This is a genomic window from Micromonospora sp. PTRAS2 (assembly GCF_054052245.1).
Genome location: NZ_JBSWBU010000004.1, coordinates 113427 through 228769 on the forward strand (window position 1 = coordinate 113427; position 115343 = coordinate 228769).

Below are 115343 nucleotides of genomic sequence, written 5' to 3' on the forward strand. Positions count from 1 at the left end.
GGCTCTGGCTGCCGGGGCGGGACGCCCGGCTGGGCTGGCACGACGTCCTCAAGGCCGTCTGGTCGGGACGGGAGCTGACCGTCACCCGGGCCGAGCGGCTCGCCGAACGCGCCGGGTACGTGCTGGTGGCCGACGGCCCCGCCGAGACGTACCTGCTGCTCGAACCGGGTGAGCTGCCGCACCAGGTGCGGGCGCGGGTGACCCGCTCGGTGGCGTACACCCAGCACCACCCGGTGCCCGGCGGCGCCGGCCGGATCGCCGCCCGCCGCGTGCCCGGGGCGGACGGTCTGACCTGGACGGTCCGCTACGACCCGGGCACCCCCGCCGACCACGAGGCGGTGGTCGCCGAGACCGACCGCCTGGTCGCCGCCGCCCGCGCCGCCACGGCCCCTACCGACCTGTAGGGCCCCACCGACCTCGAGAGGCCGCCGACGAGGTCGGCGACGCTCGTTCGGTGCGTGACGCAGCGCTACCGCCAGCCCGACCCCCACCACCCGTCCTCGGCCCTTTGCTCTGCACCCACGGACGCAGCGGGTCACGCAGCGCTGTCCGGGGTCGGTAGGCCCGGCCCGGACGGACGCCGCAGATGCGCTGCTCAGGCCAGTGTTGCGTGGGTGGGTGCAGAGCAAAGGGGACAGTGGGTCTCTGGCGGAGCGGGCAGGTCGACACGCAGCGTGAGGCCCCGGCGCGGCCCCCTCGCTGCGCCCGTGTTCACCCACGGTGAGGTAGCGGCTGGCGGACCGTGTCCCTTTGGCGGCGGGTCGGTGGTCGGCTGACGGTTTCGTCCGCACCTTTCCCAGATCAACTACTTGCTTTTGTTCGAACGGACGAAAGTTGTGGTCAGATCGGCTGAAGCTCTGGACAGCAGCCGCAGAACGCTTCTACTGTGTCGCACACAACACGTCGCGATTTCGTCGATGTGAACGACTCCGATGCGGAGGTGAGTTGCCGGTGCGAACGGTGGAGCCCCTGCACCTGCGGCTGTTGCGATTGCTCCGCGACGAGGGAGCTGTCTCCCGGGCGGAGCTGGGCGACCGGCTGGAGATGCCGCGTCCCCGGCTGCTCGCCGAGCTGGAGCGGCTGGTGGACCTCGGCTACGTCGCCGAGGCCGGCCTCGCGGCGTCGCGGGGCGGGCGCCGGTCGACCCTGGTCGAGCTCAACCCGCAGCTGCGCTTCGCGGCGGTCGACCTCGGCGCGAGCTCGATCGACGTCGAGGTGGTCAACGGGCGGCTGGAGCCGGTCGCCGCGTACGCGGAGCCGGCCGACATCCGCAACGGTCCGAAGGTGACCCTCCAGCGGGTGAACGAGCTGCTGCACAAGTTCCGGGTCGACGGGGCGTACGAGCGGCTGCACGCCGTGGGCATCGGCGTCCCCGGGCCCGTGAGCTTCCGCGACGGGGTGCCGGTCTCGCCGCCGATCATGCCCGGCTGGGACCGCTTCCCCGTCCGCGAGCTGTTGACCCGCGAGCACGGCTGCCCCGCGGTGGTCGACAACGACGTCAACATCATGGCGATCGGCGAGCGGCACGGCGGCGTCGCCCACTCGGTGGACGACTTCCTGTTCGTCAAGATCGGCACCGGTATCGGGTGCGGGATCTACCTCAGCGGCGAGGTCTACCGGGGCACCGACGGCTGCGCCGGGGACATCGGCCACATCCAGGTCGACACGCACGGGCCGACGTGCTCCTGCGGCAACGCCGGCTGCCTGGAGGCGCTTTTCAGCGGGGCCGCCCTGGCCCGCGACGCGAACGCCGCCGCGCGCAACGGCTCCTCGCCGGCCCTGGCCGAGCGACTGTCCACCCGGGGCACCGTCACGGCGGAGGACGTCGCCGAGGGCGCCATCGAGGGCGACGTGGTCTGCATCCAGCTCATCCGCGACGGCGGCCGGCGGGTCGGCGGCGTGCTGGCCGGGCTGGTCAGCTTCACCAACCCGTCGATGATCGTGATCGGCGGTGGGCTGGCCAGGCTGGGCCACATCCTGCTCGCCGAGATCCGCAGCGTGGTCTACCGCCGGTCGCTGCCGCTGGCCACCGGCAACCTGCCGGTCGTCCTGTCCGAGCTGGGCGCGCGCGCCGGGGTGGCCGGCGCCGCCGTGCTCGCCAGCGATGTGGCCTTCGGGGAGGCGTCATGAGCAAGGACGACAACGCGGCCCCGCTGGTCGAGGCCCCCGCCGACACCGTGGCCGGTGAGGTGGTGCTGCGGCTGACCGACGTGGTGAAGACCTTCCCCGGCGTACGGGCGCTGGGCGGGGTGCAGCTCGAGGTGCGGGCCGGCGAGGTGCACTGCCTGCTCGGCCAGAACGGCGCCGGCAAGTCCACCCTGATCAAGGTCCTCGCCGGGGTGCACCGCCCCGACTCGGGCGAGGTGCAGTGGCGGGGCCAGCCGGTCGAGTTCGCCAACCCGCAGGCCGCCATGCGCGCCGGCATCGCCACGATCTACCAGGAACTCGACCTGGTCGACGACCTGTCGGTCGCCGAGAACGCGTTCCTCGGCCACGAGCCGCGCCGGGGCGGTTTCGTCCGCCGCGGCCACATGGCCCGCCGGACCCGGGAGATCCTGGGCCGGCTCGGCCACGGCGAGATCCCGCCGGGCCGGATGGTGCGGGCGCTGCCGGCGGCCGGCAAGCAGATCGTCAGCATGGCCCGGGCGCTCTCCCACGAGGCCCGACTGATCATCATGGACGAGCCGAGCGCGGTGCTGGCCCACGACGAGGTGGGCAACCTGTTCCGGATCATCCGTGAGCTGACCGCGCAGGGCATCGCCGTCATCTACATCTCCCACCGCATGGAGGAGATCCGCGAGATCGGCGACCGGGTCACCGTACTCAAGGACGGCCGGACCACGGCGGCGAACCTGCCGGCGCGCGACACCCCGACCAGCGAGCTGGTCGCGAAGATGACCGGCCGCAACATCGAGTACGTCTTCCCGGACCGTCCCGCCGACACCGGTGCCGGCGCGGAGCTGCTCCAGGTCGACGGGCTGACCCGGGCCGGGGAGTTCGCCGACGTGTCGCTGCGCGTGCGGGCCGGCGAGATCGTCGGCATCGCGGGGCTGGTCGGCTCCGGCCGTTCCGAGCTGCTGGAGACCATCTACGGCGCCCGCCGCGCGGACGCCGGCGCGGTCCGGATGGGCGGGCGCGCGCTGCGCCCGGGCAGCGTCGGCGCGGCGGTACGGGCCGGCATGGGGATGGCCCCCGAGGAGCGCAAGAGTCAGGCGCTGCTGCTCGGCGAGCCGATCTTCCGCAACGTCACGCTGGCCACGTTCGGCCGGTTCGCCCGCCTCGGCTTCACCGACGCCGGGCGGGAGCGGGCCGAGGCGGAGGGGGTCGCCGACTCCCTGGAGCTGCGTCCCCGCGACGTGCGCCGGCCGGTGCGCACCCTCTCCGGCGGCAACCAGCAGAAGGTCGTGGTCGGGCGCTGGCTGCTCGGCGGCACGAAGCTGCTGCTGCTCGACGAGCCCACCCGCGGCGTCGACGTCGGCGCCCGGGCGGAGCTGTACCAGGTGATCCGGGGGCTGGCCGCCCAGGGCGTCGGGGTGCTGCTGGTCTCCAGCGAGGTGCCCGAGGTGCTCGGCCTGGCCGATCGGGTGCTGGTGATGCGCGAGGGCCGGATGGTGCGCGAGGCGCCCGCCGGTGAACTGGACGAAGACACGGTGCTCGACCTCGTCATGGCGGGGTCGCTGATGGAAGGCGCACCAGCATGACCGATAGCACACCCACCGCCACACCGGAGCGGCCGGCGGAGCTGCCGGCCCAGTCCCCGCCCGTGGACCCCGCCGCGACGGCGGCGGCCGCCAAGAGCCCCGGTCATCACGGGGCCGCCCCGGCCGCCGGCCGGCTCTCCTTCTGGCGCGGCGACAGCGGCGAGGGCGCCCGGCGCAACCTCGGCCTGATCGGCGTCCTCGTCGTGCTGGTCGTGATCGGCATCGCCACCCGCCCCGACCTGTACGGCAACTCGAGCTGGGTGTGGGACAACATCCTCACCATCCTCAAGCTCGCGTCCGTGGTCGGCGTGGTCACCGTCGGCATGACGTTCGTGATCATCGGCGGCGGGATCGACCTGTCGGTCGGCGCGATCGTGGCGTTGGCCGGGGTGTGGGCCACCACGCTGGCCACCCAGAGCTACGGCGCGGGCGGCATGATCTTCACGGCGCTCGCCGTCGGGCTGGGCGTCGGCCTGGTCAACGGCCTGCTCGTCTCGTACGGGAAGCTGGTGCCGTTCATCGCCACCCTGGCCATGATGGTGGCCGCCCGGGGCCTGGCCGCGGAGATCTCCGACAAGCAGACCCAGGTGTCGGGCAACAGTGTGATCAACGGGATCGCCAGCACCAGCCCGCTCGGCATCCCCCTGCTGGTCTACATCCTCGCCGCCGTGGTGGTCGCCGGCTGGGTGCTGCTCAACCGGACGACGTTCGGCCGGCGCACCGTCGCCGTCGGCGGCAACCCGGAGGCGGCCCGGCTCGCCGGCATCAACGTGCGGCGGCACACCGTGCTGCTCTACGCGCTCTCCGGCCTCTGCTGCGGCATCGCCGCGATCATGCTGACCGCGCAGGCCAACTCCGCCCAGGCAGCGATGGCGAACCTCTACGAGCTGGACGCGATCGCCGCCGCGATCATCGGCGGCACGCTGCTCAGCGGCGGGCGGGGGACCATCGTCGGCTCCCTGCTCGGGGTGATCATCTTCTCCACCATCACCAACCTCTTCGCCATCAACGGCCTCTCCACCGAGGCCCAGAACATGGTCAAGGGCGGGATCATCGTGGCCGCCGTCCTGATCCAGCAGTTCCAGTTCCGCAGCTTCACCCAGTTCCTCGGCCGCAACCGCCTCACCACCACCTGATCCACCCGCACCACCACCCGAGGCACCACACCGCCCAGCACATCCGGCGACCGTCGCACCGACGGTGGCTCGGCGCACCACACCCTTCTTCCGCCCACCACCCTCTTCCAGGAGGTCGTCATGACCCAGCACAGTCGGGACCTGTCCCGTCGGCGGCTGCTGTTCGGCGGGGCCGCGCTCGGCGCGGGCGCCCTGCTCACCGCGTGCACCAGCAACGAGGCGGCGCCCACGGCGGCGCAGACCAAGGTGGCCGAGGCCGCCGCCGGCGGCAACAGCACCCCGGGCAAGCAGGTGACCATCGGCTTCTCCGCCCCGGCCGCCGACCACGGCTGGATCGCCGCCATCACCAACAACGCGAAGGCGCAGGCCGGCGCGTACTCCGACGTGAAGTTCACGTCGGTCGAGGCCGGCGCGGACGCGGCGGCCCAGCGCGCGGCGCTGTCCACCCTGGTCGCCCAGAAGCCGGACGTCATCGTGCTGCTGCCGCACGACGGCAAGGAGCTCAACGCCTTCGGCCTGGAGGCCATGAAGGCCGGCATCCCCGTGGTGAACCTGGACCGGGCCTTCCCGGACGCCCGGGCCTACCGGCTCCAGATCAAGGGCGACAACTACGGCATGGGGGTGGCCGCGGCCACCTTCATCATCGACCAGCTCAAGGCCAAGGGCGTCAGCAACCCGATCATCGGCGAGATCCCCGGCATCGACTCGCTGGAGCTGACCCAGGAGCGCTCGAAGGGCTTCGCGGACACGCTCGCCGCGAGCGGCTTCAAGGTGGCCAACCGGCGTCCGGCGGAGTTCACGGCGGACTCCGGCCAGCAGGCCGCCACCGGCCTGTTCCAGGCGCTGCCGAAGATCGACGCGATCTGGAACCACGACGACGACCAGGGCATCGGGGTGCTCGCCGCCGTCAACCAGGCCAACCGCAAGGAATTCTTCATGGTCGGCGGCGCCGGCTCGAAGAAGGCGATGGAGGACATCCAGGCCGACAACACGGTCCTGAAGGCCACCGTCACCTACAGCCCGTCGATGGCGTCCTCCGCGATCTCGCTCGCCCGGCTCATCGGCCAGGGCAAGGGCATGTCCGACCTGGTGGAGCTCCAGGTGCCCAAGGAGATCGTGCTGGCTTCCGAGACGATCACCAAGGAGAACGCGAGCAACTACCTCAAGCTCGGGTTCTGACACACGGGGGGAGACCCACCTTGTCCACTCACCACAGTCAACTGCGGGTCGGTATGGTCGGCTACGCGTTCATGGGCGCCGCGCACTCACAGGCGTGGCGCACCGTGAACCGGGTGTACGACCTGCCGGCGCAGGTGCGGATGGCGCTGGTCTGCGGCCGGGACACCGGAAAGGTGGCCGAGGCCGCCGACCGGCTCGGCTGGGAGGCGCACACCACGGATTGGCGTCGCCTCGTCGAGTCCGACGAGATCGACGTGGTCGACATCTGCACACCGGGGGACAGCCACGCCGAGATCGCGCTGGCCGCGCTGGCCGCCGGCAAGCACGTGCTCTGCGAGAAGCCGCTGGCCAACACGGTCGCCGAGGCCCGCGAGATGGCCGCCGCGGCGGTCGCCGCGCAGGCGGCGGGGGTCCGGTCCATGTGCGGCTTCACCTACCGCCGGGTCCCGGCGGTCACCCTGATGCGTCAGATGGTCGCCGAGGGAAGACTGGGCACCATCCGCCACGTCCGGGCGGCGTACCTCCAGGACTGGATCGTCGACCCGCAGTTCCCGCTGGTCTGGCGGTTGCAGAAGGACAAGGCGGGCTCCGGCGCGCTGGGTGACATCGGTGCGCACATCATCGACATGACCCAGTACGTCACGGGCCAGCGGATCACCGGGGTCAGTGCGATCACCGAGACGTTCGTCAAGCAGCGTCCGTTGCCGGCGGAGTACAGCGGCCTGGCCGCGCAGGCCGCCGGCAACGGCGCGGCCGACGGGCAGGGCCCGGACATGGGACCGGTCACCGTGGACGACGCGGCGGTCTTCGTGGCCCGGCTCGACGACGGCGCGCTGGCCACGTACGAGGCGAGCCGCTTCGCCACCGGCCGTAAGAACGCGCTGCGGGTGGAGATCAACGGCTCGCTGGGCACCCTGGTCTTCGACCTGGAACGCCTCAACGAGCTGGAGTTCTACGACGCGACGCGACCCGCCGCCGAGCAGGGCTTCACCCGCATCCTGGTGACGGAGGCCGAGCACCCGTACATGTCGGCGTGGTGGCCGCCGGGCCACATCATCGGCTACGAGCACAGCTTCACCCACCAGGCGCGCGATCTCGTGGAGGCGATCGCCACCGGCGTCGACCCCGCGCCGTCGTTCGTCGACGGGTTGCAGGTCCAGCTCGTGCTGGACGCGGTGACCCGCTCGGCGGAGCTGGGCTCCACCTGGACCCACGTGGCGCCGGCGTTGGAGGCGGTCGCCGCCTGACCGGACGGCGGTGCGGCCCCGTGCCGCACCGCCCGACCAGAGGCTTTCCGGACCGGCCGGCGAGGGACCCGCCGCGGTTGCGCCCCGCGGCGGGGACGGGGTCGGCTCCGGAAGGCGTGCGACGGCGGGCATCCGCCCGGCGCGCACGACAGCACGACGGCACCTCCGGTGCGGCCGGACCGGGATTCCCCGGTCGCGCCGGAGGGCCGAGCACCACGCACCACGCACTGCGGGGGAGACAGGGACGGGACGCCGACCGACCCTGCCTGCCAGCCTCGTCCGCCGCCCGATCCGGCGAACTCACCCGGCACCGTTGTCGCCGCTTTCGGCGCCGGACGTGGGGAGTCGGGCCGGGCGGCCGGGCGGGGCGCATAATATCGACGTTGATCTATGCTGGAGCCACTGGCGGAAGGAGCACCATGCGTACGGGTGTCTGGCTGGTGGGGGCGCGCGGCTCGGTCGCGACCACCAGCATCGTCGGGGCGCTCGCCCTGCGGGCCGGGTTGACCGGCCCGACCGGCTGCGTCACCGAGCTGTCCGAGCTGCGGGGCCCCGCGTGGCCCTCGTTCGCCGACCTCGTGTTCGGCGGTCACGACGTGGCCGCCACCCCGCTGGCCAAGCGGGCCGAGTCCCTGGCCGACGCCGGGGTGGTCCCGGCCCGACTGGTCGCCGCGCTCGGCGAGGAACTGGCCGCCGTCGACGACGACGTGCGCCCCGCCCCGGTGGACGGGACCCAGGCCGACCGGGCCGCCGCCGTCGTCGCCGACCTCGCCGCGTTCCGCGAGCGGCACGGGCTGGACCGGGTGGTGGTGGTCAACGTCTCGGCCACCGAGCCGGCCGCCCGCCCGCACCCCGCGCACGCCGACCCCGACGCCCTGGCCGCCGCGCTCGCCGCCGGCGAGGAGGTGCTGCCGCCCAGCTCGCTGTACGCGTACGCGGCGTTCACCGCCGGCTGCCCCTACGTGGACTTCACCCCGTCGACCGGGGCCCGGCTGCCGGCCCTCGCGGCGCTGGCCGCCCGGCACGCCGTGCCGTACGCGGGGCACGACGGCAAGACCGGGGAGACCCTGCTCAAGTCGGTGCTCGCCCCGATGTTCGCGATGCGGCACCTCGCGGTGCGCTCCTGGTCCGGCACGAACCTGCTCGGCGGTGGCGACGGCGCGACCCTGGCCCAGCCGGACGCCAACGCCGCCAAGGTCGCCAGCAAGCAGCGCGTCCTCGGCGAGATCCTCGGGTACGTCCCGCAGGGCGACACCCGCATCGACTACGTCGAGGAGCTGGGCGACTTCAAGACCGCCTGGGATCTGATCACCTTCGCCGGCTTCCTCGGCACCGGCATGCGGCTGGAGTTCACCTGGCACGGCTGCGACTCCGCGCTGGCCGCCCCGCTCGTGCTCGACCTGGCCCGGATCACCGCCGCCGCGCACGCCGCCGGCCGGCACGGGCCCCTGACCGACCTCGCGTTCTTCTTCAAGGACCCGCTCGGCCCCGCCGACTCCGTGCCGGAGGCGGGTGCGACCGCCGACCGGGCCCCCAGCCACGCGCTGGGCGAGCAGTGGGCCCGGCTGGCCGCGTTCGCCGCCGACCTGCACGCCGGGGCCGGCACACCGCCGGCCGGCGGTGCCGCGTGAGCACCCTCGCCGACCTTGCCGAGCTGGTCCGCGCCCCGGCCGGGCTCTCCGTGCCGGGCGACGTGCTGGCCGGCGCGGCGGCGGCCGGCGCGCTCGGTCGGCGTACGCCCGGCCTGGCCGCCGCGTCGGTGCTGCTGTACTGGGCCGGGATGGCCGCCAACGACTGGGCCGACCGGGGACTCGACGCGGTCGAGCGCCCGGAGCGCCCCATCCCCAGCGGCCGGGTCAGCCCGCCCGCCGCGCTCGGCGTCGCCGCCGGCCTGACCGCCGCCGGGGTGGCCCTGGCCGCCGCGGCGGGCGGCCGGCGCGCCGCCGCCGTCGCCGTGCCGCTGGCCGCCGCCGTCTGGGCGTACGACCTGGCGGCGAAGAACACCGCCGCCGGCCCCGCCGTCATGGCGGCCTGCCGAGGGCTGGACGTGCTGCTCGGCGCGACCGGCGGCCGGCTGTCCCGGGCCGTGCCGGCGGCGGCCACCGTCGCCGCGCACACCTGGACGGTCACCGCCCTGTCCCGCCGCGAGGTCGGCGGGACCGACCGGGCCCTGCCCGGCGCGACCCTCGCCGGCACGGCCCTCGTCGCGGCCGCCGCCGTGGGCCCCCGGCCCGCCGCCGCCCCGGCGGCCCTCGCCGCCGGCTACCTCGCCCGCTACGGCGGGGCGCAGGTCCGGGTGCTCGCCGACGGTTCGGCCGGCCGGGTCCGGGCCGCCGTCGGCGCAGGCATCACCGGGCTGCCCGCGTTGCAGGGCGCGCTGACCGCCCGGGCCGGCGCGGGGCTGCTCGGCCTGGCGGTCGCCGCCGCCGCGCCGTTGGGCCGGCTGCTGGCCCGGAGGGTGTCCCCGACGTGACCGCCGACCCGCCGGTCGGCCCCGCCGCCGACCGCCCCGCCCCCGCCGCCCCGGCCGGGCCCGGCTCGCTGCGGTTCGGCTACGGCACGAACGGGTTCGCCAACCACCGGCTCGACGACGCGCTCGCCGTCATCGCCGACCTCGGCTACCGGGGGGTGGCGCTCACCCTCGACCACGACCACCTCGACCCGTTCGCCCCCGACCTGGCCCGCCGCACGGCCGCCGTGGCCCGCCGCCTCGACGCGCTCGGGCTCGCCGTGGTGGTCGAGACGGGGGCCCGGTTCCTGCTCGACCCGTGGCACAAGCACGCGCCGACCCTGCTGCACGACGACCCGGCCCGCCGCGTCGAGTTCCTCCGCCGGGCCGTCGCCGTCGGCGCCGACCTGGGCGCCGAGGCGGTCTCCTTCTGGGCCGGGGTGCGCCCCGCCGACGTCGCGCCGGCCGTCGCCTGGGACCGCCTCGTGGCCGGCTGCGCCACCGTCTGCGCGGCGGCCGACGCCGCCGGGGTGCGGCTCGGCTTCGAGCCGGAGCCCGGGATGCTCGTCGAGGACATCGCCGACTGGCGGCGGCTGCACGACGCCCTGGGCCGCCCGGCGTCGTTCGGCCTCACCCTCGACATCGGACACTGCCGCTGCCTGGAGCCGGTCGACGTGCCCGACTGCGTCCGGTCCGTCGGCGCGCACCTGGTCAACGTGCAGATCGACGACATGCGCCGGGGCGTGCACGAGCACCTGGAGTTCGGCACCGGCGAGATCGACTTCCCGCCGGTGCTCGCCGCGCTCGCCGAGGTCGGCTACGCCGGGCTGGTCGCCGTGGAGCTGCCCCGGCACTCGCACGCCGCCCCGCAGGTGGCCGCCCGGTCGCTCGACTTCCTGCGGGCCGCCGCCGAGCGCGCCGTGGCCGCCGGACACGCCGTCGCCGCCGAGCGCGCCGTCGCGGGCCGTGCCGCCGCCGGGCCCGGCACACCGTCCGACCACCCCGGCGGCGGCTGAGCACCGTCCGCACCAGCTCGGAAGGGAGACCGGGATGACACCCGAACGACTACGCGCCGCCCTGCGGGGCGTACCGGACCCGGAGTGGCTGGACGCGGCGATCGAGCGCGTCGCGGCCGAACCGGCGACGGTCCCGCGGTTCTTCGCCGCCGCCGCCCGCCGCTGCGGCCGGGGCCCGCTGCCCGACGCCCCCGGCTGGACGGCCGACGAGGCGGCGCGGGCGCTGCTGCTGGCGGCGTTGCCCGCCGACCACGCCGGCCACGCCGCCGACGTCTACCGGCACGGCGACGCCGCCGAGAAGCTTGCCGTGCTGCGGGCCCTGCCGTTGCTGCCGATCGGCGCGGAGTGCGAGCCGCTGCTGCACGACGCGATCCGCACCAACGACACCCGGCTGATCGCCGCCGCCCTCGGCCCGTACTCCCGGCACCTCGACGCCGACGCCTGGCGGCAGGCCGTGCTCAAGTGCGTCTTCACCGGCGTGCCGCTGGCCGTGGTGCACGACCTCGACGCCCGCGCCGACGCCGGGCTGGCCGCCATGCTGGGCGGGTTCGCCGTCGAGCGGCGCGCCGCCGGCCGGGACGTGCCGGCCGACGCCGCCGCCCTGCTCGACCGGCTCACCGCCGCGAGCCCCGTGAACCCTGCCGCAGGCCCCGCCGCGAGCCCGGTCGCGGACCCCGCCGTACCGTCCGACGCCCGGAAGGCGTGACCATGCGCATCTTCGACCCGCACATCCACATGACCTCCCGCACCACGGACGACTACGAGCGGATGGCCGCCGCCGGGGTCCGGGCGGTGGTCGAGCCGGCGTTCTGGCTGGGCCAGCCGCGCACCAGCCCGGACAGCTTCGCCGACTACTTCGACTCGATCATCGGGTGGGAGCCGTTCCGGGCCTCGCAGTTCGGCGTCCGGCACCACGCCACCATCGCGCTGAACCCGAAGGAGGCCAACGACCCCCGCTGCCGGCCGGTGCTCGACCTGCTGCCCCGCTACCTGGAGAAGGACGGCGTGGTGGCGGTCGGCGAGATCGGGTACGACTCGATGACCCCGGCCGAGGACGAGGCGTTCGCCGCCCAGCTCGCCCTGGCCGTCGACCACGGCCTGCCGGCCATGGTGCACACCCCGCACCGGGACAAGGCCCGGGGCGTCGAGCGCAGCCTCGCCGTGGTCGCCGAGTCCGGCATCGACCCGGGCCGGGTGGTCCTCGACCACCTCAACGAGGTGACCGCCGGCCTGGTCCGGGACTCCGGCTGCTGGCTGGGCTTTTCCATCTATCCCGACACCAAGATGTCGCCGCCGCGGATGGTGGAGCTGCTGCGGCTGTACGGCACCGAGCGGATGCTGGTCAACTCGGCCGCCGACTGGGGCCGGTCCGACCCGCTGCTGACCCGGGCCACGGGCGAGGCGATGCTGCTGGCCGGGTTCACCGCCGACGACGTCGACCGGGTGCTGTGGCGCAACCCGGTCGAGTTCTACGCCCAGTCCGGCCGGCTCGACCTGACCGGCGTCGACGACGCCGACGCCGACGCCCCGGGCGCGGCCGGCGGGCAGCCGGGGGCGGGCGGTGCCGGCGGCACGTTCGCCGGCAACTCGATCCTGCGCGGCGGCAGCTGATGCGGCTGCGCCACGGCGGCGGCGAGACCGTGCACCTCGGCTACTGCACCAACGTGCACCCGGCCGAGGACCTCGCCGGCATCCTCGCCCAACTGGACACCTACGCCGTGCCGGTGCGCCGCGCCCTCGACTCCGACCGCCTCGGGCTGGGGCTGTGGCTGGCCGCACCGGTGGCCGCCGCGCTCGCCGCCGACGAGGGCCTGCGCCGCCGGCTGCGCGCCGAGCTGACCGCGCGCGGGCTGGAGGTGGTGACGCTCAACGGCTTCCCGTACGCGGCGTTCCAGGCCCCGGTGGTCAAGCACGCCGTCTACCACCCGGACTGGACGACGCCCGAGCGGCTCGCGTACACCCTGGACCTGGCCCGGGTGCTGGCCGACCTGCTGCCCGACGACGCGGCCCGGGGCTCGGTGTCGACCCTGCCGCTGGCCTGGCGCACCCCGTGGGACGCCGACCGGGCCGACGCGGCGCGGCGGCGGCTCGACGCGCTGGCCGCCGGGCTGGCCGGCATCGAGCGCGACACCGGCCGCACGGTGCGGGTCGGCTTCGAGCCGGAGCCGGGCTGCGTGGTGGAGTCCACCGGCCAGGCCGCCGCCCTGCTCGCCGGCACCGACCCGGCGCGGCTCGGCGTCTGCCTGGACCTGGCCCACCTGGCCTGCGCGTGGGAGGAGCCGGCCGCCGCCCTGGGCCGGCTCGCCGCCGCCGGGCTGCCGGTGGTGAAGGTGCAGGTGTCCGCCGCGATCGAAGCCCCGGCCGGCGCGGTGGAGGCGCTGCGCCCGTGGGTGGAGCCGCGCTTCCTGCACCAGACCCGCGCGGCCGGCTGCGGCCACGCCGCCGACCCGGCCGACCCGGCGTACGCCGCCGACGACCTCGACGCGGCCCTGGCCGCGTCGCTGCCCGGCGCGTGGCGGGTGCACTACCACGTGCCGCTGCACGCCCCGCCCGAGCCGCCGCTGACCGCGACCGTGCCGGTGCTGCGCGCCGCGCTGGCCGCGCTGTTCGCCGGCCCGGTCGCCGGCTGCGACCACCTCGACGTCGAGACGTACACCTGGGGGGTGCTGCCGGCGGCGCGGCGGCCCCGCGACGCGGCCGAGCTGGCCGCCGGGATCGCCGCCGAACTGGCCTTCGCCCGCGACGAGCTGGTCGCCGTGGGTCTCACATCACTTGGGACGGGGGTGCTGCGGTGAGCAAGCGACTGGTGGTGCTGGACGTGGTGGGCCTGACCCCACGCCTGCTGGCCCACATGCCCCGGCTGCGGTCGGTGGCCGACGGCGGCTTCACCGCCCCGCTCGGCACGGTGCTGCCGGCGGTCACCTGCGCGGTGCAGTCCACGTTCCTCACCGGCGAGCCGCCGACCGGGCACGGCATCGTCGGCAACGGCTGGTATTTCCGGGAGCTGGGCGAGGTGCTGCTCTGGCGGCAGCACAACGCCCTGGTCGGCGGGGAGAAGCTGTGGCAGGCCGCCCGGAAGGTCGAGCCGGGCTACACGGTGGCCAACGTGTGCTGGTGGTACGCCATGGGCGCGGACGTGGACTGGACGGTCACCCCCCGCCCGGTCTACTACGCCGACGGCCGCAAGGAGCCCGACTGCTACACCGACCCGCCCGAGCTGCACGACGCGCTGACCGCGAAGCTGGGCACGTTCCCGCTGTTCACGTACTGGGGGCCGGGGGCCGGGCTGCCGTCGTCGGCGTGGATCTGCCGGGCGGCCGAGCAGATCCTCGCCGACCACGCCCCCGACCTGACCCTGGTCTACGTCCCGCACCTCGACTACGACCTGCAACGGTTCGGGCCGTCCTCGCCGCAGGCCGCCGCCGCGGCGGCGGAGCTGGACAAGGTGCTCGGCCCGCTGATCGACGCCGCCCGCGCCAAGGGCGCCACGGTGGTGGCCCTGTCCGAGTACGGCATCACCGACGTGGCCTGCCCGGTGGACGTCAACCGGCTGCTGCGCGCCGAGGGGCTGCTGCGGGTGTACACCCAGGACGGCATGGAGTACCTGGACCCGTGGACGTCGCGGGCGTTCGCCGTGGCCGACCACCAGATCGCCCACGTGTACGTCCGCGACCCGGCCGACGTGCCGGCGGTGGCGAAGCTCTGCGCGGGGCTGCCCGGGGTGGCCGAGGTGCTCGACGCCGACGGCCAGGCCGCGTACGGGCTGGCCCACCCGCGCAGCGGCGAGCTGGTGCTGGTGGCCGAGCCGGACGCCTGGTTCACGTACTACTACTGGCTCGACGACGCCCGCGCCCCCGACTTCGCCCGGCTCGTGGAGATCCACCGCAAGCCCGGGTACGACCCCGCCGAGTTGTTCTTCGACCCGGCCGCCCCGGGCGCGGCGAAGCGCCGGGCCGCGACCGCCCTGGCCCGTAAGAAGTTGGGTATGCGGTATCTGATGAGCGTGGTGGGGCTGGACGCCGGTGCGCGGGCGGTGCGCGGGTCGCACGGCCGGCTGCCGGCCGACCCGGCCGACGGTCCGGTGCTGCTCTGCTCCGACCCCGGCCCGGCCCGCGACGCGGTGGCGGCGACCGAGGTGAAGGCGTTGCTGCTGGAGCTGGCCGGCCTGACCCGTCACGGGTGAACCGGCCTCGCCACTGAACAGGGAGACACAACATGACGGTGACGGCCGCGCCCAGCGACGCGAGCGGCCTGCGCACCCGGGTCGACACCGAGCTGGCCGCCTTCCTCGAGCGGCAGGCTCCCGACTGGCCCGACGGCGCACCCCGGGGCATCTTCGCCGCCCTGCACCGGTTCGTCCTGGCCGGCGGCAAGCGGCTGCGCCCGCAGTTCTGCTACTGGGGCTGGCGGGGTGCCGGCGGGGAGGACGACGGCGGGGACGGCACCCCGATCCTGGTCGCCTCGGCGGCGCTGGAGCTGTTCCACGCCTTCGCGCTGATCCACGACGACATCCTCGACCACAGCGACCGGCGGCGGGGCGCGCCGTCGGTGCACCGCATCTTCGCCGACCTGCACACCCGCTCCGCGTGGCGGGGCGACCCGGAGGCGTACGGGCGCAACACCGCCCTGCTCTGCGGCGACCTCTGCGCCGCCTGGGCGGACCAGATGTTCCACGAGTGCGGGCTGCGCCGCGACGAACTGCTGCGCGGGTACGCGGTGTTCGCGCTGATGCGCACCGAGGTGATCGCGGGGGAGTACCTGGACCTGGTCTCCGGCGTGGGCGACGGCTCGGTGGCCAGCGCGCTCACCGTGATCCGGCTCAAGGCGGCGCGCTACACGGTGACCCGGCCGTTGCAGATCGGCGCTGCCCTGGCCGGCGGGTCGCCGGAGCTGGCGGAGGCGCTGGCCGAGTTCGGCGACCCGGTCGGCGATGCCTTCCAGCTCCGCGACGACGTGCTGGGCGTCTTCGGCGACCCACAGGTCACCGGCAAGTCCGTCCTGGACGATCTGCGTGAGGGCAAGCCGACGGTGATGATGGCGCTGGCCCGGCAGTCGGCGGACCGGGCGCAGAGCGCCCGGCTGCGGGAGCTGTTCGGCAACGCCGACCTGGACGACGAGGGCGCCGCCGAGCTGCGGGCCATCATCGAGGCCACGGGCGCCCGGGACGAGATCGAGCGGATGATCCGGATGCGGGCCAACGCGGGCCTGCGTGCCCTGGCCGACGCGCCGCTCGCCCCCGCGGCCCGGGAGGCGCTCGCCGGGCTGGCCGCCCGGACCATCACCCGCACGGTCTGACGCCGCCGCCGGGCCCGGCGGTGCGGGCCCGGCGGTGCGGGGCCCGCCCGCCGCCGGGCCGGCGGTGCCGGGCGGCAGCCCGTTCGTGCGGGCCGGCGGCGGGCGCACATTTTCGAAACATCCTCGACACAACCGCGCAGATCGATTACTGTGAATGTGCTGCGAATCGGTTCGACGAGGTGTCTCCAGTGGGCGCGGTGCCCTCGTCGTCGGCTGCCGGCCGCAATCTCCGTCCCCGCGTGCCGACGGTCTCGTCCCTGCCGACGAGCCCAGCCCGCCGAGGAACGTCCACCGGTGTGCCGAAGGGACGTCCGTCGCGGTATCCGGCGCGACGACGCGCCCCACCACCGGCCAGAGAGGGCACCCCTGCATGTATAGAAGACTTCGTCACCACCGCCGCGCCGCCGGACACCACGGCCCGGCCCGGAGCTGGCAGGCGGCGGGCACCGCCCTGCTCACGGTGGTCGCCGCGGCCACCGCCGTCGCCGTGTCGGCGGCGCCGGCCGCCGCGCACACCATCAACGCCAGCGACTTCCAGCAGGTCGAGCTGGCCCGCGGCGTCTCCGAGATGGGCGAGCCGATGTCGCTGGCCGTGCTGCCGGACCGGTCGGTGCTGCACACCGCCCGCAACGGCACGGTGCGGCGCACCGACGCCTCCGGCACCACCAAGGTCATCGGCACCATCCCCGTCTACACGCACGACGAGGACGGGATGCAGAGCCTCGGGGTCGACCCGAACTTCGCCACCAACCGGCACATCTACCTCTACTACGCCCCGCCGCTGTCCACCCCCGGCGGCGACGCGCCCGCCACCGGCACCAACTGGTCCGCCTGGCAGGGCGTCAACCGGCTGTCCCGCTTCACCCTGAACTCCGACTTCACCATCAACATGTCCAGCAAGGTCGACATCCTCGACATCGGCACCGACCGGGGCATCTGCTGCCACGTCGGCAGCGACATGGACTTCGACGCCGCCGGCAACCTCTACCTGTCCACCGGCGACGACAGCAACCCGTTCGACTCCGCCGGCTACTCGCCCCTGGACGAACGCACCAACCGCAACCCGGCGTACGACGCGCAGCGCAGCGCCGGCAACACCAACGACCTGCGGGGCAAGCTCCTGCGGATCAAGGTGAACGCCGACGGCACGTACTCGATCCCGGCCGGCAACCTCTTCGCCCCCGGCACCGCGAAGACCCGCCCCGAGATCTACGCGATGGGCTTCCGCAACCCGTTCCGGATCAGCGTCGACAAGGCCACCGGCATCGTCTACGTCGGCGACTACGGGCCGGACGCCGGCAGCACCAACTCCAACCGGGGCCCCGCCGGCCAGGTCGAGTTCAACCGGGTCACCGGCCCCGGCAACTACGGCTGGCCGTACTGCACCGGCACCAACACCACCGCCGAGACCTACAACGAGTGGGACTTCGCCAGCAACTCCACCGGCCCCAAGTTCAACTGCACCGGCGGGCCGACCAACAACTCGTTCCGCAACACCGGCCTGAGCACCCTCCCGCCGGCCAAGCCCTCCTGGATCAAGTACGGCGGCGACTCCGGCAGCCCGCCCGCGTTCGGCAGCGGCTCCGAGTCGCCGGCGGCCGGCCCGGTCTACCGGTTCGACGCCAACAACCCCTCGGCGACGAAGTTCCCGCAGTCCTTCGACGGGCAGTTCTTCGCCACCGAGTTCGGCCGCGGCTGGATCAAGCCGATCCACCTCAACACCGACGGGTCGCCCGGCACCATCGACAGCTTCCCCTGGGTCGGCAAGCAGGTGATGGACTCCGCGTTCGGCCCCGACGGGGCGTACTACGTGCTCGACTACGGCACCGGCTACTACAACGGCGACGCCAACTCGGCGCTGTACCGCTTCGACTACGTCGGCGTCGGCAACCGGGCACCGGCCGCCCGCGCCAGCGCCGACCGGACCTCCGGGCCGGCCCCGCTGACCGTGAACTTCTCCTCGGCCGGGTCCGCCGACCCCGAGGGCGGGGCGCTGACCTACTCGTGGGCGTTCGGCGACGGCACCACCTCCACGGCGGCCAACCCGGCGAAGACGTACACCACGGACGGGTCGTACACCGCGACGCTGACCGTGCGCGACCCGCAGGGCGCGACCGGCTCCAGCAGCGTCACGGTCAACGTCGGCAACACCGCCCCGACGGTCACCATCACCGGGCCGGCCAACGGCAGCCTGTTCTCCTTCGGTGACAACGTGCCGTTCAGCATCACCGTGACCGACCCCGAGGACGGCTCGATCGACTGCACCAAGGTCAAGATGACCTACGTGCTCGGCCACGACCAGCACGGCCACCAGATCGCCTCGCAGAACGGCTGCTCCGGCACCATCACCATCCCCGTCGACGGCGAGCACGACGACGCGGCGAACATCTTCGCCGTCTTCGACGCCGAGTACACCGACGCCGGCGGCCTGACCACGCACACCCAGCACATCCTGCAGCCCCGGCACCGGCAGGCCGAGCACTTCAAGACCTCGTCCGGCATCAGCACCTACGACAAGACCACCGCCGAGGGCGGCAAGACCGTGGGCGACATCCAGAACGGGGAGTGGATCGCCTTCGAGCCGTACCGGATCGCGAACGTCACCTCGTTCACCGCCCGGGTCTCCTCGGCCGGCGCGGGCGGCACGCTCCAGGTCCGCACCGGCTCGCCGACCGGCACCGTGCTCGGCTCGGTGACCGTCCCGGTGACCGGGTCGTGGGAGACCTTCACCACCGTCACCGGGTCGATCTCCAACCCGCCGACCGGCACCACCACCCTCTACCTCACCTTCGCCGGCGGCTCCGGGACGCTGTACGACGTCGACGCGTTCACCCTGAACACCGGCACCGTGACGCCGCCGACCGGCACCGGCCGGATCGTCGGGTTGGCCGGCAAGTGCCTGGACGTGCGCAACGGCTCGTCGACCGACGGCACGCAGGTGCAGCTGTTCACCTGCAACGGCGCCGCCGGCCAGCAGTGGACGGTGGGCACGGACAGCACGATCCGGTCGCTGGGCAAGTGCCTGGACGTCAACGGGGGCGCCTCGGCCGACGGGACGAAGGTGCAGCTCTGGTCGTGCAACGGCGGCAACGCCCAGCGGTGGGCGGCGCAGTCCGACGGTTCGCTGCGCAACACCCCGACGGGCAAGTGCCTGGACGTCTCGGGCAACAACTCCGCCGACGGCACGGTCGTGCACCTGTGGACCTGCAACGGCGGGGCCAACCAGAAGTGGACCCTGCCCTAAGGCACCTCTGCGGTCTCCCTGCGGTCCCCCGCCCCAGGCGGGGGACCGCACCGCCACCACACCCAGGAGAACGACATGCGAAGACTCCTCCGTCCCCTCCTCGGGGCGGCCACCGCCGCCCTGGCCGTGCTCGCCTGCACCACCCCGGCCACCCCGGCGTCGGCCGCCGACGCCCCGTACGACGTGCTGGTCTTCTCCAAGACCGCCGGGTTCCGGCACGACTCCATCGCCGTGGGCACCCAGGCCATCCGTGACCTCGGCGCGGCCAACAGCTTCACCGTCACCGCCACCGAGGACGCCGCCCAGTTCACCACCGCCAACCTGGCCCGCTTCGAGGCGGTGATCTTCCTCAACACCACCGGCGACGTGCTCAACGACAGCCAGCAGGCGGCGTTCGAGTCGTACATCGGCGCCGGCGGCGGCTACGTCGGCGTGCACTCCGCCGCCGACACCGAATACAACTGGCCGTTCTACGGCAACCTCGTCGGCGCGTGGTTCGCCTCCCACCCAGCCATCCAGCAGGCCCGGGTGAAGGTGGAGGACCGGGCGCACGCCGCCACCGCGCACCTCGGCCAGACCTGGACCCGCACCGACGAGTGGTACGACTTCCGCACCAACGCCCGCTCCACCGCGCACGTGCTGGCCAGCCTCGACGAGTCGTCGTACTCCGGCGGGGCGATGGGCGGCGACCACCCGCACGCCTGGTGCAAGACCTACAGCGGCGGCCGGTCCTTCTACACCGGCGGCGGCCACAGCCAGTCGTCGTACTCCGAGGCGGCGTTCCGGTCCCACCTGCTCGGCGGCATCCGGTACGCGGCCGGGCGCACGAAGGCCGACTGCCGGCCCGAGACCGGCTACACCGCCCTCTACAACGGCTCCACGACCGGCTGGAGCCAGGCCGGGCCGGGCGGCTTCACCAACACCGACGCCACCCTCAGCTCCTCCGGCGGCCTCGGCCTGTACTGGTACAGCGCGAAGCAGTTCACCAACTACTCGCTGAAGCTGGACTGGCGGATCCCCGGGGACGACAACTCCGGGGTCTTCGTCGGCTTCCCCGCCTCCACCGACCCGAACTCGGCGATGACCAACGGGTACGAGGTGCAGATCGACGCCACCGACTCCGACGACCGCACCACCGGCTCGATCTACGGGGTCAAGTCCGCCGACCTGGCGGCCCGCGACGCCGCGCTCAACCCGCCGGGGGAGTGGAACACCTACGAGCTGCTGGTCGAGGGGGAGCGGCTCCAGGTCCTGCTCAACGGCGTGAAGATCAACGACTTCACCAACACCGACCCGGCCCGCTCGCTCGCCGGCTACGTCGGCATCCAGAACCACGGCACCGGTGACGACGTGTCGTTCCGCAACATCCGGATCAAGGAGCTGGGCGGCACGAACCCGCCGACGACCCGCACCGGGCGGATCGTCGGGTTGGCCGGCAAGTGCCTGGACGTGCGCAACGGCTCCTCGGCCGACGGCACCCAGATCCAGCTGTTCACCTGCAACGGCGCCGCCGGCCAGCAGTGGACGGTGGGCACGGACAGCACGCTGCGGTCGCTGGGCAAGTGCCTGGACGTCAACGGCGGCTCCTCTGCCGACGGGGCGAAGGTGCAGCTCTGGTCGTGCAACGGCGGTGGCGCCCAGCGGTGGGCGGCGCAGTCCGACGGGAGCCTGCGCAACACGCAGTCGGGCAAGTGCCTGGACGTCTCGGGCAACAACTCGGCCGACGGCGCGGTCGTGCACCAGTGGTCCTGCCACGGCGGGGCCAACCAGAAGTGGACCCTGCCCAGCTAGCTGGAGGTTAGGAAGGGCCCCCTGTTAACGCATTCTGTTGCACAGGGGGCCCTTCCTAACCGCCGCAGGCGGCCATAGAGTGAGCGGCGGCGACCGTACGCGGTTGCCGGTGACCCGGCGGGAGGCGCAACCCGCTGGGCCCAGGCGCTGTTCCGCGCCCACCGGCACCCCGCCCGGTCCGCCGCGCACCAGCCCGGCCCAGCCCGGTCACCCTCGCCCCGGTCACGCACACGGAATCCCCCATTACCACCACAGGGGAGTAGGACTCATGGCGCGACCCATCACGCTCTTCACCGGCCAGTGGGCCGATCTTCCGTTCGACGAGGTCTGCCGGCTCGCCTCCGAGTGGGGCTACGACGGGCTGGAGATCGCCTGCTGGGGCGACCACTTCGAGGTCGACAAGGCCCTCGCCGACGACTCGTACGTCGAACGGAAGCTCGCGACCCTGGCGAAGCACAACCTGAAGGTCTTCACGATCTCCAACCACCTGGTCGGCCAGGCCGTCTGCGACCACCCGATCGACGAGCGGCACCAGGGGATCCTGCCCGCCCGGATCTGGGGCGACGGCGAGCCGGAAGGGGTCCGCCAGCGGGCCGCCGAGGAGATCAAGGACACCGCGCGGGCGGCGGCGAAGCTGGGCGTGGACACCGTCGTCGGGTTCACCGGCTCGTCGATCTGGCACACCCTGGCGATGTTCCCGCCGGTGCCGCCGGAGATGATCGAGCGCGGTTACCAGGACTTCGCCGACCGGTGGAACCCGATCCTCGACGTCTTCGACGAGGTGGGGGTGCGCTTCGCCCACGAGGTACACCCCAGCGAGATCGCCTACGACTACTACACGACCAAGCGCACGCTGGAGGCGATCGGTCACCGGCCCGCGTTCGGGCTGAACTGGGACCCGTCGCACTTCGTGTGGCAGGAGCTGGACCCGGTGAACTTCATCTTCGACTTCGCCGACCGCATCTACCACGTCGACTGCAAGGACGCGAAGGTGCGCACCGGCGACGGCCGGCGCGGCCGGCTGGCGTCCCACCTGCCCTGGGCCGACCTGCGCCGGGGCTGGGACTTCGTCTCCACCGGCCACGGCGACGTGCCGTGGGAGGACTCTTTCCGGGCGCTGAACGCCATCGGCTACTCCGGCCCGATCTCCATCGAGTGGGAGGACGCCGGGATGGACCGCCTCGTGGGGGCCCCCGAGGCGTTGCAGTTCGTCCGGCGGCTCGCCTTCGACGCCCCGTCGGCGGCCTTCGACGCGGCGTTCAGCAGCAAGGACTGACGCTCGGCAGCACCGAGGACTGAGCCGGCCGTGCCGGTCGGGCCCGCCCGGGTCCGGCCGGCCGCGCCGGTCACCTGCGGGGCAGGGCCGCCTCTCCCGCCGGGCAGGGCCGCCGGCCGCCCCGCTGGCCCGGCCCACCGGTCACGACGCGCCGTAGACGTCGTCGCTGGCCAGGCGGGCCGCGCCCACCACCCCGGCGGTGTCGTCCAGGTCGGACAGCACGATCGGCAGGTTGCCGGTGGCCAGCGGCGGAGACCGCCGGTAGACCACCGACCGGATCTCGGCGAGCATGGTCGGCCCGAGGCCGACGGCCGTCCCGCCGATGATCACGATGCCCGGGTTGACGAAGTTGACCAGCCCGACCAGGACGCGGCCGAGCCGCCGGGCCGCGTCGCGGACCAGCGTCTGCGCGGCGGGGTCGCCGGCGACCGTCGCCCGGCCCACGTCCGCCACGGTGATCGCGCCGGCCTCGGCGAGCCGGGCGGCGAGCGCCGGCGACCGCCCGTCCTCGACCGCCGCGAGCGCCTCCCGGACCAGGGCCTCGTCCGAGCAGTACGCCTCCAGGCAGCCCGTCTCGCCGCAGGCGCAGGTCGGGCCGTCGTCGCTCTGCCGCAGGTGCGCGATGCCGCCCGCGCCGCTGGTGGCGCCCCGGTGCAGCGCGCCGCCGAGCACCAGGCCGCAGCCGATGGCGGTGCCCAGCTTGACGTAGAGGAAGTCGTCGAAGGCGCGGCCGGTGCCGGCGTGCTGCTCGCCGAGCGCCATCACGTTGGCGTCGTTGTCGACCAGCACCGGGCAGCCCAGCTCCGCGGCGAGCGCGTCGCGCACGCCGTACCCGTGCCAGCCGGGCAGGGCCGGCGGGGAGACGGGCGACCCCTCGCGGAACGCGACCGGGGCGGGCAGGGCCACCCCGACCCCGGTGAGCCGGCCCAGGCCGAGGTTCGCGCGGACCTTGCCGAGCAGTTCGAGCGTACGGGCGATGGTCGCCTCCGGGCCGAGGCGGACGTCGACGGGCTCGCGGCGCCGGGCCAGGACGGACAGCTCGCCGTCGGTGACCGCGACGTCGATCTCCCGGGGGCCGATCGTGATCCCGGCGAAGCGGACCGCGCCGGCGATGCGCAGCAGCGACGAGCGGCGACCGCCCCGGGACGCGGCCGGGCCGGCGGTCTCCACCAAGCCCAGGGCGACCAGGCGGTCGACCTCCGCGACGAGCCGCGCCCGGCTGAGCCCCGCAGCGTCGCCGAGCTCGACCCGGGAGCGCGGGCCGTCGTCGCGGAGCAACCGCAGCAGCCGGGCCTGGTCGGCGTTGTCCGGGCCGTCGTACGTCATGTCGTGACCACCTCCGTCCGGAATCCTCCCCCGTCGTCCCCCGGCCGCGCCCGTCGAGGGCGACAACGAGTGCCAGGTCACCCCGGACGCGGGGCGGGGCCGCGCCCGGTCACCCCGGACGCGGCCCCCTCGGGTCGGCTCGGCTCAGCCGCGCAGGCCCGACATGTGCTTGTAGCTGATCTGGGCGTACTGGAGCGACCGGCCCGGGTCGGCGGTGCCGCCGGGCGCGTTGTCCTGCTCCCACATCGGGTTGTGGTAGCCCTTCGCGCCCATGTTGGCGAAGAAGCCTCCGTAGTCGATGTCGCCCTGGCCGAGCGGCGCGAACTCGTACCCGTTGGTGACGTTGGGGTTGCGCTTGCCGTCCTTGGCGTGGAACAGCGGGAAGCGCATGGTCCGGGCCTGGACGGTGGCCAGCGGGTCGAAGATGTCCGTGCGGGCCACGCCGTCCGGGTCGGTGTAGGTGTGCCAGCGGTGCTGGGCCACGTGCGCCCAGTAGATGTCCATCTCGAAGAAGACCCACTCGGGGTTGGTCTGCGCGAAGAAGTACTCCAGCTTCCGGATGCCGGAGGACCGGGTCGGCCGGCCCAGGTCGTCCAGCGGGCCGCTGTCGAGCAGGAAGTTGTACGCCGCGTCGTGGTTGTGGGTGTACAGCTTCAGCCCGCGCGAGGCGGCCATCTCGCCGAGGATGTTCCACCGCTCGGCGGCGGCGTCCCAGTCGGCCTTGTAGTTGCTGTTGGTCGGGTCGGAGCCGGTGCCGATGTGGCTCATGCCGAGCGTCGCGGCGATGTCGAGCTGCGCCTCGAACGCGGCGACCGTGGTCGGGGTGAGCGTGCTCGGGATCGAGGCGTGGGTGCCGTTGGCCCGCAGCCCGTTGTCGTCGAGGATCTTGCGGATCTCGGCGGGGGTGATCTGCCGGCCCAGGATGGCGGTGCTCTGGTTGTAGCCGGCGAACTCGATCTCCTTGTAGCCGATCTCGGCGAGCCGCCCGAGCACCCGCTCGAAGCCGTACGGGACGCCGGTGGCGTCGGGGGCGGCGCTGATCCGGTCCCGGACGGAGTAGAGGATGATGCCGCGCTTGCCGGGCGGGACGAGGACGCCGTTGGCGGCGCTGGCCGACGAGCCGAATCCGGTCGCCCCGCCGATGGCCGCCGCGCCGGCCGCGCCGGCGACGGCGCCGAGCATCCGGCGGCGGCTCATTCCGTGCTGGTTGTCGCTCATGTCCGTGTTGCCTTCCTGAGGTCTGGTGATGGTGGTGCCGGGGGCGGGGTGGGGCCGCCGGGTGCGGCCCCACCCCGGGGTGGGATCAGGGGGTGACGCCGATGCCCTGACCGTTGAACTCGACCCAGTTGAGGTTGCCGAAGCCGCTGGCCGGGCCGCCGGGGACGGCGGTGAAGACCAGGTACAGCCGGCGGGTGCCGCCGGGGTCGGTGAAGGGGACGGTGGTGCTGGTGAACACCGTGTTGCCGGTGGTCGCGTTGACCGTGGCGGTCGTCAGCAGCGGGCCGGTGGGGGAGTCGAGCCGGAACTCGACGCCGAACCGGGGCTGCCCGGCGGTGGCGGCGCTGCCGCCGGAGGTGCGCAGCGTGACCGACTGCATGTTGGTCAGGTTCACCGTGCCGTTGATCGCGATCCAGTCGCCCGGGTCGAGGCTGCCGCGGTGCTGCCCGGCGCCGACGTCGGCCGTGTTGGCGACGGTGGTGCCGGACTGGTCGGCGGCGAACTCGACGTCCTGCTTCTTGGCCTGGATCACCTGCTGGTCAACCGTGGTCAGCGCCGGCTGGCCGTTGGCCCCGCCGTCGGTGTACGACGCGCTGATCACCCCGTAGATGTAGCCGCCGTGCGAGGCGTCGTCCGGGTCGGTGGGCAGCACGCCGGAGCAGCCGAACGCGTTGGCCCCACCGTGGCCGTGCTGGTCGTGCCCGAGGACGAAGGTGACCTCGACCTTGCTGCAGTCGACCGGCCCGTCCTCCGGGTCGGTGACGGTCACCGTGTAGGGGATGTTGTCGCCCCACTGGAAGAAGCCGCCCTCGACGGGGGTGTTGACGGTCACCGTGGGCGCGGTGTTGCCGACGGTGATGGTGGTGTTCGCCGAGGCGGTCTTGCCGCTGGAGTCGGTCACCGTCAGCCGCGCCGTGTACACGCCGTTGGCGGTGTACGTGTGCGACGGGTTCGGGTCGATCGAGTCCGTGGTGCCGTTGCCGTCGAAGTCCCAGGCGAACGAGATGGAGTCGGCCGGGTCCGGGTCCTTCGAGCCGGCGCTGGAGAACGCCACGGTCAGCGGCGCGATGCCGTTGGTCGGGGTGGCGGTGAGCGTCGCGATCGGCGCCCGCAGCCCCTTGACGTAGCTGAACTTCAGCATGGCCGCGTCGGGGTTGACGTTGAAGAACCCGTCGCCGTACGTGAGCAGGTAGAGGTTGCCGTCCGCGCCCCAGCGCATGTCCATCGGGTTGTCGCACAGGAATGGCTGCGTGGGGGTGGTGGGCGCCTGCCCGCAGTTCAACATGTTGTTGATCTTCAGGATGTCGCCGTTGGAGTCGAGCCGCACCTCCTTGAGGGTGTCGCGGGTGAACTCACCGAACACGATGGCGCCGTCGTAGTACGCGGGGAACTTCGTCTCCGACCTCAGCTCCGGGTCGTAGTCGTACTTCGCCGCGCCGTGCGGACCGACGCCACCGGTGCCCAGTTCGGGGAACAGCACCGGGCAGGTCTGCGTCGGAGTCGACAGGTACGACTCCGGGCAGGGGGTGGGGGCCTGGAACGAGTACCACAGCTCCGACTTCTCGACCGCCGGCAGCTCGGTCAGGCCCGTGTTGTGCCGCGAGGTGTTGCGCGGCGCCGCGCAGTCGAACGGCGCGACCGGCGAGATCGGACTCGTCGTCCAGTTCATCTCGATGTACGGCAGGTTCGGCTGCACGCACAGCGGCCAGCCGTAGTTGGCGGGCTTGTCGATCACCATCATCCGGCCGGTGCCGGCCGGTCCCCGCCCCACCGCCGCCGTCGACGAGTCGGGGGAGTAGTCGGTGACGTACGCGACATCGTTGGCGTCGACGGTGATGCGGAACGGGTTCCGCAGGCCCATCGCGTAGATCTCCGGCCGGGTCTTCGCCGTGCCGGCCGGGAACAGGTTGCCCGCCGGGACCGTGTACGACCCGTCCGCGCCCACCGTGATCCGCAGTACCTTGCCGCGCAGGTCGTCGGTGTTCGCGGAGCTGCGCCGGGCGTCGGCGAACGGCGCCTGGTAGACGCCGGCCGCGCTGACCGAGTCGTTGTGCGGGGAGAAGCCGCCGGAGCCGCCGGCACCCGACGGGGTGTCGTCGCCGGTGACCAGGAACAGGTTGTTCTTCGAGTCGAAGGCGATGTCGCCGGCCACGTGGCAGCACGCGCCCCGGTCCACCGGGACCTGGAGGATCTTCTGCTCGCTGGCCACGTCCAGCGACGGGGTCTCCCCGTCGACGAACTTGAAGCGGGAGAGCTGGAAGTAGCCCTTCCACCGGTCCCACGTGGTGGGGTCGGCGTTGGTGGTCGGCGCCGCGCCCGTGGGGGTGTCCAGCGGCGGGGCGTAGTAGAGGTACACCCACTTGTTGGTGGCGAAGTCGTTGTCGACCGCCGGGCCGTACATCCCGTCCTCGCTGTGGGTGTAGACCGGGATCTGGGCGAGCACGGTGGTCTCGTTGGTCTCCGTGTCGTGCAGGCGTACGCCGCCGCGCCGGTCGGTCTGGATGACCCGGCCGTCGGGGAGCACGTCGAAGCCGATCGGCTCGTTGACGTTGGGCTGCGCCCCGACCACCGTCATCTGGTAGTTGGCCAGCACGGTCGCGCCGCAGTCGCCGTCGGTCACCCCGGCGGCCCACTGGATCGCGCCGCCCAGGTGCGCCCGCAGGTCGGTGCTGCGGAAGCTCGCGGCCGTGGCCCCGAGCCCCGTGTAGAACGACCGGCCGCCCTGGTAGTCCTTGCACCAGGTGACGGGGTGGTCGTAGCCCATGCTGCCGCCGGCGTACGTCTTCTCGTCCACCGTGGCCAGCACGTGCGAGACACCCCGGACGTTGGCCGCGTAGTTGTACCAGCGGTCGGTGTGCTGCCAGCGCTCCGGCAGCGTGGCGGAGGCGGGATGGACCCGGTCGGCGACGGTGACGGTCGCCGGGGCGACCTCGGCGGCCCCGGTGGCCCGGGTGCCGAGCACGTCGGTGAGGAACGACCAGTCGGGCTCGGCCTCGATGGCCGAGTGGACGCCGACGAAGCCGCCGCCGGCCCGGTAGTACTTCTCGAAGGCGGCCTGCTGGGCGTCGTCGAGCACCTCGCCGGCCGTGTTGAGGAAGACGACCGCCCGGAACTGCTTGAGGTGGGCGTCGTCGAACTTGCGGGCGTCGTCGGTCACCTCGACGGTGAACCGGCGGTCCTTGCCGAGCTGGCGGACGGCCTCCACGCCGGCGGCGGTGGCGGCGTGGCTGCCCCCGGCGGAGCGGGTGAAGACGAGGACCTTGTACTGGATGCCGTTGGGTGAGGAGGGTGCGGACAGGACGGTGGTCGGCGCGGCGAGCGCCGGGGTCGGCTGCTGCTGCGTCGTCGCGACGAGTGTCGCGCCGACGAGGGCTAACAGGCTGAGATGGGTGGCGGCCCTGCGGCCGGTGGTTCGGAGCATCGAACCTCGCTCTGGTCAGGCGGGTCCGCCTCAGCACCGGGACGTGGCTGAGGTGGTCGCTTGGGGAGGTGACGAGAGCCTGGCCAGGTTCTTACGCAGGACCGTAATTGCGTCGGGGAGGAAAGAGAAGAGACCGAAGGAAGGAGTTTTCGTGGAAACGCTCCAACTTTTGCTTGGCGTCGACAAAAGTGGGATGAGCTGGGCTGACGCCCGGTTGCGGCCCAGCATGGCAAGGCATCCCGGCGCGGCAGGCGGGCGGCCCGGTGCGGCAGAGTGCGCCGCCGGCACGGCAAGCGGGCCGGCCACCCGAAGGTGACCGGCCCGTCGCTAACCGTCAGTCAGAGAGTGCTGCCGTTGGTGCCCGTGCCGGACGGCTTCGTCCGGGCCGGGCCGGAGGCCGACCCGCTCGTGGTCGACCCGGACGCGCCGGTGCCCGACGGGCCCCCGCCCGCCTTCGCGCCGACCGTCGCCGGGGTGCCCGCGAACGGCTTGTCGGCGGCGGTCAGCTCGTGCTTGCCGCTGTCGCCCCCGCTGCTGCCGTTGTTGCCCAGCTTCTCGCCGATCTTCGACTGGCTGAGCTTCTCCCTGCCCTCGCTGTAGAGCCGGTTGGCCTGGGCCTGCGCGACGCCGGCCGCCTCCTGGACGGTCGGGTGGTCGAGCACCTTGCGGCCCCGGACGACCAGCTCCTCGTACTTCTCCCGGCCGGCACGGGCGCCCAGGACGAATCCCGCAGCCAGCCCGCCAAGAAACATGATCTTTCCGCGCATGGCGGCTCCTTCCGTACCTGACGCGCCGTCGCCTCCCCGGGGCGGACCCCGCGGGCGACGAGTATCTCGCGCCTACGTCCTCTGTCGGCAGCTAACTACCCATCCTCCACCGCGCTCATACCTGGTTGTGCCCGGATGGCGAATTGTCCGCCCGCCGGGCGGTTCGGACACCCCCGGCGCCGGTGCGCCCCGCGTCGGAACCCCCTGGACCAAACCCCGGGTGAATCCTGTACTCTTGTGCCGTCGCCGAGGGTGTCGGAGAGATCCGATCCCGGGCGGCGAGCGGTCCCCCGTAGCTCAATTGGCAGAGCAGCCGGCTGTTAACCGGCAGGTTTTTGGTTCGAGTCCAAACGGGGGAGCAAACAGCGAGAAGGCCCGCCGGCCGTAGCCGGCGGGCCTTCTCGCATGCGTGCTTGGTGCAAGGAAGGGCCCCTTGTTAACGCCTGCGGTAGAGAAGGGTTCCCTTCTCACCCCCGCGAAGCCGGCGCACCCCGCGAAGCCCGCGCACCCCCGCGAAGCCCGCGCACCCCGCGCGCCCGGCAGGCGAGTGTGAGGGGCGGCGCGCGGCCCGCGATGGCGGTGGCCCGGCGGGGGTAACGGGGCCGTTTCCGCCCGCCTGGACGCGCTCGGCCGGCAGGATGGTCGATGTCGACTTAGACTCCCGCTGCGTCGATCGCTGCGTCGATTCAAGAGGTGGGTGGGTGGGATGGCCGGAAGACGGGGCGGCACCGCCACGCTGGTCGCGGCGCTGGTCGTGATCGGCTGGCTGGTCGTCGGCGGGGTGGCCGGGCCGTACGCGGGGAAGTTGGGGGAGGTCTCCACCAACGACAACGCCTCCTTCCTGCCCGCCGAGGCCGAGGCCACCCGGGCGCAGGACCTGGCCGCCGAGTTCGCCGACCGGCAGACCACCCCGGCGCTCGTCGTCTACGCGCGGACCACCGGCATCACCGACGCCGACCGGCAGCGGGCCGCGGCCGACGCCGCCCGGTTCGCCCAGGTCCCCGGCGTCGTCACACCGATCCCGCCGCCCGTGCCCAGCCAGGACGGCCAGGCCCTCCAGGTGGTCGTCCCCATCGACGAGGCCGAAGGGGAGCGGATCGGGCAGGTCGTCGACGAACTGCGCGCCATCGCCGGCGGCGACCGCGACGGCCTCACCGTGGACGTCGCCGGGCCCGCCGGGCTGCTCGCCGACCTCATCGAGGTCTTCGGCGCCATCGACGGCCCGCTGCTGCTGGTCACCCTCAGCGTGGTGCTGGTCATCCTGCTGGTCGTCTACCGCAGCCCGGTGCTGTGGATCTTCCCGCTGCTCGCCGCCGGCACGTCGTACGCCCTCGCGGCGGTCTTCGTCTATCTCCTCGCCGACCACGACGTGGTCAAGCTCAACGGGCAGGCGCAGGGCATCCTCACCGTCCTCGTCTTCGGCGCGGGCACCGACTACGCGCTGCTGCTCATCGCCCGCTACCGGGAGGAACTGCACCGGCACGGGCGCCCCTGGGACGCCATGCGGGCCGCCTGGCGCGGTGCCGCTCCGGCGATCATCGCCTCCGGCGGCACCGTCATCCTCAGCCTGCTCTGCCTGCTGCTGTCCAGCCTCAACTCCAACCGGGCGCTCGGCCCGATCGCCGCCATCGGCATCGCCGCCACCCTGCTGGTCATGCTGACCTTCCTGCCCGCCCTGCTCGTGCTCGGCGGGCGCTGGGCGTTCTGGCCGCGCCGGCCCGCCGTCGACCAGGCCGACCCGCAGACCGAGCACGGACTGTGGAGCCGCATCGCCGGCTTCGTCGCCCGCCGGGCCCGGGTCGTCTGGCTCGCCACCGCTGCGGTGCTGGCCCTGCTCACCATCGGCCTCACCCAGCTCGGCGTCACCACCCTCGGCCAGACCGACCTGTTCACCCAGCGCACCGACTCCGTCGCCGGCCAGGACGTGATCGCCGCCCACTACCCGGCCGGCACCGGCAGCCCGGCCACCATCTTCACCAACCAGGCCAGCGCCCAGCAGGTCGCCGAGGTGGCCCAGCGGGTGCCCGGCGTCGCCGCCGTCCGCCCCGTCACCCAGGGCAGCCAGGCCGGCCCGCCCGACCCGAACGCCCCGCCGAAGGTGGTCGACGGCCGCGTCGAGTTCGAGGCCACCCTCGCCGACCCGCCCGACAGCAACGGCGCGGAGCGCACCATCCGCGACCTGCGCGAGGCCGTGCACGGCGTACCCGGCTCGGACACGGTTGTCGGCGGGTTCACCGCGATCAACGTGGACACCTCCGACGCGTCCGCCCGCGACCGCAACGTGATCATCCCCGTGGTGCTGCTGGTGATCGCCGTCGTCCTGGCCCTGCTGCTGCGCGCCCTGCTCGCCCCGCTGCTGCTCATCGCGACCGTGGTGCTGTCGTTCCTCGCCACCCTCGGGCTGTGCGCGCTGATCTTCCGGCACCTGCTCGACTTCCCCGGCGTCGACCAGTCGTTCCCGCTGTTCGCATTCGTCTTCCTCGTCGCCCTCGGCATCGACTACAACATCTTCCTGATGAGCCGGGTCCGCGAGGAGTCGGTCCACCGGGGCACCCGCCCCGGCGTGCTCGCCGGCCTCGCCGTCACCGGCGGCGTCATCACCTCCGCCGGCATCGTGCTCGCCGCGACGTTCTCCGCACTCGCCGTGCTGCCCCTGGTCGTCCTCGTCGAGCTGGGCGTCGCCGTCGCCGTCGGGGTCCTGCTCGACACCATCGTCGTCCGCTCGCTGCTGGTGCCCGCCCTGTCGTACGACATCGGGGCGCGGATCTGGTGGCCCGGCCGGCTGAGCCGCACGGACCGGAAGGCGCGTCATGCCCGCTGAGCCCGACGTCGTCATCGTCGGCGGCGGCCTCGCCGGCCTCGCTGCGGCCCGCCGGCTGCACCGCGCCGGCGTGTCCTGGCGGCTGCTGGAGGCCGGCGACCGGCTCGGCGGCCGGGTCGCCACCGACGCGATCGACGGGTACCTGATCGACCGGGGCTTCCAGGTGCTCAACACCGCGTACCCCCGGCTCGGCACGCTGCTCGACCTGGCCACCCTCGACCTGGGCTGGTTCACCCCCGGGGTGCTGGTCCGGCGCGGCGAGGGCGTCGCCCGGCTGGTCAACCCGCTGCGCGAGCCCGCCGGGGCGGCGGGCACCGCGCTGGCCGACGTCGGCTCGCTGCGCGACCGGCTCCGGTTCGCGGCGTTGGCCACCGGCTGCGCCACCCTGCCGCCCGGCCGGCTGCTCGACGCCCCCGAGACCACCGCCGAGGGGGCGCTGCGCCGCGCCGGCCTCTCCGACGCGATCATCGAGGAACTGCTGCGGCCCTTCCTGTCCGGCGTGCTCGTCGACCGGGCGCTGGAGACCTCCAGCCACGTGCTGGCGATGGTGCTGCGCTCGTTCGCCCGGGGGCGCGTCGGCGTGCCGGCGCAGGGGATGGGTGCGCTGCCCCGGGCGATCGCCGCGCCGCTGCCCGCCGACCTGGTCGAGCTGCGCACACCGGTCGCCGAGGTCGAAGCCCATCGGGTACGCACCCAGGCCGGCGAGCTGCGCTGCCGCGCCGTGCTCGTCGCCGTCGACCCGCCCACCGCCGGCACGCTGCTGCCGGCCCTCGGCCGGGTACGCATGCACGCCTACACCACCTACTACCACGCCACGGACACCCCGCCCCTGGACGAGCCGATCCTGCTCGTCGACGGCGACCGCCGGGAACTGGTCGCCAACACCGTCGTGCTGAGCCAGGCCGCGCCCACGTACGCGCCCGCCGGGCGGCACCTCGTCGCCACCTCCGTGGTGGGCCCGTCCGCCCCGCCCGAACCGGTCGTCCGCGCCGAGCTGGCCCGCCTCTACGGGCGCCCCACGGCGGACTGGGAGCACCTGACCACGGTCGACGTCCCCGCTGCGCTGCCCGCCGCGCCGCCGCCGCAGGGCCGGCTGCGCAAACCGGTGGCGCTCGGTGGTGGCCTCTTCGTCGCCGGGGACCACCGCGACAGCCCGTCCATCCAGGGCGCGCTGGCCAGCGGCTGGCGTGCCGCCGGGGCCGTGCTGGCCGAGCTGCGCGCCCAGGGCTGAGGCCGTCGCGGACGGCTGCGTGCTGTTATCCTCGCGTTGCCCATCGTGCTGGATCATCGATCGGTTGCCGGCGGTGGGGCTGTTTCGTGCTGGCCGGTGATCGCCGGCCGGGTTACGATCCGGCGCGGTTGCGGGGCGGTAGCTCAGCGGGTTAGAGCAGGGGACTCATAATCCCTCGGTCACGGGTTCGAGTCCCGTCCGCCCCACCGCGTAACATGATCTCGCTGTTGACCTGTGCTTCCACGGTTCGCATGAGTGAAGCACGGCCTGGCGTGTATAGCCTGAGCTATAGTTGTCCCGTGGCCAATGGGCCGGCCAACCGCTGGGCGATCAGGGCGACAGGCGATGTCCGTGACTGGTTGTGGCCCTGCGTCGGACCGACCCGGCGGCGTACCGCTCGGTGAACGCGGCGATCGACATGCTCGCCGAGACCGGTCCGGGTCTGGGGCGTCCGCTGGTCGACACTCTCCGGGGTTCGAGCATCAGCAACTCAAGGAGCTGCGGCCGAGATCCGGCCGCGACGTCGCTATCCGGCTTCTGTTCGTCTTTGATCCATGGTCGCAGGCGGTGCTGTTGGTCGCCGGCAACAAGGCCGGAGACTGGACGCGGTGGTACGAGAACGCGATCCCGATCGCCGAGGTCGCCTACGAGGGTTGGCTAGCCTTCGAGAGGAAACGGAGGGAGGGCTGATGGTCGACTTCCATGACTGGGACGACATTCGCGCCGAGTTGCACGATGGGGACGACGACGCGCTCGATGTGGAGCGCGCCCGCACCGAGGCGTGGGTCAGCGCGTTCCACCTCGCCGAGGAGCGCAAGCGTCTCGGTCTCACCCAGCGGCAGGTGGCCGAGCTGATGGGAGTCACGCCCGGTCGGGTGAGCCAGATCGAAAACGGCGACCTGGACGCCAACGAGGTGGCAACCCTCAGCCGGTACGCACGAGCGCTCGGCGCCAGGATGCGGATCATCTTCGACTACGGCAGCGACCTCCGTCAGATCGCCTGATCCCCGCGCGCCTCGGCCGACATCACGTACGACGAGGCGAGTCGTCCCGGCGAACCGCACCGGTCGGCAAGCCGGGGCCATCGAGCACCCTTCGGCACCCGCATGCCGGGCAGATCCAGGGGCATCGGATTGCCGGCGATCGTGGCGGTGTGGTTCGCATGGTGGTACCTCCGCCCCACCCTCACGTCGCTGACCAGGCGCGTTGCATAGATCAAGATCGGGAGTACTCGTCGGTACAACAGATCTTTGATTCTGGTCAGTGGCGGCATCCAGGATCAAGTGGCCAGCCAGCCCACTCCCGGAACCAGGTCCGATCGGTGAACGGACTGCCGTGCATGGTGGTGAACAGTAGCGGCACCGTTCTCCGAAGCGGGTCGCCCGATGTGAGGTCGACCGGCTCGACCGGCGCTGGCGGAAAGTCCCGGACATGCTCGGTGAAGAACTGGCCGACGACGGGGTCCAGGTCGATGGTGCCGAACCGGCCTTTGGCTCGCTCAGGTATAAGCCGCTGTACTCCTGCGGCGTGTGCACTGGAGTTGCGGAACGATGCAGGCAATCCTGAGTGTCGGGCTGTTCGAGTCGGGCGGCCCGGGATCTTTCAGTCTCGAGTCAGGGGGTTACTGATCGACAGGCTTGATCGAGACGGATGCCTGTGCGACGCCCACCTCAGCGTCTTCACGTGGGTAGAACTGCGGCTTGTCCCAATTGTCAAAGTGGTAAGCGGCGTCCGGAGTCAGCATCACGCCGGATGTGAAGAGCAGAAACTCGACATCGAGGTCGCCCAGGATCCCAGCTAGCCAGTCGCGCCAGTCGTCGGTCTCGTCATCGAAGACGGTGGTCTCCATATCGGCGAGCACTTCGGCGTATCCGAAGATGAGATAGAGCGCCAGTTCCTCCAGCACGGTGTGGGCGACGAGGTCGCCATGGGCGAACCGGTTGCGGAGCCGGGATACGGCTGCCTTGAGTCCGTAGATGAATTCGTAGTCGTAGCGAGGCAGGAACTGAGGTGGTAGTTCGCCGTCGAGCCATGACGCGGCGAGTTGACCCAGGTGGGTCCCCCGAGGTTGGTCTGTGAGAGCTCCGAGATCATCGGCGAGTTGGTCGCCAATGACGTCGCTGCCCACTGCGAACGTTGTCGCGCACGCTTTGCCGTAGAGGTCGCCGAGCGCTTCAGACCAGGCTCTGTGACTGTGGTCAACTTCGCGGAGCCAGTCGTCTGCGGGGTGGTCGGGATTCTTCTCGTCTCCTGGTAGCTTGCTCCAGCCTAGAGCCCGGCAGACTCCGCGGGCCTTGTCTTGGCGGATGGCACCGCCAGACTCGTAGCGACTCCATGACTTGGCGCCGACCCCTGCCTTCGCTGCCGCCTCCTCGATGCTGAGGTTGAGGGCGACGCGTCGTTCTCGAATGGCCGCCGCCAGTTCTGCACTTCCCGACTTGGTGCGGGGGGCCATGCTGTACTCCTTAGTGGCCGGACATGACCACGTAAGTATTGCACCGTAGGGCATCCGATGTCGAGACGGCCGATGGCTCGGTCGGGAGTGGTAGCCCTCGCGGCCTGGCGGGGGGCGCCTTGCGTGTCATGCGCTGGTGGTGTGGCTGTCTTGTTGTGGCGGATGCCGGCGGCCGATATGCCAGCGGCGCTCATCGAGGTGAACGTCGCCGAGGTTGCCGAGGCGTTGGAGGTGCGCCGCCGCATGATCGGCTGAGACCGTCTCCCTCGGTAGTTCGGCTGGGCTCGCTCTCTGTCAGAGGGGGCGTCGATGGCCTCCACCGGGCGTCGGACTTCTCCGTAGTCGTCCGACCGCCACGGATGGCTCCACGCTCGGACGCGGATCGTCAGTGGGTCGTCACGCCGGTGTCCACCGACGGCTTCCATTCGCCCGACGCGGCACGTGCCGGATCAACGAGGCGAAACGAGCCGTGGAGATCCAACGTGGGCAGATGCACTACCAACGGGTCGCCCAGCGATCGTGGCGGTGGTTCGCATGGTGGGTGCCTCCGGCCCGCTGCGCTCGTCCAGCATGGTGGCGAGCCGTGGTCGTCGCGATGAGCAGTCAGATTGGCCATGATTCTGACCGGTCGCTAAAGTGGTTGGCATGGAGACCATTCCGATCACGGAAGCCAAGGCCCGGATCGCCGAGCTCGCCGACCGGGTCGCCCGGGAGCATGATCACTTCACGATCACCCGTAACGGCCGGGCCGACGTGATGCTGATCTCGGTGGCCGAGTACGAATCGATGCGGGAAACGTTGGACCTGCTGTCCGACGACGAGACTCTCGCAGACCTGCGCCAGTCGCGGGAGGATTTCGCGGCCGGCGACACGTTCTCGGTGGACGAGGTTCGTGCCGAGCTGGAGCGGCGTCGAAGCAGGGCGGCCTGATGCCTCCAGGCAGGCGGATGGACGACCACACAGACGAACCGCTCAGCCCGTACACGGTGATGTTCTCCCGTCAGGCTCGTCGCAACCTGCACGAGGACCTGCCGTTGGAGGTGGCGATCGCGGCGACGGAGACCATCCAGCGGGCGATCGCGATCAACCCGTTCCGGGTGGGCAAGCCTCTCGACGAACCCTTCGACGGCTTCCACTCCGCCCGGCGTGGCACCTACCGGATCGTCTACCGGATCAACGAGGCAAAACGAGTCGTGGAGATCCACTCGATCCGCCACCGGCGCGACGCCTACCGTTGGTAGGGCGCCTTTCAGGAGTGGTCAGGTCCGGGCGTGCCGCCGCTGGTGCCACGGCGGCGTGACTCCTTGGCTGGGATAGCAGTCGCCGGTCGTAGGTGACGAAGGCGATGAGTCGGCTTGTTCCACGCTTCCGGCTCCTGGGGTCATCAGGGCTGTCTCGTTGCCGACCAGACGGGGGCGAAGCGGTCCAGGTCATGGGCGGCCGGTTGGGGGTTGGCCGCGCCGTGGTCCCTGCTGGTGGTCACAGGCACGATCCCCGGTCCTCGACGTCGCCGATGATCGCGAACAGCATGCGGCGGAGGGCCTGGACCTGGTCCTGGCCGAAGCGGTCGACCACCGAGGTCTCGACCGGGGCGCAGGCGTCGGCCACCTTCATGCACAGGACCCGGCCGTCGTCGGTGATCACGGGGATGCGAAGGCGGCGGTCGCCCGGGGCGCCGTGGCGCTCCACGAGGGCTCTGCGTTCGAGGCGATCCAGCTGGCTCATGAGGGTGGTCTTGTCCAGCCCCAGCGATCTGCCGAGTTCGCACTGAGTGCGCCCGCGTGTCTTGACGAGGGCGCTCAGCACGATGTAGTCGCGCAGCCCGAGCCCGTGCTCCTCGGCCACGTCACCGGTCGCCGCGCGCATGCGCTGAGCCGCCCGATGCAGAAGCCAGGTGATCTCGGAGTCGACGGAAGGGCTTGGGCCGATGGTCTCGGGTGCCGGTGGTCGCGGGCTCTGCATGCGGGAACCGTACGTCGTCAGTGGGACCGGGCCGCGGCCTCGGGGGCCAGCAGCGGGATGTCGTCGTAGGAGCCGAGGTCGTGCGCGGGGACGATCCGCATCAGCCCGTCCGGGGCGATCATGCGGAGGACGTCCTGGCGCAGCCGGGCCGCGATCGCTGTCGGCGAGCCTGCTCAGCAGCCACGGCCGCTCGACCCGCCGGCGGATGCCGTCGATCTGCCAGGTCAGGTCGCCGATGAACGCGTAGCGGAGGCCGGACGACAGGGTCACGAAGACGATCACGGAGCCGGTCGTATGCCCGCCCGCGGGGACGACGACCACCGCGCCGTCGCCGTACGCGTCGTGGCTTGAGCCGAATCCGATCGCATGAGGCGGGATTGTCTGAAGAAAGACTGTCTCGTGTCGGATGATCTGGTGGGAGGTGGCGATCGCGGCGACGGAAACCATCCAGCGGGTGATCGTCGTCCAACTCCGCGCAACGGCTCGGCGCGGCGGATCGTTGGGGAATGACATGGGCGCTGTCGTTCGCGAGGTCGTCGTCGTGGTGGCCGTGGCCGCGCTTGCGGCGTGCGGCGCGGTCGCCGGGCCGCCAGCCGACTCGCGGCCGGCTCCAGCGGTGACCCGGACAACCGGAACGCCGGCGGTCGAGTCAGGCTGGACCTCCTGCGCGGTCGACGCGCCCGAAGCTTTCGCTGGCCCATTGACCGAGGCTCTCACCCTGCCCCGCCTCGACACCGGCTTCCCGGCCACGGCGGCGGTCCTCTGCCGACAGGAGCCGACCCGCCGCCCTGACGGCGGCACGGACCTGGTCCTCACCGAGGGTCGCTCCACCGAGCTGACCGGCCTTCTCGCCGCCCTGCGCCTGCCTGACGGCGGGCCCACCACCGACGCCTGCACCCTGGAACTCCCGTCGGTGCCGAACCTGCTGCTGTTCGACGTGTCAGGCCGGTGGATCAGACCGGGGCTGCCGGTCGACGGCTGCGGCAAGCCCCTCCCCGAGGTCCAGCAGGCGGTCCGGAGCCTACGACTGAGCATCACGTTCCGGACCGTGGTGCGGGAGATCGAGTCGGCCGGGGCGGCCGCCTCGGGCTGCGGTCAGTCCTGGTCGGACATGGTCGCCACCGAAGCCGGTCAGCAGGGCAGCCGGCCACGAGTCGGTCGGATCGTGCCGCCCTTCCCGCCGACCGCACCGCTGCGGCTGTGTGTGTTCCGCGTGCCGGCAGACCAGCAGGGCACGAGTGAGCCCGCCGGGTCGTTCGCGTACGGGCGGTCCCTCCCGCCCTCGGAACGGGAGGCGCTACTGCGGGTGCTGGCCGCGCTGCCTCCGGCCGGACGGTGCGTGGGCGCTGCCGACAGGTTCGCCGTGCTGCGGGCCGGCGACGGCACGGGCGGCGAGCTGTACGTCGAACTCGACCACTGCCGACGTGTCCTGGTCAGCCCGTTGGTCGGCCCACCGACCCTTGCTCAGGCGGACGAACCGCTCCTGGAACTCCTCGCGAGGTAGCGTGCGGCCTGCCGGTGAACCTCGGCTCCCGGGTGTCGGCCGGCACGACGAGCGGCGCTCCGGTGACCGGGTCGGGGACGACCTGGTTCGGCATCCCGAAGACCTCGGTGACGAGCCCGGTGTCGACCGTCGAGGCGGGCGGGCCCTCGGCCACGATCCGGCCGTCGCGCATCGCCACGAGATGGGTCGCGTACCGGGCGGCGTGGTTGAGGTCGTGCAGCACGGCCACGACGGTGCGGCCCTGGGTGACCAGCCGGTGCAGCACGTTGAGCACGTCGATCTGGTGCGCCACGTCCAGGTAGGTGGTGGGCTCGTCGAGCAGCACGAGCGGCGTCTCCTGGGCCAGCACCATGGCGATCCAGGCCCGCTGGCGTTGCCCGCCGGAGAGTTCGTCGACCCGCCGGTCGGCCAGCTCGGTCGTGCCGGTCGCGGCCAGCGCCGACTCGACGGCCTCCTCGTCGGCGTGGGAGAAGCGGCGGAGCACCCGCTGGTGGGCGTAGCGGCCCCGGCCGACCAGTTCCCGCACCGTGATCCCCTCGGGCGCGGTCATGGTCTGCGGCAGCAAGGCGAGCCGGCGGGCGCGTTCCTTCGCCGGCAGGCCGCCGAGATCCGACCCGTCGAGCAGGACCCGGCCCGCGGCGGGGCGGAGCAGCCCGGACAGCGCCCGCAGGAGCGTCGACTTGCCGCACGCGTTCGGCCCGATGAGCACCGTGAACGAGCCGTCCGGCACCGCGAACGACATTTCCTCGCTGACGATCCGCTGGTCGTAGCGGAGGGTGACGTTCTCCGCCCGCAGCCGCGCGTTCAGCTGGTCGACCATCTGGTCCTCCTGATCTCGTGGACGAGCAGCCAGAGCAGGTACCCGCCGCCGAGGGTGACCGTGACCACCCCCACCGGCACGGTCAGCGGGATCACGTGCTGGGCGACCAGGTCGGCGCCGAGCAGCAGCACCGCCCCCACCCCGGCGGTGGCGGCGAGCGGCAGGCCCGGTGCCCGGACGAGCCGGCGGGCGATCTGCGGGGCGGCCAGGGCCACGAAGGAGATCGGGCCAGCGACGGTGGTGACGGCGCTGACCAGGGCGACCGCGATCAGGACGAGGATGGCGCGGCTCCGGTCGACCGCGACGCCGCTGGCGGCGGCGACGTCGTCGCCCAGTTCCAACTGGGCCAGGGCCGCCGCCCACAGCGGGGTGACCGCCAGCAGCGCCAGGACGACCCCGGCGGCGGGCCAGACCACCTCGGCGGTGGCGGTGTTGAGGGAACCGGCACCCCAGGCGGCGGCGAAGAGCGCCGTCTCCAGGTCGGCGCGGAGCAGCAGCCAGGTGTTGGTGGCGGCGAGCATCGAGGAGACGCCGACGCCCACGACGATGAACCGGAATCCGGAGAGGCCGTCCCGGTAGGCGAGCAGGTAGATCGCCAGCGCGGCCAGCAGGCCGCCGAGGAGCGAGCCGAGCATCAGCAGGTGCCAGCCGCCGCCGAGCAGCAGCAGGGCGACCAGCATTCCGGAGAACGAGCCGTTGGCCAGGCCGATGATGTCCGGGCTGGCCAACGGGTTGCGGGTGATGGTCTGGAAGATCGCCCCGGCGACGCCGAGTGCCGCGCCGAAGGCGACGGCGGCGGCGACGCGGGGCAGCCGCCACTCCAGCACGACGGTGCGGGTCAGCCCGCCGATCCGGCCGCCGAGTACGCCGAGCACCTCGTCGACGCGGAGCGGGAAGTCGCCCAGCCAGAGGCCGACCACCGCCAGCGTCGCGACGACGAGCGCGGCGGCGGCGCAGACGGCGGCCTCGCGTACGCCGACGGCCACGTGCCGGCGGTCGGTGCCGAGCACCAGCCGGCGGCCTCCGGCGGTGCGGCGGACCGGCCGGCTCCCGGCGCTCACAGCGCGGTCGCCCGTCGCCGTCGGGCCAGCGCGATCAGCACCGGCGCGCCCACGAACGCGGTGACGATGCCGACCGGCATCTCGCTGGGCAGCACGGCGATCCGGCCGACCACGTCGGCCAGCAGCACCAGCACCCCGCCGGCCAGCAGGGAGCCGGCGAGGATCCGGCGCTGGTCGGTGCCGACGCCCCAGCGCACCAGGTGCGGCACCACGAGCCCGACGAACGAGATGGGCCCGGCGATGGCGCTCGCCCCGCCGGCGAGCAGGGTCACCGCACCCAGCACGAGCAGCCGGATCCGGACGAGGCTGACGCCCTGCGCGGCGGCCAGGTCGGGGCCGAGCGCGAGCGCGTTCAGGCTGCGGGCCGCGAGCAGCCCGGCGAGCAGGCCGGCCACGATCAGCGGCAGCACCGGCAGCACCACGGCGGCGTCGCGTTCGAGCAGGCTGCCGGCGTTCCAGCCGCGCATCCGGTCGAAGGTGTCGGGGTGGGTGAGGGTGATCCCCGTGGTCAGGCCGGCCAGCACGGCACCGGTCGCCACCCCGGTCACCAGCAGCCGGGTCGGGGTGGCGCGCAGGTCCGCCGCGCCGCCGACGGCGTATACGGCGGTGGCGACCAGGAGCGCGCCGAGCAGGGCGAGCCACATGTAGCCGGCCGGCGAGGTGACCCCGAGGAAGGCGATGCCCGCGGCGACGAACGCGGCGGCTCCGGCGTTGACGCCGAGGATGCCCGGTTCGGCGAGCGCGTTGCGGGTGAACGCCTGCATCAGGGCGCCCGCCACCCCGAGCCCGGCGCCGACCAGCAGCCCGGCGAGGGTGCGCGGCAGGCGTTGTCCCCAGACGACGTACTGCGCGGTGTCGCTGCCCGCGCCCCGCAGCGCCGCCCAGACGTCCGCCGGGGGCACCGGGTTCGCGCCCACGAAGACCGACAACACCACCGACCCCAGGAGTACGGCGACCGCCCCGGCCAGCCAGCGCCAGACGGTACGGCGACGCGCGGCACGGCCGGTGGTCGGCGGTGCCGCGCGTGCGGGTGTGGTGGTGGTCAATTCGACGCGGCGAGGATGCGTTCGAGATCGTCGAGGACGGCCTGTCCACCGACCGTGCCGACCCCGGTGATCCAGAAGGACTGGTCGACCAGGTGCAGGCGGGGGAAGGCGGCGGCGTTGGCGTCGACCGAGGCCGGGATGGTGCTGCGGTCGTTGACGTCGACGGTGGTGACGAAGACGTGGTCGGCCTTGGCCTCCAGCACCCGCTCGGGGGAGATGTCGACCGAGATGGAGTTCTCCCAGTCGCGCTGGGGGGTCTTGAAGCCGACGCACTCCAGCGTGCTGCCGGCGAACGAGGTGGGCCCGTACAGCGTGAGGACGCCGTCGCGCGGCCGGATGAGCTGTGCGGTCTTCCCGGCGGTGCCGAACTTCGCGGCGATCTCCGCGCACCGCTGCTGGTAGCCGGTGAGGAGCTTGGCGGCGGATTCCGCCCCGCCGAGCGTGGTGGCGGTGAACGTGACGTTGTCCTGCCACGGGTCGGTCTGGGACGCCATGAACACGGTCGGGGCGACGGTGGTGAGCTGGTCGTAGAGGGCGGAGTGCCGGGACTCGGTGCCGATGATCAGGTCGGGCTTGAGGGCCGCGATCTTCTGCACGTTGGGTTCCTGGACGGTGCCGACGGTGGTGATGCCGGCGGCCTTGTCGCCGAGGTACCTGGGCACGCCGGCGGCCTCGCTGAGCACGGCTGCGCCGACCGGGGTGATCTCCAGGGCGATGGCGGTGTCGAGCTGGACCGGTTCGAGGACGACGACCCGGGTCGGCTTGTTCGGCACGTCGGTCTTGCCGCGCGCGTGCTCGACGGTTCTGGTGTCACCGACGCTGCCCGCCTGGTCGGCGTCGGCGGAGCCGCAGGCGGCCACGACGAGCGCCGTCGTCGAGGCGACGGCGAGGGCGAGGAGGCGTCGGCGGGCTGTTCGAGGGGTTGTCGAGCGCATGGTGCAGGTTCCCGTCTGGTGACTTATGGTGATGCCAGGGCGGCGGGATTAGGTTAGCGTAACCTAATCTGCCGCCTCCTCGCGGGCCGGGCGATCATGCCAGTACCCCTGCGTGTGAACCCGATCCGGGTCGATGCGCGCCTCGGCGAAGAGCCGACGCAGGTCCGCGATCCTGCTACTCTCCGTGGCCGCCCAGGCGTAGAAGTCGGTCCCCGCCCCGGCTGCCGCCGCGCCGTGCTCGACCAACCAGTCACCCACCATGGTGGTCAGCGCCGTCCCGCCCCGGGCCCCGCTGCGCAACCCGACCTGGACCGAGTGGCCGGCGGTCACGTCGTCGAGGGTGGCGGCGTCCGCCGCGTCGCCGGCCTCCAGCAGGACCGTCGCCCGCACCCCCGGCCCGAGGCTGGGCAGGATGCCCCGCACCGCCGGGTACGCCGTCTCGTCCGCCGCGATCAGCACCCGCGTCGCCGGCCCCGGCTCCCACTGCACGCCGTACCCGGGCTGGCCGGCCCGGACGTGCGGACCCGACAGCATCAGCCGGTCGCCCGGTCGGGCCCCCGCCGCCCAGCCGCTCGCCGGGCCGTGCGGCTGGTGCAGGTAGAAGTCCAGGTCCAGCTCGCCCGCCGCCGGCCGGGTCCGGTACGCGGTATAGCTGCGCAGCAGGGGCCGCTCGCGGTCGGGCGTGGACCGCCACGCGCGCCGCCACCCCTGCTCGGGCAGCCCCGCCCGCAGCCCGGCCGGGTAGTCGCCGGCGATCGGCAGCATGATCTTGATGCGCTGGTCGAGCTGGTGCGGGGCCAGCTCCCGCAGTCGTTCGTCGCCGAGCGTGACGCGGACGAACCCGGGCGACAGTCGCCGGGTCGCCGCCACGGTTGTCTCGAACAGCACGTTGGGCGAGTTGCGGAAGGTCGACATGCCGACAAAGGTTAGCCTAACCTGACCGGCGACTCGTCGAGCCGGTGCTGCGTGGTACGGGCGGGCCGGCTTGTCGTACGGCGTGCCGCGTGCGCCGCCGCACCGAGCCGTGCCCAACCCGGCGCGGCAGGGCGGTGGTCTCAGGCGTTCGTGGCCTGCCAGGGGTCGATGACTCCGATCCCCGTATCGGCGAAGTCCTTGATGTTGCGGGTGGCGAGGGTGGCGGCTTGGGCTCGGCAGATGGCGGCGATCTGGGCGTCGAACCCGTCGATCGGGCGGCCGAGCCTTTCCCTGCCGGCGACCACGTCGGCGTAGGCGCCGGCTGCCGCGAGGTCGAAGGGCAGCACCTGTCGAGGGAAGGCGGCGAAGATCTCGTTGGCGGCCTGGTGCAGCGATTCCCGAGGCTGGCCCTCGGGCAGCCGAGCGATGCCGTAGCGGATCTCGGCGACAGTGACAACCGTGGTGTGGAGGCTGGCGCCTGAACTCTGTCGGAGCCAGGTGAGCACCGCTGGCGCGGGCTCGGCCCGCATCAGTTCGGAGACGACGTTGGTGTCGAGAACGATCATCATTCGGGCAGGCTCGCCGCGCGGGGTGAGGTGGAACGCGACGGCAGCTCCAGGTCGACGCCGCCCAGCCGGGCGAAGCGCTCGGCGAGTGCGCTGAACAGGTCGGTCGCTGGTGTGTCCTCGGCGACGGCCGCGGTGAGGATGTCCCGGATCTCGGCTTCCATGGACTTGCCGTGCTGCGCGGCGCGGATGCGCAGCTTCTCCCGCACCGCGTCGTCGAGATCCCTGATGCTGAGGGCTGCCATCGCTTATCCTCCGACCTGGGTCATGAGAGCAATGCTAGCACCCGGCGCCGGGTGGCCCCGCCTCCGCCGGCCGGCACCGCGACCTGCGCAGGCCGAACGCGCGGCTGCCCAGACCCGGACGGATGCCGTAGCGGGGATCATGTTTGCGGTGGCGATACGCCTCAAGTAGCGTCACCGATCGTGAACACCGGACCGGCATCTCGCCACGCACGGATCGGCGATCCGGTGGAGGGCTGACCGCACGGCGGGTGCCGGCAGGGCACCCTCCAGGCTCGGCACGCGGACCTCCCGGCGGCCTGTGCACCGCAGGCCCCCATCCGTGTCGAGCACCGCGAGGTCAACCCGATGTCAGTCACGTTCAACCACACCATCATCGCCGCCAGGGACCGCGCCGAGTCGGCCCGGTTCTTCCGCCAGTTGCTGGAGCTGCCGGAAGCGCCGTCCTGGGGCCCGTTCACCAACATCCAGCTCACCGACGGCGTGCTGCTCCAGTTCGCCGAGCCGCCGGTGGAGATCCAGATGCAGCACTACGCGTTCCTGGTCGACGACGACCTGTTCGACCGGGCGTACCAGCGGCTGTGCGAGCAGGGCATCGAGCACTGGGCCGATCCGCAGATGCGCCGCCCCGGCGAGACCAACACCGAGCACGGCGGCCGGGGGGTCTACTTCAAGGACCCGGCGGGCCACGCCATCGAGCTGATCACCCGCCCGTACCTGTAGCCGGTTCTGCGGCCGGGCGGCCTGTCCACCGCCCGGCCGTCGGCCCGGACGACCGATGAGTTCGGGTGCCGCGGCGTGCCGGTGCGGCGGCGCCGGTCGCCGTCAGCCGACCAGGCGGCGTTCCCAGGCCCAGGCGGCGATCTCCACCCGGTTACGGGCGTCCAGCTTCGCCTGCACGCTGCCGAGGTGCGTCTTGACCGTGCCGACGGAGATGAACAGCTTCGCGGCGATCTCCGCGTTGGTCGCACCCCGCGCCACCAGCCGCACCACGTCCAGCTCCCGGGGCGACAGCCCCGCCGGGTCGGGGCGCGCCGGCTCCGGCGGATTGAGGTGCCGCAGCAGCCGTACGGTGATCGACGGGCTGATCAGGGCCTCGCCGGAGACGGCGGCCCGGACCGCCTCCACCAGCAGGGCGGGGCCGGAGTCCTTCAGCAGGAACCCGCACGCGCCGTTGCGCAGCGCGGCGTGCACGTACTCGTCCAGGTCGAACGTGGTCACCACGACCACCCGCACCGGGTCCACGACGCCGGGGCCGGCGAGCCGGCGCAGCGCGTCCAGCCCGTTCAGCCTCGGCATGCGGATGTCCAGCAGCACGACGTCGGGCCGCAGCCGGCGGGTCAGCTCGACCGCCTCGACGCCGTCGCCGGCCTCGCCGACCAGCTCCATGTCCGGCTGCGCGCCGATGATCATCCCGAACCCGGTGCGCACCATCGCCTGGTCGTCGGCCACCAGCACCCGGATCACCGGCCGCCCTCCCCGCCCGTGAGCCCCCGCGCCGCCGGGCCGGTAAGGCCCCTCCCGGCAGGCGACCCGCCGCCCAGCGGCAGGGCCGCGTCGACCACCCATCCGCCATCGACGCCGGGCCCGGCCCGCAGCCGGCCGCCGAGCGCACCCACCCGCTCGGTGAGCCCGGTCAGCCCGTATCCCGGCCGGCCGCCGCGCTGCCCCCGCCCGTCGTCGGCCACCCGCACCGACAACCACTGCGGCGTACGGCTGACCAGCACGTCCACCCGCCGCGCCCCGGTGGCGTGCCGCCGGACGTTCGTCAGCGCCTCCAGCACCACCCGGTACGCCGACGTGGTCACCTCGATCGGCAGGTCGCCCAGCGGCCCGTCGGTGTGCAGGTGGGCAGGGACCGGGCCGGCGGCGGTGAACGCCTCCACCAGCTCCGCCAGGTCGGCCACCCCGGCCAAAGGCGTCACCGGGGCGTCTGCCGGCCCGTCCTGGCCGCGCAGCACCCCGATCATGCGGCGCATCGCCGTCATGGTCTCCGCGCCGGCCCGCTCGATCTGCTCCAGCGCGGCGACGGCCCGCTGCGGGTCCCGCTCGGCGACGTAGCGCGCGCCCTGGGCCTGCACCACGATCCCGGTGACGTGGTGGGCCACGAAGTCGTGCAGGTCCCGGGCGAACTCGGCGCGCTGCTCCGCGCGTACCGCCGCGACCCGGCGCTCCCGGGCGGTCTCCGTGATCCGCAGGTACATGCCGGCGGCGGCGGCCCCGGCTGCGAGCAACGCGTAGGCCATGCCGATGATCAGGTGGTCGGCGTCGACCTCGGCGCGCAGCGGCAGCGCGGCGGCGGCGAGGCCGGTCGCGGCCACGGCGGCCAGGGCCGGCAGCGGGGCGGCCCGCCGGGCCAGCACGAAGACCACCCCGAGCAGCCCGACCGACTCGGCCAGCCCCCACAGGTGGGCCGATTCCCGCACCGGCACCCGGCCGTCCAGGCCGTAGGTGCCGCGTAGGAAGGCGTACGCCGTCGTCGTCGCCAGCGACCAGGCCGCCACCGCGCCGCCGGCCGCCGCCAGCCGGCGGGAGCCCTGCCGGTGCGCGGGCAACCACACCGCCGCGGTGGCGACCGCCAGCGCGACCTGCGCCAGCGCGGCCGGCACGGCCAGGGTGCCGTCGACGGGGAAGATCCGGCCGCCGACGACGTCGACGAGGCCGAGCAGCGCCATGCCGGCCAGGGCGACGGCCTGGCCGGCCCGCCGCCACCCGCCGCTGAAGGTTCCGGTCATCGCCCCCACCGTAGCCACCCGGCCGGCCCGGCGGATCTGCCGAAAGTCGGAGCCGGCGGGCGCGGACCCGACCCCGGACGGATGCGCCGGCGGCCCGTCCACCGGGAGGCTCTGCGGCGTCCCGGTGACCGGCACCGGAGGTGGAGGAGAACATGACGACGCACCATCCCGACCCCACGGCGGCCGTCGCGGCGGTCGACCTGGTCAAGGTGTACGGCAGGGGAGCCACGGCGGTACGCGCCCTCGACGGCGTGACGGTGGGCTTCCGTCGCGCCGCGTTCACGGCGATCATGGGCCCGTCCGGCTCCGGCAAGTCCACCCTCATGCACTGCCTGGCCGGCCTCGACACGGCCACCTCCGGGCAGGTGCTGCTCGGCGGCACCGATCTCGGCCGGCAGTCCGACCGGGTGCTGACCCGGGTCCGCCGGGAGCGCATCGGGTTCGTCTTCCAGTCGTTCAACCTGCTGCCGCAGCTCACCGCCGCGCAGAACGTCACCCTGCCGCTCGACCTCGCCGGGCGCGGCGTCGACCGGGAGCTCCTCGACCACGTGGTGGACGCGCTCGGCATCGGCGACCGGCTGGCGCACCGCCCCAGCGAGCTGTCCGGGGGCCAGCAGCAGCGGGTCGCCCTCGCCCGGGCCCTGGTGTCCCGCCCCGAGGTCGTCTTCGCCGACGAGCCGACGGGCAACCTCGACTCCCGCTCCGGCGCCGAGGTGCTCGGCCTGCTGCGCGACTGCGTGCGTACCCTCGGGCAGACCGTCGTCATGGTGACCCACGACCCGGTCGCCGCCGCGTACGCCGACCGGGTGGTGCTGCTCGCGGACGGCCGGGTCGCCGGCGACCTGGCCGAGCCCGACCGGGGCGCGGTCACCGCCGCCCTGCACGGCCTGGCGGCGGCCCGGTGAGCCGGCGCGCCGTGCTGCTGCGCGCGCAGCTAGTCGAGGCGGCCCGCCGTCCCGGCCGGACGCTGCTGACGGGCCTGGCCGTGATCGTCGCGGCGTTCGTCGTGTTCGGCACCGTGCTGGCCTACCAGGTCACCGAGCGGACCGTGCTCGCCGGCTTCAGCGGCACCCCGGCGGCGGCCGACCTGGTCGTCACCGGCGGCGACGGCGTCCCCCTGCGGACGCTGGACGCGGCCCGCCGGCTGCCCGGCGTCGCCGAGGCGGTGGGCCGCACGGACCACTTCCACGAGTTCGCCGACGACCCGCGCGCGGGCCTGTCCGTGTACGCCGACCCCGGCTCCGGGCCGCTCGCCACGGTCCGCGTCGTGCAGGGGCGGTACCCGGCCACGGCGGGCGAACTGGCCGTCACCCGGCGCACCGTCGACCGGCTCGGGCTGGGCGTCGGCGAGACCCTGCGGCTGGCGGGCGCCGCGCCGGACCGGCCGGTCGCGGTGACCGTCGTCGGCGTGGTCGACGCCCCGGACGACCCGGGGGAGACCGGCTACACCACGGAGGCGTTCGCCGCCCGCCTCGGCGGCTCCGACCAGCTCCGGCAGGTCGAGGTGCGGCTCGCCCCCGGCGTCGACCCCGACGCCGTGTCCGCCGCGCTGGCCGGCGCCGCGTCGGCTCCCGGTGCGTCGGCTCCCGGTGTGACGGCCGGCCCGTCCGAGGGCGCCGGTGACGGCGTCGTCGTCCGCCCCGGGTCGGAGGTCCGCCGCGCGGAGGCCGACGAGGTCAGCGGGCGCGTCCAGGACCTCTTCGCCCTCGTCACGATGTTCGTGGCGATCGCCGTCGTGGCGGCGGTGCTGGTCGCCACCTCCACGTTCCGGATCGTCTTCGCCCAGCGGATGCGGCAGCTCGCCCTGCTGCGCGCCGTCGGGGCGCCCCGCGCCGGGCTGCTCCGGGCGCTGGTCGTCGAGGGGGCCGGCACCGGCCTCGTCGCGGGCCTGGCCGGCGTGCTGGCCGCGTACGGCGTCGGGCACGGGCTGCCGCCGGTGCTGCGGGCGTCCGGCCTCGCCGTGGCCTCGCCCGGCCACCCGGTCGCGGCGGCGGTCGCCGTGGCGCTCGGCGCGGCCCTGGTCACGGCGCTGGCGGTGCTCGCCCCGGCGGTCACCGCCGCCCGGGTCGCCCCGCTGGAGGCGTTGCGCGCGGCCAGCACCACGGCCGGCCGGCGCGGCGTCGGCCGGCTGCGCGCCGCGGCGGGACTCCTGCTCGCCGTGGGCGCGGTGCTGGTGGCGCTGCTGGTGGCGAGCCGGCTGCCCGGCCCCGACACGGAGAACTACGACCCGGCGAACCCGCTGCTGGCGATCGTGGCGTCCGGCGCGCTCGCGTACGCCGCGCTGGTGGCCCTCGGGCCGTTGCTCGTGCGCCCGGTGCTGGCGGTTGTCGGCTGGCCGCTGCGCCGCCTCGGCCCGCTCGGCCGGCTGGCCGTCGGCGGGGTCGGCGGGGCACCCCGCCGGGCGGCGGCGGTCAGCGTCGTCGTCGCGCTCGGGGTCACCCTGGTCGCGGGCGCGCTCGTCGGCAGCGCCTCGCTCGGGACGCTGCTCAAGCGGGAACTCGCCGGCATGGCGCCGGCCGACGTCGCCGTCACCGCGCGGGGCGACGGGCCGTTGCCGGCCGGGCTCGTGCAGCGCGTCCGGGGCATCGGCGAGCTGGCGCGGGTGGTGCCGTACCGCAGCAGCCCCGACGTGCGCGTCGCCGGCGCGGAGGTCGACGGGCTCGCCGCCACCGACCTGGACCTGCGCGCGCTGGCCACCTGGGCGGACTTCGGCGCGAGCGCCGGCCGGCTCACCGACGCCGGCCCGGGGCGGGTGGTGCTGCTGCGGTTCCTCGCCGAACAGGCGGGCGTGCGGCCGGGCGACGAGGTGACCGTCACCCGGGGCGACCGGTCGGTGCGGCTGCGGGTGGCCGCGACCATGGCGAACACCCCGGTCGGCGCGGGCCTGCTGGTCGACCCGGCGGACCTGGACCGGCTCGGCGTGCCGGCCGGCCCGACCGGGCTGCTGGCCGACGTGGCGGGCGACGACGACCGGGCCCGGGCGGCGGCGGTACGGGCCCTGCGCGCGGCCGGCGGTCAGCAGGTGGGCATCGTGGTGACCGCCGACGACCGCGACGAGCTGGACGGCCGGCTCGACGCGCTGCTGGGGGTGCTGCTGTCCCTGCTCGGCCTGACCGTGGTCGTCGCCGTGGTCGGCGTCGGCACCACCACGGCTCTGTCCGTGGTGGAACGCACCCGGGAGTCCGGCCTGCTGCGGGCCGTCGGGATGTCGCGTCGCCGGCTCGGGGCGATGCTGACGGTCGAGGCGGGCCTGTACGGCGTCCTCGGCGCGGCCCTCGGCCTGCTGCTGGCGTGGCCGTACTCGTGGCTGACCGTCGCGGCGCTCGGCCAGGACGCGCCCGTCGAGTTCCCGGCCGGGCAGCTCGCCGGGGTCGTGCTGGCCCTCGCGGCGGCGACGGCGCTCGCCGGGCTGCTGCCGGCGCGCCGGGCGGCCCGGGTGAGCCCGGTGGTCGCCCTGGGCGCGGGCGACTGACCCCGCCCAGCCCTGCTCGGCCCGGCCGGACTGCCGGCCTGGCCTGGTCGGACCCCGCTCGGCCGGACCCCGCTCGGCCGGACCCCGCCGGGTCCGGCCGGGCGGTGGGTCGTTGTCGCCGGCACAGCCCGCCGTCAGTAGGCGAGCTCGACCGGGCGGCCGAGCAGTTGGCTGCCGTTGTTGCCCAGCCAGCCCTCGGCCGCCGCCGCGTGCTGCGAGAACGTGTGGATGTCCCGGAAGCGGCGCTGCACGGGCGAGGAGTCCCGCGCCGCGCCGCCCCCGGTCGCCCGGTAGCAGGCGTCCACGGCGGCGGCGGTGACCTCGGTGACCCAGGGCAGGCTGGCCGAGATGCGCGGCTGCAACGCGGCGAACGCGGCCGGCCCGCCGCCGTGCGCCGCCCGGAACAGGTCGTCGGCCAGCGACCGCAGCAGCGCCCGGGCCGCCCGGACGTGCAGGTCGGCCCGGCCCAGCCGCTCCCGGAAGGCCGGCGAGTCGGCCAGCGACTGCCGGGCGTAGAGCCGCCGCCCGCCCCCGTCGAGCAGGGCGACCGTGTCGTCCAGTGCGCCCTGGGCGATCCCGACGGCCACCGCGCCCAGGTGCAGGACGAACTGGGCCAGCGGCGCGACGAAACCCGGCCCCGGCACGCACGGCACGCCGGTGAACAGGTCGAAGCTCCGCTCGACCGGGCAGTAGACGGCGTCGACCCGCACGTCGTGGCTGCCGGTGCCGCGCAGCCCGAGGGCGTGCCAGGTGTCCTCCACGGTCACCTGCCCGGCCGGGAGCAGCATCGAGCGGACCTCCACCGGCTGACCGGCCGGGCCGGGCAGCGGCTGGCCGTCGCCGGTGAGCACGCAGTTGCCGAAGATCCAGTCGGCGTGCCGGGACCCGCTGGCGAACGCCCACCGCCCGGTCACCTGGAAGCCGCCGTCGGCCAGCTCCGCCCGCCCCTGCGGGGCGAAGCCGCCGGCCACCACGACGTCGGGGCCGTGGGCGTACAGCTTGTCGAACTGGTCGCGCGGCAGCATCGCCAGCAGGTGCGGGGTCTCCGCGCCGATCATCACCGTCCAGCCCGTCGACCCGTCCGCGCGGGCCAGCGCCTCCAGCACCGCCAGGCCGGTGTGCGGGTCGGCGTCGTACCCGCCGTGGCTGCGCGGCACGAACATCCGGAAACAGCCGGCGGCCCGCAGCCGGTCGAGCAGGTCGACGGGCAGCCCCCGGGCCGCCTCGATCTCCTCCGCCCGCCGGGCCAGCTCGGGGGCCAGCTCCCGCACGGCGCCGGTCAAGCGAATCCGGTCCTGGTCGTCCACTGCCGCCTCCTGGTCACACCTGGCACGCGACGTCCCTGCGACGCCACGGCACAGACGGTGCGTCGCCCGGCGTCCCGGCGGGAAGGGACAGCGGTACCGGCGGGCCGGGCCCGCGGCGTACGGCAGAAGTTCCCGACCGACCGGGACGGCACGCACCAGGCGGCCGGGACACCGGGACCGGGATGCTCGACGGGCCGGGGCCGTCGCCCGCACCGCGACCCCCCGGCCCACGCCCACGAGCCGTCAGCCCGGGAGGTCTCCGTGTCCGTCAGCGCCCATCCCGTCCCCGCCGGCCGGCGGGCGACTGTCGCGGGACCGACATCCGCCCTGGAGCAACGGGCCATCGGCAACCGACGACGCGGCTGACAGGATCACGTCATGCTGGCCGACCCGCCGCCGCGTGCCCGCCCCGTCCCGAGCGCCGGCGACGACCACCGCCGCCCGGTCGCCGCCCGGGCCGTCGCCGTCGCCTGCGCGCTGCTGTTCACCGGCACCGCGCTGTGCTGGGCGCTGGCCCACCGCCCGTGGGGGCTCGCCCAGCTCTACTTCCTCGTCGACTTCACCGACTGCGCCGTCTACGGGACGGTGGCCTGGCTGGTCCTGCTGCGCCGGGGGCACCCGGTCGCGTGGCTGCTGGCCGTGACCGGGATCGGCGGTGGGGTCTCCGCCCTGGGCGCCCAGTACGCCGACCTGCTCCGGGTGCACCCCGGGCTGCCCGAGATCACCTGGCTCACCTCGGCCCGGCACTGGGGCTGGGCGCCGGGCATGCTGTCGCTGATCGTGGTGCTGCCGTGGCTGGTGCGGGAGGGGCGGCTGCCGGTGCCGGCGCGGGTGGCGGTGACGGCGGGCGCGGCGGTCGTGGCCGCCTTCGAACTGTGCCAGCTCACCTGGCCGGGCCCGGGGGCCACCGGCTCCGACGTGCCGCTGCCGATCCGCAGCGCCGGCTGGGCGACGCTGGTCGAGCTGGTCCTGCCCGTGCTCGCCGCCCTGGTGCCGGTGCTCGGGCTGATCGCCGCCGGTGGGCTGCTGTGGCGGCGGCGGGTCGCGTCGACCACCGAACGGGTCGGACTGGGCTGGCTCGCCGTGGGCACGGCGCTGCTCGCGGTGAGCTTCGCCCCGGTGGCGCTGCCCGCCGACCGGGCGCACCTGGTGCCGCCCTGGCTGCCCCCGACGGGCATGCTGGCCGCCCAGGCGTTCTTCCCGGCCGCCGTGCTGGCCGTCGTGCTGCGGCAGCGGCTGTGGGGGATCGAGATCGCCGTCCGTCGTACGCTGGTCTGGTTCCTGCTGACGTTCCTGCTGGTCGCCGCGTACGTCGTCGGGGTGACCACCCTGGACGCCCTGCTCCCGGCCAGCCGGGCGGTGCCCGGGGTGCTGGTCACGGCCCTCGTCGCCGCCGCCGTGCAGCCGGGCCGCTGGTGGGTGCAGCGGCGGGTGGACCGGCTCATCCACGGTGCCGCCGCCGAGCCGCTCGGGGTGGTCCGGGGCGTGGGGGACCGGATCAGCGCCAGCGAGGACCCGGCCGACGTGCTGACCGGGGTGGCGCGGAGCCTCACCGACTCGCTGCGGCTGGGCGCGTGCGGCATCGAGGTGGACGGCCCGGAGCCCTGCACCGCCCACTGCGCCTCGACCGGGCCGGTGGGCGAGCCGCTGGTGCTGCCGCTGCGGCGGGGCGAACGGGAGGTCGGGCGGCTCACCGCGTGGGCGCGGGCCGGCGAGCGGCTCGACGGGCGTACCCGATCGGCGCTGGTCGACCTGGCCCCCGTGGTCGCCTCGGCGGCCAGCCTCGCCGCCACCAGCCGGGCGCTGGTGGCGTCGCGGTCCCGGCTGGCCGAGGCCCGCGACTCGGAACGCCGCAAGCTGCGCCGGGACCTGCACGACGGCCTCGGCCCCACCCTCGCCGGGGTGGCGCTCGGCCTCCAGGCGGCCCGCAACCTGCTCGGCGTCGACCCGGCCGCCGCCGGCCGGCTGCTGGACCGGCTGCGCGACGAGACGGACCAGGGCGTCGAGCAGGTCCGTGACCTGGCCCGCGGCCTGCTGCCGCCGGTCCTCGGCGAGCGCGGGCTGGCCCCCGCCCTGCACGAGCTGGCCGGGCGGTACGACGGCTCGGGGCTGGCCGTGCAGGTGGACGCCCCGCCGCTGCCGCTGCCCGAGCCGGTGGCCACCGCCGTGTACGGCATCGTCGCCGAGGCCGTCCGCAACGCCCAACGGCACTCGGGCGCGTCGGTCTGCACGGTGCTGGTCGAGCGCGACGCCGACGGGCTCGCCGTGCGGGTCGCCGACGCCGGGCGGGGCATCGGGGCGGGCATCCCGGCCGGGGTCGGCATGCTCTCGATGCGGGAGCGGGCCGAGGGGATCGGCGGGGTGTGCGCGGTCGGGCCGGGGCCGGACGGCGGGACGGTCGTCAGCGTGCGCGTGCCCGCCGACCGGCTCCCGCCGCCCCCGCCGCTCCCGTCGCTCCCGGCCGGGACCCCGGCCGACGGTGCCCGGCCGGTGGGTGCTGAGCAGTCGGTGGGAGCTGCGGTGGGCGCTGCGCGGCCGGTGGACGCTGCGGTGGGTGCTGCGCTGCCGGTGGACGCGGTGCTGCCGATGGAGGCGGCGCGCGTGGAGGGCGGTCTGCTGCCGGTGGGCGCGGCGCGGGTGGAGGGCGGTCTGCTGCCGGTCGGCGGTGTGCCGCCGGTGGGGGTCGCGTCGGGCGGGTCGGAGGTGACCGTTCGTGGGCGCTGACGAGGCGGCGATCCGGGTGGCGGTCGTCGACGACCATCCCGTGTTCCGGCTCGGCATGACGGCGTTGCTGGCGTCCACCCCCGGGCTGGAGGTCGTCGGCGAGGCCGCGGACGCCGACGAGGCCGTCCGGGTCGCCGACCTCACCCGCCCGCAGGTGATCATCATGGATCTCCACCTCGGCGGCGGCCGGTCCGGGGTGGAGGCCACCCGCGAGATCGTCGGCCGGCACCCGGGGACCGGGGTGCTGGTGGTGACGATGCTGGACGACGACGACTCCGTCTTCGCCGCGCTGCGCGCCGGAGCGCGGGGCTACCTGCTCAAGGGCGCCGCGCCGGGCGAGGTGGACCGCGCCGTCCGGGCGGTGGCCAACGGGGAGGTGCTGCTCGGGCCGGTGGTGGCGAGCCGGGCGATCGGCTTCCTGGCCGGGGGGCGGGCGAGCGGCCCGGCGCCGTTCCCCGAGCTGACCGACCGGGAGCGCGAGGTGCTCGACCTGGTCGCCCAGGGGTTGAGCAACCTCGTCATCGCCCGCCGGTTGACCCTGAGCCCGAAGACCGTCCGCAACCACCTGTCCAACGTGCTCGGCAAGCTCCAGGTCGCCGACCGCAGCCAGGCCATCCGGCGGGCCCGCGAGGCCGGCCTCGGCCAGCCCTGACCCGCCCGCCCGACGTAGGCGTCGCGGGGCGGGCCCGGGGCGTGAGGAGGGTCCCCTTCTCTACCGGAGGCGTTAACAAGGGGCCCTTCCTTGCCACTCCCTATGCTCGGGGAATGGAACTGCGGATCTTCACCGAACCCCAGCAGGGCGCCAGCTACGACCAGCTGCTCGCCGTGGCCCGCTGCGCCGAGGACGCCGGCTACGGCGCGTTCTTCCGTTCCGACCACTACCTGAAGATGGGCTCGGTCAGCGGCGACCCCGGCCCCACCGACGCCTGGACCACCCTCGCCGGGCTGGCCCGGGACACCTCCCGGATCCGGCTCGGCACGCTGATGACGGCCGCCACCTTCCGGTTCCCCGGGCCCCTCGCGATCACCGTCGCGCAGGTCGACCAGATGAGCGGCGGACGGGTGGAGCTGGGCATCGGCGCCGGCTGGTTCGCCGAGGAGCACAGCGCGTACGGCATCCCGTTCCCGCCGCTGGGGGAGCGGTTCGACCGGCTGGAGGAGCAGCTCGCCGTCATCACCGGGCTCTGGGAGACCCCGGCCGGTGAGACCTTCGACTTCGCCGGGCGCTACTACCCGGTGCAGGGTTCGCCGGCCCTGCCCAAGCCGGTGCAGCAGCCGCGCCCGCCGATCCTGCTCGGCGGGAAGGGGCCGAAGCGTACGCCCCGCCTCGCGGCCCGCTACGCCGACGAGTTCAACCTGCCGTTCGTCTCGATCGAGGAGACGGCCGCGCAGTTCGAGCGGGTCCGCGCCGCGTGCGCGGAGATCGGCCGGGACCCGGCCGGGATGAACTGGTCCAACGCCCTGGTGCTGTGCTGCGGGCGGGACGAGGCGGAGGTGCGCAGGCGGGCCGAGGCGATCGGGCGGGAGCCGGCCGAGCTGCGCGAGAACGGCCTCGCCGGCACCCCCGCCGAGGTCGTCGACAGGATCGGCCGGTACGCCGAGACCGGCAGCGGCCGGATCTACCTCCAGGTCCTCGACCTGGCCGACCTGGACCACGTCGAGCTGGTCGCCGCCGAGGTGATGCCCCAGCTCTGACGGCCGCCACCGGGCGGGACCGGCCACCGGGGCGGGAGGTCCAGCCACCCGGGTGGGCCCGCCGCCTGGGCGAGTTCGCCGGATTCGCTGACACCGGGGCCCCGCTGGTGGAACCTGCGAGGGGAGCTTCGGGCGGAGGTGGGGGCGCGTGGGCCGCAGGCAGGTCGGGCTGCTCGTCCTCACCGGCCTGTTCCCCACCGTCGAGGCCATCGTGCTGGTGGCGATGGGCTTCGTGGCCGCCGAGGGGCTCGCGCCGCAGACCGGTGCCGTCTGGCCGTACGACACCTACCACGACCTGCGGTGGATGTTCGTCTACCACCAGTCGTGGCCGGAGTTCCTGACGACGTTCTGGCTGGTGGTGCTGGCCCGCACCGGTTACCACACCCTCATGGTGCGGCTGGCGTGGCCGGAGGGGATGCCGATGCCGTCGGTGCCCTGGATGCTCCGGCGGGGCTTCCTCCTGGCCGTGGTGGTCACGGTCGTCGTCTCGCCGTGGGCGGTGATCTCGGTGGCCGCGTCGGTGGTGGCGCTGTCCTGGGTGCTGCTCGCGTCGCTGCTGCCGATGTTCCTGATCGCCCCGTTCATGCAGCGGGCCGCCATGGTCAAGGTGTGGTGGGGCGGGCTGCCGTCGATCCGGCTGGTCGGCTGGTCGCTGCTGAACCTGGTGGCGCTCACGCTGGCCGGCGCGGTGGCGTGGAGCGTGCCGAGCTGGTGGACGGTGCCGGTTTCCGCCGTGGCGGGCGTGGTGAACGGGCTGCTGTGGATCCGGATCCTCCGGGTGGCCCTGCTCGCGCCGCCGCCGAGGTGGGCCCGGGTGCCCGTGACGCCGTTCGTGGTGCTGGTCGCGTTCGCCGTGCCGGTGCTGATCCCGCTGGCGGTGGACGCGGTGCCGGCCAGCCTGCGGGCCGAGCAGGTGCTGCTCGACCGGCCGCTGCCACCGGAGATCACCCAGGCGGTGGTCGTGCTGGCCGGCTACGGCTCCGCGTACGGGGGCGAGCAGCCGAACGACCCGAGGGTGCAGTGGTTCTCCTACCGGGGGTTGGACCCCGACGGCAGGCCCCGGCCCTACGGGCCGACGGACACCACGATCTCGATGGCCGACAGCGTGCGGCTGCTCGCCGACCAGGTGGACCGGCTGCACCGGCAGACCGGCCGGAAGGTGGCCCTGGTCGGGGAGAGCGAGGGGGCGCTCGTGGCCCGCACCTACCTCGCCGAGCGGCCCCACCCCGCGGTCGACGCGCTGGCCATGTTCAGCCCGCTGATCGGGGCCGGCCGGGCCTACTATCCGCCGCCCGGCGTGCGCCGGGGGTGGGGGCTGGTCACGGGCTGGTACCTGCGGGCCCTCTTCGAACCCGTCCGCCTCAGCGGCGGGCCCGGCAACGGGCCGGACGAGCCGTTCATCCGCTCGCTGCTCGACGACGCGCCGTTCTACCGCAACGGGTTCATGTGCCCGGTGTCCGGCGTGCGGATGGTGGCCTTCCTGCCGTACACGACGGCCGCCGAGGCGCCGCCCGGCGACTACACCGGCATCCCGGTCTTCCAGACCATCGGCGTGCACGGCGGCCTGCTCGACCGGACGCAGGTCCGGGACAACCTGGTCGCCTTTCTCGCCGGCGCGTCGGTGCAGCGGACCCGGGCCGAGTACACGCTGATCCAGCGGCTCACCGCCGCCTGGCAGGCGCCGCCGCTGGACATCTCGGCCAATCCGGCGTGGGCGGACGTCCGGGAGCCGGACCCGGCGTTCACGGGCCGGGTCTGCGTGCCGGGCAGGTGACCGATCTGCGTGCCCGGCCGCTGACCGACGGGAGCGCCGGGCGGGGCGGGCCGGCGCGGGCCCGCGTGGGTCACAGCGGCGGCGGGCCGCACACCTTCCAGCCGCCGTCCTGCTTTTTGAGGTGGAACTGCACCTCCCTGCTCGGGAGGCCCGGGTAGGTGATGTCGGCGGTCACGACGTACTGCGTGGGGGCTTCGCTGCTCCGCTGGACGGCGAGATCGGTGATGCGGAATCCGGTCGGGTCGACGATCGCGCTGGCGGTGGCGTCCCAGTCCGCCCGGGACCGCCCGCGCTGTCCGGCCGCGCAGAGCAGGTCGTACGCCGTGCCGTTGTCGCCCCGCACGGCGGCGCCGAGGTATGCCTCGCTGGCGGCGCGCATGCCCGGCTCGTCCGCCTTGTCCTTGCGCTGGAGATAGAAGCCGCTGATCGGCGTGCCGCAGCAGACGAGCGCGACGACGACGAAGAGCGTGATCTCGAATCCCCGGGTGGACATGTTCGCCTTGTCGGCCATGCCGTGAGGGTAGGGACGGCCGGCAACGCCCCGGCGCCGGGCGGCGGAAGGCGGCGGTGGCGCTGCCCCTCAGCCCGTCGGGCGCGGGTCGCGGACGACGGTGTCGAGGCGGCCGTCCCGGTCGCTGTCCAGGTAGGTGATGTCCGGGACGCCGTCGCCGTCGAGGTCGAACTGCACCACGTCGGCGATGCCGTCGCCGTCGAGGTCGGTGACCACCTCGGTCGAGCCGTCGAGGTGGTGGGTGACGATCGAGTGCGACTCGACCGGCGGGCGCGGGGCCGGCCCCGGCGACGGCGCGGGAACCGGCCCGGGTGCCGGCCTCGGCGCGGGCCCGGGTGCGGGCGACGGCGCGGGGTACGCCCCGACGACCGGGGCGACCTGCGGGTACGCCCCGAGCGGCGCGTCGTTCTGCGGGTCCGGGCCGACGCCGGTCGGGTCGATCTCCTCCTCGGACGGGTACACGTCGCCGCGCAGGGCGGGATCCGGGTAGCTGCTCATGGGCGTATGGTTCCCCGACGACGCCCCGGGCAACCAGTGCCCGGCCCGCCGGTGCCGCCCGGGTGTCGACCCGACGACGCCGAGTGACGGGAGAGGGCACGTGGACGCGACCGACGGGAAGCCAGGCGGGAACGGGCCGGGCACCGGCGTGCCGGAGCGCAACTGGGCCGGCAACGTCCGCTACGCGGCGGCGCGGCGGCACCGCCCGACCGGCCTGGACGAGCTGCGCCGCCTCGTCGCCGGCAGCGACCGGATCCGGGCGGTCGGCACGGGCCACTCGTTCAACCGGCTCGGCGACACCGCCGGTGACCTGGTCTCGCTGGCCGGGCTGCCGCAGACGGTCGAGGTCGACCGGGATCGGGCGACGGTCACCGTCGCCGCCGCCATGCGCTACGGCGACCTGGCCACCCGGCTGCACGCCGCCGGATTCGCACTGCCGACGATGGCGTCGCTGCCGCACATCTCGGTGGCCGGCGCGGTGGCCACCGCCACCCACGGTTCGGGCGACGGGATCGGCAACCTGGCCACCGCCGTCTCGGCGCTGGAGCTGGTCACGGCCGACGGGGACCTGCTGACCGTACGCCGGGACGCCGACGGCGACCGGTTCGCCGGGATGGTTGTGGCGCTCGGCGCGCTGGGCGTGGTCACCCGGCTCACCCTGGACGTGGTGCCCGCCTTCGAGGTGCGGCAGTACGTCCGGCTCGGCCTGCCGCGGGCGGCGCTGGACGAGGCGTTCGCGTCGGCGTACAGCGTCAGCCTCTTCACCGACTGGCGCGGCGGGGCCGACGACCCGCGCGGCGCGGCCGCCCGGATCGGCCAGGTGTGGCGCAAGCAGCTCGCCGACGCCCCGCCGCCGCCGGCCGACTGGCTGGGCACCACGGCGGCGGCCGGGCCCGTGCACCCGGTGCCGGGCATGCCGGCGCGCAACTGCACCGCCCAGCTCGGCGAGCCGGGGCCGTGGCACGAGCGGCTGCCGCACTTCCGGCTCGGCTTCACCCCGAGCAGCGGCGACGAGCTCCAGTCGGAATACCACCTGCCCCGGGCGGCGGCGGCCGGGGCGCTGGCCGCGCTGGACCCGCTGGCGGACCGGATCGCCGCCGTGCTCCAGATCTGCGAGCTGCGTACGGTCGCCGCCGACGGGCTGTGGCTGAGCCCGCAGTACGGGCGCGACAGCCTCGCCGTGCACTTCACCTGGATCGGCGACGGCGACGCGGTGGCCCCCGTGCTCGCGGAGGTGGAACGGGCGCTCGCCCCGTTCGCGCCCCGGCCGCACTGGGGCAAGGTGTTCACGCTCGACCCGGCGGCGGTCGCCGCCGCGTACCCCCGGTTCGCCGACTTCGCGGCGCTGGCGCGCGAGCTGGACCCGGCGGGGAAGTTCCGCACCGACCTGCTGGACCGCTACCTGCCCCGTTGACGGCGCGGGGCGGGGCCCGGGCATAACCCCGTGACAGGAGCGCGACGGGATTGGCCCGGCCCGGCCGCTGCGGGGAAAAATGATGCATGTCGATTTATCCTGGCGTGCTGTCCGCCCCCCGTGTGCCCGGCCGCTCCCGGCCGGCAGCGCCCCGTCGCCCGTGGCGCGTCGTCGCCGCGCTGGCCACGACCCTCGCCCTGGCCGTCGCCGGCCCGACCCCCGCCCACGCCGACAACCCCTACGAGCGCGGCCCCGACCCCACGGTGGCGAGCATCGAGGCGACCACCGGCCCGTTCGCCACCGCCCAGCTCACCGTCGCCCGCTCCGCCGTGACCGGCTTCGGCGGCGCGACCGTGTGGTATCCGACGAGCACCGCCGAGGGCACCTTCGGCGCGGTCGCCATCGCACCCGGCTTCACCAACACCCAGTCCGCCGTGGCCTGGCTCGGCCCCCGCCTCGCCTCCCAGGGCTTCGTCGTGGCCACCATCGACACCCTCTCGGTGTACGACCAGCCGGCGAGCCGGGGCACCCAGCTCCTCGCGGCCCTGGACTACCTGGTCGGCACCAGCGCCGTGCGCAGCCGCATCGACCGCAACCGGCTCGCCGTCATGGGCTACTCCATGGGCGGCGGGGGCACCCTCGCGGCGGCGAACACCCGGCCCTCCCTGCAGGCGGCGATCCCGCTGACCGGCTGGCACACCACCAAGAACTGGTCCGGCGTACGCGTGCCGACCCTCGTCGTCGGCGCCGAGAACGACACGGTGGCCCCGGTGACCTCGCACTCCGAGCCGTTCTACACCAGCCTGCCGGCCAGCCTCGACAAGGCGTACCTGGAGCTGAACGCCGCCAGCCACTCCGCGCCCACCTCGCCGAACGTGACGATCGCGAAGTACAGCATCTCCTGGCTCAAGCGGTTCGTCGACGACGACACCCGCTACGAGCAGTTCCTCTGCCCCGCCCCGCGCGGCAGCGCGATCGAGGAGTACCGCGACACCTGCCCGCACTCCTGACCGGCCCGTTCAGCCGCCTGCCCGCGTCGGCTGGTCGCGGAGGCTGCCGCGCTGCACCGCCCGGCTGATGTCGCTGGGCGAGACGATGCCGACCAGCCGCCCGCCGGCCACCACCAGCGCCCGGCCGTCGGCGCACTCGCTGAGCCGGGGCAGCAGGTCGGTGAGCTGCTCGTCCGGGTCGGCCAGCACGAGCTGGTCGGCCCGGCAGGCCACCTCGGCCAGCGTGGTCGCCGACCGGCGGTCGGCCGGGATGCCGCGTACCCGGTCGAGGGTGACCAGGCCGACCGGCCGGCCCTCGTCGGTCAGCGGCAACGCCGAGTGCCGGTACGCGAAGAGGTAGTGGTCGACGAAGTCGGCCACGGTCATGTCGCCCGACGCGGTCTGCGGCTGCGGGGTCATCACGTCGGCGACCCGCACCCCGCGCAGCGCGCTGCCCATCCGGGCCTGCCGCTCCTCCATCCCGGCCGCCCCGATCAGGAACCAGCCGATCAGCGCCAGCCACAGCCCGCCGACCCCGGCCCCGCGCAGGAACTGCCACAGGCCCAGCGCGATCAGCAGCGCGCCGAGGACCCAGCCCGCGCGGGCCGCCACCACCGACGCCCGCGTCCGGTCGCCGGTGGCCTTCCACACGGCGGCCCGCAGCAGCCGGCCCCCGTCCAGCGGGGCGGCCGGCAGCACGTTGAAGACCGCCAGCAGGATGTTGATGCCGGCCAGCCAGGCCAGCGCGCCGAGCAGCAGCCCGTGCACCCCGGCCAGGGCGAGCAGCGCCGCGACGCCGCCGAAGAACACGCCGATGATCAGGCTGACGAGCGGCCCGACGCCGGCGATGCGCAGCTCCGCCCCTGGGTCGCGGGCCTCCCCGCGCAGCTCGGCCACCCCGCCGAACAGCCACAGGGTGATCCCGGAGACCTCCAGCCCGTTGCGCTTGGCGACCACGGCGTGCGACACCTCGTGGGCGAGCAGCCCGAGGAAGAACACCACGGCCGCGCTCAGCCCCGCCAGCACGTACGCCCAGGTCGGCCGGTCCGGGTACGACCGGGGGAACTGGCTGCCCGCCAGCCCCCAGGCGATCAGCCCGAAGATGACCAGGACGCTCCAGTTGACCCCGACGGGTACGCCCGCGATCCGGCCGATCCGGAAACTCGCCCTCATCTGCCCGTCATACCCCGCGAAACGCGGCCCATGCCAGGGCCGATGGTCCCCCGCACCCGCGTCACCAGCGGCGTCGCCGGGGGTTGACCCGGCCGGGAATAGTGGCAAACGTGACGAGGCTGATCGACGAGGATGACGACGCGTACCGCTGGCTGGAGGACCTGGACGGCCCGGACGCCGCCGGCTGGGTGCGCGACCGCAACGCCGAGACCATGGCCGCCCTCACCGGCGGCGACCGGTTCGCCGCCCTGCGGGCCGAGATCCGCGAGGTGCTCGACGCCGACGACCGCGTCCCCTACCCGAGCTGGCGCGGCGACCACCTCTACTACAACTTCTGGATCGACGCGGCCCACCCCCGGGGGGTCTGGCGGCGCACCACCGGAGACGAGTACCGCCGGCCCGAGCCGCACTGGGACGTCCTGCTCGACGTCGACGCGCTGGCCGCGCAGGAGGGCGAGAACTGGATCTGGCAGGGGGCGACGGTGCTGCGCCCCGGGCACGACCGCTGCCTGGTCAGCCTCTCCCGGGGCGGCTCCGACGCCACCGTCGTGCGCGAGTTCGACCTGGTCCGCCGGGCCTTCGTCGCCGACGGCTTCACCCTCGACGAGGCCAAGAGCGACGTCACCTGGGTCGACGCCGACCACATCCTCGTCGCCACCGACTTCGGGCCCGGCTCGCTCACCACCTCCGGCTACCCCCGCACGGTCCGCCGGTGGCGACGGGGCACGCCACTGCCGTCCGCCGAGGCCGTCTTCGCCGGCCAGGCCGACGACGTCTCCGCGTACGCCTCGCACGACCCCACGCCCGGCTTCGAGCGCACCTTCGTGGGCCGCCGCCTCGACTTCTTCCGCTCGGAGTCGTACCTGCTGACGCCGGCCGGCGAGCAGGTACGCATCGACGTGCCGTCCGACGCCCACAAGGACGCGCACCGGGAGTGGCTGGTCATCGGCCTGCGCTCGCCGTGGACGGTCGACGGGGTGACCCATCCCGCGGGCGCGCTGCTGGCGGCCCCGTTCGACGCGTTCCTCGCCGGTGCGCGGGAGCTGACGACGCTGTTCACGCCGGACGAGCGCACCGCGCTGAGCTACCACGCGTGGACCCGCGGCCACCTGATCCTGGCCACCCTCGCCGACGTGCGCAGCAGACTGGAGGTGCTCACCCCCGGCGTCCCCGGCGCTCCCGGCTCGGCGGGGCACTGGCGGCGGGAGCCGCTCGCCGGCGTGCCGGAGTTCGAGCACACCCGGCTGGTGGACACCGACCCGGACGTCGGCGACGCGTACCTGCTGGCCTCCGAGGGGTTCCGGCAGCCGGCGACGCTGCGGCTCGGGCAGGTCGGCGGCCCCGTCGAGACGCTCAAGCGGGCACCGGCGTTCTTCGACGCCGCCCGCCTGACCGAACGCCAGCACTTCGCCACCTCCGCCGACGGCACCCGGGTGCCGTACTTCCTGGTGGGCGACCCCGACGCGGCGGGCGGGCCGACCCTGCTCACCGGGTACGGCGGCTTCGAGGTCCCCGAGCTGCCGCACTACAGCGGCATCGTCGGCCGGGGCTGGCTGGCCCGGGGCGGCAGCTACGTGGTGGCGAACATCCGGGGCGGCGGCGAATACGGCCCCGCGTGGCACCGGGCCGCGCTGCGGGAGAACCGACCGAGGGCGTACGAGGACTTCGCGGCCGTCGCCGCCGACCTGGTGGCCCGGGGCATCACCACCCCCGCGCGCCTCGGCATGGAGGGCGGCAGCAACGGCGGCCTGCTGGCGGGCGTGATGCTGACCCGCTATCCCGAGCTGTTCGGCGCGGTCGTCGCGCACGTGCCGCTGCTGGACATGCGCCGCTACCACAAGCTGCTCGCCGGGGCGTCCTGGATGGCCGAGTACGGCGACCCGGACGACCCCGCCGACTGGGCCTACCTGCGCGAATACTCGCCGTACCACAACGTCGACGAAGACCGGGCGTACCCGCCGACGCTGCTGGTCACCTCCACCCGCGACGACCGGGTGCACCCCGGGCACGCCCGCAAGATGGCCGCCCGGCTGCGCGAACGCGGGCACGAGGTGGCGTACTACGAGAACGTGGAGGGCGGGCACGGCGCGGCGGCGAACAACGCGCAGCGGGCGTTCGTGTGGGCCCTGACCCTGGAGTTCCTCTGGCGGCATCTGGGCGGGCCGGCATAGCTTCGCCCTGCTTCTGCCCGGCCGGCTGGCGTCGTCGCTGTGGGGGTGCCGTCGGTTCAGCCATGATCGTCTGTCGTTTCCAGAGACGACACGCCGCCGCCCGTCTCCATAATCAGCAGACGATCATGGCTGCGTGCCCTGTTGCTGCGTGCCCCTTTGTCGTGTGCCCTTTGTCGCGTGCTCTGGGGGTGCCGCCCCGCTATGCCGGGGTGCCCGGCTGGCAACGAGTCGGGCCTGCGGGGGCGTGCCGACTCGACGTTCACTCCGCGTCTATCCCGCTCGGACTCAGTTGGATCGGGTCGACAACGCGAGCAGCGTGGTCGGTGCCGGGTGCGGCGGGACGTGCGGCGAGAACTTGGACAACTGACGTTCATCGATGACAACAACCGTCCAAGATCTGTGTTGGCGGCAGGTGCGGGGTGCTGACTCGGCACCACGCGGGCGATGACCGCGAGGATCACCCCCGCGTGCGCGGGAACGGACTCCTTGGCCTGGGGTTCCGTAGATCAACTGCACGGACTTCATTCACTTCGTTGGGCAGGATCGCATGTTCCGATGACCTCGGTGCCCAAAGGCGAGGCGTGTGCGGCCAGCCTTCGGCTAGTGGGCCAATGTCGACTTGTCGCGCAGGGGGGAGGCTCACGTGACTCACGCGTTGTTCCGTTCGCCGACGACCGGTTCTGCCAAGCCGGGAAGGCCGCCGCTCTTGAGCCAGTCGGCGAACTCTCGACGCTTTTTTCGGTCGACCGCCGACTTCAGTGCGCGCTAGTGGTGATCTTCTTGATGGTAGCGCCGAGGATCTTCGCCGCCTCCCCGAGCGGTTGGTCATCGGCAACAATGATGGTTCGAGACACTGTTCCACCTCTCGTCGGGGACGCCTTGCATGATGCCATTCTCCCCTGCCGTGGATATCGCGCGTTGATGGGTGAGCCGGGCAAGTTCGACGACAGGACTGCCTTGGCCCCGTGCGCGGTGAGCAGGGGCCCGGCGGGCCCGGCCAGTTGACGGTCAAGGGATCAACCCCCCGTGTGCGTGGGAACTGCCCCGCGCCCTGCTCGGCGAGGACGCTGTCGGCGACAGACGCCCGTCTGGGATCACCCCCGCGTGCGCGGGGAACAGGACTGGCGCTTGAGTGTCTTGGATTGCCGGGAGGGATCACCCCCGCGTGCGCGGGGAACAGGCGGCAACATTCCCGATACCGCGCTGTGCACCAGGATCACCCCCGCGTGCGCGGGGAACAGCCCCCCCGGGGAGTCGGGCCCTTCCGCCACCTGGGATCACCCCCGCGTGCGCGGGGAACAGGATCTGCTCGAACGGGCTGATCGGGTTGCCTTCGGATCACCCCCGCGTGCGCGGGGAACAGCTCGCCGCCCGCCAGTCCACGCAGGCCGGCGAGGGATCACCCCCGCGTGCGCGGGGAACAGTTGCTGGGCAGGGGTTCCGCGTCATACGCGCCCGGATCACCCCCGCGTGCGCGGGGAACAGACTTCTTGACCTGCGGCGCTATAGATCAACGCCGTCAATTTCATTCACTTTGCCTGCCAAGATCACCTCGTCCGCTGTCTTGTTCGGCCGAGTGCAACGGATGGGCTGGACGCCGTTTGCTGTCGGGAGGGCTAAGCATGGGCTGGGGTAACACCAGGCCTCATGCCGGCTCAACCGTTGGTTACTCGCGGCCGGCCCCTTCCGTTTTGACTCCTTCGATGAAGGCGGCCCAGGGGGCCTGCTCGAAGATCAATACCGGACCAGCCGGGTCCTTGCTGTCGCGGAGGCCGATCTTGCCTGGCAGGCCCGCGACCTCTACGCAGTCTCCGGAGCCGTTGCTGCGGGTGCTCTTTCGCCAGGTCGCCGAGGCCTGGTTGATCTCTTCCACCCGCGCCGTCCTCTCACAGCCCGTCGATCGCCTCCTGGATCAGGTCGCGCGACTCCCGAGCGCCGGCCGCCGTGGCGACCAAGTGTTCGAAGACGCGGCTGTACTCCCTGACCTGTTGGCCTTCGAGATAGAGGCTACCCGCACGGGTTTCGACGTAGACGACCCCGGGATCGGCCGGCTCGGGGAAGGCCAGCACGCTGAAGGCACTGCCCATCGACCCGTATTCGCCGGCAGCGAAGGTCAGGATCTGGATGGTTCGACCAGGGCGATCGGCCTCGTCGGCCAGTCGCTGTAGCTGCGCCTTGAACGCTTCGGACCCGCCGACGGGCCGCCGCAGGGTCGCCTCGTCCAGTACCACCCAGAGGTCAGGCGGGGTGTCCGTAGTTTGTCGGCGGATGCGCAACTCCACCCGCCGCTCCACCTCCTCGCTGTTGGCGTCCGGGTGCTCGGCGCGGATGACCGCGCGGGCGTAGTCGGCGGTCTGGAGCAGGCCCGGAATCAACTGAGGCTGGAAGGCGCGGATCTCCGATGCCTCGGCTTCGAGTCCGACGTAGACCTCGAACCAGTCGGGTAGCACGTCGTCGTACGCCTGCCACCAGCCGCGCTTGCGGGCGTCACGGGCAACCTGGACGAGGGCGTCGACCTCCTCGCCCTCGACCCCGTACAGCTCGAGGAGGCCGCGGGCGACCGGCGGCATCACCGAGACCTGCGCGTTCTCGATCCGGCTCAGAGCGGACTTCGAGATGCCGATCTCCTTTGCCGCCTGGTCGGCGGTCATGCCGGTCTGCTCACGGAGGCGGCGAAGGGCGGCGGCCAGCCGACGCCGACGAACGGTCGGGCTTCCAGTCATGTCGAGCATTGTGGACCGGTGTGGACCCGGTGCGCAACGGGTCTGGCCCAAATCGGGAGTTGCGGATCGGGACTGGTTCTGTGCACGATGAGTGAAGCCATCAACCTCTTGGGTGACGATCTCGTCTCCCTGGGTCGGCGGTGGCCATGGGTGCCCTGCTGTCGTACTCGCTGATCGAAGGCTGCGGTGGCAGGTGCCGGGCGGATCCGCCGGTGCGGTGCGGGCCGGCGGACCCGTCCCTCCACAGGTCAATCTCGACGAGAGGCAGGTCTGTCATGCGCGTCTTCCTGTTCCGCCGGGGCCGGCCGCGTCGCCGGCCGCCGGTCCACGGCGCGGCCGGGCGTCAGCCGGCGGCGGGTCGCCGGCTGCTGCCCTGGCAGGTGCGTGAGCGGCGGTTCCGGTCGGCCCGGTTCGGTCGGCGTGGCCTCGACCCGCAGGAGGTGCGGGAGTTCCTGGAGCGGGTCGCCGTCGAGTTGGCCGCCGCACACGAGGCGCTCGCGCAGAGCCGTCGGGAGGCCAGCGAGGTCAAGCTTGCGCTGTGCCGGTTGCGCTCCGAGGTATCGCCCGCCCGCAACGAGCGGGGGTGGGGCCGGTGAGCGAGCGGTTCGTCATCCACCTGCCGGTGGTCGCCAACGACCTGCTCTCGGCCCAGCGGCTGGCCCGGGTGGTGGCGCACTGGACGCACGTGTTGCCGCAGACCGAGCCCGGGGGCGCGACCGTGTCGCGGGAGGACGACCAGAACGTACGACACTGGGTCTTCTGCGACCGGTTGATGGACGGTGGCCGGCGGTGCCTGCTGCGGCCCGACCACGACGGCGCGTGTTCCCGCCGGCCGGGGCGGCGGTGAGCGGCGGTGGTGACTGGCGGCTCCGGGCGGCCGGGGCCGGTGTCAGGCTGTCGGAGGCGGGGTGGGCAGGGCGTCCACGACGAGCACGACGCTGCCCGGCCGCACCTCGTCGAGCAGCTGGCGCTGGCCGCTGCGGGTCAGCCGGATGCAGCCGTTGGTGACGTCCTCGCCGAGGGTGTCGTCGTCCTCCCAGGCGTGCAGGCCGATGTGCGCGCCGGCCAGGCCCGGTGGGATGGCGTCCGGGTCGTCGGGGATCGCGCCGAGGGCGAAGACGTCGACGCCGCCGTACACGGGCTCGGGGGGAGGCGTGCGGCCGAGGACGAAGGTGCGGCCCAGCGGGGTCTCCTGGCCGCGCATGCCGAGGCTGACTGGCCACGATCGTTGGGCGTGCCCGTCGCGGTACCAGGTGAGCCGGTGCGGCCGGCGCTCCACCACGATCTGGTCGCGCAGCGGCACGGTCGCCCAGTCGCCGTCGGGCGGCAGCCAGGCGATCCGCCGGGTGGCCGAGGGGAGCAGCACGGCCGTCCAGCCGGTGCGGCGCTCGACGACCGGCACGGTCACCTCGACGCCGTTGATGGTGGGGGCGAGGAAGGCCAGCGGCCGGCCGCCGGGCGCGTCGTAGGCGGCGACCTTGCGGATCGGCGTCAGCCCCTCCGTGAGCGGGGTGGCATCGGACGGGCGCGGGTCGGCGGGGAAGCCGGCGGGCGCCGGGTCGTAGGTGACGACCGGCAGGGTGGCCGGCGCGGGCGCGGCGGCGGGCACCGGCTCGCCGGTGGGCGTTGCCTCCGTGGCGGGCGCGGTGGGGGCGGCGGGCGGCGGGGCGACCCGCGCCGGCTCCGGGGTGAGCGCCCGGGCCGTGACCAGCCCGGTCGCCAACAACAGGGGTACGCCGAGCGCGGCGGCCAGCCAGCCCAGCCCCCACCGCGACACAATCCGGTCAAACAGCACAAAAGCACTGTAGGCGGTGGGTGGCCGGTGGCGGGGGTGATTGCAGGGGGCCCCTCCTATACAGAAAGCGTTAAGAAGGGGCCCTTCCTTACACCTCAGCTCAGCTTGGCGGCGGTGTGGATGGCTATCGCGTCGTGGGCCGGGACGTTCGCCGTGAACCAGCCGTTCGCGTCCACCGTGATCACCGGGCCGCTGCACGTGCCGCCCGTGAAGTCGCCGTGGATCACGTCGCAGTACCGGCCGGCGGGCAGCCCCGTGTAGTACGAGCGCCCCGTGACCGCCCCGTCCTCGTCGTTCATCGTGAGGTAGCCCTTGCCGGCGCGGCTGAACGCGATGTGGTTGTTGCCGTTGTCGTACCAGTTGGCGACGCCCGCGCCCTGGGTGGCGTTGGCGAAGCCGACCATGTTGGCGACGACCCGCCAGCGGTGCTCGCACTCCCAGCCCGAGTAGCAGGTGGTGTTCAGGGTCTTGTTGTTGGCGTCGGAGGGCGGGCCGGCGTCCCGGTTGCTGAAGGTGTAGCTGGACATGACCGTGGGGGAGCCGTACGGCCAGGCCAGCATGAAGGCGTTGGCCAGCGCGTAGATGCCGCCGTCGCGGTAGGTGAGCACCCCGCCGACGTCGCGCTGGGTGTCGTGGTTGTCGACGAAGACCGCCGCCGAGCCGCTGGGCAGGTGGCCCCACCCCTCGCCGAAGTTCTTCAGGTACGCGAGCTTCTCGCTGCGGAACACCCGGGCGAGGTCCTTGCCGTAGCGGAACTCGTGCACGTCGCCGTTGCCGGTGTACTCGGTCGGCTGGATCGGCTCGCCCGCGCCGTAGATGACCTCCTGCACGAGGTACGCCGAGCGGGACAGCCTGCTCTTGATGGCGGCGATGTCGGCGGCCGGCATGTGCTTGCTGGCGTCGAGCCGGAACCCGTCGACGCCGAGGGAGAGCAGGTCGTTGAGGTACCCGGCGATCTTCGACCGGACGTAGTCGGACTCGGTGGCGAGGTCCGACAGGTTGACCAGCTCGCAGTTCTGCACCTCGTACCGGTCGTTGTAGTTGGCGATGTCGTCGCCGCCGTTGCGCCCGCAGTGGTGGAAGTCCTGGGTCTGGTAGATCCCGGGGTAGTCGTAGTGGCCGTAGGAGGAGCCGGCCCAGCCGGTGCCGCCGGCGTCCTGGCCGGACATGTGGTTGACGACGGCGTCGACGATCACCTTCACGCCGGCGGCGTGGCAGGTGTTCACCATGGCCTGGAACTGCGCCCGGGTGCCCTTGCGGGACTCGATGCGGTAGCTGACCGGCTGGTACGCCAGCCACCACTGGTTGCCCCGGACGTGCTCCTGGGGCGGGGAGACCTGCACGTAGCCGTAGCCCTTCGGGCCGAGCACGTTCGTGCACTCGCTGGCCACCGACGGCCAGTTCCACTCGAACAGGTTGGCGATGACCTTCTTCGTGCCGGCCGGGGCGGCGGCGGCCGGGGGTGCCGCCACGGCGGTCGGTGCGAGCAGGCCGGCGATCACGCCCAGGGCGAGGACCGCCGAGCGGCATCGACGTCGATGCATCGGGGACTCCTGACGGGGGTCGGGGGAGGGGGCGGTCTGAACTGCTGCTTGCCGGCATCTTGCAGTCAGTGTTGAAATTTTCGGAAAGGTTACAAGCGCGTTGCGGCGGGTGTCAACGGATGGACGGGCGTCGCTGCGCGGGACGCCCTACACGCAGCCCACGCCGGGACGGTTCGACGGTGCCGCAGAAAAACCCGGGAAATTTCGCGACCGGGGCTGATCCGTTGAACCCGGTGCTCCGTACTCGATGGGGGAGCAGGGTCGGCCGGTGGGGGCGCCGCCGCTACACGATCGAGGAGCAGATGGCTCGGGCACAGCAGAACACCAAGGCCACGACCGTCCGTACCACGAGCAGCAGCCGCGGGGTGCGGACCAGGTCCAAGACCTCCATCGCACTGATGGCCGGGTCGGCGCTCGCGATCGTCTGGGCCGGCGTCGAGCTGGCCGGCGCCGGCACGGCGATGTACGCGTACGGCTTCTTCTTCACCGAGTTCTTCGCCGGCGTCGTCGCCCTGGTGTCGCTCAGCCTCACCGTGATGATGGGCCTCCTCGCCACCGACCGGCTCGTCCTGCGCATCCCGCACCGGGTGCTGTTGCAGTCGGCGCACCGGGCCACCGGCATCCTCGGCGTCGCCGGGCTGGTGTTCCACGTCATCACCAAGATCGCCATCGGCCGGGCCGGGCCGACCGACGCCCTCGTGCCGTTCATCGGGGGGCGGGGGCTCTACGTCGGGCTCGGCACGGTGGCGTCGTTCCTCATGGTCAGCGTGCTGTGGACCGGCATCATCCGGGCCCGGTTCGTCGGCGTCGGCCCCAAGTGGTTCTGGCGGGGGCTGCACTCGATGGCGTACCTGTCCTGGCCGTTCGCCCTGTTCCACGGCCTGAACGCGGGCCGGCCGGCGGCGTCCTGGGTGACCCTGAGCTACTTCGCCTGCGTGCTGCTCGTGGTGCTGGCGCTGATGGTCCGGCTCTCGGTGCACCTCGGCAAGCGCAGCCGCGAGCAGCACCAGGCCGCCGCCCTGAACAAGGCGATGGCCGGCAAGTCCGCCGACGACGGCAAGACGACCACGATGCTGCTCGGCAAGATCGGCCGCAAGCGCGACGACGCCGAGGAGAAGCGGGACAGCCGCACCGGGCGGACCCGTGCCGCTGGCGGCTGGGCGGAGACCACCGCCACCACCGGCTCCTGGGCGATGCCGACCGGCACCGCCCGCGGGCGACGCGACCCCGAGCGGTTCACCGTGCCGGTGGTGCCCGAGCCGGGCACCCTGCGCGAGCCGGTACGGGCCACCCGTCGCCGCGACGGGGAACTGGACGCCCCGGCCCGCCGCGGCGAGCGCGAGCTGACGTCGGCCGCCCGGCGTACCGCCGAGCCCGCCACCCGGCGCGGCGCGGACTCCGCCGAGGAGCGGTCGAGCCGGCGGCGGCGCGACGCGGACGCACCCGTCTCCGCCCCCCGCCGCTCGCGCTCCGAGGAGGACGTCGCCCCGGTCTCCAGCCCCCGGCGCGCCCGGCGCGACGAGGACGTGGCCCCCGTGTCGGGGAGCCGCCGCGCCCGCTACGACGAGGACGTGGCCCCGGTCTCCGGCGGTCGCCGCGCCCGCTACGACGAGGACGTGGCCCCGGTCTCGGGCGGTCGCCGCGCCCGCTACGACGAGGACGTCGCCCCCGTCTCCAGCCCCCGCCGCGCCCGGCGCGACGAGGACGTCGCCCCCGTGTCGCCGGGCCGCCGCTCCCGCCGCGACGACGAGGACCTCGTCGCCCGCTACTCCTCGCCGCCCCAGCGCGCCGACGAGCCCGAGGAGCCCTGGGACAGCCCGCGCCGCTGGGAGTCCTCGACGCCCGTCTCCGCCGAACCGATCTCCGCGGCCCCGCGCAGCGGGTCCGGCCGGCACAGCGTCGACGACGAGGTCCCGGAGGAGCCCGACTACTGGCGGCCCCCGGCCCGGTTCGTCGCCGAGGACCTGCCGCCCATGGACGACACCCCGACCCTGGTCGACCTGGCCTCGCGGCGGGCGCTGCGGGCCGCCGGGGACGGCAAGCCCGGCCGACGCAAGCGGGACCGCGACCGGGACCGTGACCGCGACCGGGCCAACGCCGACGCGATCGACGGCGCGTACTGGGCCGGGCTGCGGGGTGAGGCGAAGTGATGCGCACGACGGTGCCCCCCGTGGCGTGCGTCGGCGAGCCCCGGCTCACCGCCGGCTTCGCCGAGTTCGGCCGCCTCGACCTGATGGCCCACGAGGAGGTGCACGGCCCCATCGGGCCGATGGAACCGGCCAACCTGCTCCGGCTGGCCGAGGCCATCCAGCTCAAGGGCAAGGGCGGTGCGGGCTTCCCGTTCGCCCGCAAGCTGCGCGCCGTGCTGGAGTCCTGCGAGCGGCAGGACGCCTCCGCCATGGTCGTGGTCAACGCCACCGAGGGCGAGCCGGCCAGCTGGAAGGACAAGGTGCTGCTCACCCGGGCCCCGCACCTGATCCTCGACGGCGCGGCCCTGGTCGCGTACGCGCTGGACGCCGACGAGATCGTCATCGGCGTCGCCGACGACGACGTGGGTCGGCCGTCGCTGACCGAGGCGCTCCAGGAACGCCGGATGCCGGTGCCCACCAGCATCGTGACCGTGCCGCACCGGTTCATCTCCGGCGAGGGCGGCGCGCTGGTCAACGGCATCAACGGGCTGCCGCACATCCCGCCGGGCACCAAGAAGCGCTCCAGCGACTCCGGCGTCGGCGGCCTGCCCACCCTGCTGTCCAACGCCGAGACGTACGCGCAGCTCGCCGTCGCCGCCCGGCTCGGCCCGTACGAGTACGCGGCCCTGGGCACCGACGACGAACCCGGCACGGTCCTGCTCACGGTGACCGGCGCGGCCAAGCGGCCCGCCGTCGTCGAGTGCGCCGCCGGCACCCCCCTGCGCGACATCCTCGAACTGTGCGAGGTGCCCGACGGGCCGGGCATCCTCATGGGCGGGTACCACGGCAAGTGGATCACCGCCGAGGCCGCGCAGCGGGCCGAGGTGTCCCGCAAGGGCCTCACCGCCGTCGGCGGCACCCTCGGCGCGGGCATCATCGTGCCGCTGGCCCGCGACACCTGCCCCCTCGGCGAGGCCGCCCAGGTGGTCCGCTACCTGGCCGGCGAGTCCGCCGGGCAGTGCGGCCCCTGCAAGATGGGCCTGCCCGACCTGGCCCGCGCCGTCGACCTGGCCGTCTCCGGCAGCGCCCCGGTCGAGATCGTCCGCGCCGCGGCCGGCGACGTGAAGGGCCGCGGCGCGTGCAGCCACCCCGACGGCACCGCCCGGTTCGCCCTCTCCGCCATGGAGGTCTTCGCCGACGACCTGAAGCTGCACACCACGGGCGAGGGGTGCGGCAAGCGGACCAAGGGCGTCATGGGCCTGCCCGGTGCCCCCGACGCCGACCCGAGGAAGCTGACCCTGGACTGGTCCCGCTGCGACGGCCACGGGCTCTGCGCCCACGTCGTGCCCGACTTCATCCGGCTGGACGGCAACGGCTACCCGGCCTTCCCCACCACCCCCGTGCCGACCTGGCTGCGGGAGGGCGCCATGAAGGCCGTCAAGGTGTGCCCCGAGCTCGCGCTGCGGCTGGTCAAGGCCGAGTAGCGCACCCCGGGACCGTCGGACGCCGGAGCGCCGCCGTGGTGCCCCGCCCCGCGCGGCCCGCTACCGAAGGGAGACGCGGATGCGATTGTTCCGCCGGCCGTCGCGCCGCCGGACCGGCCCGGGTGGACGGTCGCCCCGCCGCCGGCGGGCCGGGACAGCCACCCTGGTCGCCGCCCTGGCCGCCGCCCTGCTGGGCGCGGCGTCCTGCGCCGTCGACCCCCCGGGGCCGCCGGTCGACGCGGCCGCCGCCGCGCCCGCCGGCACCGGCGACCCCACGACGACCCCGACCGGTACGCCCACCGGCGCGCCGCCGACGCCGGCCGCCCCGGCCCGGGTGCCGGACAGCCTCCGGTTCACCGGCACCACCCTCGACGGGAAGCCGTTCGCCGCCGCCGACCTGGCCGGCAGGCCGGTGGTGCTGTGGTTCTGGGCCCCCTGGTGCGCCACCTGCGCCAGCCAGGCGTGGACGGTCGCCGAGATCGCCCCGCAGTACCGCGACCGGGTGCCGATCGTCGGCGTCGCCGGCCTCGGGCAGCGCACGGCGATGCGGGACTTCGTGACCGAGTTCGAGCTGGGCGGCACCCTCCAGCTCGACGACGCGGCCGGGAAGCTGTGGCGGCGCTTCGAGGTCGTCGAGCAGAGCACGTTCCTGATCATCGACCGCGACGGGAAGGTGATCCACCAGGGCTTCCTCGACGGGGAGGACCTCACCCGCCGGGTCGCCGCCCTGGCCACCCAGGCCGGCTGATGGCCGCCCCGCTCCTGCCGCCGGTCGGCCTGGCCGCCCCGCTGCTGACCGCCTCGGCCGCCTGATGGACGCCCCGCTGTTGCTGGCGCTGACCGCCGGGATGCTCGGCGCGGTCAACCCGTGCGGGTTCGCGATGCTGCCCGCGTACCTGTCGATCCTGGTGGCCGGGCCCGGCGACGGACGCGCCGCACTCGGCCGGGCGCTCACCGCCGCCGCCGGCCTCACCTGCGGATACGTGCTCGTCTTCGGCGCGTTCGGGCTGGCCTTCGCGCCGCTGGCCGGCTGGCTGCGCCCCCGGCTGCCCTGGCTCACCGTCACCCTCGGGGTGGGCCTGGTGCTGCTCGGCTGCTGGCTGCTCGCCGGGCGGCGGCTGCCCACCCCGCGCCCGCTGGCCCGCGCGCCCCGGCTGACCCGCACGCTGCCGTCGATGGTGCTGTTCGGCGCGGCGTACGCGCTGGCGTCGCTGACCTGCTCCATCGCCCCGTTCCTGGCGATCGTGGCGACCAGCCTCCAGGCCGGCTCGACGCCGCGCGGGCTGGCGCTGTTCGTCGCGTACGCCCTCGGGATGGGTCTCGTGGTGGCCGTGGCCGCCCTCGGAGTGGCGCTGCTGCGCGACCGGGTGGTGGCCCGGCTGCGCGGGGCCGGCCGGTGGGTGCCCCGGCTCAGCGGCCTGGTGCTGCTGGCCGCCGGCGGCTACGTCGCCTGGTACGGCTGGTACGAGGTGCGGCTCGCCGAGGGCCGGCACGACGCGTTCGGCGACCCGGTGGTGGTCGCCGCGGCCCGCGTCCAGCAGGCCCTCGTCGGTGCCCTGGACGCGGCCGGCCCGGCCCTGCTGGCGGTCGCCCTCGCCGCCCTCGCTGCGCTCGGGGTAAGGAAGGGCCCCCTGTTAACGCATTCGGTAGAGCAGGGGCCCCTTCTTAACACCTCCGGCAGGGCACGGGGTCGTAACGAAAGCGGCGGGGGCCGGGTTACCCCGACCCCCGCCGACAGTGTGGCGGTCAGCGACCCGGAGTGAGCCGGTCGGTGCCGACCCGGTCGCGGAGCACCTCCGGCACCAGCACCGAGCCGTCGGCCTGCTGGAACTGCTCCAGGATCGCCGGGAAGAGCCGGCTGGTGGCCAGCGCCGAGCCGTTCAACGTGTGCACGAAGCGGGTCTGCTTGCCGCCCGCCTCCCGGTATCGGATGGCGGCCCGGCGGGCCTGGTAGTCGCCGGCCCAGGACACCGACGACACTTCCTTGTACTTGCCGGTGCTCGGCATCCACACCTCGATGTCGAGGGTCTTTTTCATCGAGGCGCTGGCGTCGCCGGCCGACAGCAGGCTGGTCTGGTGGTGCAGGCCGAGCCGGGCGACCAGGCCCTCCACGTGGGCGACCATCTGCTCCAGCGCGGCGGCGGCCTGCTCGGGCAGCGTGAACTGGAAGATCTCCACCTTGTTGAACTGGTGGCCCCGTACGGTGCCGCGCTCGTCGGAGTGCGAACCGGCCGCCTCCCGCCGGTAGCACGGCGTGTACGCGAACCGCTTCAGCGGCAGGGTCGCGGTGTCCAGGATCTCGTCCTGGTAGGCACCCAGGATCGCCGTCTCCGCCGTGGGCAGCAGGAACTGCCCGCGCGGGGCGGACTCCCGGTCGAGGTGGTAGACGTCGTCGTAGAACTTGGGGAACTGGCCGGCGGCGAAGCCGGCGGTGTCCAGCAGCAGATGCGGCGGGAGCAGGAAGTCGTAGCCGGCCGCGATGTTCTGGTCGATCAACCAGTTGAGCAGCGCCCACTCCAGCCGGGCCCCCAGCCCCGTGTACATCCAGAAGCCGGAGCCGCCGAGCTTGACGCCCCGCTCGTGGTCGACCAGGCCCAGCAGGCGGCTCAGCTCGACGTGGTCCCGGACCTTCTCGATCGCCGGCGGCTCGCCGAACGTCCGCACGACCCGGTTGGCCTCCTTGCCGCCGGGGACGACGTCGTCGGCGGGCAGGTTCGGCAGCTCGCTCATCCGCTCACGCAGCCGGGACTGCACCTCGTCGAGCTGGGACTCCAGCTCGGCGAGCTGCTTGCGCTCGGCCTCCGGGGCGACGCTCTCCGGCGCGGTGCCGGCCCGCTTCGCCGCCGCGTACGCCCGCGCCTCGGCCTTGCGGCGCTGCCGCTCGGCGTCGATCTCCGTGATGAGGGCGCGGCGCTCCTGGTCGAGCCGCTGGATCTCGTCCAGCGCCCGGTTGACCTCGGCGGGATCCAGTCGCTTCGCCAGCGCGGTCGCCACCGCCTCGCGATCCTTCCGGATCAACTCCATGTCGAGCATGCGCTCCGTACGCCTCCGTCCGGGAATCTCAGGTGGGAACCCACCGATGCTACCGTCGCCGCCTCCCCCGCCCGGCCCCGGCCGTGAGCCCACCGGCCGGGACCGTCGCGCCGTGACGCGGTCGCGCCATGTCGGCGACATCGCGGGTTCCCTGGGGCGGGAAGCCGCGACGTCGCCGACATGACGCGCCGGCACCGGCACCGGCACCGGCGCGGCACCGGGCGGCGCGCCGGCACCGCGGCGCGGCGCGGGCTCAGAGCCGGACGGGCATCAGGATGGAGTACGCGTCCGCGTCGTCCGGGCGGCGCACCGCCAGCGGGGCGATCGGCCCGTCCAGCTCCAGCAGGAGCTGCCCCCGGTCGCCCGCGTCGAGGGCGTCGAGCAGGTACCGCCCGTTGACGCCGAGCCGCACCGCGTCCGGCGCGGCGTCGGCCAGCGCGGCGCCGTCGAGGACCCGCAGGCCGCCCGCGTCGTCCAGGCCCAGCACGGTCACCGGCACGTCGACGCCCTCGTGCCGCAGGACCCGCGCCGGCGGGCGGCCGGCGACCTGCGCGCGCAGCGCCGGCACGTCCACCGTGATCCGGTACGCCGGCACGCGCGTGCCCAGCAGCCGCTGGTAGTCGGGGAACTCGTCGGGCAGGGCGGCCCCGCCGACCTCCCGGCCGGCGACGGTGACGGTGAGGCCGGCCCCGTCCAGGCGCAGGTGGGCATCGGCCCCGCCGTCGACGCCCGACAGCTCGCGGACACCGTCGCCGGTGCCGCCCGGCACCGCGCCCACGTCACCGGTGCCGCCCGGCAGCGCGCGCCCGTCGCCGGTGCCGCCCAGCAGCCCGCGCCCGTCGCCGGTGCCGCCCAGCAGCTCGCGCCCGTCGCCGGTGCTGCCGCCCAGCAGCTCGCGGACGGCGTCGACGAGGGCCACCGGGGCGAGCAGCCGCCGGACGGGCCCGTCGACCGCGCCGGGGACCCGGGCCACCGCCATCCGGTGCCGGTCGGTGGCCACCAGGCGTACGCCGTCGGCGGCCACGTCGAACAGGACGCCGGAGAGCACCGGCAGCTCCGGGTCGGTGCCGACGGCGAAGCGGACCGCGTCGATCGCGGCGGCGAGGTCGGCGCGGGACAGGACGAGACGGGTGGTCATGGGGTGCTCCTCGTGGTCGATCATGGCTCGGACCCGGGAGAGCTCGCGGCGGGCGTCGGTGAGGCCGTCCTCCAGCCGGCGCAGGTGCGCGTCGAGCAGCCGGCCCACCACGGCCGGCTCGGCCCGGTGCCGCACGGCGGCGGCGATCTCCGCCAGCGGCATCCCGACCCGGCGCAGCCCGGCGACCAGCCGGGCCGGCAGGACCTGGTCGTCGGCGTACCAGCGGTAGCCGGTGACCGGGTCGACCAGCGCGGGCACCAGCACCCCGGAGCGGTCGTAGAACCGCAGGGCGCTGACGGTCAGGCCGCTGGCGCGGGCCAGCTCGCCGATGCTGCGCAGTTCGCTCTCCACGCCGAGGATCCTGTGCCCTCCACCAGGTCGAGGGTCAAGCCGCCGCCCACGCCGCCCACGCCGCGCACGCCGCCCGCCGGGCGGCGTTGTTTGCAGGGGACCCTTCCTATACCGAAAGCGTTAACAGGGGGCCCTTCCTTACATCTGCAGCGTGCGGAAGGTGAGGCCGGCGGCGGTCAGGCGGCGCAGCAGCGCGTCGCCCATCGCGGTCACCGGGGTCACCTGGCCCGCGACGGGCGGCAGGTCGTCGTCGAGGGCCAGGCAGAGGGCGGACTCGGCGAGCATCTTCGCCGTCTCGTCGTAGCCGGGGTCGCCGCCGGCCACCTCGGTCACCACCCGCCGGTCGCCGGCGGAGCCGACGAAGCGCACCCGGAACCACGACTTCGCCCGCTGCTCGGCGCTGGGCCCCTGCCCGGAGGCGAGCCGGCCGAGCAGCCAGCGCCGGGCCGGCGGCACCTTCACCAGCCCGGTCAGCCCGGCGAGCCCGACCGCGCCGAGGACGATCGTGGGCAGCCGCCGCACGGCGGCGAAGTGCCGGTAGCGGAAGTCCGGCCCGTACTCCGGCCGGGCCGCCGCCGACCGGCGGACCACCTGCGGGTCGATGGTCGGCAGCGGCACCGCCCACCCGCCCAGCTCCGCCGACCGGCCGACCCTGCCCGGCACCGCCCGGACCCGGCGGCCCGGCGGGCGCGGCTCGACGGCCCGCCGCGCCTTCGCCGCCCGGCCCGCCTCGGCGGCCCGGGACAACGCGGTGAGCGCCGAATGGTACGTGCCGGCGGAGAACCGGCCGCCCGCCCGGACGAACCCGTCCACGGTGACCGGCCCGTCGGCCGGCAGTTGCGTGACCGTGTACCAGACGCCCAGGTCGTGCGGGATCGAGTCGAAGCCGCAGGCGTGCACGAGGCGGGCCCCGGTGCGCACGGCCTCGGCGTGGTGCCGCACGTACATGGTGTCGACGAACTCCGGCTCGCCGGTGATGTCGAGGTAGTCGGTGCCGGCCCGCGCGCACGCGGCGACCAGCGGCTCCCCGTGGTGCACGTACGGCCCGACGGTGCTGGCGACGACGCGGGCGTCCCCGGCGACCCGGCGCAGCGACTCCGGGTCGGTGACGTCGGCGGTGAGCAGCGGCAGCCCGGCCAGGGCCGGGTCGATGCCGGCCAGCCGCCCGCGGACGGCCGCCAGCTTGGCCGGGTTGCGCCCGGCCAGCGCCCAGCGCAGCCCCGGCGGCGCGTGCCGGGCGAGGTACTCGGCGGTGAGCCCGCCGGTGAACCCGGTCGCCCCGAACAGCACGACGTCGTACGCCCGATCCTCACGCATCCCGCGAGTCTGCCACCGCCGGGCGGCACCGGCACCACGATGGGCGCTCAGGGCGTGAAGACCGTCCGCAGGCAGCCGTCGGCGCGGGTGCGGAACAGGTCGTAGCCGAGCGCGCCCTGCTCCAGGGGCAGGTGGTGGGTGGCCAGGTGCCCCGTGTGGATCTCGCCGCGCGCCATCCGGTCCAGCAGCATCGGGATCCAGCGCTGCCCGTGCTGCCGGGCGGCGCGCACGGTCAGCCCCTTCTGCATCACCGCGCCCAGCGGGAACGTGTCGACGAAGCCGGTGAACGTGCCGAGCACCACCACCGTGCCGCCCTTGCGGCAGGCGTGCACCGCCTCGCGTACCGCGATCGGCCGGTCGGGGGCGACGCCGGGCAGCGCGGCGGCGGCGAACCGCTCGGCCAGCGACCGGGGCTCGGTGCCGTCCCACGCCATGCCGACGGCCTCCACGCACACGTCGGGGCCCCGCCCGCCGCTGCGTTCCCGCAGCTCGGCCGGGACGTCGACGCTGAGGTAGTCGAGGGTCTCCGCGCCGACGTGCCGCTGCGCCAGGCCCAGCCGCTGCGGGTACCGGTCGATCACCACCACCCGGTCCGCGCCGCGCAGCAGGGCCGCCTGCGCGGCCATCTGGCCCACCGCGCCCGCGCCCCAGACCGCCACCACGTCGCCCGGGGACACCTCGCCCAGCTCGGCGGCGAGCCAGCCGGCCGGCACCGCGTCCGAGGCGAAGACCGCCCGGTCGTCGTCGACCGGCTCCGGCACCGCGAACGCCCCGACGTCGGCGTACGGCACCCGGACGTACTCGGCGTGGCTGCCGGCGAAGCCCCCGGCCGACCGGGGATGGCCGTAGCAGCCGCCGGTGGGCTGCCCCCACGCCGCCTCGGCCGCCGCCGGCCCGGTGCTGCCGTTGTCGCAGCAGGCGTAGAGGCCCTGCCGGCAGTACCAGCAGTTGCCGCAGGCCACGGCGGCGCAGACCACCACCCGGTCGCCGACGCGGTGCCGCCGGACCCCGGGGCCGACCTCCACCACGTCGCCGAGGAACTCGTGCCCGAGCACGTCGCCGACGGACAGCGCCGGGGCCCGCCCGGCGAGCAGCGGCAGGTCCGCCCCGCAGGTGGCGCTGCGCCGCACCCGGACGATCGCGTCGGCGGAGTTGCGCAGCTCGGGGTCGGGCACCTGCCGCACCGCCAGGCCGTCCGCGCCGAGCCAGCACAGCGCCCTCATCCGGGCACCACCGGGCCGTCGCCGGGCCCCACCGGGCCAGGCCCGGCCGCCCCGGGCCACCCCGTCCCGGGCCCGGTCGGGGTGGCCTGCGCCGGTCGGGGGCCCTCCAGCGGGGAGCGGTCCGCGCGCAGCAGCTCACCGGTCTCGGCGAGCTGCTTGGCCTGGCGCAGCGCCTCGCGGACCAGCGGCGCGGGGTCGCCGCCGCCGACGAGGTGGGCGGCCATCCCGGTCACCGGCACGCCCCGCACGGGCCGGGCCGCCAGCTCGGTGCCGCGTCCGCCGGGCGCGGGCCCCTGCGCCACCTCCACCGCGCCGTCGAGCCGGCGCAGCGGCTCCGGCCACCGGCCGCCGGGCAGCACCCGCTCCGGCGGCCGGTCGATCGTGACCACCTGCCAGCCGTCGCGCGGGCCGCCCGGGCGCGGGCGGCCACCCCGGAAGGGTCCGCGCAGCACCCGCGCCACCGTCACCCCGGCGACCGCGCCGGCCACCACCCCGGCGGTACGGGCCAGCGCCCGACCGCCCCGCCTGCCCCGTCCCATCCGTCCCACCCGCCTCTCGTCGCCGATGCAGCCTCTCGTCGCCGTGCAGCCGTCGGCGGGCCCGACGGCCGGTGCCCCCAGCGTCGGCGGCGGCCGGGTGAACCGGGATCCCCCCGAAGGGGTGAACCGGCCGGGGCCGGGTAACCGCCCGCCGCACGAGCCGGGGAGGGACGCGTGGCGTGGGGGTGCCGCATGACGCAGCACGAGGTGGCCGGGGCGAGGGTGGCGGCCGGGGTCGACCCCGTTCCCGCCGCGGAGGACGCGGCGCCGCTGCTGGCGTCCCGGCTCGCGCCGCCCCCGCTGCCCGAGCCGGTGCTGGTCCGGCCCCGCCTGCTGCGCCGGCTGGACGAGGGCGCCGCCGGGGCGCTCACCCTGGTCACCGCGCCCGCCGGCTGGGGCAAGACCACGCTGCTCGGATCGTGGGCCCGGACCGTCGAGCCGGCACCGGCGTGGGTGTCGGTCGAGGCGGGCGACACGGGGGCGCGGCTCTGGTCGTACCTGACGGCGGCCCTGCGCCCGCACGCGCCCGGCGGGCCGCCCGGGGACCCGCCCCGGCCCGACCGGCTGGAACTGCTGGCCGCCGCGCTCGCCGCCCGGGAGCGCCCGGTGCTGCTGGTCCTCGACGACGTGCACCGGGTCGCCGATCCGGCGGCGCTGACCGGGCTGGAGTTCCTGCTCCGCCACACCGAGGGGCGGCTGCGGGTGGTGGCCGGGGCCCGCACCGACCTGCCGGCGGGGCTGCACCGGCTGCGGCTCGCCGGTGAGCTGACCACCGTGGGCCCCGCCGAGCTGGCCTGCACCGACGACGAGGTGGCCGACCTGCTCGTCGCGCACGGCGTGTTCCTGCCGGCCGCGGCGGTGCCCCGGCTGCGCGCGCGTACCGGCGGCTGGCCGGCCGGGCTGCGGCTGGCCGCGCTGGCCGCCCGGGACCGGCCGGACCCGGTGCGCTGGCTGGAGCAGTTCGGCGGCGACCAGCCGGACGTGGCCGGCTACCTGCGCGCGGAGGTGCTCGCCCCGCTCGACGACGCGGCCCGCGACGCGCTGCGCCGGGGCGCGGTGGCCGACGCCGTCAGCGCCGACCTGGTCGACGCGCTGACGGGCCGCCGCGACGCCGAGCGGGCGCTGACCGCGCTGGCCACGGCCGGCGGTTTCGTGGACCGCGACGACAGCCGGCCCCCCTGGTACCGCTGCCATCCGCTGCTGGCCGACCTGCTCCGCGCCGAGCTGGGCGAGCTGACCGCCGAGGAACGCCGGGACCTGCACCGGCGGGCGGCCGACTGGTACGCCAGGCATGCCCGCCCCGCCGAGGCGCTGCGGCACGCCCTCGCCGCCGGTCGCTGGGACGCGGCCACCGAGCTGCTGGTCACCGGCTGGCCGGAACTCGTGCCGTACGACGACGAGGGGGCGGGCGGGCCCGTCCCCGCCGCGCCACCGGAGGCCGAGGTCCGGCGGGACCCGGAGCTGGCGCTGGCCGCCGCCGCCGAACGGGCCCACGCGGGCGACGCCGACGCCGCCGCCGCGCAGCTGCGCCGGGCCGCCGGGCACGCCCGGTCGCTGCCCGTGCCGCGCCGGGACCGGTTCCGCCGGCTGGCCGTCGCCGTGGAGGTCACCCTCGCCCGGTTGACCGGCGATCACGACGAGGTACGCCGGGCGGCGTCGCGCCTGCTCGCCACGCGTACCCCCGGGGGGCCGGCGGACGACCCGCGCGCCGGGGCCGCCGACGACGCCGACGTGGCGGCGGTGGCCGGGGCGGCCCTCGGCCTGGTCGCGCTCTCCGGCGGCGACCTGCGCGGCGCGGCGGCCGAGTTCGACGCCGCGCTCGCGGCGGCCCGGGCGGCCGGTCGGGCCCGCACCGAGCTGCTCTGCGTGAGCCGCTCCGCCCTGCTGCACGCGGCCCTCGGCGAGCTGCGGGCGGCCGAGCGGGCCGCAGGGGAGGCCCTGGCGATGCCGCCCTGTCAGGGCTGGTCCTGCCGCACCGACTGCGCGTACGCCCACCTGGCGCTGGCCGTCGTCGCGCTGCACCGGGACCTCCCCGACGACGCGGAGGCGCACCTGGCGCTGGCCGGCCCGACCGCCGACGAGCCGGCGGTGGCGGCGCTCGCCGCGCTGTGCCGGGCGACGCTGCTGCGCGACCGCGGCGAACCGGCCGCCGGCCTGCGCCTGCTGTCGGCGGCCCGGGACGCCCTGGCGCCGCTGGCGGCCGGCGACGGGCCCGCGCGGGCCGAGGATGGTCCACCGGGGCCGGGGCCGGGGCCGGGGCGGGGCGGTGGCGCGGGGGAGCTGGCCGCCTGGCTGCTGGCCGCCGAGGCGGACCTGCGGGCCGCGCACGGCGACCCCGGTGCCGCCCGGGAGCTGCTGGCCGGCACGCCGGCCGGGCCGACCGGTGCGCCCGCCGTGGCCCTGGCCCGGGTCGGGGTGCGCGCCGGTGACCCGGCCGCCGCCGCCCGCGCCCTGCCGCCCTGGGACGGCCCGGAGGCCGCCGCCTGGCCGCTGCCGGTACGCCTCGACGCCGGCCTGCTCGACGCGGTGCTCGCCGGGCAGGCCGGGGACGCCCGGCGGGCCGGGCGGACGCTGGAGCGGGTCCTGGAGCTGGCCGCCGCCGAGGGGTTCCGCCGCCCGTTCACCCGCGCCGAGCCCGGGGTGCGGGACCTGCTCGCCGCGCACCTGGACTCCGGCACGGCGCACTGGCCGACGGTGAGCGACCTGGTCCGGGTGGCGCAGGAGCCGACCGCGCGGCCGGGCACCGAGCCGGGCCGGGAGCTGGACGAGCCGCTGACCGAGCGGGAGCTGACCATCCTGCGCTACCTGCAGAGCATCCTGTCCAACGTGGAGATCGCCGCCGAGCTGTCCCTGTCGGTGAACACCGTCAAGACGCACGTGCGCAACATCTACCGCAAGCTGGACGCGACCCGCCGCCGGGAGGCCGTCCGCCGCGCCCGCGAGCTGCACCTGATCTGACGGCCCACCCCCACCGCCCCCGCCGCCCCCGACCCACCGGCCTCGGGGCCGGCGGTTAGGAGGGGGCCCTTCCTATGCAGAAAGCGTTAACAGGGGGCCCTTCCTTACAGTGATGGTGGTCGACAAGACGGCGCGCGGTCCGGCACGATCTGGGGCGGCGTTGACCGTCGGGAGCGGGGAGCAGGCGATGGGTGAGGTTGGCGAGGCGGCACCGGTCGACGTCGCCGGGCCACCGGCGACCGCCGGTCGGGGGCGGGCGGTCGCCGACCGGCTCGCCCGGTTCGCCCGGCACGAGTGGACCCTCGCGGTGCTCGGGTCGCTGGTGCTGGCCGTGGTGCTGACCTGGCCGACGGTGCGCGACCTCACCGGCACCATCCCGCAGGACGTCGGCGACCCCACGTTGCAGGCGTGGCAGGTCGCCTGGGGCGGGCACGCGGTGCTCACCAACCCGACGCAGCTCTGGCACTCCAACACGTTCTGGCCGGAGCCGTACACGTACGCGTACTCGGACACGCTGCTCGGCTACGCCCCGTTCGGGTTCTTCGGCGACGGGCCGGTCGCCGCCGTGGCCCGCTACAACCTGCTGTACGTGCTGGTGCACGCGCTCGCCTTCGTCGGCGCGTACGCGCTGTCGCGGCAGCTCGGCGCGGGTTGGGCGGGCGCGGCGGTGGCCGGGGCGTCCTTCGCGTACGCGCCGTGGAAGCTGGCCCAGGCCGGGCACCTGCACGTGCTCAGCATCGGCGGGATCGCCCTGGCGCTGGCCATGCTGGCCCGGGGCCACGGCTGGTCGCTGCGGCACGGCTACCGCCCCGAGCGGGTGCGCCCGGGCTGGGCGGGGGCCGGCTGGGCGGTCGCCGCCTGGCAGGTCAGCCTCGGCTTCGGCATCGGCCTGCCCTTCGCGTACGCGCTGGCGCTGCTCTGCCTCGGCGCGGCCGGCGGGTACGGCTGGTCGTGGTGGCGGCGTCGGCAGCGGCCGGTGTTCGGCCGCCGGCTGCTGGTGGCGGACCTGGCCGGCGGGGTGTTCTTCGCCGGGGTGACCCTGCTGATGGCCGCGCCCTACTTCGAGGTGGTGGCCCGGCACCCGGACGGCCGGCGCACGGTCGAGCAGATCGCGATGTTCTCCCCGCCGCTGCGCGGGTTCCTCACCGCGCCGCCGGAGTCGTGGCTGTGGGGGGAGCGGCACGAGACGGCGCGGGCCTCGCTGAGCTTCGCCGGGGAGATGACGCTGCTGCCCGGGATGGTGCTGATCGGGCTGGCCGCCGCCGGCCTGTTCGTGTCGGCGTGGCGGGTGCGGCACCGGGTGGCGCTGGCCGTCGGGGTGCTGGTGACCGTGGCGCTGGCCGCCGGCAGCACGCTGGGCGGGGACGGCGACCCGGGGTACGTCACGCTGGTGGAGCACGTGCCGGGCTGGGACGGCGTGCGCACCCCGGGCCGGCTGGTGCTGTGGACGACGCTGCTGCTGGGCGTCCTGGCCGCCGGGGCGCTGACGGTGGGCGACGCGGAGCAGCCGTCCCGCGAGCCGGGCCCGGACGCGGCGTCGGAGCCGGAGGCGGCGTCGGAGCAGGCGGGCGGGTCCGGCGGCGGGTGGCGGCGCTGGGGGCGGCTCGTGCTGGTGCTGCCGGTGCTGCTGGTGCTCGCCGAGGGCGTCAACCGGACCCCGCACGTGCCGGCCCCGGTCGCGCCGGCGGCGATGCACGGGCTGCAGGGACCGGCGTTGGTGCTGCCCAGCGACGGCATCCGGGAGTTCCACGTGATGCTCTGGTCCACCGACGGCTTCCCGAAGATCGTCAACGGGCTGGCGTCGTTCGTCCCGGCGAAGCAGCAGGAGATCCGGGCGGCGAGCGCGGGCTTCCCGGACGCCGCGTCGGTGGCGTACCTGCGGGGGGTCGGGGTGCGCACGGTGGTGGTGCTGCCGGCGTACACGGCGGGCACGCCGTGGCAGGGCGCGGAGACCCGGCCGGTGGACGGGCTGGGCGTGCGGCGCGAGGCCGTCGGCGACGGGTACGTCTACCACCTCGACTGATCGGCCGCCGCCGGCCCGCCGGCCGGGCGAGTTTGTTGGGAGTGCTTCCTAACTCGGCCCGGTAGAGGTTACCGTGAATGCCTTCCTCGGCAGCGGGAGCCACGCGCGCCGGTGGGAAGCCAGGGCAGGCTTCCCGCGCCCCGACGTCGGGCCTGGGCACGGTCGTCCGTCGACCGCCGACGTCGTGCTCGTCCCACCACCACGGGCATCCCCGAGAGGAAACCGCAGATGCGGAGAGGTCTCGTCGGCGCGGTCACCACCGTGCTGGCCGCTGCCACGGCAGTCGTGGCCGTTCAGTTCACCGTCGCCCCGTCCACCGAGGCGGTCGCGGCCGCCTCGGAGCCGTACTCCTTCAAGAACGTACGGATCGACGGTGGCGGCTTCGTCCCCGGCATCGTCTACAACCCCACCGAGAAGAACCTGATCTACGCCCGCACCGACATCGGCGGACTGTACCGCTGGGAGCAGGCCAGCCAGTCCTGGACGCCGCTGCTGGACTGGGTCGGCGCGGACAAGTGGGGCTACAACGGCGTGGTCAGCGTCGCCACCGACCCGGTGCAGACCAACCGGGTGTACGCCGCCGTCGGCATGTACACCAACGACTGGGACCCGAACAAGGGCGCGATCCTGCGCTCGTCGGACAAGGGCGCGACCTGGCAGGTCACCGAGCTGCCGTTCAAGAACGGCGGCAACATGCCCGGCCGGGGCATGGGTGAACGGCTCGCCGTCGACCCGAACAAGAACAGCACGATCTACTACGGCGCCGAGGGCGGCAACGGCCTGTGGCGCAGCACCGACTACGGGGCGACCTGGGCCAAGGTCGCGAACTTCCCCAACGTCGGCAACTACCAGGCCGACCCGAACGACACCACCGGCTACCAGAGCCAGAACCAGGGCCTGACCTGGGTGTCGTTCGACAAGAGCACGGGCACGGCCGGCAACACCACCCAGACGATCTACGTCGGCGTGGCCGACAAGGCCAACCCGGTCTACCGCAGCACCAACGGCGGCACCACCTGGGAGCGGATCCCCGGCCAGCCGACCGGCTACCTCGCCCACAAGGGCGTCGTGGACCCGGTGGGCGGCTACCTCTACATCGCCACCAGCGACACCGGCGGCCCGTACGACGGCGCCAAGGGCGACGTGTGGAAGTTCAACCGGGCCACCGGCGCGTGGACGCAGATCAGCCCGATCCCGTCGTCGAGCTCCGACGCGTACTTCGGCTACTCCGGCCTGACCATCGACCGGCAGAAGCCGAACACCCTGATGGTGGCCACTCAGATCTCCTGGTGGCCGGACGCGATCTTCTGGCGCAGCACCGACGGGGGCGCGACCTGGTCCCGGATCTGGGAGTTCACCAGCTACCCGGACCGCAGCAAGAAGTACACCATGGACATCTCCTCGGTGCCGTGGCTGACCTTCGGCACGAACCCGGCCCCGCCGGAGGAGACGCCGAAGCTGGGCTGGATGAACGAGTCGGTCGAGATCGACCCGCACGACTCCAACCGGTTCATGTACGGCACCGGCGCGACCATCTACGGCAGCACCGACCTGACCAAGTGGGACACCGGCGGCCAGCTCACCATCAAGCCGATGGTCAAGGGCCTGGAGGAGACCGCCGTGCTCGACCTGATCAGCCCGCCCACCGGGGCCCCGCTGGTCAGCGCGCTCGGTGACCTCGGCGGCTTCCGGCACACCGACCTCGACGCGGTGCCGGCGAAGATCTTCAGCCAGCCGGTCTTCACCAGCACCACCAGCATCGACTACGCCGAGACCAACCCGGCGACGATGGTGCGGGCCGGCAACTTCACCGACGCCGACCGCCCCAACGACAGCCACGTCGCGTTCTCCACCGACGGCGGGGCCAACTGGTTCCAGGGCAGCGAGCCGGGCGGGATCAACAACGGCGGCACCGTCGCCGCGTCCGCCGACGGCAGCCAGTTCGTCTGGTCGCCGGGCGACGCCGGCCAGCAGGTCGTCCGCTCGGTGGGCTTCGGCAACTCGTGGACCGCGGCGACCGGGATCCCGGCCAACGCCGTCGTCGAGTCCGACCGGGTCAACAAGAACAAGTTCTACGGCTTCTCCGGCGGCAAGTTCTACGTCAGCACCAACGGCGGGGCGAGCTTCACCGCGTCTTCGGCCACCGGGCTGCCGAGCACCGGGAACGTCAAGTTCAAGGCGCTGCCCGGCAAGGAGGGCGACATCTGGCTGGCCGGCGAGGGCGGGCTGTGGCGCTCGACCGACTCCGGGGCCACCTTCGCCAAGCAGGCCGGCGTGTCGTCGGCGGTGAACGTGGGCTTCGGCAAGGCGGCCCCCGGGCAGACGTACCCGGCGCTGTTCGTCTTCGGCACCGTCGACGGGCAGGCCGGCCTGTTCCGGTCGGACAACACCGGCGCGGCCTGGGTCCGGATCAACGACGACAAGCACCAGTACGGCAACGCGGGCGAGGCCCTGACCGGCGACCCGCGCGTCTACGGGCGGGCCTACCTGGGCACCAACGGGCGGGGCATCATCGTCGCCGACCGGCTCGGCGGCGCCACCACCCCGCCGGCCACGACGCCCCCGGCGACCACCCCGCCGGCGACCACGCCGCCCGCGACGACGCCCCCGGCCACCACGCCTCCGGCGACCACGCCTCCGGCGACCACGCCCCCGGCCACGACGCCGCCGGCCACCCCGACGGGCACGCCCGTGCCGGCCGGGGCCTGCTCGGCGACGTACAAGGTGACCACCTCCTGGTCCGGTGGCTTCCAGGGCGAGGTGACCGTGAAGAACAACAGCGGCTCGGCGAAGAGCTTCTGGGGTGTGGTCTGGAACTTCCCCGGCGGCCAGCAGATCACCCAGCTCTGGGGCGGCACCTACACCCAGACCGGGGCGCAGGTCGTGGTGCGGGACGCGGGCTGGAACGGGACGCTGCCCGTCGGCGGCAGCACCACCTTCGGCTTCGTCGCCAGCGGGACCGGAGCCAACTCGACCCCGGCGATCCTGACCTGCACGGCCAACTGACCGCACACTGACCGCCCCGCGCGGTCCCGAAACGCCGGGCCGGCCTCCCCGCACGGAGGCCGGCCCGGTTCGCGTCTCGAAGGGCCGGCGACGGCCGGCCGGGGATGCTCAGCCCGCCAGGGCCCAGCCGCCCAGGGCTCAGCCGTCCAGGCCGACCGGGGAGTTGGGCCGGTCGACGTCGACGAACTCGATCTCCTCGACGTCGCGCTCGCCCCGGCGCCCGGCGGCGCGCGCCGCCGAACCGGCGGCCCAGCCGATCGCCGCGCCGGCCAGGGCGGCCCCGATCAGCAGCGCCCAGGGCAGGGCGGGCCGGCGACCGGCGAGCGCGTCGAAGGCCAGCACCGCCCGGCGGCGCGCCTCGTCGGCCGCCGAGCCGACCAGGTCACCCGCCTCGTCGGCGAGGCCCGAGCCGCTGCGCCGGGCGGAGCGGGCGGTGTCGCGGACGCTGTCCCCGGCGGAGGCGACGGCGGAGGCCAGGTGCTGCCACGCCTGGTCCGCTATCCGCTCGGGCTTGCTGCGGCGCTCCAGCAGGTTGGTTCCGAACATCGTGCTACCTCCTCGGGTGCCGAAGCTTGCGGCCACTTCGGACTGCGGCGTGGGTCCGGTGGGCGGTCGCCCGGGGTCCGCCCCGGCGCGGTCCGCCCACCGGGGCAGTGCCCCACCCGACGCCACCGCAAACCCCCGGCGCGCCGGCCGTGCCCTCAGCGTACGGACACCACCGCCGCGCCCCGGGCGAAGTCGTCGTCGTCGTCATCGTCGTCGTCCCCGGCGCCGCCGAAGCCGCAGGCCAGCATGAGTGCGAGCAGCGCGCCGACGCCGGCCAGGCCGGCCAGTCTCCGGATCATGGGGTGGTCCCTTCCGAGCTACGGGTGTGGACGTCGCCGATGCTAGGCGGGGCGGGCAACGGTGGCGGGTCCCGCCGGTGGCGGCCGGGTGGGCACACGCCCGGGGAGCGGGGTGCGCGCAAAGGTCGGAGGGGACCGCTACCCTGGGTCGGCGACACCGGCCCCCGGGCCGGTCGTGCGGCAAACAGGATCTGAAAAGTCCGGATAAGGGCAACGTGTTTTGCCCTGATCCACGAATTGCTCATCCCGAGGGGTGGCGACCGAGGCCATCGGAGGAATACTCTCGGTCGCGGCCCGCGTACTGATGAGGCGCCCGTCAACGGGCGAGTGGAGGTGCTCGCGTGAGCCTGTCGATCGTGAAGTCGGTTCTTTCCGGTGGTGTCATCGAGATCGCCCCGCGCGGTGAGATCGACGTCGACACCGCGTACGAGGTGCGTGAAGCCATCGCCGAGGTGCTCACCAAGGGGCGGCCCGCCCGCATCGAGCTGAACATGCGTCTCGTCACCTTCATCGACTCGGTCGGCATCAGCGCGATGGTGGCCGGCTTCCAGACCGCCGAGGTCAGCGGGGTGAAGTTGGTCGTCACCGAGCCGAGCCGGTTCGTGCACCGGCAGCTCTGGGTGACCGGCCTGCTCGGGCTCTTCGGTGCCCCGGAGCCCTACCTCGCGGGCACGGCCACCCCTGAGGTGCTGCCCGGCGCCTGACGCGGCCGCCCGCGCTGGTCCACGCGCCGGGGCCTTCGACCCTTCCCCCACGCCCCCGGGTGGGGGACGATCGACGGATGCCCCGGCGCGACAGCTTCCAGTACTCGGTCCAGGCCCGCTGCTCGCGGGCGGAGGCGGTGGCGCTGCTCAGCGATCCCGCCCGGCAGACCGAGCTGCATCCGTTGATCACGCGGGTGCGCCGGCTGTCGTCCCGACCGGGAGCCCTGGCCAGCTACGCGATCACCGACCAGCTCGCCGCCGGGCCGGTGCGCTTCGGCGTGACGTACCAGGCGGACGTGCTCGTGGTGACCGACGACGAGATCGTCACGGTGGCCCGGCAGCGGCCGGCCACGACGGTGCGTAACCACACCCGGCTGCGCGACGAGCCGGACGGCCTCGTCCGCGTCGACGTGGAGATCACCCTGGTCGCACCGACGCCGCTGTTCGCGTACGCCTTCCGGCAGGCCCGCTCGGCGCACCTCGGGCTGGCCCGCCGGCTCGGCGAGGTGCTCGGCCGGGCGGCGTAGCGCCCCGGCGACCGTCCCGTCGGGGGAGGGCCGCCGGGGCGGGCGCGGGTCAGATCACCGACAGGTGCACGTGGTTGGTGTGGTCGCTGGACGGGTCCCCGTTTCCGCCGCTGTACGCCTTCCAGCCGCTGCTGGGCAGCCAGATCTGCTTGAACCAGATCACGTACAGCACGGCGAGCCGGTCGGCGTTGCGCACGAAGTACGCCGCCAGGTTGTTGCCGTAGGTGCGGTCCCCGCCGCTGGCCACGCCGCCGAAGCCGCCCTTCTGCGCGGCGAAGTCGCAGGCCCGCCCCTTCGGGTGCTCGCCGGAGCCGCCGGGCCGGTAGCAGGAGACGTACCGGGTGAAGCCGGCGGCCTTGGCCTGGTTGAGCGCGTGCAGGGTGCGCGGGGTGATGCAGCCGTTGGCGGGGGTGGGGTCGTTGACGCTGCACGACTCCGCCGGCCAGGAGCCGTCGGAGTTGCGCTTCGCGGGGGTGGCGTTCGCGCTGGAGGTGCCGCCCGGGCTGGACCCGCCGCCGCTGCTGCTGGCCTTGTTGTTGGCCACGGTCAGCGCCCGCTCGGCCTGCTCCTTGCGCTTGCCCATCAGCGCGACCTGCTTGCGCTGCTCGCGGATCTCGCCGTCGAGCGCCTGCCGGGTCTTCGTCGCCTCGTCCCGGGTGGTCAGCAGCTCGCGCAGCGCCCGGTCCTCGTTCGCGGCGATCGTGTCGAGCGCGGCGGCCCGGTCCAGGAACCCCTCGGGGGAGCTGCTGTCGAGCAGCACCGAGGCGGCGGTGAGCCGGCCCTTCTTGTACGCCACCCCGGCGATCTCGCCGACCTTGGTGCCGCGGGTGACCAGCTCGGCCTCGACCGTCTTGAGCTGGCCGCCGAGCTGCTGCTGCCGCTTCACCGACCGGTCGAGGGCGGTCTTGGCCTCCAGGTAGCCCTTGCTCGCCGCCTCGAGCTGGGCGCGCAGGGCGGGCGTGCCGCCCTCCTCGTCGTCGCCGGGTGCGGCGGCGAGCAGGCCGACGGGCGGCGCGGCCCCGGCCGGCGTCACCGGCGCGGCCCCGAGGCCGACGGCGAGCGTCAGCACCAGCGCCGCCGCCACCCGGGCAGCGATCCTTCCTACAGGTGCCACTACTGGCATATGCATGTCCTTCCGTCAGCCGCCGACCGGGTTAGCTGACGGGTTCGGGACGGAAGATCCCTACCGCTGGAGCGGATGCACCCCACAAACATGGTTCCCCGGCTCGCCCGCAGGCGATTAGGCGGCGGCCACCACAGGCGCCGGAGGGCGCCGCCCGGCGATGGCCGGGGCCGAGCCTACCGGTGCGCGTGGGACCAGCGCTGCTTCCGTGACGGAGGGTACGCGGATGAAGCCTGTCAAGTCAGTCATTCGGCCACGAATATCGCGAAAATTGATGAGCCTCGGTCTCACCAGCCGGCCGGCCCGCAGCCGTCGCGGGCGGCTCCCGGCTCGACCTGCAAGGTGGCGTGCTCGATGTGGAAGTCCTCGTGCAGGGCCGTGCGGGCGGCGGTCAGCACCGCGCCGACCTCCGCGCCGGGCGCCATGGTCAGGTGGGCCGAGGCGACCTCCATGCCGGAGGTCAGCGTCCAGACGTGCAGGTCGTGCACCTCGACCACGCCGGGCACGGCGGCCAGCCGGTCGTGCACGGCGGTCACCTGGAGGTGCTCCGGCGCGGCCTGCACCAGGATGCGCACCGCGGCCCGCCCGAGCCGCCAGGTGCGGGGCAGGATGAACACGCCGATCGCGACGGCCACCGCCGGGTCCGCCCACCACCAGCCGGTGGCCATGATCAGCGCCGCCGCGCCGATCACGCCGACCGACCCGAGCAGGTCGCCCAGCACCTCCAGGTACGCCCCGCGCAGGTTGATGCTCTCCTTCGCCCCGCTGCGCAGCAGGGCGAACGCGGCGACGTTGGCGAGCAGGCCCAGCACCGCCACCACGAGCATCGGGCCGGTGGTGACCTCGGGCGGGTCGCCGAAGCGGCGGACGGCCTCGACGAGGACGTAGACGGCGACGCCGCTGAGCAGCAGGGCGTTGCCGAGCGCGGCGAGCACCTCCAGCCGGTAGAGCCCGAACGTGCGCTGCGGGTCGGCGGTGGCCCGCCGGGTGGCGGTGATCGCGGCGAGCGCCATGCCGATGCCGAGCACGTCGGTGAACATGTGCCCGGCGTCGGAGAGCAGCGCCAGCGAGCCGGTGCCGAGCGCGGTCACCGCCTCGACGATCATCAGCGCGGCGAGCAGCGCGAACGCCGCCCAGAGTCGACCCGAGTGGCGGTCCGCCGCGTTCGCCGCCCCGTGGTGGTGGTCATGACCTGCGCCCACGCCCACACCCTCCGTCCGTGATCCCCGCCCGGCCCAATCTATGCTCACATCGCAATATGTGCAAGTGATCGACAGCGGTCCGGCCGAGGAACGGCCGGGCGCCGGATCAGCCCGTGGGTTCGATGGTGACGAGGCGCTGGGTCGCCCGGGACAGCGCCACGTACAGCGTCCGCACGCCCGACCCCGGGTCGGCCCGGATCTCGCCCGGGGCGACCAGCACCACGCCGTCGTACTCCATGCCCTTGGCCTGGAGGCTGGTCACCACCTGCAGGCGCGGCGCGGCCCGGCCCGCCAGCCAGCCCGCCACCTCGTCGCGGCGCGGCACCGGCGTGATCACCCCGACCGTGCCCTCCACCTCGCCGAGCAGGTCGCCGACCGCCGCGACGGTCGCCGCCGCCAGCTCGGCCGCCGGCACGGTCAGCTCGACCGGGGCCACGCCGGTGGACCGCACCGCCCGGGGCAGCGCCAGGTCCGGGTAGAGCCGGCGGATCTCCGCCGCCGCCACCGCGAAGATCTCCGCCGAGTTGCGGTAGTTGGTGGTCAGCTCGAACTGGTGCCGCCGGCGGCGGCCCAGCGCCGCGTCCCGGGCCCGGGTCAGCTCCTCCGGGTCCCCCGTCCACGCGGTCTGCGCCGGGTCGCCCACCACCGTCCAGGACGCCAACCGGCCCCGCCGGCCGATCATCCGCCACTGCATCGGCGACACGTCCTGCGCCTCGTCGACCACCACGTGCGCGAAGTCGCGGTAGTCCTCGGGCCGCTCCCGGGCCGCCTCCCGCGCCGCGCGCTGCCGGTCGGCATGCGTGCTCAGCTCGCGTACGCCCCCGGCGAGCTGGAACGGGTCGCGCTTCGCCCGCTTCGGCTGCAGCGGCTTGCCCAGCAGCGCGTCCAGCTCGTCGAGCAGGGCGATGTCGGCGATCGTGAGCCCCTCGACGTCCAGCGCCCGGTACGCCTCGACGAGCAGGCCCACCTCCGCCCGGGACAGCACCCCGGCGGCGTATCGCCGCAGCCGGTCGGGGCGGGCCAGCCAGCCCAGCACGTGCCGGGGGTGCAGCCGCGGCCACCACGCCTTGAGGAACTCGCGGAACTCGGGCCGCTCGGCGATCTCGTCCTCGAACGCGCGCTGCTCCGGCAACCGGCCGATGCCCAGCCGCCGGGCCTGCGCCCACAGCGCCGCGAACACCCCGTCGAAGCCCGCCCGGCGCGACTCGTTGCGGCGGGCCCCCCGGCCCAGCGCCCGGTCCCGGATGCCGTCGAGCTCCCGGCGGTCGAGCCGCAGCAGCTCACCCCGGTAGAGCAGGCGCAACTCGCCCGGCCCGCCCGGCACCGCGTCCCGCACCGCCCGCTCCAGCACCCGGCGCATCCGCAGGGAACCCTTCACCGCCGCCACCTCCGGCGGGTCGGTGCGCGTCGCGCCCATCCCCGGGAACATCGACCCCAGCGAGCGCAACGTCGCCGTCTCCTCGCCCAGCGACGGCAGCACCGAGGCGATGTACTCCACGAACACCGCCGACGGGCCCACCACCAGGATGCCGCCGCCCGCGTAGCGGCTGCGGTCGGAATAGAGCAGGTACGCCGCCCGGTGCAGGGCCACCGCCGTCTTGCCCGTGCCCGGCCCGCCCGAGACGATCGTGACCCCGGAGGCGGGGGAGCGGATCGCCTCGTCCTGCTCGCGCTGGATCGTGGCCACGATGTCCCGCATCCCCCGGCCCGTGGCCCGGGACAGGGTCGCCAGCAGCCCTCCGTCGCCCACCACCGCCATGTCCGGTGGGGCCGCCGCCGGATCCAGCAGGTCGTCCTCGATCCGGGTCACCCGCTCCGCCGACGAGGAGATCGTGCGCCGCCGCACCACGCCCAGCGGCTGGGCGGGCGTCGCCTGGTAGAAGGCGGCGGCGGCCGGGGCCCGCCAGTCCACGACCAGGGTCTCGGCGTCCTCGCCGCGCACCCCGAGCCGCCCCACGTGCAGCACCTGCCCCTCGCGCAGGTCCAGCCGGCCGAAGACCAGCCCCTCGTGCTCGGCATCGAGCACGTGCCGGCGCTGGGCGGCGTGGAAGACCATCGCGTCCCGCTCGACGAGCGCCCCGAAGTTGCCCACCCGGGCCAGGCGGTAGCCGTCCTTCTCGGCCTGCGCGGCAAAGCGGCGCAGCTCGGCGAGGCGGGCGTACACCCGGTCGAGGTGCCGCTGCTCGGCGGCGATCTCCTGCTCCAGGGTCGTGCGGTCGGTCAACGTACGGGCTCCTCGCAGACGGCGGCGTCGGCCGCGCCAGGGGCGCGGCGGCGCGCCGGGGTGACCGGGTGAGGGTACGGCCAGCAGCTGACGGCTTCGCGGGGCCATGCCGCCGCCGCGATCCACCCCACGTCCCGGGCGGCCGGCGCGGGTCCCCCGGTCGGCGCCGCCGCGGCCCCGGTCAGGCCCCGTCGGGGCCCCCGGTCAGCGCGGCGCGGACGCCTCCGGCGCGCCCGCCAGCACCCGGCCCAGCACCCCGGCCAGGGCCGCGTTCACCTGCTCGGGCCGCTCCATCATCAGCATGTGCCCGGCGCCCGGGCAGACCGTCAGCTCCGTCGCCGGCAGGGCCGCCGCGATCGACTCGGCGCACGGCGGCGGGGTGAGCCGGTCCCGGTCGCCGACCAGCGCCGCCGCCGGCAGGTGGGCCAGCGCCGCGAGGGTGTCCAGCCGGTGCTGGGCCCCGATCGACGCCCGGAACCCGCCGATCGAGCGCAGCGTGGCCCGGGCCACCGCCGAGGTGACCAGCCGGATGTCGGTCGGGTCGCAGCGGTCGCCGAAGAGCATCCAGCGGATGCTGGGCCGCAGGGCGCGCAGCAGCGCCCGGGGCGGACGCCACGCGCCGCAGCGGGCCAGCACCCCCGCGCCCGTGGTCTCGGCCAGCCGGATCAGCCGGGCGATGCGGGGGGAGAGGCCGTAGACGGTGTGGGTGTGCCCCTCGGCGGTGGTCGAGACGAACACCAGCCCCGCCGTGCGGGCGGCGAAGTGGCCGGGGTGCCGGTGCGCGTACTCCATGATCGTCATGCCGCCCATCGAGTGCCCGACCAGCACCACCGGCCCGGCCGGCGCGACGGCGTCGAGCACGGCGGCCAGGTCGTCGCCGAGCTGGGCCAGGGTGGCGGTGCGCAGCGCCATGCAGCCGGACCGGCCGTGCCCCCGGGCGTCGTACGTGACCACCCGGACCCGGTCGCCGAAGCGCTCGCGCAGCTCGGCGAGCTGCCGGTGCCAGCTGCGCCCGTCCAGCGTCCAGCCGTGCAGCAGGACGGCGGTGACGTCGGCGTCGGCCGGCCCGGACGTCTCGACGTGCAGGCGCACGTCGTCCGTGAGCCGCACCTCCACGTGTTCCGGCATCGCCGCCTCCCCTCGGGCCGCCACGGAAACTTCACCGCCGGGTGACCCAGCAGTAACAAACCGACTACCCGCCATGACACCACGCCAACCCTGTGCAAGGAAGGGCCCCTTCTTAACGCCTGCGGTAGAGAAGGGTCCCCTTCTCACCTTCGACGGCCCGGAGGGGCGCGGGAGCGGGGTGCAGACGGCGAACCGCCCGCCGGGTGGCCCGGCGGGCGGTTCGCGGTGGCGCAGGTGAAGCGGTTGTCGCAGGTGAAGCGGTCGAGCGGGTGTCGCGGCGGGCTCAGCCGCCGAAGACACCGGCCTCGGCGAGGCGCTTCTCGGTGGCGTCCCAGCCGTGGTCGGGGTGGGCGGCCGCGAGGCTGTTCAGCTCGGCCCGGATCTTGGCGGCGTGGCCGGCGGCGGCCAGCACCCGGATCTCCTCGACGAAGGCGTCGGAGTCGGTGCGCAGGTGCGCGGTCTTGCCGTTGGTCAGGTTCCGCACGTAGGCGTGCTTGCCGCCGTTGAGCGGGATCAGGTACTTGAACTCGCCCAGCACGCTGAGGGCCCCACCCTGGCCAGCCTGGCCGGCCCGGACTGACGCGCGCGCGGTCTTAGAGGTGTTGCTCGCCACGGAGGTACTCCTTGGAGACGTACGGGAGGACGGGGAACGTCCGGGGGCTGTGACGGGGGACGCCCGGGAAGAGCCTCGCCCCGCCGAAGATGTGCGCGGCACAAGCCGCCGAGAGAACTGTACACGACCACGATGCCTGGCTGGTCACCGCGACTGTCGGAGGGCACAACCGAGGCCGCCGGCCGGGCATTCCGTCCCCGTCCGGGGCGGCGAATTTTCCGATTCCCTGGCGCACCATCCGCCCCACCAGTCATCATGTGTTTCAACAGCCACTCGGGTGTCGAGGTCGTAGGGGAAGACGCACCTCGCTCTCCGGGAGGTCACCGTGCCAACGCGTGGCGTCGTATACGTCCACTCGACCCCGCTCGCCGTGTGCTCACACGTCGAGTGGGCGATCGCGCGCGTCCTTGCCGCGCCGGTCAACCTGCAGTGGACGGCCCAGCCCGTCGATCCCGGCGCCCGCCGGGCCGAGTGCGGGTGGACCGGTCGCCCGGGGACGGGCGCCGAGCTGGCTGCTGCCCTCCGGCAGTGGCCCATGATCCGTTTCGAGGTGACCGAGGAACCGAGCGCGGGCGTCGACGGCGAACGCTTCATGTACGTTCCGGGGCGGGGCCTGTTCCGGGCGACCGTCGGCGCGGCCGGCGACATCCAGCTCGGCGAGGACCGGCTGCGCGGCATCATGGCCGCCGCGCGGGCCCCCGAAGCCCTCGCGCACGCGCTCGACAAGGCGCTCGGCACGGCCTGGGACGCCGAGCTGGAGCCCTACCGGTACGCGGGCGACGGCGCGCCGGTGACGCTGCTCACCCGCGTCGGCTGAGGGTCGCCCCGGCCGCCTCCCCGCCCGGATGCGGCCGGTCGCCACGGTGTCGGCGCGGCGGCTTGACCGGGCCGAGTTGCCCCGATAAGGGGTGAACTGGTGGGATGGACCGCGTGTCGAACTCCCCGCGACGTGCCGGCGTCGCGCTCGCCGCCCTGACCGCCGTGCTGCTCACCGGGTGCACGGGGGAGCCGGACCGGCCCCGCCCCGCCCCGTCGGCCAGCCCCGCCGCGGCCGACCCGACCCCGTCGGGCGCGCCGACCGCGACCGCCGACCCGGCCGCCCGCGCCGCCGCCCTGGTCGGCACCCTCGCCGACGAGGACCTGGTCGGCCAGGTCCTCATGCCCTACGCGTACGGCGACAACGCCACGAAGGTCTCCACCGGCTCCGCCGCCGGCAACCGGGCCCTCGCCGGGGTGGACACCCCGGCCGAGATGGTGGCGAAGTACCGGCTGGGCGGGCTCATCCTGGTCGGCTTCAGCGCCGACGACCCGACCTCCGGCAACCAGGAGACCACCAACGTCGACAACCCGCAGCAGGTCCGCGAGCTGACCACCGGGCTGCGCGACGCGGCCGGGAAGCTGCCCGCCGGCGCGGCCCCGCTGCTGATCGGCACCGACCAGGAGTACGGGGTGGTCACCCGGATCACCGACGGGGTCACCCTGCTGCCCAGCCCGCTGGCCGCCGGTGCGGCCGGGGACCCGGCGCTGACCGAGGCCGCCTGGCGGGCCGCCGGCCAGGAACTGGCCGCGATGGGGATCAACCTCGACTTCGCCCCCGTCGCCGACGTGCTGGTCACCCGCAGCACGGTGATCGGCTCCCGGTCGTTCGGCGCGGACCCGAAGCGCGCCTCGGCGCAGGTGGCCGGCGCGGTGCGCGGGTTGCAGGGCGCCGGGGTGGCGGCCAGCGTCAAGCACTTCCCGGGCCACGGCCTGAGCGCCGCCGACTCCCACGAGGAGCTGCCGGTGATCGGCCAGAGCCGCAAGGTCCTCGACTCGACGGCGTTCCCACCGTTCTCCGCCGGCATCGATGCCGGTGCCCTCGCCGTGATGTCCGCCCACCTCGACGTCACCGCCGTCGACCCGGGCACCCCGGCGACGTTCTCCCACAAGGTCCTCACCGGCGTGCTGCGCGGCCAGCTCGGCTTCAAGGGCGTGGTGATCACCGACGGCATGAACATGGCCCCCGCCAAGCGCTGGTCGCCGGGGGAGGCGGCGGTGCGGGCGCTCAAGGCCGGCAACGACCTGATCCTGATGCCGCCCAACGTCACCCAGGCGTACGACGGGCTGCTCGCCGCCCTGCGCGACGGCTCGCTGCCCCGGGCCCGGCTGGTCGAGGCGGCGACCCGGGTGCTGACCATGAAGTTCACCCTGGCCGGCACGCCCGCCCCGGCGATGTCCACCCTGAACGACCCGGAGCACCGCAAGGCCGCCGAGGCGCTCGCCGCCGGCGCGGTCACCGTGCTGCGCGGCTCCTGCACGAAGGGGGTCGCCGGCCCCGTCACGGTCACCTCCTCCGGCGGCCGGGAGAAGACCCGCGACCTGTTGACGCAGGCGCTCACCGCCGCCGGGGTGAAGGTGGTGCCGAGCGGCGGCACCCGGGTCCACCTCGTCGGGTACGGCGACGGCAGCGGCGACCTCGCCGCCGACGCGGCGGTGACCGTGGCGATGGACACCCCGTACGTGCTGGCGAAGGCGAAGTCGCCGACGCTGCTGGCCACGTACTCCTCCAGCGCCGCGTCGATGACCGCGCTGGCGAACGTGCTCGCGGGCCGGGCCCGCCCGACCGGCCGCTCCCCGGTGCCGGTGTCGGGGCTGCCCGCGACGACCTGCGGAAACTGACCCGGGCCGGCGGTCGCAGGTCGGCGCGCGCGGGCCTTGCGGGCCGGGCCCGGCTGGTAGCGTGCGGCTGTCCGAGCGCCGCAGACGAGACGGAGGCGAGCCCCGTGACGCGACCGGAGCCGGCGCTGTCGGTCGTGGTGCCGATGTTCAACGAGGAGAGCGTGCTGCCGCTGTTCGCCCCGCGGCTGCGGGCCGTCCTTGACGCGCTCGGCGAGCCGTACGAGGTGCTGGTGGTCGACGACGGCAGCACCGACGGCACCTCCGCCGGCCTGGCCGGGCTGCGCGCCCGCTGGCCGCAGCTGCGGGTGCTGCGGCTGCGCCGCAACAGCGGCCACCAGGCGGCCCTGGTCGCCGGGGTGCTGCGGGCCCGGGGCCGGTGGGTGGTCAGCCTCGACGCCGACCTCCAGGACCCGCCCGAGACCGTCGCCGAGATGCTGCGCCGGGCCCGCGCCGACGGCCTCGACATCGTGTACGGGGTGCGCGCCGACCGCAGCCGCGACACCCGCTTCAAGCGGTGGACCGCCGCCGGCTACTACCGGCTGATGCGTCGCCTGGTCGGCAAGCAGGTGCCCGCCCAGGCCGGCGACTTCCGGCTGCTCAGCCGGGCGGCCGTGGAGGCCCTGCGGGAGCTGCCCGAGCGCAGCCCCGTGCTGCGGCTGGTGGTGCCGTGGCTGGGCTTCCCCAGCGGGGAGGTCACCTACCAGCGCGAGGAACGGGCCGCCGGCCGCACCAAGTACCCGCTGTCCCGGATGGCCGGGCTGGCCGCCGAGAGCGTTACCAGCTTCTCCGCCGCGCCGCTGCGCGTGGCCACCTGGCTGGGGCTGGTCGGGGTGGCCGTGTGCGGGGTGCTGGTGGTGGTCGCCGTCGCCGCCTGGCTGGCCGGCTCCACGGTCACCGGCTGGCCCTCGCTGTACGTGGCGATCCTCTTCCTCGGCGCGGTGCAGCTGCTCTGCCTCGGCCTGCTCGGCGAGTACGTGGCCCGGATCTACACGGCCGTGCAGGGCCGCCCGGCGTACTTCGTGGCGAGCGACACCGGCGGGCCGGGCGCGGCCGACGCCGACGGGCCGGCGGCCGGCGGCACCGCCGAGCTGGCCGACAGCCTCCGGTGACCGCGCTCGCCTCCGGCGGCACCGACCCGGCCGGCCCCCGCCGCGACGCGACCGCCGACCGCGCGACCGTCGACCCCGCGTCCGGCGGCGCGGCCGGCAGCGGGCCCGCCCGGCGTCCCGCCGCCCTGCGGTACGCCCCGGCCGTCGCCGGCTACGCCGTCGTCGTCGCCGCGCTGCTGGCCACCGGCACCCCCGCGCCCGACGTGGCCCGCTGGACCGGTTACGCGCTGCTGGCCGTGCTGCTGCCCGGCACGCTGGTGTTCCGCGCGCTGCGCCGCCGCCCGCACACCCTCGTCGAGGACGTGGCGTTCGGCGCGGCCGTCGGCCTGGTGCTGGAGCTGGCCGGGTGGGCGGCGTTCACCGCCGCCGGCCTGCCCCACCTGCTGTGGCTGTGGCCCCTGGCGGTGCTCGTGCCGTTCGCCGTCGTGCCCGGGCTGCGCCGGCACTGGCGGGCCACCGGGCACTCCCCGGTGCCGACGGGCTGGGCCTGGGCCCTCGCCGGGGTCGTCGCCGGCTTCACCCTCTATCTCTACGAGTCGTTCCTGCGGGTCAACCCGGTGCTGCCCACCGACGAGGGGCAGGCACAATACATCGACCTCGCGTTCCAGCTCTCCCTCGCCGGTGCGGCCACCCACCAGGTGCCGCTGGACGTGCCGCAGGTCGCCGGGGAGCCCCTGCACTACCACTGGTTCGGCTTCGCCCACTTCGCGGCGGCCAGCCTGGTCAGCGGCGTGGACCTGCCGACGGTGTTCTTCCGGCTGGGCGTGCCGACGCTCTGCGCGCTCGCGGCCGTGCTGGCGGCGGTGGTCGGCTGGCGGGTCACCGGCCGGCCGTACGCGGGGGTGGCCGCCGCCGCGCTGATGTTCACCGTCGGCGAGTTCGGCTACGAGAACGGGATCCGCCAGCTCTTCGGCACCCAGGCCACGTTCATCGTGTGGGGCAGCCCGTCGATGACGTACAGCTGGGTGTTGCTCCTGCCGCTGGTGGCGGCGCTGGGCGAGCTGGTCGGGCGGGCCCGGGGCTCGGCGGTGCCGGCGTTGGGGCGCGGCGCGTGGGTGCTCGCGGCGCTGTTCCTGGCGGCCTCGACCGGGGCGAAGGCCAGCTCGGTGCCGGTGGTGCTGGCCGCGCTGGCGTTCACCGCGGCGGTGTCGCTGGTGTTCCGGCGCACCCTGCCCCGGGCGGTGCTGGCGGCGGCCGGGCTGGCGCTGGCCGCGCAGCTGTTCGCCACCGCCGTGCTGTTCGCGTTCGAGAGCCACGGGGTGACGGTCGACCCGTTCTCGGGGCTGCGGCCGTACGTCGGGACGGGCCGGCCGGCGGGGACGACCGCGCTGCTGTGGGTGGCGGTGTTCGTCGCGTTCCTGCTCAACCTCCAGCTCCGGCTGGCCGGGGCGGTGGCGCTGCTGCGGCTGCGCCGCTGGCGGCTGGAGCCGGTGCAGGTGTTCCTGCTCGGCGGGGCGCTCGCCGGCCCGGCGATCTACCTGCTGGTGGGGCACCCGGGCAGCAGCAACCAGTACTTCACCCGGGCCGGCTTCGCGTTCGGGGTGATCCTGTCGGCGTGGGGCTGGGCCGAGCTGGTCGACTCCGCCGCGCTGGGCGCGCGGGGCCGGGCGCTGCTCGGCGCGGGGGCGGCCGGGCTCGCCGTGCTGCTGACCGCCGTCCAGCTGTGGCGTCCGGCGGCGTCGCCGTCGACCCCGGCGTACGCGCCGGTGCTGCCGCTGCTGACCTGGGCGGCGGCGCTGGCGGCGGTGGCGCTGCTGGTCGGGCTGTGCTGGCCGGCGCTGGTCGGGCGCTGGCCGGGGCTCGCCGGCCGGGGCGGGGCGGTGCTGCTCACGGCCGCCCTGGTCGCGGGCGCGCCGGGGCTGGTGCTGGACGCCGCCGCCGCGCACCGGTTCCCCAACGGCGGGGCGTACCCGGTGGAGCGGATGCCGGCGACCCGGGTGGCGGCGGCCCGCTACGTGCAGGAGCACAGCGCGCCCGGCGACGTGGTGGCCACCAACGCGCACTGCCGGGCGGTGGTCAACGGCTGGTGCGACGCCCGGTCGTTCTGGGTCAGCGCCTACACGGAGCGCTCGGTGCTGGTGGAGGGGTGGGCGTTCGCGCCCCGGATGGTGGGCCTGCCCGGTGGCCCGTACGCCCCGTTCTGGGACGCCGGACGGCTGCGCGCCAACGACGCCGCGTTCACCGCCCCCACGGCCGAGGGGCTGGCCGACCTGCGCGACACGTACGGCGTGCGCTGGCTGGTGGTGGACCGGCGGGTCGCGCCGGAGTCCCCGGCCCTGGGCACGCTCGCCGACCTGCGCTACACGAACGCCCGGATGGCCGTCTACCGTCTCCGCTGAGGCGCGCCCCGGTGGGCCCAGGTGTTAGGAGGGGCCCCTTGTACAACAGCATGCGTTAACAAGGGGCCCCTCCTTTCCGGAGGGTCAGCGCAGCGGGAGGCTGCGGGCCACGGCCGCGCCGTGCGACTCGTACGCGGCCAGCAGGGCGGTCGGCCGGCCCGAGGCGACCGGCACGACGACCGTCACCGACCGGTTCGCCTTCAGCTCGACCGTCCGGTCACCGAGGGCGGCGGAGCCGTCCCAGGCGTACAGGTAGGCCGTGCCGGACCGGTCGGCGCGCAGGGTGACCTTCACCCCGCCGGGGACCCGGCGCTGGTCGGTCAGCCGCAGCGCCTTCTCGGGCAGCCGCGCCACGGCGGCCGGGGCCACCCCGTCGACCGCCGACTGGGCGATGGTCTGCGGGCTGTGCACGCTGCGCGCGGCGGTGTCCGGGAAGACCGGGGCACTGGGCTGCCGCGCCGCCGGGGTGTAGCCGGGCAGGGTCGCCAGGCCGTAGCGGTACGGGTCGGCCCGTACGCCGGTGAACGTGGACCAGCCCAGCCGGGACTGGGAGCTGAGATCCTGGGTGTCCGAGTCGTAGACCAGGACGTTGAAGCCCATCCGGTTCGGGTCCACCGCGTCGGGCAGCACCGCGAACGGGATGCTGGCCTCGATGGTGTAGCCGGCGTACGGGCTGGTCACCTTGCTGACCACGGTCATGCCTGGCGCGGTCGTCGCCCCCGGGCCCTGCCGGTTGTCGGCGTCGCGCTGCCAGCACGGCGGGTCACCGTTGGCGGGGTCGTCGGTGACGGGGAAGATGCCGGCCTTGAACACCGTGGAGGTGTCGGTCGAGTTCCCCTTCGGGTCGACGATGATCTCGACGCTGTCGGTGCGCCGCTGCCGCTTGCAGTCCTGCGGCACGACCTTGCGGCCGAGCACGTCGTCGGTGACCTGGACGAACACCTTGAGGGCGTCGGCGGTCCAGGCGATGCGGCCCTTCGCCGAGGCGTCCTGCGGCGTGGTGGCCTGACCCTCCCAGATGCGGGAGAAGTCCAGCTCCTCGCCGGGGTACTCGCCGGCCGAGGCCACGCCGTCGACCGCGTGGTCGTGGCCGGCCTGCGGGACCTCGGTGGTCGGCACGATCTCCAGCGCGCCGGTCTCCACGGTGCTGCCGGCGGCGCTGGTGGTGGTGATGGTGATGCCGTAGTCGCCGTCGGTGCCGCCCGCGTTGGCGGTGGGCAGGGTGGCGTCGGTGTTGGTGACGGTGAAGGTGACCGCCCCGGTCGCGCCGGGGGCCAGGCCGGTGTAGCTCTTGGTCGCCGCGTCGGCGGTGAAGCCGGCGGGCAGGCCGAGGGTGACGGTGCCGCTGCGGGTGGCCTCGCCGTGGTTGCGCAGGTCGACGCGGACCGACCGGCTCTTGCCGGAGCCGATGGTGAGCACCGGCTTGATCAGCGTGTCGAGCTGCGGGTATCCGCCCTCGCCGGCCCACTCGCGGAACACGCCCACCTCGGGCAGCGGCTCCAGGGTGCCACGCACGTCGGCGACGACCCGCACGGCCCGGTCGGTGCGCCCGACGCCCTGCCGGGTGGTCAGGGTCGCGCCGACGAGCTGCTGCTGGTTGGTGTCGGCGCCGGCGGGGACGGTGACGGTGAACGTCGCGGTCCGCTCCTTGCCCGCCGGCACGCTGCCCCGCAGCGCGCCGGAGCCCTTGGCGGTCCAGCCCTGCGGCAGCCGCAGGTCGATCCGCGGCGCGGCCAGTGCCCGGTCCCGGGGCGCTCGCACGTGCGCGGTGACCTTGACGGTCTCGCCGGGGGCGAGGTCGAACCGGTCGGTGGTGAGGTACAGCTCGGTGCCCCGGGGCAGCCCGCCGGCCGCGTTCGGCAGCACGGAGCCGCGCAGGATCGCCTCGGGGGAGGCGTCCGCCGGGTCGTACGGGACACGGCTGTCGACCAGGGTGTAGAAGTCGCAGCGCATCTTCGTCGGGTCGGTGGGGGCGGCGGCGGTGCCGGCCCAGCCCTGGGTGACGTACTCCCGGCGGGCGTCGACCTCGATCTCGGCCCAGGTCTTGCCGGTGGCGCTCGGCGTGCCCTCCCAGACCCCGAAGACCTGGTCGGTGGGGACGGTCGGCACGAAGCTGGACGCGCACTCGGGCCCGGCGGCCGATGTGCCGGTGCCGCCCGTACGCAGGAACTTCGCGGCCCGGAACGGCTTGAGGCCCTCCTTGCGGAGCTGCTCGGGGAACGCGGCCGGGTCGGCGGCGGCGTGGAACGCCTCGGCGGCGAACCGGGCGGCCTGCTGGTGGTTGCCGTGGTTGCCCGGGGTCGGCGAGGGGTTCATGGTCATGACGATCTCGGGCCGGGTCTGCCGGATCACCCGGACGATCTGGCCGAGCGTGTCGTCGTGTCCCCAGATGCGCTCGGACAGCGGCGCGGACGCCGTGTACCAGAAGTCGACCCGGTCGAGGTTGTAGAGGTTCTCCACGCCGGCCCGGCCGATCGCGGTGCGCTCCTCGCGTTCGCGGATGATGCCGAGCGGCGGGCCTTCTTCGAGGCCGACGGCGTTGCCGCCGCCCTCGCCGCGGGTGATGGTGACGACGCCGGCCTTGGCGCCGTACTTCTCCTTCCACTGCCCGAGGGTGGCGAGGCTGCCGGCCTCGTCGTCGGGGTGGGCGCTGACGAAGAGGACGTCGAGGTCGACGGTGTCGCCCGCCCGGCCGCCGTGGCGGTCGGCGGCTGCGTCGGCGGGGGAGGCGAGGGCGGCGGCGGGCACCCCGGACAGGGCCAGGGCTAGCGCCGTGGGTAGCAGGAACGCCTTGATGCGCATGCGGATCCTTCCGGAACTGTCCCGGGTCCGGGCAGCGGCCATCGCCGTCGGACGCGCGGCGTCGACGCGGGGTCGCTGATCGGGCGGCGGGACGGTGGGGCGGAGCCGGTGGCCGCGGCGGTGCCGGGCCACCGGCTGGGCAGCGGCGGGAAACGCCGCGGTACGGCGACGGCGGGGGTGCCGTCACCGGCGGTACGGCAGCGGCGCGGACTCCGTCACCGGGTACAGCGGCGGCGCGGGTGTCCGTACACACTGGAAGGCCTTCGCCCGGTGACGCTAGGGACCGGCGCGGCGGCCCGTCAATGCTTTGCAAGGTCTTTCTTCCTTTGCAAAAGAAATAAATTCAGGCCGGTCCACCTCTCCGGGTGCCGGCCCGGTCGCGCGCCCCCGATCCGACATCGGGGTCGAAGCGGGGCGTTTTCCCTGTTCGTGAGGGTTCCTCGGGTGGGCCGAGACGCTTTCGTTACTTGACTCGATAGTTCGTTCGCCGTAGGAAGGAAGTGTGACTGACGTGGTGACGCCACCAACGAGCCCGGTGAGCCGGGAGCGGTCGAAGGAGATCAAGCGGTTGTCCGTGATCTCCACCGCCCGCCAGGTGCGGGTGCTCTCCCGCGCCGAGCTGACCGAGCTCACCGGCCTGAGCCCCGCCACGCTCACCCCACTCGTGCGCGAGCTGATCGCCGAGGGCTACCTCATCGAGCGGGGGCCCGGGGCGTCCCGCGCCGGCCGCCCCCGGGCGATGCTGGAGTTCAACCCGCGCGCCGAGCTGGTCGCCGCCGTCTCCCTGGAGCCGTCCCGGCTCAGCTGCGAGATCGCCGACAGCGACGGCACCGTCGTCGCCCACCGCACCGTCCGCCTCGCCGGCGACATCATCGACACCATCTGCCGGTCGGTGCCCGAGCTGGCCGGCGACGGCCTGCCGGCGCTGCGCGGGGTCGCCATCGCCGCGCCCGGCGTCTCCTCCGGCGGCGCCGTCCGGCTCGCCCCCTCGGTCGGCCTCGTTGAGGGCCGGCCGATAGGGGAGGCGGTGCAGCGGCACCTCGGCGTGCCGGTGGTGGTGGACAACGACGTCAACCTCATGGCGGCCGGTGAGCACGCGGCCGGCGCGGGCAGCGACGTCGCCGACCTGCTGCTGCTGCACGTCGCCGACGGCATCGGCGCGGGGCTGGTGCTCGACGGCCAGGTCCGCCGGGGCGCGGGCGGGGCGGCCGGCGAGGTCGGCTTCCTGCCGCTGGACCCGGCCGACCGGGGCCACGACGGGGTCGGCCCGTTCGAGGCCCGCTGGTCGGAGAACGCCGTCGCCGAGCGGGTGGTGGCCCTGGCCCCCGGCCGGCGGCCCGACGCCCCGGTGGCCGCCCTGGTCGAGCTGGCGCGCGCCGACGAGCGCGCCGCCGCGTACCTCGACGAGGTGCTGACCGCCTGGTCCCGGCTGATCGTCTCCTGCGTCTGCGTCATCGACCCCGGCCGGGTGCTGCTCAGCGGCGCCGCCGCCCAGCTCGACGACCCGGCCGTCGACCGGCTCCAGGCTTTGGTCGCCGCCGCCGCGCCGAGCACCACCGAGGTCCGCCGGGCCGTGCTCGGCGACCGGGCCGTGCTGCACGGCGCGGTCAGCTACGCCCTCTCCGCGGCGGCCACCGGGCTGCCCACCCTGCTACCCGCCCCCTAGCTCCGCCCCTCAGCTGCCCACCCCTGGCTCCACCCGACCCGAACCCCTCGGAGGTACCCCATGAGACGTCGCCTTCTCCTCGCCGGTGCGCTGGCCACAGTCCTCGCCGCAGGCACCGCCTGCGGCGGCGGTGGCGACGACGCGTCCGGCGACGCGGGCGCCGAGAAGCTCACCATCTACACGGCCCGCGACAAGAAGGTCTCCACCTTCGTGGTGGACCAGTTCACCGCCAAGTACCCCGAGTACAAGGGCAAGGTGGAGATCCTCAACCTGGGCGCGCAGGAGATCCTGGAGCGGGTCCGGGCCGAGAAGGCCAACCCGCAGGCCGACGTCTGGTGGGGCGGCACCCAGCAGGGGCTCTCCGCGGGCGCGTCCGAGGACCTGCTGACCGGCTGGCAGCCGGCGTTCGCCGCCAAGATGGACGCGAAGTACAAGGACGCCGAGGGCCGCTGGTTCGGGGAGATCCTGCTGCCCGAGGTCATCATGTACAACAACAAGGCGCTCACCCCGGAGCAGGCCCCGAAGGACTGGGACGACCTGCTGAAGCCGGAGTGGAAGGACAAGATCGTCATCCGTGACGTCGCCGCGTCCGGCACCATGCGGTCGATCTACGCGTCGATGATCATGCGGCAGTCCCCGGACGGCAGCAACCCGCAGCCCGGCTACGACTGGCTGAAGAAGCTGGACGCCAACACCGGTTCGTACGCGGCCAACCCCGCCGACCTGTACCTCAAGCTCTCCCGCCAGCAGGGCGTGCTCAGCGCCTGGAACCTCCAGGACATCCTGCTCCAGGCCAACCAGTCGAACATGCCGTTCGGCTACGTGATGCCGGCCTCCGGCGCCCCGGTGCTCGTCGACGGCATCGCCGCGGTCAAGGGCGGCAACACCACCGGCGCGCAGAAGTTCATGGAGTTCCTCTTCGACGACGCGCTCCGCGCCGACCTGGCCAAGGACTACTACCAGATCCCGGCCGTGGAGATCGCCGAGAAGCCGCAGTGGCTGGCCGAGCTCAACCTCAAGCCGCTGGACGTCAACTGGGACGTGATCGGCAAGAACGAGACCGAGTGGATCAACCACTGGAACAGCCAGATCAAGAACAAGGGCTGACCACGGCGGCACCCGGGGCGGGCGCGGCGCGCCCTGGGCCCTGCCCAGCGGGGTGAGAAGGGGACCCTTCTCTACCGCAGGCGTTAACAAGGGGCCCTTCCTTGCACAGCGCCCGCCCCGGAAGCCACCCAGCCAAACAGGAGAGGACGCCATGATCGATGTCACGCTGGAGTCGGTGAGCAAGCGCTTCGCGCGCGGCGGCGACACCGCCGCCGTGGCCGACGTCGACATCACCATCGCCGCCGGGGAGTTCTTCACCCTGCTCGGCCCGAGCGGCTGCGGCAAGACCACCACCCTGCGCATGGTGGCCGGGTTCTACTTCCCCACCTCCGGCCGGATCCGGTTCGGCACGGAGGACGTCACCCGGCGTCCGCCGAACAAGCGCGACACCGGCATGGTGTTCCAGAACTACGCGCTCTTCCCGCACCTGTCCGTCGCGCAGAACGTCGCGTACGGGCTGAAGATCCGCAAGGTCGGCCGCGCCGAGTCGAGGCGGCGCGTCGAGGAGGCCCTCGGCCAGGTGCACCTCGCCGGGTACGGCGACCGGCGCATCGACGAGCTCTCCGGCGGCCAGCAGCAGCGGGTGGCCCTGGCCCGCGCCCTGGTGATCCGGCCGAAGACCCTGCTGCTCGACGAGCCGCTGTCCAACCTCGACGCGAAGCTGCGCGAGGAGACCCGCACGGAGATCCGCCGCATCCAGCAGGAGGCCGGCACCACCGGCATCTACGTCACCCACGACCAGGCCGAGGCGATGGCCATGTCGGACCGGATCGCGGTCATGCAGGCGGGCCGGGTGCAGCAGATCGGCGCGCCGCAGGAGATCTACCACCGCCCGGCGACGAGCTTCGTCGCCCGGTTCATCGGGCGCAGCAACGTGCTCACCCTGCCCGTGCAGGGCGCCACGGAGCGGGCCGTGACGGTGGGGCTGCCCGGCGGCGGCGAGATCGACGTGCCGGCCCCGGCCGACCACGGGCTGCGCCAGGGCGAGACCGCCCAGGTGTCGGTGCGCCCCGAGCACATCGGCCTCACCTCCGCCACGGAGCCGGGCGCGCTGCCCGGCCGCGTCGCCGAGCTGGAGTTCACCGGGATGGCCACCAACCTGGTCGTCGACACCGCCGGGGAGCGCATGCAGGTGGCCGCCGTCGACGTGCCGGCCGGCATCGCCGTCGGCGACCAGGTCGGGCTGCGGCTCAACCGGGACCGGATGTGGGTGGTGCGTCCGTGACCACCATCCCCGCCACCCCGGGCCCGGCCACCGTCGCGCCGGTCACGAAGGAGCCGACGCCGCCGCCGGGCCCGCGCCGCCGGCTGGCCGACCGGTTCGCCGGGGGCACCGGCTCCCGCTGGTTCCCGTACGTGCTGGTCTTCCCGCTCGCGCTGGTCCTCTTCGGGTACGTCGTGCAGCCCATGTTCGCCACCTTCGCCGAGAGCGTCGGCGTGGACGGGGTGGAGAACTACGGCAGCTTCCTCACCGGCGACGGGGTGGCCCGGTCGTCGCTGGTCACCTCGCTGATCATCTCGGCGGCCAGCGTGCTGCTCTGCGGGATCGTCGGCGTGGCGATGGCGTTCCTGCTCAAGCGCTTCTCGTTCCCCGGCCGCAAGCTGATCGAGGCGATCATCCTGGTGCCGGCGGCCCTGCCGCCGCTGATCGGGGCGATCTCGTTCCAGCTCCTCTACAGCGAGACCGGCATCCTGCCGCGCGGCCTGCAGCAGCTCTTCGGCGCGGAGAACCCGGTGCTGCCGTTCAGCGGCATCGCCGGGGTGCTGGTGGTGCACACGTTCACCATGTACCCGTACTTCTACCTGTCCGCCTCCGCCGCCCTCGGCGGGATGGACCCGTCGGTGGAGGAGGCCGCCTACAACCTGGGCGCCGGGCGGGTGCGGGTGTGGCGCACGGTGCTGCTGCCGATGCTCACCCCGGCGCTGGTGTCGGCGTCGCTGCTGGTGTTCATGACGTCCCTGGCGTCGTACACCGCCCCGCTGCTGTTCGGGGTGGACCAGACGATGACCATGCAGATCTACATCAACCGCACCAACGGCGACCTGCCGATGGCGTCGACCTACGCTTCCGTGCTCGGCGTCGTCTCGGTGCTGTTCCTGCTCGGCATGCGCTGGTACGAGGGGCGGCGCAGCTACCGCTCCCAGTCCAAGGGCGTCGCCGCCCACCGGCGGGAGATCACCAACCCGCTCGGCCGGTGGCTCGCCCTGGCCGCGTCCCTGCTGGCCACGGCCGTGCTGCTCGCGCCGGTGGCGACGATCGCCCTGGTGGCGTTCTCCCGGGACGGCTCGTGGACCACCGAGGTGATCCCCGCGCAGTACACGATGCAGAACTTCGTCACGATCTTCGCGGAGCCGAGGGCGTTCCAGCCGATCCTCAACTCGCTCAAGATGAGCCTCATCGCCACCGTCGCCTGCGTCGTGGTCGGCGTGCTCATCGCGTACGCGGTGCGCCGGCTGGACTTCCGCGGCCGGGGCCTGCTGGACGTGGCGGTCATGCTGGCCTGGGCGCTGCCCGGCACGGTGGTGGCGATCAACCTCATCTCGGCGTTCAGCACCGGCAACGCGTTCAGCTTCGGGCAGGTGCTCATCGGCACCTTCTGGATCATGCCGCTGGCGTACTTCGTGCGGTTCCTGCCGCTGGTGTTCCGCTCCAGCTCGGCCGCCCTGGCGCAGCTCGACCCGTCGCTGGAGGAGGCCGCCCGCAACCTCGGGGCGTCCTGGTGGCGGGCGTTCGGCACGGTCACCCTGCGGCTGATGCTGCCGGGCGTGCTGGCCGGCGCGCTGCTCGCCTTCGTGCACGGGGTCGGCGAGTTCGTCGCCTCGGTGCTCATCTACACCTCGGAGACCGCGCCCATCTCCGTGGAGATCAACAACCGGATGTACTCGTTCGAGGTCGGCACCGCCGCCGCGTACGGCATGCTCCAGGTGGTCCTGATCTTCGTGGTGATGGTGGTCTCCGGCCGCCTGGAGGGCGGCCGACGCTCGACCCGGGAGGCGGCGCGATGGACGGCGTGACGACACCGGCCGGCGACCACGTGGCCGCCTGGCTCGCCCACGGCGGGCTGGTCCCGGTCGCCCGGGTCCCCGGCGGGGAGCTGGCGGCGGTCGCCGCCGCGGCCGACTTCGCGGTGCTGCCGGTCGGCGCGGTCGAGTGGCACGGCCCGCACCTGCCGCTGGGCACCGACCTGATCCTCGCCGAGGGCTTCGCCGCCGAGAGCGCGCAGGCCTCCGCAGACGGCGCGGCCTCGTCCGGCGGCGGGACCCCGGACGAGGCCGCGCCCCCGGCGGCGGGCCCGCGCGGGGTGCTCTTCCCCGCCGTCGCGTACGCCGCCTGCCCCGGCCAGACCCGGCCGTGGCCCGGCACCGTGGCGATCCGGCCGGAGATCGCCGTCGGCTACCTCGCCGACGTCATCGAGGGCATCGTGGCGGCCGGCTTCCCCCGGCTGCTGATCGTCAACGGGCACGACGCCAACATGTCCACCGTCCGGGCCGCCATGGAGTGGGTGTCCGGCCGGCGCACGGCGAGCCTGCTGCTGGTCAACTGGTTCCAGCTCGTCACCCCCGCCGAGACCACCGAGCTGTACGGGCCGCAGGTCTCCCGCGGCCACGGCGGCGCGTACGAGACGTCCGGGGTGCTCGGGTTCGACCCCGGCGCGGTCCGGCTCGGCGCGGTCGACGACCTCCCGCCGAAGCCGAAGCTGCCGGTGACCCACCCGTACGTGCTGGTGGAGTCCCGGCCCGACCCGTGGCAGGGCTGGTCCGGGCACGTGTCGCTGGCCGACGAGCCCGCCGGCCGGCGGGTGCGCGAGCTGGCCGGGACGCGGCTGCGGGAGGTCGTCGCCGCCTGGGTGGCCGCCGCCCCGCCCGCCCCACCCACCGCCGACCCGCTGCCGGACTCGCCGCCCGGCGTCGGCCCGCTGCCGGACTCGCCGCCCGCCGAGGGGGAGCCGTCGTGACCGTCGACCGGGGACTCGACATCGTCGACTTCCACCTGCACTTCCGCATCGCCGCCGACCCGACGATCCAGGCGTGCGAGCACGCCGCCGGGATGCACCCCGGCGGGGAGCACGAGCGGGCCGTCCGCGCCGCCGGCTCCGCCCCGTACGCGGCGAAGTGGCGGCGGGCGTGGGCCTTCGCCGACCCGGAGCCCCCGGCGCAGCGCTGGGAGGACGAGGCGGACCGGTGGGCCGAGGAGCTGCGCCGGGTCAACGTGCGGCGGGCCGTGTTCGTCACCGGCGGCGGCAACGACACCGTCGCCGACGTCGTCGACCGCCACCCCGACCTGCTGCTCGGCCTCGCCCACCACGACCCGTACTCTCCGGGGGCCGCCGCCGAGCTGGAACGCGCCGTCACCGAACGCGGCCTGCGCGGGCTGAAGCTGTTCGCCCCGCTGCTGCGCGGCCCCCTCGACCACGCCGACCTCGACCCGCTCTGGGCGACCGCCCAGCGCCTCGGCGTGCCCGTGCTGATCCACATCGGGCACTACGGCAGCGCGGGCGGGCTGAGCTTCGGCCGGCACGGCGGCCCCGACGAGCTGGCCCGGATGGCCCGGCGCTTCCCCGAGCTGGCCGTCGTGGTGCCGCACTTCGGCGTCCAGCACGTGCAGGACCTCCTCTTCGCCGCCTGGGGCTGCCCGAACATCCACGTCGACACGTCCGGCTCCAACCAGTGGGTGCGCTGGATGCCCTACAAGCTGACGCTGGAGGACCTGTTCCGGCGCTGCTACGAGACCATCGGCCCGCACCGCATCGTCTACGGCAGCGACTCGTCGTGGTTCCCGCGCGGCTACGTCACCCGCTACCTCGACGACCAGCTCCGCGTCTGCCACGAGCTGGGCCTGCCCGACGACCACCTGCGTGCGATCTTCGCCGGCAACGCCGAGCGCCTGCTCGGCCTGGACACCACGACCGGCTGACGTCCCGGGCGCGGCGAGCGGCGTCGCGCCT

At 74.3% G+C, this 115343-nt stretch carries 89 protein-coding genes, 2 tRNA genes, 2 pseudogenes, 1 CRISPR repeat array and 1 riboswitch (1 of these 95 only partly in view); of the genes and pseudogenes, 57 read left to right on the plus strand and 36 right to left on the minus strand.

Going from position 1 to position 115343, the window contains the following annotated elements:
• From ACVMYR_RS15520 to ACVMYR_RS15600, 17 genes are all read left to right on the plus strand, one after another.
• A protein-coding gene (locus tag ACVMYR_RS15520) for a hypothetical protein (RefSeq protein WP_457122093.1) crosses the window boundary here: on the plus strand, positions 1-404 show its 3' portion. The gene continues 139 nt to the left of window position 1, outside the view; 404 of the gene's 543 nt are visible here — the last part of the coding sequence; the start codon falls outside the window, past its left edge; the stop codon is at positions 402-404.
• 547 nt (positions 405-951) lie between these two features.
• Positions 952-2130: an ROK family protein gene (locus tag ACVMYR_RS15525; protein ID WP_077938787.1), complete on the plus strand. Its 1179-nt coding sequence runs from the start codon at positions 952-954 to the stop codon at positions 2128-2130.
• Positions 2127-3701: a sugar ABC transporter ATP-binding protein gene (locus ACVMYR_RS15530; protein WP_077938788.1), complete on the plus strand. Its 1575-nt coding sequence runs from the start codon at positions 2127-2129 to the stop codon at positions 3699-3701. The genes ACVMYR_RS15525 and ACVMYR_RS15530 overlap by 4 nt, the downstream gene beginning before the upstream one ends.
• On the plus strand, positions 3698-4837 hold the full coding sequence (locus ACVMYR_RS15535) for an ABC transporter permease (RefSeq protein ID WP_077938789.1): 1140 nt from the start codon (positions 3698-3700) through the stop codon (positions 4835-4837). The genes ACVMYR_RS15530 and ACVMYR_RS15535 overlap by 4 nt, the downstream gene beginning before the upstream one ends.
• A 120-nt stretch (positions 4838-4957) precedes the next feature.
• Positions 4958-6016, plus strand: coding sequence for a substrate-binding domain-containing protein (locus ACVMYR_RS15540; protein ID WP_043966827.1), 1059 nt, complete (start codon positions 4958-4960; stop codon positions 6014-6016).
• A 53-nt stretch (positions 6017-6069) separates the two neighbouring features.
• Positions 6070-7263, plus strand: coding sequence for a Gfo/Idh/MocA family protein (locus tag ACVMYR_RS15545; RefSeq protein WP_396788074.1), 1194 nt, complete (start codon positions 6070-6072; stop codon positions 7261-7263).
• A 419-nt stretch (positions 7264-7682) separates the two neighbouring features.
• A complete protein-coding gene (locus ACVMYR_RS15550; protein ID WP_077938791.1) occupies positions 7683-8894 on the plus strand; it encodes an inositol-3-phosphate synthase in 1212 nt (403 codons plus the stop codon).
• Positions 8891-9736: an SCO3242 family prenyltransferase gene (locus tag ACVMYR_RS15555; RefSeq protein WP_457122094.1), complete on the plus strand. Its 846-nt coding sequence runs from the start codon at positions 8891-8893 to the stop codon at positions 9734-9736. Before ACVMYR_RS15550 ends, ACVMYR_RS15555 begins: the two co-directional genes overlap by 4 nt.
• Complete coding sequence (locus ACVMYR_RS15560; protein WP_457122095.1) at positions 9733-10728, plus strand: sugar phosphate isomerase/epimerase family protein; 996 nt, start codon at positions 9733-9735, stop codon at positions 10726-10728. The genes ACVMYR_RS15555 and ACVMYR_RS15560 overlap by 4 nt, the downstream gene beginning before the upstream one ends.
• Positions 10729-10762: 34 nt before the next feature.
• The gene (locus ACVMYR_RS15565; protein ID WP_457122096.1) at positions 10763-11434 is read left to right on the plus strand and encodes an EboA domain-containing protein; all 672 of its coding nucleotides are present in this window, start codon (positions 10763-10765) and stop codon (positions 11432-11434) included.
• A gap of 2 nt (positions 11435-11436) precedes the next feature.
• On the plus strand, positions 11437-12339 hold the full coding sequence (locus tag ACVMYR_RS15570; RefSeq protein WP_077938816.1) for a TatD family hydrolase: 903 nt from the start codon (positions 11437-11439) through the stop codon (positions 12337-12339).
• On the plus strand, positions 12339-13523 hold the full coding sequence (eboE, locus tag ACVMYR_RS15575; protein WP_077938792.1) for a metabolite traffic protein EboE: 1185 nt from the start codon (positions 12339-12341) through the stop codon (positions 13521-13523). The genes ACVMYR_RS15570 and eboE overlap by 1 nt, the downstream gene beginning before the upstream one ends.
• Complete coding sequence (locus ACVMYR_RS15580; protein WP_457122097.1) at positions 13520-14911, plus strand: alkaline phosphatase family protein; 1392 nt, start codon at positions 13520-13522, stop codon at positions 14909-14911. Before eboE ends, ACVMYR_RS15580 begins: the two co-directional genes overlap by 4 nt.
• 32 nt (positions 14912-14943) lie before the next feature.
• Entirely contained in the window at positions 14944-16023 is a 1080-nt protein-coding gene (locus tag ACVMYR_RS15585) for a polyprenyl synthetase family protein (RefSeq protein ID WP_077938794.1), read from the plus strand.
• 370 nt (positions 16024-16393) lie between these two features.
• Positions 16394-19267 carry a carbohydrate-binding protein gene (locus tag ACVMYR_RS15590; protein WP_431893527.1) on the plus strand — a complete coding sequence of 958 codons (2874 nt, stop codon included), beginning with the start codon at positions 16394-16396 and terminating at the stop codon, positions 19265-19267.
• Positions 19268-19342: 75 nt separating this feature from the next.
• Positions 19343-21058, plus strand: a complete 1716-nt coding sequence (locus ACVMYR_RS15595) for a ThuA domain-containing protein (protein ID WP_396787711.1) — start codon at positions 19343-19345, stop codon at positions 21056-21058.
• A gap of 268 nt (positions 21059-21326) precedes the next feature.
• Complete coding sequence (locus ACVMYR_RS15600) at positions 21327-22334, plus strand: sugar phosphate isomerase/epimerase family protein (RefSeq protein WP_043966839.1); 1008 nt, start codon at positions 21327-21329, stop codon at positions 22332-22334.
• A 141-nt stretch (positions 22335-22475) separates the two neighbouring features.
• On the opposite strand, the gene ACVMYR_RS15605 is transcribed toward ACVMYR_RS15600, so the two are convergent.
• From ACVMYR_RS15605 to ACVMYR_RS15620, 4 genes are all read right to left on the minus strand, one after another.
• Positions 22476-23660 (minus strand): ROK family transcriptional regulator, encoded by a 1185-nt coding sequence (locus ACVMYR_RS15605; RefSeq protein WP_396787712.1) that lies wholly within the window; start codon positions 23658-23660, stop codon positions 22476-22478.
• A 144-nt stretch (positions 23661-23804) separates the two neighbouring features.
• Positions 23805-24878, minus strand: a complete 1074-nt coding sequence (locus ACVMYR_RS15610) for a sugar phosphate isomerase/epimerase family protein (RefSeq protein ID WP_457122098.1) — start codon at positions 24876-24878, stop codon at positions 23805-23807.
• Positions 24879-24963: 85 nt separating this feature from the next.
• Positions 24964-28299 carry a ThuA domain-containing protein gene (locus tag ACVMYR_RS15615; RefSeq protein ID WP_457122099.1) on the minus strand — a complete coding sequence of 1112 codons (3336 nt, stop codon included), beginning with the start codon at positions 28297-28299 and terminating at the stop codon, positions 24964-24966.
• Positions 28300-28637: 338 nt separating this feature from the next.
• Positions 28638-29066: a hypothetical protein gene (locus ACVMYR_RS15620; protein ID WP_457122100.1), complete on the minus strand. Its 429-nt coding sequence runs from the start codon at positions 29064-29066 to the stop codon at positions 28638-28640.
• A gap of 286 nt (positions 29067-29352) precedes the next feature.
• On the opposite strand from ACVMYR_RS15620, the gene ACVMYR_RS15625 reads away from it, so the two are divergent.
• The 6 genes and pseudogenes from ACVMYR_RS15625 (at position 29353) to ACVMYR_RS15650 (ending at position 34122) form a co-directional block, all read left to right on the plus strand.
• Positions 29353-29425, plus strand: a tRNA-Asn gene (locus ACVMYR_RS15625).
• Between the two features lie 347 nt (positions 29426-29772).
• Entirely contained in the window at positions 29773-31887 is a 2115-nt protein-coding gene (locus ACVMYR_RS15630; RefSeq protein WP_457122101.1) for an MMPL family transporter, read from the plus strand.
• Positions 31877-33118, plus strand: coding sequence for an NAD(P)/FAD-dependent oxidoreductase (locus ACVMYR_RS15635; protein WP_457122102.1), 1242 nt, complete (start codon positions 31877-31879; stop codon positions 33116-33118). Before ACVMYR_RS15630 ends, ACVMYR_RS15635 begins: the two co-directional genes overlap by 11 nt.
• A 132-nt stretch (positions 33119-33250) precedes the next feature.
• A tRNA-Ile gene (locus tag ACVMYR_RS15640) sits at positions 33251-33324 on the plus strand.
• A 45-nt stretch (positions 33325-33369) separates the two neighbouring features.
• Positions 33370-33808: pseudogene (locus ACVMYR_RS15645) on the plus strand (type II toxin-antitoxin system RelE/ParE family toxin).
• Complete coding sequence (locus ACVMYR_RS15650) at positions 33808-34122, plus strand: transcriptional regulator (protein WP_077938802.1); 315 nt, start codon at positions 33808-33810, stop codon at positions 34120-34122. Before ACVMYR_RS15645 ends, ACVMYR_RS15650 begins: the two are co-directional and overlap by 1 nt.
• Positions 34123-34739: 617 nt before the next feature.
• Here ACVMYR_RS15650 and ACVMYR_RS15655 read toward each other — a convergent pair.
• A complete protein-coding gene (locus tag ACVMYR_RS15655; protein WP_457122103.1) occupies positions 34740-35573 on the minus strand; it encodes a helix-turn-helix domain-containing protein in 834 nt (277 codons plus the stop codon).
• A gap of 645 nt (positions 35574-36218) precedes the next feature.
• Between ACVMYR_RS15655 and ACVMYR_RS15660 the strand changes: the two genes are divergently transcribed.
• Both ACVMYR_RS15660 and ACVMYR_RS15665 read left to right on the plus strand, forming a co-directional pair.
• Positions 36219-36503, plus strand: coding sequence for a type II toxin-antitoxin system Phd/YefM family antitoxin (locus tag ACVMYR_RS15660; RefSeq protein ID WP_077938803.1), 285 nt, complete (start codon positions 36219-36221; stop codon positions 36501-36503).
• 17 nt (positions 36504-36520) lie between these two features.
• Entirely contained in the window at positions 36521-36814 is a 294-nt protein-coding gene (locus ACVMYR_RS15665; RefSeq protein WP_457122104.1) for a type II toxin-antitoxin system RelE family toxin, read from the plus strand.
• Positions 36815-37052: 238 nt separating this feature from the next.
• On the opposite strand, the gene ACVMYR_RS15670 is transcribed toward ACVMYR_RS15665, so the two are convergent.
• Positions 37053-37535, minus strand: coding sequence for a MarR family winged helix-turn-helix transcriptional regulator (locus ACVMYR_RS15670; RefSeq protein ID WP_457122105.1), 483 nt, complete (start codon positions 37533-37535; stop codon positions 37053-37055).
• A 700-nt stretch (positions 37536-38235) separates the two neighbouring features.
• Here ACVMYR_RS15670 and ACVMYR_RS15675 point away from each other — a divergent pair.
• Positions 38236-39039: a hypothetical protein gene (locus ACVMYR_RS15675; protein WP_457122106.1), complete on the plus strand. Its 804-nt coding sequence runs from the start codon at positions 38236-38238 to the stop codon at positions 39037-39039.
• Here ACVMYR_RS15675 and ACVMYR_RS15680 read toward each other — a convergent pair.
• The 7 genes from ACVMYR_RS15680 to ACVMYR_RS15710 form a co-directional block, all read right to left on the minus strand.
• The gene (locus ACVMYR_RS15680) at positions 38969-39847 is read right to left on the minus strand and encodes an ABC transporter ATP-binding protein (protein WP_457122294.1); all 879 of its coding nucleotides are present in this window, start codon (positions 39845-39847) and stop codon (positions 38969-38971) included. The genes ACVMYR_RS15675 and ACVMYR_RS15680 overlap by 71 nt on opposite strands.
• A complete protein-coding gene (locus tag ACVMYR_RS15685; RefSeq protein ID WP_396787716.1) occupies positions 39844-40920 on the minus strand; it encodes a FecCD family ABC transporter permease in 1077 nt (358 codons plus the stop codon). Before ACVMYR_RS15685 ends, ACVMYR_RS15680 begins: the two co-directional genes overlap by 4 nt.
• Positions 40917-41966, minus strand: coding sequence for an iron chelate uptake ABC transporter family permease subunit (locus ACVMYR_RS15690; protein WP_457122107.1), 1050 nt, complete (start codon positions 41964-41966; stop codon positions 40917-40919). The genes ACVMYR_RS15685 and ACVMYR_RS15690 overlap by 4 nt, the downstream gene beginning before the upstream one ends.
• Entirely contained in the window at positions 41963-42901 is a 939-nt protein-coding gene (locus tag ACVMYR_RS15695) for an ABC transporter substrate-binding protein (RefSeq protein WP_457122108.1), read from the minus strand. Before ACVMYR_RS15695 ends, ACVMYR_RS15690 begins: the two co-directional genes overlap by 4 nt.
• A gap of 63 nt (positions 42902-42964) precedes the next feature.
• On the minus strand, positions 42965-43816 hold the full coding sequence (locus tag ACVMYR_RS15700) for a siderophore-interacting protein (RefSeq protein ID WP_457122109.1): 852 nt from the start codon (positions 43814-43816) through the stop codon (positions 42965-42967).
• Positions 43817-43956: 140 nt separating this feature from the next.
• Complete coding sequence (locus ACVMYR_RS15705; protein WP_457122110.1) at positions 43957-44385, minus strand: PIN domain-containing protein; 429 nt, start codon at positions 44383-44385, stop codon at positions 43957-43959.
• Positions 44382-44627, minus strand: a complete 246-nt coding sequence (locus ACVMYR_RS15710) for a FitA-like ribbon-helix-helix domain-containing protein (protein WP_074474644.1) — start codon at positions 44625-44627, stop codon at positions 44382-44384. Before ACVMYR_RS15710 ends, ACVMYR_RS15705 begins: the two co-directional genes overlap by 4 nt.
• Before the next feature lie 345 nt (positions 44628-44972).
• On the opposite strand from ACVMYR_RS15710, the gene ACVMYR_RS15715 reads away from it, so the two are divergent.
• Positions 44973-45347, plus strand: coding sequence for a VOC family protein (locus ACVMYR_RS15715; protein ID WP_077938810.1), 375 nt, complete (start codon positions 44973-44975; stop codon positions 45345-45347).
• Positions 45348-45449: 102 nt separating this feature from the next.
• On the opposite strand, the gene ACVMYR_RS15720 is transcribed toward ACVMYR_RS15715, so the two are convergent.
• A complete protein-coding gene (locus tag ACVMYR_RS15720; RefSeq protein WP_077938811.1) occupies positions 45450-46091 on the minus strand; it encodes a response regulator in 642 nt (213 codons plus the stop codon).
• Entirely contained in the window at positions 46088-47359 is a 1272-nt protein-coding gene (locus ACVMYR_RS15725; protein WP_457122111.1) for a sensor histidine kinase, read from the minus strand. Before ACVMYR_RS15725 ends, ACVMYR_RS15720 begins: the two co-directional genes overlap by 4 nt.
• A 152-nt stretch (positions 47360-47511) precedes the next feature.
• Here ACVMYR_RS15725 and ACVMYR_RS15730 point away from each other — a divergent pair, with 152 nt between their 5' ends.
• Together ACVMYR_RS15730 and ACVMYR_RS15735 are read left to right on the plus strand one after the other, a co-directional pair.
• Positions 47512-48264, plus strand: coding sequence for an ABC transporter ATP-binding protein (locus ACVMYR_RS15730; protein WP_077938812.1), 753 nt, complete (start codon positions 47512-47514; stop codon positions 48262-48264).
• On the plus strand, positions 48261-50831 hold the full coding sequence (locus ACVMYR_RS15735) for an FtsX-like permease family protein (protein WP_457122112.1): 2571 nt from the start codon (positions 48261-48263) through the stop codon (positions 50829-50831). The genes ACVMYR_RS15730 and ACVMYR_RS15735 overlap by 4 nt, the downstream gene beginning before the upstream one ends.
• A gap of 134 nt (positions 50832-50965) precedes the next feature.
• Here ACVMYR_RS15735 and ACVMYR_RS15740 read toward each other — a convergent pair whose 3' ends face one another.
• Entirely contained in the window at positions 50966-52138 is a 1173-nt protein-coding gene (locus tag ACVMYR_RS15740) for an acyl-CoA dehydrogenase family protein (protein ID WP_457122113.1), read from the minus strand.
• A gap of 378 nt (positions 52139-52516) precedes the next feature.
• On the opposite strand from ACVMYR_RS15740, the gene ACVMYR_RS15745 reads away from it, so the two are divergent.
• The 4 genes from ACVMYR_RS15745 (at position 52517) to ACVMYR_RS15760 (ending at position 58331) form a co-directional block, all read left to right on the plus strand.
• Complete coding sequence (locus tag ACVMYR_RS15745) at positions 52517-54862, plus strand: histidine kinase (RefSeq protein WP_457122114.1); 2346 nt, start codon at positions 52517-52519, stop codon at positions 54860-54862.
• Positions 54852-55514 (plus strand): response regulator, encoded by a 663-nt coding sequence (locus tag ACVMYR_RS15750; protein WP_396787724.1) that lies wholly within the window; start codon positions 54852-54854, stop codon positions 55512-55514. Before ACVMYR_RS15745 ends, ACVMYR_RS15750 begins: the two co-directional genes overlap by 11 nt.
• 113 nt (positions 55515-55627) lie before the next feature.
• On the plus strand, positions 55628-56557 hold the full coding sequence (locus ACVMYR_RS15755; RefSeq protein ID WP_043966893.1) for an LLM class F420-dependent oxidoreductase: 930 nt from the start codon (positions 55628-55630) through the stop codon (positions 56555-56557).
• A 148-nt stretch (positions 56558-56705) separates the two neighbouring features.
• Complete coding sequence (locus tag ACVMYR_RS15760) at positions 56706-58331, plus strand: hypothetical protein (protein WP_077938824.1); 1626 nt, start codon at positions 56706-56708, stop codon at positions 58329-58331.
• A 70-nt stretch (positions 58332-58401) separates the two neighbouring features.
• On the opposite strand, the gene ACVMYR_RS15765 is transcribed toward ACVMYR_RS15760, so the two are convergent.
• Together ACVMYR_RS15765 and ACVMYR_RS15770 are read right to left on the minus strand one after the other, a co-directional pair.
• On the minus strand, positions 58402-58842 hold the full coding sequence (locus ACVMYR_RS15765; RefSeq protein WP_077938825.1) for an Rv0361 family membrane protein: 441 nt from the start codon (positions 58840-58842) through the stop codon (positions 58402-58404).
• A 69-nt stretch (positions 58843-58911) separates the two neighbouring features.
• Positions 58912-59340 (minus strand): hypothetical protein, encoded by a 429-nt coding sequence (locus tag ACVMYR_RS15770; RefSeq protein WP_077938826.1) that lies wholly within the window; start codon positions 59338-59340, stop codon positions 58912-58914.
• A 148-nt stretch (positions 59341-59488) separates the two neighbouring features.
• Here ACVMYR_RS15770 and ACVMYR_RS15775 point away from each other — a divergent pair, with 148 nt between their 5' ends.
• Both ACVMYR_RS15775 and ACVMYR_RS15780 read left to right on the plus strand, forming a co-directional pair.
• Positions 59489-60754 (plus strand): D-arabinono-1,4-lactone oxidase, encoded by a 1266-nt coding sequence (locus ACVMYR_RS15775; protein WP_457122295.1) that lies wholly within the window; start codon positions 59489-59491, stop codon positions 60752-60754.
• An 86-nt stretch (positions 60755-60840) separates the two neighbouring features.
• The gene (locus ACVMYR_RS15780) at positions 60841-61764 is read left to right on the plus strand and encodes an alpha/beta hydrolase family protein (protein ID WP_228986860.1); all 924 of its coding nucleotides are present in this window, start codon (positions 60841-60843) and stop codon (positions 61762-61764) included.
• Between the two features lie 9 nt (positions 61765-61773).
• On the opposite strand, the gene ACVMYR_RS15785 is transcribed toward ACVMYR_RS15780, so the two are convergent.
• Positions 61774-62916 (minus strand): site-2 protease family protein, encoded by a 1143-nt coding sequence (locus tag ACVMYR_RS15785; RefSeq protein ID WP_077938827.1) that lies wholly within the window; start codon positions 62914-62916, stop codon positions 61774-61776.
• 110 nt (positions 62917-63026) lie between these two features.
• On the opposite strand from ACVMYR_RS15785, the gene ACVMYR_RS15790 reads away from it, so the two are divergent.
• Positions 63027-65087, plus strand: a complete 2061-nt coding sequence (locus ACVMYR_RS15790) for a prolyl oligopeptidase family serine peptidase (protein WP_457122115.1) — start codon at positions 63027-63029, stop codon at positions 65085-65087.
• A 1091-nt stretch (positions 65088-66178) separates the two neighbouring features.
• Positions 66179-66572: direct repeats of the CRISPR family, unit length 28 nt; unit sequence GGATCACCCCCGCGTGCGCGGGGAACAG.
• Positions 66573-66753: 181 nt separating this feature from the next.
• Here the strand turns inward: ACVMYR_RS15790 and ACVMYR_RS15795 are convergent.
• Positions 66754-66960, minus strand: a complete 207-nt coding sequence (locus tag ACVMYR_RS15795; RefSeq protein ID WP_077938830.1) for a DUF397 domain-containing protein — start codon at positions 66958-66960, stop codon at positions 66754-66756.
• Positions 66961-66973: 13 nt separating this feature from the next.
• A complete protein-coding gene (locus tag ACVMYR_RS15800) occupies positions 66974-67810 on the minus strand; it encodes a helix-turn-helix domain-containing protein (RefSeq protein ID WP_077938835.1) in 837 nt (278 codons plus the stop codon).
• Positions 67811-68085: 275 nt separating this feature from the next.
• Here ACVMYR_RS15800 and ACVMYR_RS15805 point away from each other — a divergent pair, with 275 nt between their 5' ends.
• Positions 68086-68406: a DivIVA domain-containing protein gene (locus tag ACVMYR_RS15805; protein WP_457122116.1), complete on the plus strand. Its 321-nt coding sequence runs from the start codon at positions 68086-68088 to the stop codon at positions 68404-68406.
• Positions 68403-68657: a hypothetical protein gene (locus ACVMYR_RS15810; protein WP_457122117.1), complete on the plus strand. Its 255-nt coding sequence runs from the start codon at positions 68403-68405 to the stop codon at positions 68655-68657. The genes ACVMYR_RS15805 and ACVMYR_RS15810 overlap by 4 nt, the downstream gene beginning before the upstream one ends.
• 42 nt (positions 68658-68699) lie before the next feature.
• Here ACVMYR_RS15810 and ACVMYR_RS15815 read toward each other — a convergent pair whose 3' ends face one another.
• Complete coding sequence (locus ACVMYR_RS15815) at positions 68700-69605, minus strand: L,D-transpeptidase (RefSeq protein WP_457122118.1); 906 nt, start codon at positions 69603-69605, stop codon at positions 68700-68702.
• A 95-nt stretch (positions 69606-69700) separates the two neighbouring features.
• Entirely contained in the window at positions 69701-71149 is a 1449-nt protein-coding gene (locus ACVMYR_RS15820; protein ID WP_457122119.1) for an alpha-amylase, read from the minus strand.
• A gap of 302 nt (positions 71150-71451) precedes the next feature.
• Between ACVMYR_RS15820 and ACVMYR_RS15825 the strand changes: the two genes are divergently transcribed.
• The 4 genes from ACVMYR_RS15825 to ACVMYR_RS15840 all read left to right on the plus strand — a co-directional run bounded on the left by ACVMYR_RS15825 (position 71452) and on the right by ACVMYR_RS15840 (position 76525).
• Positions 71452-73299: a hypothetical protein gene (locus ACVMYR_RS15825; RefSeq protein ID WP_457122120.1), complete on the plus strand. Its 1848-nt coding sequence runs from the start codon at positions 71452-71454 to the stop codon at positions 73297-73299.
• On the plus strand, positions 73296-74762 hold the full coding sequence (locus tag ACVMYR_RS15830; protein WP_043966916.1) for an NADH-quinone oxidoreductase subunit NuoF family protein: 1467 nt from the start codon (positions 73296-73298) through the stop codon (positions 74760-74762). Before ACVMYR_RS15825 ends, ACVMYR_RS15830 begins: the two co-directional genes overlap by 4 nt.
• Before the next feature lie 79 nt (positions 74763-74841).
• Positions 74842-75510: a TlpA family protein disulfide reductase gene (locus ACVMYR_RS15835; protein WP_457122121.1), complete on the plus strand. Its 669-nt coding sequence runs from the start codon at positions 74842-74844 to the stop codon at positions 75508-75510.
• A gap of 61 nt (positions 75511-75571) precedes the next feature.
• On the plus strand, positions 75572-76525 hold the full coding sequence (locus ACVMYR_RS15840; protein ID WP_457122296.1) for a cytochrome c biogenesis CcdA family protein: 954 nt from the start codon (positions 75572-75574) through the stop codon (positions 76523-76525).
• Here ACVMYR_RS15840 and serS read toward each other — a convergent pair.
• The 5 genes and pseudogenes from serS to ACVMYR_RS15865 all read right to left on the minus strand — a co-directional run.
• A complete protein-coding gene (serS, locus tag ACVMYR_RS15845) occupies positions 76509-77795 on the minus strand; it encodes a serine--tRNA ligase (protein WP_077938841.1) in 1287 nt (428 codons plus the stop codon). The two genes, ACVMYR_RS15840 and serS, sit on opposite strands and share 17 nt — an antisense overlap.
• A gap of 253 nt (positions 77796-78048) precedes the next feature.
• Complete coding sequence (locus ACVMYR_RS15850; RefSeq protein WP_228986867.1) at positions 78049-79272, minus strand: DNA polymerase III subunit beta family protein; 1224 nt, start codon at positions 79270-79272, stop codon at positions 78049-78051.
• Positions 79273-79422: 150 nt separating this feature from the next.
• A complete protein-coding gene (locus ACVMYR_RS15855; RefSeq protein WP_077938843.1) occupies positions 79423-80601 on the minus strand; it encodes a saccharopine dehydrogenase family protein in 1179 nt (392 codons plus the stop codon).
• Between the two features lie 47 nt (positions 80602-80648).
• The gene (locus tag ACVMYR_RS15860) at positions 80649-81824 is read right to left on the minus strand and encodes a zinc-dependent alcohol dehydrogenase (protein ID WP_457122122.1); all 1176 of its coding nucleotides are present in this window, start codon (positions 81822-81824) and stop codon (positions 80649-80651) included.
• A gap of 113 nt (positions 81825-81937) precedes the next feature.
• Positions 81938-82363 (minus strand): annotated as a pseudogene (locus tag ACVMYR_RS15865) (hypothetical protein); the annotation flags it as partial.
• 192 nt (positions 82364-82555) lie between these two features.
• Between ACVMYR_RS15865 and ACVMYR_RS15870 the strand changes: the two are divergent.
• From ACVMYR_RS15870 to ACVMYR_RS15880, 3 genes are all read left to right on the plus strand, one after another.
• Positions 82556-85321, plus strand: coding sequence for a LuxR C-terminal-related transcriptional regulator (locus tag ACVMYR_RS15870; protein WP_457122123.1), 2766 nt, complete (start codon positions 82556-82558; stop codon positions 85319-85321).
• Positions 85322-85508: 187 nt separating this feature from the next.
• Positions 85509-87344 carry a hypothetical protein gene (locus ACVMYR_RS15875; protein ID WP_457122124.1) on the plus strand — a complete coding sequence of 612 codons (1836 nt, stop codon included), beginning with the start codon at positions 85509-85511 and terminating at the stop codon, positions 87342-87344.
• Positions 87345-87572: 228 nt separating this feature from the next.
• Positions 87573-90350, plus strand: coding sequence for a cellulose binding domain-containing protein (locus ACVMYR_RS15880; RefSeq protein WP_457122125.1), 2778 nt, complete (start codon positions 87573-87575; stop codon positions 90348-90350).
• Positions 90351-90488: 138 nt separating this feature from the next.
• Here the strand turns inward: ACVMYR_RS15880 and ACVMYR_RS15885 are convergent, their stop codons facing one another.
• Positions 90489-90896, minus strand: a complete 408-nt coding sequence (locus ACVMYR_RS15885; protein ID WP_077938849.1) for a hypothetical protein — start codon at positions 90894-90896, stop codon at positions 90489-90491.
• Positions 90897-91051: 155 nt separating this feature from the next.
• A complete protein-coding gene (locus tag ACVMYR_RS15890) occupies positions 91052-91195 on the minus strand; it encodes a hypothetical protein (RefSeq protein ID WP_158229444.1) in 144 nt (47 codons plus the stop codon).
• A 341-nt stretch (positions 91196-91536) separates the two neighbouring features.
• On the opposite strand from ACVMYR_RS15890, the gene ACVMYR_RS15895 reads away from it, so the two are divergent.
• Together ACVMYR_RS15895 and ACVMYR_RS15900 are read left to right on the plus strand one after the other, a co-directional pair.
• Positions 91537-91899: an STAS domain-containing protein gene (locus tag ACVMYR_RS15895; protein WP_043966924.1), complete on the plus strand. Its 363-nt coding sequence runs from the start codon at positions 91537-91539 to the stop codon at positions 91897-91899.
• 77 nt (positions 91900-91976) lie between these two features.
• Positions 91977-92426 carry an SRPBCC family protein gene (locus ACVMYR_RS15900; protein WP_077938850.1) on the plus strand — a complete coding sequence of 150 codons (450 nt, stop codon included), beginning with the start codon at positions 91977-91979 and terminating at the stop codon, positions 92424-92426.
• A gap of 49 nt (positions 92427-92475) precedes the next feature.
• On the opposite strand, the gene ACVMYR_RS15905 is transcribed toward ACVMYR_RS15900, so the two are convergent.
• The 5 genes from ACVMYR_RS15905 to ACVMYR_RS15925 form a co-directional block, all read right to left on the minus strand.
• Positions 92476-93549 (minus strand): coiled-coil domain-containing protein, encoded by a 1074-nt coding sequence (locus tag ACVMYR_RS15905; RefSeq protein WP_457122126.1) that lies wholly within the window; start codon positions 93547-93549, stop codon positions 92476-92478.
• Positions 93550-93553: 4 nt separating this feature from the next.
• Positions 93554-93683: riboswitch (cyclic di-AMP (ydaO/yuaA leader) on the minus strand.
• Positions 93684-93836: 153 nt separating this feature from the next.
• A complete protein-coding gene (locus ACVMYR_RS15910; RefSeq protein WP_043969258.1) occupies positions 93837-94751 on the minus strand; it encodes a cation diffusion facilitator family transporter in 915 nt (304 codons plus the stop codon).
• A gap of 106 nt (positions 94752-94857) precedes the next feature.
• Entirely contained in the window at positions 94858-96975 is a 2118-nt protein-coding gene (locus tag ACVMYR_RS15915) for a HelD family protein (RefSeq protein WP_457122127.1), read from the minus strand.
• A gap of 204 nt (positions 96976-97179) precedes the next feature.
• Positions 97180-98103 carry an alpha/beta fold hydrolase gene (locus tag ACVMYR_RS15920; protein ID WP_043966933.1) on the minus strand — a complete coding sequence of 308 codons (924 nt, stop codon included), beginning with the start codon at positions 98101-98103 and terminating at the stop codon, positions 97180-97182.
• A gap of 283 nt (positions 98104-98386) precedes the next feature.
• Positions 98387-98716, minus strand: a complete 330-nt coding sequence (locus tag ACVMYR_RS15925; RefSeq protein WP_074474676.1) for a hypothetical protein — start codon at positions 98714-98716, stop codon at positions 98387-98389.
• Between the two features lie 325 nt (positions 98717-99041).
• On the opposite strand from ACVMYR_RS15925, the gene ACVMYR_RS15930 reads away from it, so the two are divergent.
• The 4 genes from ACVMYR_RS15930 (at position 99042) to ACVMYR_RS15945 (ending at position 104822) form a co-directional block, all read left to right on the plus strand.
• The gene (locus ACVMYR_RS15930) at positions 99042-99533 is read left to right on the plus strand and encodes a DUF3145 domain-containing protein (RefSeq protein ID WP_043966937.1); all 492 of its coding nucleotides are present in this window, start codon (positions 99042-99044) and stop codon (positions 99531-99533) included.
• 104 nt (positions 99534-99637) lie between these two features.
• Positions 99638-101374, plus strand: a complete 1737-nt coding sequence (locus ACVMYR_RS15935) for a glycoside hydrolase family 3 protein (RefSeq protein WP_457122128.1) — start codon at positions 99638-99640, stop codon at positions 101372-101374.
• A 104-nt stretch (positions 101375-101478) separates the two neighbouring features.
• Positions 101479-102483 (plus strand): glycosyltransferase family 2 protein, encoded by a 1005-nt coding sequence (locus ACVMYR_RS15940; RefSeq protein WP_396787744.1) that lies wholly within the window; start codon positions 101479-101481, stop codon positions 102481-102483.
• Positions 102480-104822 carry a hypothetical protein gene (locus ACVMYR_RS15945; RefSeq protein WP_457122129.1) on the plus strand — a complete coding sequence of 781 codons (2343 nt, stop codon included), beginning with the start codon at positions 102480-102482 and terminating at the stop codon, positions 104820-104822. The genes ACVMYR_RS15940 and ACVMYR_RS15945 overlap by 4 nt, the downstream gene beginning before the upstream one ends.
• An 84-nt stretch (positions 104823-104906) precedes the next feature.
• Here the strand turns inward: ACVMYR_RS15945 and ACVMYR_RS15950 are convergent, their stop codons facing one another.
• Positions 104907-107624, minus strand: a complete 2718-nt coding sequence (locus ACVMYR_RS15950) for a sugar-binding protein (protein ID WP_077938855.1) — start codon at positions 107622-107624, stop codon at positions 104907-104909.
• Between the two features lie 502 nt (positions 107625-108126).
• Here ACVMYR_RS15950 and ACVMYR_RS15955 point away from each other — a divergent pair.
• The 6 genes from ACVMYR_RS15955 (at position 108127) to ACVMYR_RS15980 (ending at position 115312) form a co-directional block, all read left to right on the plus strand.
• Positions 108127-109290, plus strand: a complete 1164-nt coding sequence (locus ACVMYR_RS15955) for an ROK family protein (protein WP_091275251.1) — start codon at positions 108127-108129, stop codon at positions 109288-109290.
• Positions 109291-109350: 60 nt separating this feature from the next.
• The gene (locus ACVMYR_RS15960) at positions 109351-110397 is read left to right on the plus strand and encodes an extracellular solute-binding protein (protein ID WP_077938857.1); all 1047 of its coding nucleotides are present in this window, start codon (positions 109351-109353) and stop codon (positions 110395-110397) included.
• A 151-nt stretch (positions 110398-110548) separates the two neighbouring features.
• On the plus strand, positions 110549-111622 hold the full coding sequence (locus tag ACVMYR_RS15965; RefSeq protein WP_457122130.1) for an ABC transporter ATP-binding protein: 1074 nt from the start codon (positions 110549-110551) through the stop codon (positions 111620-111622).
• Positions 111619-113412: an ABC transporter permease gene (locus ACVMYR_RS15970; protein WP_457122131.1), complete on the plus strand. Its 1794-nt coding sequence runs from the start codon at positions 111619-111621 to the stop codon at positions 113410-113412. Before ACVMYR_RS15965 ends, ACVMYR_RS15970 begins: the two co-directional genes overlap by 4 nt.
• On the plus strand, positions 113400-114353 hold the full coding sequence (locus ACVMYR_RS15975) for a creatininase family protein (RefSeq protein WP_396787750.1): 954 nt from the start codon (positions 113400-113402) through the stop codon (positions 114351-114353). The genes ACVMYR_RS15970 and ACVMYR_RS15975 overlap by 13 nt, the downstream gene beginning before the upstream one ends.
• Entirely contained in the window at positions 114350-115312 is a 963-nt protein-coding gene (locus ACVMYR_RS15980; protein WP_077938861.1) for an amidohydrolase family protein, read from the plus strand. The genes ACVMYR_RS15975 and ACVMYR_RS15980 overlap by 4 nt, the downstream gene beginning before the upstream one ends.
• Positions 115313-115343 lie beyond the last annotated feature (31 nt).

What these genes read in the sequence shown, in the direction of transcription:
- ACVMYR_RS15780 (WP_228986860.1), top strand. Translation starts at nt 60,841, where the DNA reads ATGTCGATTTATCCTGGCGTGCTGTCCGCCCCCCGTGTGCCCGGCCGC.
- ACVMYR_RS15960 (WP_077938857.1), top strand. Translation starts at nt 109,351, where the DNA reads ATGAGACGTCGCCTTCTCCTCGCCGGTGCGCTGGCCACAGTCCTCGCC.
- ACVMYR_RS15620 (WP_457122100.1), bottom strand. Translation starts at nt 29,066, where the DNA reads ATGCGCGGAAAGATCATGTTTCTTGGCGGGCTGGCTGCGGGATTCGTC.
- ACVMYR_RS15870 (WP_457122123.1), top strand. Translation starts at nt 82,556, where the DNA reads ATGACGCAGCACGAGGTGGCCGGGGCGAGGGTGGCGGCCGGGGTCGAC.
- ACVMYR_RS15605 (WP_396787712.1), bottom strand. Translation starts at nt 23,660, where the DNA reads ATGACGTACGACGGCCCGGACAACGCCGACCAGGCCCGGCTGCTGCGG.
- ACVMYR_RS15550 (WP_077938791.1), top strand. Translation starts at nt 7,683, where the DNA reads ATGCGTACGGGTGTCTGGCTGGTGGGGGCGCGCGGCTCGGTCGCGACC.
- ACVMYR_RS15610 (WP_457122098.1), bottom strand. Translation starts at nt 24,878, where the DNA reads ATGAGCGACAACCAGCACGGAATGAGCCGCCGCCGGATGCTCGGCGCC.
- ACVMYR_RS15935 (WP_457122128.1), top strand. Translation starts at nt 99,638, where the DNA reads ATGGACCGCGTGTCGAACTCCCCGCGACGTGCCGGCGTCGCGCTCGCC.
- ACVMYR_RS15540 (WP_043966827.1), top strand. Translation starts at nt 4,958, where the DNA reads ATGACCCAGCACAGTCGGGACCTGTCCCGTCGGCGGCTGCTGTTCGGC.
- ACVMYR_RS15860 (WP_457122122.1), bottom strand. Translation starts at nt 81,824, where the DNA reads ATGAGGGCGCTGTGCTGGCTCGGCGCGGACGGCCTGGCGGTGCGGCAG.
- ACVMYR_RS15590 (WP_431893527.1), top strand. Translation starts at nt 16,394, where the DNA reads ATGTATAGAAGACTTCGTCACCACCGCCGCGCCGCCGGACACCACGGC.
- ACVMYR_RS15660 (WP_077938803.1), top strand. Translation starts at nt 36,219, where the DNA reads ATGGAGACCATTCCGATCACGGAAGCCAAGGCCCGGATCGCCGAGCTC.
- ACVMYR_RS15670 (WP_457122105.1), bottom strand. Translation starts at nt 37,535, where the DNA reads ATGCAGAGCCCGCGACCACCGGCACCCGAGACCATCGGCCCAAGCCCT.
- ACVMYR_RS15825 (WP_457122120.1), top strand. Translation starts at nt 71,452, where the DNA reads ATGGCTCGGGCACAGCAGAACACCAAGGCCACGACCGTCCGTACCACG.
- ACVMYR_RS15855 (WP_077938843.1), bottom strand. Translation starts at nt 80,601, where the DNA reads ATGCGTGAGGATCGGGCGTACGACGTCGTGCTGTTCGGGGCGACCGGG.
- ACVMYR_RS15890 (WP_158229444.1), bottom strand. Translation starts at nt 91,195, where the DNA reads ATGATCCGGAGACTGGCCGGCCTGGCCGGCGTCGGCGCGCTGCTCGCA.
- ACVMYR_RS15805 (WP_457122116.1), top strand. Translation starts at nt 68,086, where the DNA reads ATGCGCGTCTTCCTGTTCCGCCGGGGCCGGCCGCGTCGCCGGCCGCCG.
- ACVMYR_RS15745 (WP_457122114.1), top strand. Translation starts at nt 52,517, where the DNA reads ATGCTGGCCGACCCGCCGCCGCGTGCCCGCCCCGTCCCGAGCGCCGGC.
- ACVMYR_RS15835 (WP_457122121.1), top strand. Translation starts at nt 74,842, where the DNA reads ATGCGATTGTTCCGCCGGCCGTCGCGCCGCCGGACCGGCCCGGGTGGA.
- ACVMYR_RS15975 (WP_396787750.1), top strand. Translation starts at nt 113,400, where the DNA reads ATGGACGGCGTGACGACACCGGCCGGCGACCACGTGGCCGCCTGGCTC.
- serS (WP_077938841.1), bottom strand. Translation starts at nt 77,795, where the DNA reads ATGCTCGACATGGAGTTGATCCGGAAGGATCGCGAGGCGGTGGCGACC.
- ACVMYR_RS15655 (WP_457122103.1), bottom strand. Translation starts at nt 35,573, where the DNA reads ATGGCCCCCCGCACCAAGTCGGGAAGTGCAGAACTGGCGGCGGCCATT.
- ACVMYR_RS15695 (WP_457122108.1), bottom strand. Translation starts at nt 42,901, where the DNA reads ATGCGCTCGACAACCCCTCGAACAGCCCGCCGACGCCTCCTCGCCCTC.
- ACVMYR_RS15710 (WP_074474644.1), bottom strand. Translation starts at nt 44,627, where the DNA reads ATGGCAGCCCTCAGCATCAGGGATCTCGACGACGCGGTGCGGGAGAAG.
- ACVMYR_RS15770 (WP_077938826.1), bottom strand. Translation starts at nt 59,340, where the DNA reads ATGAGCAGCTACCCGGATCCCGCCCTGCGCGGCGACGTGTACCCGTCC.
- eboE (WP_077938792.1), top strand. Translation starts at nt 12,339, where the DNA reads ATGCGGCTGCGCCACGGCGGCGGCGAGACCGTGCACCTCGGCTACTGC.
- ACVMYR_RS15755 (WP_043966893.1), top strand. Translation starts at nt 55,628, where the DNA reads ATGGAACTGCGGATCTTCACCGAACCCCAGCAGGGCGCCAGCTACGAC.
- ACVMYR_RS15565 (WP_457122096.1), top strand. Translation starts at nt 10,763, where the DNA reads ATGACACCCGAACGACTACGCGCCGCCCTGCGGGGCGTACCGGACCCG.
- ACVMYR_RS15570 (WP_077938816.1), top strand. Translation starts at nt 11,437, where the DNA reads ATGCGCATCTTCGACCCGCACATCCACATGACCTCCCGCACCACGGAC.
- ACVMYR_RS15785 (WP_077938827.1), bottom strand. Translation starts at nt 62,916, where the DNA reads ATGAGGGCGAGTTTCCGGATCGGCCGGATCGCGGGCGTACCCGTCGGG.
- ACVMYR_RS15875 (WP_457122124.1), top strand. Translation starts at nt 85,509, where the DNA reads ATGGGTGAGGTTGGCGAGGCGGCACCGGTCGACGTCGCCGGGCCACCG.
- ACVMYR_RS15535 (WP_077938789.1), top strand. Translation starts at nt 3,698, where the DNA reads ATGACCGATAGCACACCCACCGCCACACCGGAGCGGCCGGCGGAGCTG.
- ACVMYR_RS15920 (WP_043966933.1), bottom strand. Translation starts at nt 98,103, where the DNA reads ATGCCGGAACACGTGGAGGTGCGGCTCACGGACGACGTGCGCCTGCAC.
- ACVMYR_RS15950 (WP_077938855.1), bottom strand. Translation starts at nt 107,624, where the DNA reads ATGCGCATCAAGGCGTTCCTGCTACCCACGGCGCTAGCCCTGGCCCTG.
- ACVMYR_RS15885 (WP_077938849.1), bottom strand. Translation starts at nt 90,896, where the DNA reads ATGTTCGGAACCAACCTGCTGGAGCGCCGCAGCAAGCCCGAGCGGATA.
- ACVMYR_RS15800 (WP_077938835.1), bottom strand. Translation starts at nt 67,810, where the DNA reads ATGACTGGAAGCCCGACCGTTCGTCGGCGTCGGCTGGCCGCCGCCCTT.
- ACVMYR_RS15765 (WP_077938825.1), bottom strand. Translation starts at nt 58,842, where the DNA reads ATGGCCGACAAGGCGAACATGTCCACCCGGGGATTCGAGATCACGCTC.
- ACVMYR_RS15530 (WP_077938788.1), top strand. Translation starts at nt 2,127, where the DNA reads ATGAGCAAGGACGACAACGCGGCCCCGCTGGTCGAGGCCCCCGCCGAC.
- ACVMYR_RS15905 (WP_457122126.1), bottom strand. Translation starts at nt 93,549, where the DNA reads ATGCCAGTAGTGGCACCTGTAGGAAGGATCGCTGCCCGGGTGGCGGCG.
- ACVMYR_RS15595 (WP_396787711.1), top strand. Translation starts at nt 19,343, where the DNA reads ATGCGAAGACTCCTCCGTCCCCTCCTCGGGGCGGCCACCGCCGCCCTG.
- ACVMYR_RS15545 (WP_396788074.1), top strand. Translation starts at nt 6,070, where the DNA reads ATGGTCGGCTACGCGTTCATGGGCGCCGCGCACTCACAGGCGTGGCGC.
- ACVMYR_RS15880 (WP_457122125.1), top strand. Translation starts at nt 87,573, where the DNA reads ATGCGGAGAGGTCTCGTCGGCGCGGTCACCACCGTGCTGGCCGCTGCC.
- ACVMYR_RS15820 (WP_457122119.1), bottom strand. Translation starts at nt 71,149, where the DNA reads ATGCATCGACGTCGATGCCGCTCGGCGGTCCTCGCCCTGGGCGTGATC.
- ACVMYR_RS15965 (WP_457122130.1), top strand. Translation starts at nt 110,549, where the DNA reads ATGATCGATGTCACGCTGGAGTCGGTGAGCAAGCGCTTCGCGCGCGGC.
- ACVMYR_RS15585 (WP_077938794.1), top strand. Translation starts at nt 14,944, where the DNA reads ATGACGGTGACGGCCGCGCCCAGCGACGCGAGCGGCCTGCGCACCCGG.
- ACVMYR_RS15615 (WP_457122099.1), bottom strand. Translation starts at nt 28,299, where the DNA reads ATGCTCCGAACCACCGGCCGCAGGGCCGCCACCCATCTCAGCCTGTTA.
- ACVMYR_RS15665 (WP_457122104.1), top strand. Translation starts at nt 36,521, where the DNA reads ATGGACGACCACACAGACGAACCGCTCAGCCCGTACACGGTGATGTTC.
- ACVMYR_RS15635 (WP_457122102.1), top strand. Translation starts at nt 31,877, where the DNA reads ATGCCCGCTGAGCCCGACGTCGTCATCGTCGGCGGCGGCCTCGCCGGC.
- ACVMYR_RS15730 (WP_077938812.1), top strand. Translation starts at nt 47,512, where the DNA reads ATGACGACGCACCATCCCGACCCCACGGCGGCCGTCGCGGCGGTCGAC.
- ACVMYR_RS15700 (WP_457122109.1), bottom strand. Translation starts at nt 43,816, where the DNA reads ATGTCGACCTTCCGCAACTCGCCCAACGTGCTGTTCGAGACAACCGTG.
- ACVMYR_RS15715 (WP_077938810.1), top strand. Translation starts at nt 44,973, where the DNA reads ATGTCAGTCACGTTCAACCACACCATCATCGCCGCCAGGGACCGCGCC.
- ACVMYR_RS15630 (WP_457122101.1), top strand. Translation starts at nt 29,773, where the DNA reads ATGGCCGGAAGACGGGGCGGCACCGCCACGCTGGTCGCGGCGCTGGTC.
- ACVMYR_RS15900 (WP_077938850.1), top strand. Translation starts at nt 91,977, where the DNA reads ATGCCCCGGCGCGACAGCTTCCAGTACTCGGTCCAGGCCCGCTGCTCG.
- ACVMYR_RS15600 (WP_043966839.1), top strand. Translation starts at nt 21,327, where the DNA reads ATGGCGCGACCCATCACGCTCTTCACCGGCCAGTGGGCCGATCTTCCG.
- ACVMYR_RS15705 (WP_457122110.1), bottom strand. Translation starts at nt 44,385, where the DNA reads ATGATGATCGTTCTCGACACCAACGTCGTCTCCGAACTGATGCGGGCC.
- ACVMYR_RS15725 (WP_457122111.1), bottom strand. Translation starts at nt 47,359, where the DNA reads ATGACCGGAACCTTCAGCGGCGGGTGGCGGCGGGCCGGCCAGGCCGTC.
- ACVMYR_RS15650 (WP_077938802.1), top strand. Translation starts at nt 33,808, where the DNA reads ATGGTCGACTTCCATGACTGGGACGACATTCGCGCCGAGTTGCACGAT.